Here is an 84,464-nt window from a genome sequence, read left to right on the forward strand (position 1 = left end):
GGAAGACGCCGACAGCGGCAACGGCGGTGAGCGGGTTGCCGCGCAGGATCCAGCCGGCATGGCGAAGCGTCGCTGAGGTCATCCGATTGTCACCCGTGGATCGGCGATGCCGTAAAGGATATCCACCAGCAGATTGACGATCACAAACACGGTGGCCATCAGCAGCACAAAACCCTGTACCGGTGCATAATCGGAAGAGAGCAACGCATCGAGCGCGTAGGAGGCGACGCCCGGCCAGGAGAACACCTTCTCCACCAGGACATTGGCGCCGAGCATAGTCGAGAACACGATGCCTGCGATGGTGATGACCGGCAGGATGGCGTTGCGCAGCGCATAGGTGACGACGACCCGCCACCAGGGAAGGCCAACGGAGCGCGCGGTGCGCACGAAATCGCTGCCCAACGAGACCAGCATCGAGGCCCGCGTGATGCGCGCCAGCGGCGCCACCACGAACAGCGCCATGCTCAGCGCCGGCAAGATCAGTTGCCTGAAGGCGGCCCACCATCCATCGAAATCGCCTGCGAACAGGAAGTCGATCAACAGGAAACCGGTTCGCCTTGGCGGCAGTGACGCAAAGATATCGACCCGGCCGGTCGGGTCGGGCGCGAGCCCGAGCAGATAATAGAAGACATAGATCAGCAACAGGCCCGAAACGAACGTCGGCACGCAGACACCGAGCGCGCAGAAAAACCTGACGCCGTGATCGATGATGGAGCCCGGCCTCAGCGCCGCCAGCACACCGAGCGGCACCGCCGTCACCAGGGCGATCAGCAGTGCCGTGAAGGTGAGCTCCAGCGAGGCCGGCAGCCGCTCGCGCAGATCTTTCGTGACCAACTGCCCGGTCATCATCGATCTGCCGAGATTGCCGCTGCCGACATCATAGAGATACAGCATCAGTTGTTCCGGCACCGGCTTGTTGAGGCCCATCTGCTTGCGGATGATCTCGATCTCCTCCTTGCCGGCATTCGGCCCGGAAGCGAAGAACACCGCCGGATCGCCCGGCAACACCCGCATCAAGAGGAAGGTGAAGACGAGCACGCCAAAGAGCGCCGGCAGCGAGGACAGGAAGCGCCTGCCCGCCCGTATTACCGTTGCTCCAAGGGCTGGCATCGTGCTGACCGCTTACTTGCGATTGAGATCGCGATAGTCGACCTGGCGGTGGAATTGGTAGGTGTAGCCTTCAACCGAAGGCGCCATCACAGCGTCCTGGCTGGGCTGCCAGAGCGGTATCTGCGGTATCTCGTTGAAATGGATCGCGTTGAGCTTTACGCCGTCTTCCTCATACTTGGCCGCATCGGGTTCGAAACGAGCCTTCTGCGCGATCTCCACCAGGTCCGGATTGTTGATCGATGAGTAGTTCCAGCGCTGATTGCCCGTGTAGAAGTTGCGGTAGAAATAGTCGGTCGACGGCAGCCAGGCGACGATGCCCTCGGTGAAGAAGGGGAGCTTCTTCTCATTGATCTGCGTCGACATCTGGGCGTCCGGCAGCTTCTGGATATCAACCTTGATGCCGATCTTGGCCAGCGATTCCTTCACCAGGGCGGCCATCGGTTCGGCGGTCGAGGCCTGGCCGACATTGAAGCTGAACGTGGTCGAGAAGCCGTCAGGCATGCCTGCTGCTTTCAGATACTCCTTGGCTTTTTCGAGGTCGAGCTTCACCGGCTGCGGAATCGGATAGGCGCCGCTCGATGGTTTGCCATCCGCCCATGTCGCGCCGAACAGCGGCGAGCCGCGGCCGAACAGCGCCGCCTTGAACATGTCGTCGTAGGGCAGCGCAAAGGCGACGGCACGGCGCACATTGACATTGTCGAAGGGCGGGATCTGGTTGTTCATCGAGACGAAAGTGACGGCATTGTATTGGGGCGTCGAGATCACCTTCAGCTTGCCCTTTGCCTCAAGCGACTGGACGTCGCTCGCCTGCAGATCGATGACGAGATCGGCGTCGCCGCGCTCGACCAGATTGGCGCGTGTCGCTGGCTCCGGGACCGACTGCACGATGACGCGCTTGAAGAATGCCGATTTGTCGGCCGTGCCGCGATTCCACGCCGCGTTGCGCGCCATGATCACCTGTTCACCTGGCTTGAAGCTCTCGATCTTGTAGGCGCCGCTGCCCGCCGTGTTCTCTTTCAACCATGCCAATGCCCAGGGATCATCTGCCGTGGCATGGGCCTTGGCGACCTTGGAGTTGAAGATGATGGGATAGACGGTGGCAAGATTGGGCAGCGCAAGCTTGTCCGGCTTCGGCAGCGTCACCTCGATGGTCAGAGGATCGATCACCTTGAACTGGTCAGCCGATGTCATCGATCCCGTGAGGAGCTGTGCCTTGCCGAGAACCGGCGCCGTGACGACGCGATCAAGTGACCATTTGACGTCTTCCGCGGTCACCGGCGTGCCATCCTGGAACTTGGCGTCCTTGCGCAGGCGGAACGTCATCTTCAACCCGTCCGGGCTGACATCGTAGGATTCCGCTAGCTCCCCCGTGATCTTGCCGAGATCAAACACCCATTTGCCGTTGAGTTGTTTGCGGCCGAAGGAAACCAGCCGGTCGTAAGTGCTCAGACTCACCGCGAAGGCTTCACGGGTCGAACCCGGAATATTCGGATCGAGCGTATTGACGGATGCTCCGGTCACGTAGCGCAATGTTTCGGAGCGCGTTTGCGCCTGCACCGATCCAGCCGCCAGTGACAACGCGATAGAGGCGACCACCATAAGCAGACGCCTGGACCCTGTAACGCTCATCGGACCTATTCCCTGTTTTGCCAAGCTTATTTTTGAGAGAGAACATCAACTTAAAGCAAGGGATATGCCAACCGGAACCGTCGGAGGCACAAGCATAGTAGGTATGAGCCAAGCTTCCCAGCGGCAGCGAAGACCGTTCACCGTTCCTCACCCGTAGCGCGCATTTGCCGCGCGACGACCGCCTGCGGCACGTCATACGCCTTGAACGAAGCCCAATGCCGCTCGATGTCCGCGCGAAACAGGCCGCGTGTCAACCCATGCACCAGCTTCGGCACAGCCGTAGTCATCGCATTGATTGACGAGCCCGAAGCACCGAAGCTCATGGTGGAAGCAATCGCGAAGACATGAATGTTCGCGATCCAGGGTGTTTCGGCGGCGACGCGCTCCATCAACGCGTAGTCATCAGCGAGAAAGGGAAAACGCCCAAGCCGCGGGCTACGCTCGTCCGGCGGCGGCTGGTAGCGGTCGGCCCAGGTCGCAATGTTGGCGGCGCAGTTTCGCAATTCGGGCCGGCCCGCAAAATTCATGTCGACACCCGTGCCGCAAATCACGAAGTCGGCTGCGAACACGCCCCGTGGCGTCTGCAATTCGACACCGCGAGCCGTCTCCCTGGCGGCTTCGATCGGTGCCCCCTCCTGAAGATGAAAATTGGGATGGCGGGCGCAGCGGTCGTAGGTCGCCTGCGGAAAGCCCTCCCGCATCTCCAGAACGGCGCGCATGAAGCGCCAGCGCCAGGCATCATCCAGATCGCAAAAATGGCGAAGGAAGCCACGGAAGGTGAGCCAGCGGTACGGCTGGATCACCTGGATTTCCACCCTGCGGCAGAACAGATCCACCTCGGCCGCGCCAGCCTCCAGTGCGGTCGCGGCATTGTCGAAGGCCGAGGCGCCGGCGCCGATCACAGCAACCCTTTTTCCGCGCAAGCCCGCGAAGTCGATCGGCTGCGCCGCGTGCACGCACACTGACGATGGCAAATGGCGCAACGGCTCCGGAACGGTCCAGTCGCCCATGCCTTCCTGCCCCGTCGCCAGCACGATCTTGCGCGCGAAGACAATATCAACACCATCAGCGGTCTGTACCTTGGCCGCGAGCAATCCACCGGCCGTGGGCAAAATCTCGATGACCTCGCAATCATTGCGCACCGGCAGATTCAGGACGCGCCTGAACCAGAGCAGATATTCCGCCCAAAGCTCGCGCGAAATCAGGTCGAGATTCCGCCAATCTTCCGCGCCGAAGCGCGCCTCGTGCCAGGACTGGTAGGTCAGGCTTGGAATATCAAGATCAGGCCCGGTGAAATGCTTCGGACTGCGCAGCGTGTGCATGCGGGCATAGGTGAGCCACGGCCCTTCCTTTCCCTTCTCGGATTTGTCGAGCACGAGGATATTGCTCACTTGCGAGCGCATCAGCCCAAACGCCGTCGCGAGACCTGATTGCCCGGCGCCTACTACGAGCACGTCCAGTGCCGGTCTGCCGTCCGGCCCGAGCCTGGGTGTAAGCCACGCAGCATTCGGATGCGCAGTCTTGGCAAGATCGGCGCGAACTTGGGCTTCGAGAGCGATAAGGGCGTTGTTCATGCCGCAAGCCAGCCGCCATCGACCACCATCACGGTGCCGGTCGTAAAGGAAGACGCATCACTGGCAAGATGGAGCGCGGCCTCGGCCACCTCTTCCGCTTTGCCAAACCGTTTCATGGCGTGACGGTTGCGCGAGGCTTCGCGCACCGGCTCGGGCTCGGCGTGACGGGCAAAACTGCGCCGCAGCATCGGCGTGTCGATGGCCCCCGGCGCGATCGCATTGACGCGGACGCCATCGGTTGCGAAGTCGACCGCCATCGTCCGGGTCAGGCTGATGATGGCGCCCTTCGCGGCGATATAGGCGCTGTTGGCCTTGCCGCCGGCGATCGCGAGCTGCGATGCCAACGTGATGATCGAGCCGCCACCCTGCCGCTGCATCTGTGGCACCGCTGCGCGCGACCAAAGCCAGGTGCCGCCGACATTGGTGCGGAACACTGCGTCCCAATCGACGGGATCGGTGGTCAGCACCGTACCGCCGCAGGAAAAGCCGGCAGCAGCCATCAGCACATCGAGCCGACCGCGCCGCGCTATGACATCGCCCACGGTATCTTTCGCGAAATCGGCCTCGCCGACATCGCCGACATGGAGCGATGCTTCGCCTTTGGCGCCCTCGATCGTAGCCAGCGTCTCCTGCAAACCTGCACTATCGCGATCAACCAGCCCGACAAACGCGCCTTCTTTCGCAAACAGCACCGCGCTGGCCCGGCCAATGCCGGAGCCGGCGCCGGTCAGGATCGCGGTCCGCCCTGCCAGTCTCATGTCAGGTTTCCCCCTCGATGCTCAGTCCACCAACGGTTCAGGTCGGCAGCCGAGTCAGCACAGCCGAACCGCGCGCGCCAGCCGAACTCCTCTACCAAGCGCGCGATCGAGAGCGGTGCCCGGTCGGCCGGACTATGCAGGTCGACGGTTGCCAGCTCACCGGAATCGGTCAGCCGACAAACGAAGCCCGAATGCAACGCGGCAAGCTCCTGGCCCCATTGCAACGCCGACCATTCCACGCCGGTTGAAATGTTGTAGAGCCGATGCTTCGGCTTCACGGCCTCGATCAGTAATGTCACGGCCTCCGCGATATCCACAGCATAGATCCAGTCCCTGAGGCCCGGACGCGACAGAACAGCCTCACGCCCGTCTTGCATCGCATTCAGAATCTGCGCCTGCGGGCTTGGCGTGTCGCGCACGTCGTTACCCCGCTCCCACGGCCCAAACACGGCGCTCAGCCGCACGCTGATGATCTCCTGTTGCCAGAGATCGGCCAAGCGCGCAGCGACCTTCTCGGAAGCGAATTTGGTGATGGCGTAAAGTGAGACCGGATCGCAGGGCGTCTCTTCATCGAGCAACACGTTCCGGAATGCGCTCGCCCCGTAGGCTGCCGCGGACGACAGATTAATGATGCGCTTAACGCCGTTTCTTCGCGCCGCGATCAGGATCGGCGTCTGAGCCAGCAGGTTTATCCGTAAAATGGTCTCGGGATCACTCGCCTCCCGCGCCGGTCCGGCGGTGATCGCGACTCCCAGAATGATGGCGTCATAACCCGACGCGATCACCGCTTCCACGGCTTGGCTATCTGTGACATCGCTCTGGATCGCCGTCAGCCGATCGCCATGAAGGGTAAAATCCTTCCTTGCTTCAGGCGGCACCCCGGCGCGGTCAAACACTGTGACCGCGTGACCGCGGCCCAGCAGTGCCGCAGCGATATTGAGCCCGACGAAACCGGTGCCGCCGAAGACAAGAATTCTCATCGCTCAATCCGACATTGCGGCGGACGGATCACAGCAGGGTCGCGCCAAAATTCTGCTCGGGATCCATGTCTGGCATCAGGCGCCCGGTCGGTTTCGCAGCCTCGCCTCCCGCGCGCGGAAGGAAACGTCCGTAGCCCGCCTCGACCGAACGCTTGCCTTCCGCCACGATGACGCGCCCGCGCGATAGCACGGTGACCGGCCAGCCCCGCAGTTTACGACCGGCGAACGGCGTGTAACCGGTGAGATCGTGCATCATCGCGTCACTTAGCGTGACCTCGCGCGCCGGATCCCAGATCGCGATATCCGCATCCGCGCCGACCGCGATCGAACCCTTGCGCGGATGCAAATTGTAGATCTTCGCAGGTGCAGTCGCGGTCAGTTCGACGAATTTTTCCAGACCCAATCGACCCTTCGAAACCATCGCATCGAACAGCAGCGGCAAGCGGACTTCGAGGCCGGGCAGACCGTTCGCCACCTGCTTGAAATTGGGATTGGGGCCGGCGCGCAGCTTGCCCGTTTCGTCGAACCGGTAGGGCGCGTGGTCGGAAGAAACGGTCTGGAGATCGCCGAGCGCAAGCGCCTGCCACAGCGCTTCCTGGTCGCCGGCGCGACGCGGCGGCGGGCTGCACATCCATTTGGCGCCTTCCACGCCGGGCTTGTCGAGATCGTCGGCGGTGAGAAACAAATATTGCGGGCAGGTCTCCGCGAATACCTTCAGCCCCTGACCGCGCGCATCGCGGATCACCCTGGCGCCTTCGGCTGTCGAGACGTGAAAGATCATGATCGGTTGGTCGATCAGTGCTGCCATGCCGATCAGCCGGTTGAAGGCTTCCGCTTCCGAGACGCGGGCATGACTGATGGCGTGATATTTCGGATCGGTATAGCCGCGCGCCAGCAGCCGCTTCACCATCCAGGAGATAATCCCATGGTTCTCGGCGTGTGCACATAGCATCGCACCGCCGTCGCGCGCCGCAAGCAGAATGTCGAGCAGCGGTTCGTCGTCGATTTTCAGGCGATCATAGGTCATGAAGATCTTGATCGAACCATGGCCCTGCTTGATCAGCGCGGGCAGATCCGCTTCCAGCGTTTCCCTGGTCGGATCGGCGATGATCATGTGAAAGGCATAGTCGATCACGGCGCCCTTTCGCGCGAGCGCGTGATACTCCTCGAGCACCTGAGGCAGCTTCATGCCGACGTGCTGCGCCGCGAAGGAAATCACCGTGGTGGTGCCGCCGAAGGCTGCCGAGACGGTCGCACTCTCGAACGTATCGGCGTTCATGATGCCTGCGGCCGACAACTGCTCGATATGGGCGTGGCTATCAACACCGCCGGGCAGAACCAGCTTGCCCCGCGCGTCGATCTCCCGCCGCGCTCCGGATAACCCGCGTCCGATCGCGACGATCGTATCACCGGAAATGGCGACGTCGGCCTCGAATACGTCGCTTACGGTCGCGACGCGTCCGCCACGAATGAGAAGGTCGTAGGCTGGCTCGGTCATGGCAAATCCCCGGGTATTGAGCTATGATTTCTAAGTCTTTCAGTTGCGGATGAAAGCACAGATCGTGCCGCTACACTCCCTTGCGCTTTCGCAGCAGACAGTGGACCATGCATCGCTGGATGGCATGGTCATTGCTTCCATTGTCGTCTCGTTGCGCGCCGGTCTCGCAGCATCAACCGACGCGTCATCCCGCAGGAAAATACCATGTCCCGGCCACGCATTCTCGTCATCAATCCCAATTCCAATCAGCTCGTGACACAAGGGCTGGAGCAAGCCTTGAAGCCGCTCGGCTTCGAGGGCGGACCGGAGATCGTCTGCGAAACGCTGACCGAGGGTCCCTACGGGATCGAGAGCCAGGCGGATGTGGATGGCGTGGCGATGCCGCTGCGCCGCCTCGTCGAAGGCGACAACCATTCGGCCGCCTTCGTCATTGCCTGCTACAGCGATCCAGGCCTGCATGTCTGCCGCGAAGCAACCGACCGGCCCGTGTTCGGCATCGCCGAATGCGGCGTGCTGACGGCGCTGGCGCGCGCTGAAACCTTCGGCGTCATTGCAATTGCGCAGCGCTCGATCCGCCGCCATGTCCGTTACCTCAGGCAGATGGGCCTGATGGATCGCCTGACCAGGGAACGGCCGCTCAACATGAGCGTGGCCGAGACTGCGTCGGGCGAAGGAACGCTCGCCAAAATGATCGAAGTCGGACGCGCGCTCAAGGACGAAGACGGTTCCGGCGCCATCGTGATGGGCTGTGCCGGCATGGCGCGTCATCGCCGGCCGCTGGAGCAGGCGCTCGGGATTCCGGTGATCGACCCGACCCAGGCGGCCGTTACCATGGCGTTGGGCACGGTGCAGTTTTCGCATCACTGACTTTGGTCGGAGGTTTCGGCCGTTCCGTTACGCGCGAGCCATTGCGCGTGGCTTTCGCGGGTCAGCGCGAAGGTATCGCGCTGAGCTGCGTAGAGGTTGCCGAACAAGCGCCCGATCGGTCGGTAGACATCGAAATCGACATACATCTTTTCCTGGTCGATCAGACCCTCGCGCGCGTGAAGGCGCAGCACCTCGCCGACAAGAAGTTCGCGGCCGGGCCCGAAGGCGAGTGCGACATGTTGTCGGCACTCGAGCGCGAAAGGTGCCTCGGCCAATCGCGGCACGTCGATATCGATCGACGGCAGTGTCTTCAGCCCCATCGCTTCCACTTCGCTGTCACCGGAGGGAAAGTCGATCGCGCAGTCGTTCATGGCTGCGGCCAGCGCCTCGTCGACCAAATGCACGACGAATTGCCCGCTGCGGTGGATGTTGCGCGTGGTGTCCTTTGGGCTGCAATCGGCCTTGTGTTGCAGGCCGAGTACCAGAAGAGGCGGATCCTCTGAGAAGACATTGAAGAAACTGAACGGAGCCGCGTTGACGCTGCCGTTCTCGTCGAGCGTCGTGACCAGCGCGATCGGTCGCGGCACGACCACCCCGCACAGCAATTTGTATCGGTCGTGCGGATCGAGTTCGCGAAAGGAGATGCCGGACATCTAGTTTTCCGGAGGTGGCACCGCGCCGGTGCGGCTCGTGATCAGGCCGTAATGCTCAACGCGACGGTGGAGCGCGAAATTGAAGATCGTGTTCTTGCCGAAGATCGTGGCGTCGAGATCGCAGGGATGAACCAGCAGTTCGTCCTCCTCGGTCTTGGCCTCGACGACAATCTCGCCGTCCGGATCCACGATCAGGCTACCGCCGATCAAGGGGTGGCCATCCTCGACGCCGGCCTTGGCAACACATACGATCCAGGTCGAGTTCTGGTAAGCGCCGGCTTGCGCGGAGAGCCGGTTGTGGAACAGCCGCTTCTCGGGCCCCTCCTCGGGCTTCTCGGCATTAACCGAAGGCGTGTTGTAGCCGATCAACACCATCTCGACGCCTTGCAGGCCCATCACGCGATAGGTCTCCGGCCAGCGCCGATCGTTGCAGACGGCCATGCCGAGGATACCGCCGAGGGCGCGCCAGACGTTGAAACCGAGATCGCCTGGCTCGAAGTAGCGCTTCTCCAGATGCTGGAACGCGCGTTTCGTATCGAACTCCGCATGGCCGGGCAGATGAACCTTGCGGTACTTGCCGACAATTTTTCCGGACTTGTCGGTGAGGATAGAGGTGTTGAAATGATGCCCATCCGGCGTCAGTTCGGCATAGCCAAAATTCATTGCAATCTGGTGATGGGCGGCCCGCTCAAACAAAGGCCTCGTCGCAGCATTCGGCATCTCGCGTTCGAACCACGTGTCGACCTCCGCTTGATCTTGCATGTACCAGCGAGGAAAGAACGTGGTGAGGGCGAGCTCCGGATAGACAATCAGATCAGCGCCCTTCGCCTTGGCTTCATCCATCAGCGCGATCATGCGCTTGACGACGGCTTCGCGGCTGTCAGCTTTCTGGATCGGCCCCAACTGGGCGGCAGCAACATTGATGACGCGCATGGATAACTTTCTGGATGCTTCCATTTAAGGCGGTGCTTGCATGAAGATGAAGCAGTCTGTGGAGATCGGAGTCCTATTCGGCTCAATCGAAGCCAGCAGTTAAAATTTTGGTCCACTCGAAGTCAATTCCAGAGACAGTCCGCGTGACGCACATCAATTCTGTCCCGGGAGCGCTTCGAGATGACACGCCACCCATCGACCGCCTTCGATCGACCGAAGCTCCGGCTCTTCCGTCCGGCAGCGATCGAACACGAATGGACATCTGGTGTGGAAGCGGCAACCGCTGGGCGGATTGATCGGGCTTGGCACGTCGCCCTTCAGGATGATCGGGTTACGAATGGCCCCGGGCTCCGGCACCGGCACAGCCGACAGCAGAGCCTTGGTGTAGGGATGCCTCGGCGCGGTGAATATTTGCTGCCTTCCCGCCATCTCGACGATCTTGCCGAGATACATGACGGCAACTCGGTGCGTCATGTGCTCAACGATCGCCAGATCGTGGCTGATGAAGAGCAGCGCAAGGCCGAACTCCCGCTGCAGATCCTGCAGCAGGTTGACGATCTGCGCCTTGACGGAGACGTCGAGCGCCGAGACCGCCTCGTCGCAAACGATCAGTTCGGGTTCCGCGGCAAGCGCCCGGGCGATGCCGATGCGCTGGCGCTGGCCGCCCGAGAATTCGTGAGGCCGGCGGCCCAGCGCGTCGCGCGGCAGGCGGACGGTGTCAATCAGCGCCGCAACCTTCGCCTCGAGTTCAGCGGCAGATTTGGCGAGGCCGAAATTGCGGATCGGCTCGGCCAGAATATCGCGTACGCGCATGCGCGGATTGAGGCTGGAGAACGGATCCTGGAACACCACCTGCACGCGGCGGCGCATGCTGCGCAGCCCTCCGGGTGAAAGATCGTCGATGCGCTGGCCATCCAGCACCACCTGGCCGCCCGTGATGTCGAATAGGCGCAGGATGGCCCGGCCGACCGTCGACTTGCCGCAGCCGGACTCGCCGACGAGGGAAAGGGTCTCGCCGCGCTCGACCTCAAAGGACACGCCGTCCACGGCATAGACCCAGTTGGACTTACGGCTGAACACGCCGCCGCGGACCGGAAAATGTTTCTTGAGGTCGTTGACCTGGAGCAGCGGGGAACTCATGCCGCAGCCGCCTCCTTGCGCGCGTAGTGGCAGGCGGCGATATGGCGGGGTCCCTTCTCTTCGAGACCCGGGGCAACCTGCCGGCAGAGATCGGTCGCCAGCGTACAGCGCCCGGCAAAGACACAGCCCTCGATCCGTCCCTTGAGGCTAGGCACCTGGCCAGGAATCTCGGCGAGCCGCCGCGCCGCACCTGTCAGCGACGAGCCGAGCTTGGGCACGGCGCCGAGCAGGCCCTGTGTATAGGGATGACGGGGCGAACGAAACAGCTCAGCCACCGGCGCCTCCTCGACCTTGCGGCCGGCATACATGACCATAACGCGCTCGGCGATCTCAGCGACCACCCCGAGATCATGGGTGATCAGAACGATCGCTGCGCCGACGCGGCGCTTTAGGTCCAGCATCAGTTGCAGGATCTGGGCCTGGATCGTGACATCAAGCGCCGTGGTCGGCTCGTCGGCAATCAGGAGCTTTGGATTGCAGGCGAGCGCCATGGCGATCATCACGCGCTGGCGCATGCCGCCGGAGAGCTGATGCGGATATTCGCGCACGCGCCGCACAGGCTCCGGGATGCCGACCAATGTCAGCATCTCGATGGCGCGCGCCTCGGCCGCCTGCTTGTCGAGCCCCTGATGCATCCGCAGGGTCTCGCCGATCTGGCGGCCGACCGTCAGCACCGGATTAAGGCTCGTCATCGGTTCTTGGAAAATCATCGAAATGTCGTTGCCGCGAATCGCGCGCATCTCGCGTTCGGACAATTGCAGCAGATCCTTGCCCTGAAAGCGGATCGAACCCGCGATCTTGCCCGGGGGCTCGGCGATGAGCCGCATCAGCGACATCGAGGTGACCGACTTGCCACAGCCGGACTCACCGACGATGGCCAGCGTCTCGCCTTCGTTGACATGGAAGGAGACGCCGTCGACCGCCCGATTGATACCCTCGGGGGTACGGAAATGGGTCTGCAGATTTTCGACTTCAAGCAACGCCATCAGATCAGAACCCCATCGGAAAATCGGTACGCACTTTTCCGGATCATTCTCTAGAGGCTTTTTGCCATTCGCGGATCGAGCGCATCACGCAGGCCGTCGCCAAGCAGGTTGACGGCGAGCACGGTGACGGACAGAAACGCGGCGGGAAAGAATACGATGTAGGGCTTGACCTGCCACAGCGCCCTGCCCTCGGCCATGATGTTGCCCCAGGACGGAATGGTGGGAGGCGTGCCGGCGCCGATGAAAGAAAGGATCGATTCCACGATCATGGCGCTCGCGCAGATATAGGTTGCCTGGACCAGCATCGGCGCCAGCGTGTTGGGCAGGATGTGGCGCAGGATGATCATCGGCGTTCGCGTGCCGGAGGCTGTGGCAGCGTCCACATAGGGCTGCTCGCGCAGCGACAGCACGACGCTGCGCACCAGCCGCGAGACGCGCGGGACCTCGGCAATCGTGATGGCCAGGATGACGTTGCCGACGCTCGCGCGTGTCAGCGCCATCAATGCGACGGCGAGCAGGATCGGCGGTATCGACATCAACCCGTCCATGAACCGCATCAGGATGCTGTCCGCCCATCGCACGAAACCCGAGACGAGGCCAATGGCGAGACCGGCGAGCGAGGACAGTACGGCTACCGACAAGCCTACGGTTAGCGAGACCCGTGCCCCGTAAAGCACGCGTGAATAGATGTCGCGACCCAGCGCGTCGGTGCCGAACCAAAAATCCGCAGAAGGCAATCGTGTACGCCTGGCGGGCGCGAGCGCGGTCGGGTCGACGGTCCCGAGCCAGGGCGCGAAGATCCCGACGAATACGAGGCAGAGCAGCAAGGCGCCGCCGATCGCAACCGTTGGATGATTGCGCAGGAAGCCGAACACGCCGCGCCGGATGGCCACCGGCAGCAGCAGGTCTTGCATTTGCGGCGCAATGACGAGGCCCGGCGGCACCGGTGCCGTGCTGGTGGTGGAGATGCTCAATAGCGGATCCTCGGATCGACCAAGGTGTAAGTGACGTCGACCATCAGGTTGACGAGCACATAGAGGAAGCTGAACAGCAGCACGATGCCCTGGATGACCGGATAGTCGCGGCGCAGGATCGCGTCGATCGTCAGCCGGCCAAGGCCGGGAATAGCAAACACGCTTTCGGTCACCACGGCGCCACCGATCAGTAGCGCAATGCCGATACCGATCACCGTCACGATTGGAACGGCCGCGTTTTTCAGCGCGTGAACGAACAGGATGTTGCGCTGCCCGAGGCCTTTGGCGCGGGCGGTGCGAACATAATCCTGCTGCAGCACTTCGAGCATGGAGGCGCGGGTAATACGCGCGATCAGCGCGATGTAGACGGAGCCGAGGGCCAGGGCGGGAAGAATGAGGTTCTGCAGCCATGGCCAAAGGCCCGCCGCCAACGGCGTGTAGCCCTGCACGGGGAGCCAATCGAAGTGCAGCGCGAACACATAGGCAAGGACGTACCCGACGACAAAGACGGGAAGCGAGAAGGCGAACACGGCGAACGCCATGATGGTGCGGTCCACCCAACTTCCTGCTTTCCACGCCGCCACCACGCCGAGCGGCACCGCGACAAGGATGGTCAGGACGAGCGTAATCGCCATCAGCGAGAAGGTCGGCTCGATGCGCTGCGCGATCATCGAGGCGACCGGCAGGTTGGTGAAGATCGAGGTGCCGAGATCGCCATGCAGGATATGCCAGAGCCAGGTCCCGAACTGGACCAGAAACGGCCGGTCGAGGCCGAGGCTCTGGCGAATGCGTTCAACGTCGGCAGGGCTCGCTTGGTCGCCTGCGATCACCGCGGCAGGATCGCCCGGCGCGATGTAGAGCAGGCTGAAGACGAACAGCGCGACGATCCCCATCACGGGCAACGTCGAGAGAACACGCCGAAGGATATACGAGACCATGTGGGATCACCGCGCCGTCATGCCGTCTTCGACACGCCCCAGAAGAAGGGTAGCGGCCCCTTGGCGATACCGGAGACGCTCTTGCGCCACGCCGTGTAGCTAAGGAAGAAGCCGGTCGGCGCATAAACCACGTCCTCGAGTGCCGCCTTGTTGAGGCGCTTGACCGCGGTCTTCTCCTCATCGAGATTCTTGGCGTCGAACCATGCCAAAACTTCCTTTTCCACGGTCGCGCTTGTGGGCCAGCCAAACCATGCCTTGTCGCCATTGGCGCGAATGGCGTTGTAGGCGGCGGGATTGATGCAATCCGCGCCGGCATGCCAGGTGTGAAACATCCCCCAGCCGCCCTGGCCCGGCGGCGTTTTCTGGGCGCGGCGGGAGCCGACCGTGCCCCAATCGGTCGCAACGAAGTCGACGTTCATGCCGATTTGCTTCAACAGATCCGCAGTGACATCGCCCTGCGCCTTAGTGATCGGCTGATCCTGCGCCACGACGCACGTGACCGGCTGGCCTGAATATCCGCTCTCGGCGAGCAGCTTCTTTGCCATTGCGAGATCACGCTTGCCTTTCAAGATCTCGCCGCCCTCTTCCGTGTAGAGCGGTGTATCCGGCGTGAAGAATCCCGGCAGCGGCTTCCAGAGCGCGGTATCGTCGCCGACCAGCGCGCGCATGTAGTCTTCCTGGCTCAGCGCCGTGAGCACGGCACGGCGTACCTTCAGATCGCTGAAGGGTGGATGCAGGTGGTTCATCCTGAATGAACCGACATTGCCGAGGGGATCGGCGATGTCGACGTTGATGTTGCTGTTCTTCTTGAGCGACGGTACGAGATCGGTGATGGGGCTCTCCCACCAATCGACCTCGCCGTTCTGCAGTGCTGCCGCTGCCGTCGCAGGGTCCGGGATCACCACCCATTCGATGCGATCAACCAGCATCTGCTTGCCGCCCGCGAGCCAGGACGCCTTCTCCTGCCGCGGCGTGTAATCGGCGAACTTCTCGAACACCGCCTTGGCGCCGGGCACCCATTCGCCCTTTGCGAACTTCATCGGGCCCGAGCCGATATATTCGGGGATCTGCTTGAACGGATCGGTCTGCGCGATGCGCTCCGGCATGATGAAGGCGCACGGTGTGCTGTTCTTGCCCAACGCCAGCAGCATCTTCGGATAAGGCACCTTCAGCGCCCATTTGAAGGTCCTGTCATCGACAGCGGTCAGCTCGTTCTGGATCGCCTTGATCATCAAGCCCATGGGATCGCGCGCCGACCAGCGCATCAGGCTCGCCACCACATCCTTGCTGAGCACCGGCTCGCCGTCATGAAACTTCAGACCCGGCCGTAGCCGAAAGGTCCAGACCAGACCGTCATCGGACACCTCCTCGGACTCGACCATTTGGCGCTGCGGCTGCAGCGTGGCGTCGAGGCCGTAAAGCGTGTCCCACACCAGCGCAGCGGCGTTACGCACGACATACTGGGTCCCCCAGATGGGATCGAAATTCGCGAGATTGGCCTGCGGCACAAAGCGCAGGGTGCGCGCGGCAGCGCCTTGGGAAAGAGCTGGCATCGAAAGGCCGCTCGCCACCGACAGGCTGCCCATCCCGGCCAATCCTTTCAACACAGTCCTGCGATCCATGGAGTTCTCCCAGTCTTGAGTTGTCATGGCAGTTCCGGCCAATTCATTGGCCGGAGGTTCGACGCCACATGAGGTGAAGCGGGCCAGCCAAACCGATGCCAATCAGTCTCCTTTTGCTTGCAAGCGGTATGCCAGCACGGCCCGCTCGCTCTCCTGCCAGTTTCCGGCTGCTCACACGGGAAGCACTTTCGAGCGATCACATTTTCGCGCGGTCACATGCATTTGCGCTTCTGCCTAACCTGCGAGCCGTTCGAACTTCGACGATTGCTTCGGATGCCACCAATGGCCAGCAATGACGACGCCCTCAGACACAATCTTGCGATCCCCGATCAGATGCTCGCCGACGACGTCGACATAGTCGAACTGGCCTTGCTGGACCGAGATGAGGGTGGCGTCTCCCGCACTTCCCGGCTTGAGGCTGCCTAATTCGGGGCGCCGCAGCGCCATCGCCGCATTGACCGTCGAAGCTGCGACCACATCCGGGAGCGCCATGCCCATGCACAGAAACTTGGACATGGTCGTCACCTGATCAAAGGCCGGCCCGTCAATGCATAGGGCATGGACATCAGAGGAAATGGTGTCGGGATAGAAGCCGTTGGCAAGCATTGCGCGTGCGGTCTTGAAGGCGAATGAGCCCTTGCCGTGGCCGATGTCGAACAACACGCCACGTTCGCGCGCTTCCAGTACCACCCTCTTCACCGTGCCCTGGGCGGTGGCGGGCGTATTGGGAAACGGCCGGAATGCATGGGTGAGTACGTCACCCGGACGCAGGCGGGCGAGCACCTCCTCGTAGCTCGGTGGTGGGTGGTCAATATGCGCCATCAGCGGCATACCAACTTCCTCAGCGACCTCGAGCGCGATGTCGAGCGGCACGATCCCCGAGGTTCCCGAGGCGTGGAGCCCTACCCGCACCTTGATGCCGACGATGAGGTCGCGGTTGGCCCCTGCAACCGCGACCGCGTCAATCGGGTTCATCAACCGCATCTCCTCACTCTCGCCGACCATGACCCGACGCGAGAAGCCGTAGATGCCAGCGTGGGAGACGTGCAGATAGGCGAGAATGCGGACCTGGCTCGGCTCGATGACGTGCTTGCGGAAGCCCGCGAAATTGCCCGGGCCGGCGCTGCCGGTATCAACAGCCGTGGTGACGCCGGAGGTGCGGCAGAACTCCTCGGCATCGATGCCGAGCGAAGTGCCGCCCCAATAGACGTGGGTGTGCAGATCGATCAAACCAGGGGTGACGATGTAACCTGACACGTCGCGGACGTCGGTTCCGGGATCGGCCTTGAGATCGCTTCCGATCATGACCACTTTGCCGCCGGCGAAGGCGACATCCGTCACGGCGTCGAGCTTCTGGGAGGGGTCGATCACTCGGCCGCCGCGCAGGATCAAATCGAAAGGCACTGCAATCTCCTGATAGTGCGTGTGTCGACCAGCGGTCACCCATTGAAGGCCGCCTGAGCTTCCGGCAAATCCCAGATTTTGCCGATTGCCGCGTTCGCGGCCGATATCATCGCGGTCTCGTCGCCGTGAAGGTACTGGCCCGCATCGATCAGCACACGGCCGTCAACGATGACTAGATCGATGTTGGCGCGGTTTCCGAGCGCAACGAGCCCGCGGCGCGCATCGAACAGCGGCTGCAGATGGGGATGGGTCAGGTCGACGACGGTGAGGTCGGCGGTAGCGCCCGGTGCGATCGTCCCGAGGTCCGGCCGCTTGATGACCGCCGCCGCCGTTGCCGTGACCGACTCGATCAGCTCCGGTGCGTTGGCTACATCAGCGCGAGCGGACGCAATCTTCGAGATCATCGACGCCGCGTTGAGTTCGCCGAGCAGGTCCATGTTGTAGCCATCGGTTCCGACTACCGTCCGCACGCCGTGCCCCGCGAACCGGCCGAACGCCGCGGTAACGCCTGAGCGCGCAAACACGCGCGGGCAGTTCAGCACCGTGGCGCCCCTCGCCGCCATCAGCTTCAAATCACTATCGGTGCTCGCGATGCAGTGCGCGGCCATAAGATCAGGCGCCAGAAGACCCAGCCAGTCCAGAAATTCGGCCGGCGTGCGACCGCCGTGACGGCCTGCGATCGTCGCGACTTCGGCCTGGCTTTGCGCGAGGTGGGTGGTGATGGGAACGCCGAGTTCGCGCGCGCGGGCGGCACACGCCCGCAACAGATCCGGACCGCAGGTGTCGGTCGCATGTGGGCTCATCGCAAGGCCGATCCGGCCGTCGCCGCGTCCGTTCCAGCGCTGATATAGCACGTTCCACGTGTCCATATCGGCCTGGCCATCGTCGCCCGCGTAACGCACCACGCCGTCCGGTCCCGCCTTGGCATCCGAGGTCGAAAACAAATACGGCGCACCATAGAAGCGGATTCCCATCTCCTCGGCGGCGTCGAACATCTCCGGGATGGTGTTGCGAAACGGCTCCATCACCGTGGTGGCGCCGCCTTTCAGCAATTGCAGAATGCCGAGCCGCGCGATGGCAAGCCGCTCCGACGGCGACAACAGGTCGGCGCCGCGCTTGGTCAGCGGCAGCAGCACCGTATAGACGATGCTCTGGTTGTTCCGGCGACCATTGCCGTCCTCCGTATGCGTCCGCGCGACGGCTTCGCTGAAGCAGTGGTTGTGCAGGTTCAGAAGTCCGGGCAGCACGAAACGGCCCGGTCTGTCGAAGACTTCGGTGGCGGACGGACGGTCGCGCGTGACGGCGGCTATCTGCCTGCCCTCCAGCAACACCCAATGATCGCGCAGCACCTCCTGCGCGCCGTCCCTGCGCGACAACACATAGCTGCCAAAGATCGCGATCGTGCTCATGCCGGTTTCACGTTCCAGAACACAGCCGTACCGTCGAGGATGCCCGTGATGTTCGAACGGTACGCGGTCGGTTGTTTGTACTGACCGATCGGGAAGTAAGGAATTTCCTCGAACGATAACACCTGGATATCGCGGCAGATCCGCTGCTGCTCGGCAAGGTTGGCGGCGGCGAGCCACTGGCTGCGCAGCGCTCCCATCTTCTCGCTCTTGTACCAGCCGGCCGTTTTGCTGTCGCCGCGCAGGTTCGAATTGGCGGCCGGGTTCAGCCAATCGATGCCTTGCCAGTTGCCAACGCCGGCGCTCCAGCCGCCCTGGGCGACGGAATCTTTTTTCAACTGCCGCTGCAACACCACACCGAAATCCAGTCCGGCATATTCGACGTTCATGCCGGCCTGCTGCAGCATGTCGGCGGCGATGTCGCCTAGCGGCTTTTGTGCAACCGAGTTGGTGGGGACGAGCAGCACCACCTTCTCGCCATTATAGCCGGCGGCTTTCAAATCGGCCTTGACCTTCGCCATGTCGCGCGGTCCGCGGAACACATTGAGGCCGACATCGCTCGCCATCGGCGTGCCGGGCGCAAAGAAGCCGATCGGCGAGGACTGATAGGCGGCATCGTCGCCCGCGACCGCCGTCATAAAGGCGGACTGGTCGATCGCGCCTAACAGCGCCCGGCGAATGGCCGGATTGTCGAACGGCGGCTGCAGATGATTGACGCGCAGCATGCAGGTGTAACCTCGCGGATCGAGTATCCGCGTGGTGATGCTACTGGTACGCTTCAGCACCGGCAGCAGGTCGTGCGGCGTTGTTTCCTGCCAGTCCTGCTCGCGCGTTTGCAGGGCGGCGACCCCAGTCGCCGCATCCGGCATCGTCGTCCAGACCACACGGTCGTAATGAACGATCTTAGGACCAGCGGTCCAATCGGGCCTGCTGTCCTGACGGGGCAGATAGCGATCGAAACGGGCGTACACGTTGCGCGCGCCCTGCACGCGCTCATCCGCCACGAACCGGAAGGGCCCGCTGCCCACCACCTCGGCCAGCGGCTTGAACGGATCCTGGCTCGCCAGCCGCTCGGGCATCATGAACGGCGCCTGGATCGCAGCTTTGCCGAGCGCCGCAGGCAACAGAGGGAAAGGCCTGCTCAGCCGAAAACGGATGGTGCGGTCATCAGGCGCCGACAGTTCGTCGGTTGCGGCCATCAGCTCGGCGCCGAAGCCATCGCGGGCCGACCAGCGGCGAATGCTCGCGACGCAATCGCGCGCCAACACGCGATCGCCGTCATGCCATAGCAGGCCTTCGCGCAGCGTCAGGTCCCACTGCCGGTCTTCGTTGGACACGACATGCCCGGACACCATTTGTGGCGAGACCTCGAGCGCCGAATTCATGCCGTAGAGCGTGTCGTAGACCATGAATCCATGGTTTCGGGAAACCTGCGCCGTGGAGTAGATCGGATCGACAAAGGTCAGGTCGATCACCGGAATAAAGCGCAGCGTGGTCTGCGACTGCGCCCGCAGGATTCCCGGCAGCGACAACGCCGGCGCGGCGGCAGCGGCCTTTAACAGTGAACGACGGGAAACGAGCATCGATTACTCCCTGGGATATCTGATCGGCGGTTCTCCGAGAGCGGCTGCTTCGTGCCTGCTGAAATTCGCCGCGATCGCCTCTCCGGTTGTGATCCACAGATCGGTGCAGGATTTGGCATAGGTGAGAAATTCCCGCAGCAGCCGAAGCCGCATCGGACGGCCGCTGCATTGCGGGTGCAGCACGGTCGTGACCATCGCACCCCAATCTCTGACCTCATCGAGTTCATCCTTCCAGATCGAGAGCACATGCTCCTTCGGAAAGATCGGCCGCGGGCTGAATCGGGCGGACAATCCGTGCATCCAGTCGTCATAGCTTGCCGTCACCGGAAGCTCGATCGTGCCCGGCCTGCCGTCTGCAAGGCGATGGCGGTAAGGCCGCACGTCGTCGCGAAATGACGAAGTGTAGATGATACCGTGGCGCACCAGCGCCACGCGCAGCTCTTCGGTGAATTCGCCGTAGGGCGCGCGGTAGCCGGTCGGCTTGACGCCCAGCCGGCGCTTCAGCGCCTCGAAGCCCCGCTCCAGTTCCTCCTCGATCCAAGGATCTCCCGGATCGGGCAACAGATGGTGATACCCGTGGTGGCCAATCTCGTGACCCGCCTTGAGAATGGCCTCTGCCATCGCGGGATGCGCATCCACCGACCAGCCGGTGACGAAGAACGTCGCTTTCAGATCAAGCTGATCGAGCAGCTCCAAAAGTTTCGGCGTGCCGACGCGCGCCTCGTAACCGCCATAGCTCATCGTGATGAGGCGCTGGGCGTGTAACGCATCTTTACTGGTCCAGGCGGTCTCCGCGTCCACGTCGAAGGAGAGGAACATCGCTGATGTATAGGGCTTGGGCCATGGATAATCCGGGGCCGGCGGCGCGGTGTTCGCGGGAATGAGCGGAATGCTCGCAAGCGCTTTACTGTCCAGCATTGATGCTCGCCTTCTCCACGCCGTAGTCGGTCAATTTCCACTTCGCCAGCAAAGCACGATAGGTGCCGTCCGCGATCAACGAATCCAGAGCCTCCACGAACGCCTGCTGGAGCGCCTTCTCTTTGGGGTTCAAAGCAAGTCCGGTGAACTGGACGGCGAACACATCGCCGATCGGAACATAAGTCCCCGGCTCGAGGTCCATTATGTAGGGAAGCGTTTCGCCGCCCTGGACGGCCGCGTCGATCCGTCCCTGCCTTAGCTGGGTCCGGGCATCGGCCGAGCCTTCCGTGCCGACGAATTGAATCGGGTTGCCGCCGCAATGAACATCGCTCCAGGCAGCAATCAGCTTCGGAAAGGATGTGCGCCGGCTGGCGCCGACTTTTTTCCCGCAGAATGCCGTCGTTTCCTTGAACTCGGCGGCGCGCGATTGCTGCACGAAGAACCGAGGCCCATTGCGGAGATAGTCGACAAAGGTCGCCGTGTCCTGCCGGCTCGCCATATCCGTCATGCCGGACAGGATCGCATCCACCCTCCCCGTCGAAATCGCAGGCATCATCTGGTCGAAACTGGTTTGCTGCCAGTCGATCTTGACGCCGAGCTTCTTGCCGAGCGCCTCGCCAAGCTCGACGTCAAAACCGGTCAGCGTGTTGGTAGCGGGATCGCGGAATTCCAGCGGTGGATAGTTCGGTACGATGGCAACCCTAATACTGCCCTGCTTGGCGATTTCCGGGGGTAGCTCGACCGCCATAACGGGCGCATTGACAGCACTGAGGAATGCGGCAGCAAGAAAACGTTTCATCATGAAATTTGCTCCATCAGATCACGGCGGAAAGAAACGATTGGGTGCGCACTTCACGGGGCTTACCGAGAACCTCGGCCGCCGGGCCGGATTCCACGATTGCGCCGTGGTCCATGTAAACAACGGTATCGGCCACCTCGCGCGCGAAGCCGAGTTCGTGCGTCACCACCATCATCGTCATGCCGCTGCTGGCAAGCTCCTTCATGACGGTGAGTACCTCGCCGACCAGTTCGGGATCGAGTGCACTCGTCGGCTCGTCGAACAGCATCAGCATCGGCTTCATCGCGAGCGCCCGGGCAATCGCCACCCGCTGCTGCTGCCCGCCGGAAAGTTGTGAGGGATAGGCATCGGCTTTCGCCGCCAGCCCGACGCGCGCGAGACGCTCCATCGCCTCCGCCCGCGCTTCCTCCTGCTTGCGGCCCTGCACATGCACCGGACCTTCGGTGATATTTTCAAGCGCGGTCCTGTGCGGGAACAGGTTGAAGCGCTGAAACACCATCCCGGTCTTCAGGCGCTGGCGTGCGATCTCCCGCTCAGTCAGGCGATGCAATCGCCCACCCTCTTCTCGTACGCCCAGCAACTCGCCGTCCAGCCAGATGCCGCCGCTATCGGCCGACGTAAGCTGATTGATGCAACGCAGGAGCGTTGTCTTGCCCGATCCCGACGCGCCAATCAGGCAAAGCACCTCGCCTGCCCAGACGTCCAGCGAGACCTGCTTCAGGGCCTGAAACTCCCCGAAGCTCTTGCTAACCGAACGGATGGCGACAAGGGGCTGGGTCATCGGTTGATCTGCAATGCGCCACGCGCGAAGCGGCGCTCAAGTAGCATCTGCAGAGGCGTCAAAATTGATACGACGAGCAGATACCAGGAGCCGGCGACGATCAGGAGTTCAATCACGCGCGAATTAGCGTAATAGATGTTCTCTGCGGCGTGCAGCACCTCCGGATATTGAATGACGCTAGCCAGCGACGTCGCCTTCACCATGCCGATAAATTCGTTGCCGAGCGGAGGGATCACCACTCGCATCGCCTGCGGCAGGATGATCCGGCGCAACGCCCGCAGCCGTTCCATGCCGATCGCCTTCGCGGCCTCATATTGTCCGACGTCGACCGACAGCATGCCCGCCCGCATCACCTCGGACGTGTAGGCGCCCTGGTTGATGCCGAGGCCGAGCAGTGCCGACAGAAACGGCGTCATGACATCGACCGCCCGGGCCGACCACAGGCCCGGAATGCCGATCGTCGGAAATACCAGCGCGAGGTTGAACCACAGCAACAGCTGCAGGATCAGCGGCGTGCCGCGGAACAGCCAGGTGTAGCCGGCGGCGACGGACGTTAGAACCGGATTGGACGAGAGCCTCATGATCGCGACGACCACACCCAACACGATGCCAAGTGACATCGCAAGCACCGCCATCACCATGGTGTTGGTGATGCCCTCAAGGATCACTTTCGCGGTCAGGAAACGGCTGACATAGGTCCATTCGATCTGACCGTTGACGAAGGCACGACCGATCGCAGCCAACACGATGACAATCGCCGCCGCAGCGAGCCATCGCTGCCAATGAACCTGACGTGCGACCGTCATCCCCGAAATATCGGGAAAACCCTTCGCCAGCGGAGGCGCTGCTCTCATTGCGTGGACGCATTCATCATTGGCTGGGCCACCGCGTTCGCGCCCAATCCGTATTTATCTAGAATGGCCTTGTAGGAGCCGTCAGCGATCATGGCGGCGAGATGTTGCGTCACCACCTCGCGCAGCGCCACGTCGTCTTTCCGGAACATGATGCCCTGATAGCCGGTGGCGAACGGCTCTCCGATGACGCGGTATTTCCCCGCCTCTTGCTGCTGGGCGTAGGGCAGCGTCTCGGTGCCTTGCACTGCGGCATCGATGCGACCTTGCTTGAGCTGGTTGCGAACATCGATGCTGTTCTCACCTGGAACATATTGTATGGCGGGCTTGCCATTCGCCTCGCAATTCTGCTTGCTCCATTTCTCGATCTCGACCGGGAAGCTGGTGCTGCGCGTCGTCCCGACCTTCTTGTCGCAGAGATCGATGGGGGATTTCGCGGCATTCTCCGTCAGGACGAAGAACTGCGGCCCCGTCGCCAGATAGTCGATGAAATCGGCGGTCTCACGCCGCGAGCTGCGGTCCGAAATGCCGCTGATGATGAAATCCGCGCGCTTTGTCTGCAATGAGGGAATGAGCTCGGCGAACGGCGTTTCGCTCCAGATGATCTTCACGCCCAGCCGTTTGGCGATTTCGTTGGCGAGATCGATATCGAGCCCAACGAGCTGGTTTGTCGTGGGATCGCGATATTCCATCGGGGCGTAGGTCGAGTTGACCGTCAGGCGCAACGTGCCAGCCTGCTTGATCAGTTCCGGCAGTTCGGCGGCCTCTGCCGTTGCAATGGTCAGGAGCGCGGCGAGCCCAAGGAAGGACGAGATACGTGTCATATCAGCTCCTTCGGCCCGCACTGCGACTGGCCGCTTGACGTTTAACCGCATCGAGCGTGGCCGGCTCGATAACACCGGCACGCTCCGTGATGACCGTGTATTGCTCCGGCCGCCGGTGCGCGGCGAAATTGAACATCTTGTCCTTGCCCTGGCGACAGAGATCGAGGTCGAGGTCAGCAACGATGATTTCGTCCGCGAGCGTTTGCGCTTCGGCGACGATCCGGCCATTGGGATCCACGATGCAGGAGCCGCCGATCAGTCCGGAGCCATCCTCGTTTCCCGCCTTGGCGACCGCGATCGCCCAGGTGGCGTTCATGTAGGCGTTGGCCTGGGTCACGAGCCTGGAATGGAAGGTGCGCAGCGCCGCATCTTCGGAGGCACCGCCGTTTGGATCGTACGCCGCGGAGTTATAGCCGACACAGACCAATTCGACACCATGCAGGCCCAGCACGCGCCAGGCTTCCGGCCAGCGGCGATCATTGCAGATCATCATGCCCATGATCGCGTAGTGCCAGTCTGGTCCCGCCCGAAAGGCAGGAAATCCCAGGTCGCCATATTCGAAGTAGCGCTTTTCGAGCTGCTGATAGGTTGCGTCGGCACGCGGCTCGACCGAGCCGGGCAAATGCACCTTGCGATAGCGCCCGAGAATTTCGCCGTGGCTATCGACCAGGATCGAACAATTGAAGCGCCGACCATCCGATGTCAGTTCGGCGTAACCGACATAGAAGCCGATGCCGAGCGCCCGAGCGCGATCGAACAAGGGCTGCACGGCCGGATTCGGCATCCCGCGCTCGAAGTAATGGTCAAGCTCTTCGCCCTCGATAAACCATCGTGGGAAGAAGGTCGTGAACGCCAGTTCGGGAAAAACCACCAGCGTTGCGCCGCGCGCAGCCGCCTCCTCCAGCAAGGCCAATATCCGCCCAAGCGTACGCTCTCGCGAGTCCGCTTTCTGCGTCGGCCCCATCTGAGCAGCGGCGGCGCGGAGAACTCGAACCAACATTGCCTCCAATCTGAGCGGATTGCTTACTCAAGAGGCGGGTGATCCCGCTTCGATGGCACTCCGATGCAGAGGTGATTACGCGGAAGCGCAGCCCTAAACGCAATCACTCGTGCTATGATATTTTTAGTGAGACAATAACCGGCAGTTATATGAACCTGCGCCAACTGGAGATCCTGCGTGCCGTTATCCGCCATCGGACCACGGTCGCGGCGGCGGACGAACTGGCGCTATCGCAACCGGCGATCAGCAACGCGCTCAAGGTGATGGAGGCGCAGGCGGGCTTCGCTCTGTTCGAGCGTGTCAACAACCGGCTGTTTCCGACAACCGAGGCGTTGATGCTTTACAAGGAAAGTGACGCGATCTTTGCGCTCCATGCCAAACTCGAAAATCGCGTGCGCGACCTGAGGGAGTGCCGCACAGGGCTTCTATCGATCGTAGCGACGCCACCGCTGGCCTACAGCATTATTCCACACGCTCTATCGGACTTCCTGCGCCGCCGTCAGCAGACGCGTGTCTTCTTCGATGTACGGCGCTACGAAGGAATCATCGACGGCGTTTCCAGCAGGGTCGCAGAGCTCGGCTTTGCGCTCGGGCTGTCGCATCATCCCGGCATTGCGCATGAGGTGGTTCATACCGGCGAAATGGTCTGCGTCTTGCCGCCGAACCATCCGCTGGCCGAACGGCCAGTCATTTCCGCGTCCGACCTTGTCGGCTTGCCCTTCATCGGGCTGGAGCGCGGCACGCGATTGGGCGAAGCCGTGCGCGAGAGCTTCGCGCAGGCCGGCGCGCCATTCCAGCCAACTGTGGAGGTGCGATACTGTAATACGGCCTGCGTGCTCGCGGCCGCCGGCGTCGGCGCGGCGGTGGTCGATCCGTTTTCGCCGCGCCAGAGCGGCGGCCAGGGTCTGATCGTTAGGCCTTTCACGCCCAAGACGGTGGCCGTGGCCTATATGCTGTGGTCTGAGGCGGAGCCTCTATCGCGCCTGGCCAAGGCCTTCCTGAATGAAGTCAGGCAAGCGAGCCGCTCGCTGGATCAAGATGCCTCTTGAGCGTCGAATAGTGTGCAACAAACGCGCTTCCTTGAGGCTGCTCACGTTGAACGTTTTGAGATTTTCTTTGATCTCTCAGTGCACACGTCGCCCTCTAAGCGACTGAAAGAATTAACCTCTCGCTCCAATCCATCGTGGGGCGCAAGAAAATTTCCAGCGTAAGCCATTCATTTCGTTTATCTATTTTTCTCTCGCTCGGTCCTGTGTATGATCGGACCGACTGAAGAATTTCGTGCGCCCGAGCTTCCGCAGATTGGTTTGTCTCGGATTCATATCCGACTACGTTGGAAGCGAAAATCGCGCTTTCGCATTCTCAGTGCACACGGCTCGCACCTGGGACGGCCGATTAAGAAGCGCATGCTTCAGCGAGTTATCAGAACTCGGGCATCGCCGATATGCCGAAAGTATTGCGACGCTCGAATGTAGCGGTCTCGAATTTGAGGCCTAATTCGCGAGCGCGGCGCCACGACTCCTCAAGCTCCGCGTGCGTCGGTCGGCGGGCGATCTCGGCGTATTTGTCCCGGTACTTGGCGCTCGCCGGGTCACAGAAATTGTCGGGATGGAACTGCGCCATCACGTTCACCGGCGCGGCGGGCACGCGCTCGGCAATCCATTCCAGCACCGGATACGTGCAGCAATCGATGTGATTGGGCATCACCAGGTGGCGGATCGAGAAATTCTCCCCCCACTCGTCGAGCAACTCAATGTTGCGTGTCACCGTCTCCCAGTACCATGGCGTCTTCGCCAGCGTCGTCGCGCAGCCGCCGGGACCGAATTTGAAATCGGGGAGCCACACATCGGTCAGGACGCGCAGGATCTTCATGCTTTCGAGAGTCATGAAGAAGTTGCTGTTCCAGAGCATCGGAGCATTGAACGCCCCGTCATAGAGAGCGGCATCGGGCACCTCGTCGAACCAGAGAAAACGGTCAGCCTTCGTTTTGCGCGCTCGCGCTAGCTCCGCCTGCGTGGGCGTGTAGTCGCGGCCCAACAACGCGATGGCGTCGACGATGGCATGCAGGTGAATGACGACCTCGCCGCCGACCCAATTGATGTTGTGGCAACCCTCGCGGCGCAGCGTCCGGGCCATCGCCGCTAGCGTGCGCGGGTCCGTCTCTTCGCCATTGTCTTTATCGGTGCTGATGTCACCGTTCTGGCAGAAAGCGCACCGCATGTTGCATGAGGTGAAGAAGATCGTGCCCGAGCCCTCGCTGCCGCGATAGAACAGTTCCTCGCCGGTGTGATGGAAATGCGAGCTGACCCGTGAGCCGGCGGCGAGCTTGCAGGCGCCGAATCTGGCCCCCACCGCACGGTCGACGCGGCAATCCCACGGACAGAAATTGCAGTGGCCGAGCATATGGTAGGCGAGCTCGCGGCACAGCTCCAGGAGACTCGGTCCATCCGCCGCACGCGGCAACCGTTGACCCGCCCGGATCGCTTCCCAGCGCGCGACAAATATCGGCGTGAGGCGGTCGAGTTCGGCCCAGAGCGCATCCTCGCTGCTGGTCGCCGGGTCAAGCTTCGTGGCGACCGTCGCAGCAATGCGAAACTTGGCCGGTCGCTGGTTCTCCGCAACGGCCAGGTACCAGGACAAGGCATCGTAGATAGCCGGGTCGTCCCAAACTGTCAGCCTGGTCAAATCGCTCATGGGACCTGCTCCCGCGCCGTGGCCGCTGCTGGTGAAGCGCGATCGCGCTCCGGCGACCATAGGCTTGCTTCAAAGTTCAGATTTCGCGATTTCACTGCACCCGGTATTTGCTCATGTAGTGTTTGCGCAGGATCTTGCGGATCTGCTCCGCAAGGCGCCTGTTAGCGCTAGCCTGCGGTTTGTCGCGGCGCTCCGGCGGCTTCGGCCGATGCGGATGAGGGCGCTGCTTGGTCGAATGTTGACTTCGGGTCAAAGCGGCAAGCCTTTGTTCATGCGACGATCTCGACCGGACTGCCGATGGCAAGACCGAGATCGCGGTCCGCCCGCCCCTGATTGACGGCAATTTCGGCAAGCCCGTTGGAGTTCTCATACCAGAAAGCCGAGTCTGGCGGCAGATCACTGAAGGTCCTCGCGCGGTCCAGAACCCGCCCCACCGCGGTGAGCCTTGCGCCGGGCGGCAGCGTAGCCGCCCTCAGCCCGGTCATCGCATTGCCGTAGTGATCGACGTAAACGATCTCGCGGAGGTCATCCGGCCAGTCTGCTCGGCGATCTGCGCCATCGTGACGTGGCTGGCCGGGGGGCGGATCACCGCGCGCCAGCATGGCTGCCACCGGGGCGAAGAGGTCGCGCCCGTGAAAGCTGGCCGAGATATGCTTCGGCTTCCAGTCGATGTCCCAGCTGCGCGTCGCTTGGGCTCTGCGCCGGATCAGCTCAAACAAGCCGTTGCCGGGGCCGACATACCAGCGGCCATCGGCTTCGACAAAAATGGATGGCCGCGTCCCGCCGACGCCCGGATCGACAACGCAGAGGAAGACGGTTCGTACCGGGAACCATGCAGCATAGGCGGCCAACAGATACGCCGATGCCTTGGGATTGCTGACTGGCGCATCGGCGAAGAGGTCGACAACGGGAATGCGCGGCGCCATCTGGTGCAGCACCGCCTTCATCTGACCCGTATACGGGCCGTGCAACCCAAAATCCGTGAACAGGGCAATCATGGTGTCAGCCTGCCCAACTGTCTGTGTCCGCTTCGCTCGAAAACGCTATACTGACCCATCCGAGCCGTGCGACGGACCGCGGTCACAGCAGCACGCCAAATCCTGCTTGCTCTCCCTCAATCGGCTCGCCCACTGTGATCGTAGGCTCGGCGCAATGTCGATCTCGCGTCTCCTCATCATCTTCGGCTTGTCCCTCGTTGCGCTTGGGCTGCTATGGCCAGTGATCAACAAGATCGGCTTAGGCCGGTTGCCAGGCGACATTGTCATCGAGCGCGACAACTTCCGCGTTTATATCCCACTCGCAACATCGCTGCTGGTCAGCGTGATCCTTTCCCTGATCCTTTGGCTCGCTAACCGTTAGCCGTCGGCGCCTCTTGCTCAGGGTGGACGACGCTCGGGAGCGTTCGCGGCCGGCCTGTCGGCAGCATCATCGTCTGCGCCGTGAGCAGCCACGGCATCCACATAAATCGCGTGGCCTGCGCCCAAAACGTGAAAGGGTTAGCCACCTCGAACGAGGACCCGAGCGCTTCGAAGGATGGCGTTGCCCGCAGGTTGATTGATATCTGCTCCCAATCACCATTCGGCGATTGTCGGTGAATGATGTCGATGTCGAGGCCGGCCAAACGAGCGCTTGCTCTCGTGGCATCAATATCGCTGCCTCGACTGTACGTTCGCTCAGGCATCGGCCTTTACCATCTTCGCGCACCGATTCCGTCCGCTCGGCACTTGCCGCCGCGGCCGGCTTATTGATTATCGCTCATTATTCCCGGTAATGAAAGCTCGGAAAATTGCTGCCGCGACCATGGCTGCACCTTGCGGAAGGACGGAACCCCGCCTCCTTGAGGCGCGAGGCTCGAGGCCACGGTCCAACGCCCCTTGGCACAATCGTCGAGCGCTCGATGCCGCGACGAGAGCGCTAAGAACAGGTCTTCGCTTTCCTGGCAACGATCTGCTGCAGCGCCCAGCGCGCGTTCTTTCTGACTTCGGGATCGTGATCATTTGCGACCAGGACGAGGAACGGCTCCGCAGCTGGATCGGCAATCTCGCCCAGCGCCGCTGCAGCTTCCTTGCGCAGATTTGCCTGCTCGTGCGTGATGCACTTGCCGATCGGACGAACCGCCCGATTGACCTTCATCTTGCCAAGGCTTCTGATCGCCTTGAGCCGCACCTGCCAGAAATCGTCCGCCAACGCCGCAATCAATTGATCCACGGCAACCAGACCGTTAGTGTTGAGGCCTAGCGTCTCCGCCGCCATCTCGCGGACCATCCAGTCGTCATCCCCGAGCGCGCGGGTGATCGATTCAGCCGCAGGCTTCATCTGCGAAAATGCCAATGCGCTGACCGCAGCTCGCCTGACATGGCCGTCGGGATCGCCTGTGGACGCAGTGAGCGCAGGTATCGACTCCTCCAGCTTCAGAAAGCCAATGACGCCGATCGCCTGTACGCGGACCGCAGCATCCGTGTCCCTGAGCGCCTCCAGCGCTGGCTTGAGCGTATCCTTTCGGCGTAATTCCTTCAGCGCCCGGAGCGCGCCCATGCGGACGAACGCGTGCCCATGCTTGACCAACGGAAGTATCGCGTCGGCGCAGGCCGGATCCTTGAATTCAGCCATGCTGTCGGCCGCGGCAGAAGCGACAGCCTGCTCCGGATCGACCAGCAGTTTCGCCAGCGCCGCCGCCGATTCCAGGCCGTCGAACTCTCCGAGCGCCATCGCCACCTGCTGACGCACCCCGGCGTCGGGATCGGCCACCATGCGGCCAAGATGACCGACGGCCGCAGGATCCCCGGAGTGACCAAGCGCTATAATCGCGACGCGGCGCTCGCCCGGGTCAGCGGCCTCCAGGCGCTCGTCGACGTCGTCGAGATCGTCGTAGGATTCGAAAGGGCCCGACATGATTACCTCAGGAGGTAGGGAATGTTGACGGTAACGGCGCCGGTCGGGCAATCGGCTTCGCATGGCATGCAATACCAGCACTCGTCATAGGCCATGTACGCCTTTCCTGTCATGTCGCTGATGCGAAGTACGTCGAGCGGACAGACATCGACGCAGACGGTGCATCCCTTGTCCGCGATACACTTGGCGTCGTCGACAACGACCGGCACGGAGGTCTGATAACTGGCGAGAGGCATTGCTAAGTCTCCTGGTGCTTCGTTGCAGGGCGGTTATGCGCTGGCGCGGATGCGCTGCTTGTCGTAGAGATCCTTCTCTTCGTCGGCGATCGGGACGACGTAAGGCTCTACATCCCGCTTTTCGCTGGTCATCCTGCCGTCGCTCTTGCGCAGAAGCGTGTGGCAGAACCAGTTCCCGTTGTCCTTCTCCGGGAAATCGGTGCGAAGGTGATAGAGCCCCCAGCGGCTTTCCTCGCGGTAGAGCGAGGCGTGAGCGGCCATGTCGGCACAGTCGAGTATCGACTGGGTCTCGAGCGCGCGAAGCAGTTCATGCGAGTTGCGCGCGATCATTCGCTGCTCCATATCCTCGCGAACCTCCGCCAGCCGGCGCTGACCGAGCTGGAACTTGCGCGTGACCTTTGGCGGCTGCAGGTAATCGTTCACGAGGCGGCGCGCCTTGTATTCGATCTGGTTCGGCGGGATGCCGTCTTCCCGCTTGGTCGGGGCCATGACGCGGTCGCGCTCCCTGGCCACATCAGCAGCATCGACGGCGGCGAAGTCGTGATTGTCCGCGAACTCCATCGCGTCGGTACCCGCGACCGAACCGTTGGTGAAAGCGCCAAGCATGTAGTTGTGGGGCACGCTGGCCATATCGCCGGCGGCGTAAAGGCCTGATACGGTCGTGCGTGCACAATCATCGACAAACACACCGGACGCGCTATGTCCCGAACAGAACCCGATCTCGGAGATGTGCATCTCGATCGATTCGGTCCGATAGTCGGTACCCCGCCCCTTCTGGAACAGGCCCCGCGTCGGTCGCTCGACCTTGTGCAACGTTGCTTCGATCTCTTCGATAGTTTTTTCGTGAAGATGCGATAACTGAAGGAACACCGGTCCTTTGCCCGACAGCAATTCGTTGTAGAATTCGAGCATCATCTGGCCCGACCAGTAATCGCATTCGATAAAGCGCGATCCTTCGTTGTTGGCAGTGAATGCCCCGAAGGGGCCGGCGACGTAGGCGCACGCCGGTCCATTGTAATCCTTGATCAGCGGATTGATCTGGAAGCATTCGAGGTTCGCCAGCGCAGCGCCGGCATGATAGGCCATCGCATAGCCATCGCCTGAGTTGGCCGCGTTCTCATAGGTACCGAACAAATAACCTGACGTGGGAAGGCCGAGGCGGCCGGCGGCGCCCATGCAGAGTATGACAGCCTTGGCCTTGATAACCAGGATCTCGGCCGTACGCGTATTGACGCTGATGGCGCCTGCTACGCGCCCGTCGTTCGACGTCAGCAGACGGGTCGCCATATAGCGATTCGAGATCAAGATCCGCGCCCGCCGGAGCTGACGGTAAATGGCCTTCTTGACCGTCTCGCCGTTCGGCATCGGCAGGACGTAGGTGCCGATATGGTGCACCTTCTTGACCGCGTAATCGCCGTTCTCGTTCTTCAGAAAACGGATGCCGAAGCTGTCGAGCTCCTCGATGATCTTGTAGCAATTCTGCGCGTACTTGTAGACGGCCTTCTGATCGACAATGCCGTCGTTCGCGATGGTTATTTCCTTGGTGTATTGCTCCGGCGTCGCGTAGCCGGGAATGACGGCGTTGTTCAGCCCGTCCATCCCCATCGAGATCGCGCCCGACCGCTTGACGTTCGCCTTTTCGAGCAGAACGACATTCGCCTTGGGATTTTTCAGCTTCGCCTTGAGTGCAGCCATCGGCCCGGCGGTACCACCACCGATCACGAGCACATCGCAGGAAACTTCCGAAAGCCCGTCGACGATCTCATCCATTGCCATCACTCGCTCCTGGTTCGGCGTGTTCGCCGTCTTGGTGCTAGATTTGTTCGGATGGCCCTTCGACGATAGCAATTAGTTGTCGCCGGAGAGAGAAATCCATTGTTTGGGCCCGCTGCCGAAATCGAAGTCAGCCTTTGAACAACAAACAGGCAGCCGCGGCCGCTATCGCTCGACGAAAGCCTTCTCGATCACGAAGTGCCCAGGCTCGCTGTGATTACCTTCGACAAAACCGCGCGCGGTGAACATCGCGCGGAGCTCCTCCAGCATACCCGGGCTGCCGCACAACATGATGCGGTCGGTTTCCCGGTCGAGTGCGGGAAGTCCAACGTCGTCGAAGATCTGACCTGATTCGATCAGGTCGGTAATGCGGCCACGGTTGCGAAACGGCTCGCGGGTCACGGTCGGATAGTAGATCAGCTTGTCGGCGAGCAGCGGGCCGAACAACTCGTCCTCGCGAAGCCTCTCCACCAGGCGCTCGCCATAAGCCAGTTCGGAAACTTGGCGGCAGCCATGGGCGAGAATGATCGTCTCGTAGGACTCGTATATGTCGGGATCCTTGATGAGGCTGGCGAACGGCGCGATACCGGTTCCGGTCGAAAGCAGTAGCAGCCGCTTTCCCGGCATGAGGTTTCCGGTGACCAGCGTGCCGGTGGCCTTGCGACCGACGAGAATGATGTCACCCTCCTCGATCTTCTGTAGACGCGAGGTCAGCGGTCCATCGCTGACCTTGATGCTGAAGAATTCGAGAGCGTTCTCATGGTTGGCGCTCGCCATGCTGTAGGCACGGACAAGCGGACGTCCTTCGACCTCGAGGCCGATCATGACAAATTGTCCGTTCTGAAAGCGAAAACCCGGATCGCGCGTGGCGGTAAAGCTGAACAGGGAATCGGTCCAGTGTTTCACCGAGAGAACCGTTTCCTTCTGAAAAGCGCCCATCGTCCTTCTCCTCCTTCGATCGCTCGATCGCCAAAACGCGCACGTCAGCGCGATGGCGGAACGTTTGGGTGAGAAGCAAAAGTCTCGCAACGACGGAGTTCAGTTCTTGGTCGATTAGTTTCTAATTTTTCGCGGACTTCACCAGAACGAATGATACTTGACGTAGATTAACGACAACCCGATCAGGATCGCGGAAAGAATCAGCAGGAGCATGATCGGCTTTAGGCCAAAGGCACGGATGCTTCTCCAGGGCAATGTCAATCCGATCGCCGCCATCGACATGACGAGGCAGAAACGCGAGAGCGGCGCGGTCACCTGAGATAGTTCGCGCGGGACAAACCCCGAGGCATTGAGCAACGCAGCCAAGACAAAACCGACCAAGAAAGCTGGCGGCAACGGCAACGATGGCTTTTGCGAAGCACCCCTACCCGACGCGATAAAGGATACAGCGATGCAGACTGGTGCCAGCAGCGCCACCCGCAGAAGCTTTGCCACAGTGGCCATTTCGCCAGTCTCCGGATTGACGGAGTAGCCAGCAGCAACCGCGTGAGCCACCTCGTGAATAGTTCCACCAAGAAAGATGCCGCCGGCTGCCGGTCCGAGACCGGCCATCTGAACCAGTGGCGGATACAGGATCATTGCCGCCGACGACAAGATGCTGATAGCGCCGATCGTGCAGGCAACATCTCTGTTAGCCGAATCGTTGCGCATGACGACGCAGGCAACGGCGGCGGCTGCCGACGCACCGCAAATGGCGACGGAAGCTGCGGCGACCAGCGACAACTCCCTGGTAATTCCGAGCATCGGTGCCGCGAACCAGCCTACCGCCAGAACGATTGCGACGTTAGTCGCGAGCGCAACGACGTCAGCCACGTCTAGAATCTGCAGGGTCGCGCGCGAGATCTGAAATCCGAGCAGCGCGACACCGATGCGCATCACGTGCCTGGCAGCGAACGAAATGCCGGCTTGAAACAGTGACGGAGGCGACCAAAATCGCGGCGAGGACGAGACCGAAGATCAAGCCCCAGACAACAGCAGAACCTGCCAACAGCGCCGTCCACGTCGCTGTGCAGGCGATCAGCGCGCAGAGGGCGATACCCGGAAGATCCCTCCAAAGCCGGTTCGGTTCGCTCAACCCTCCCGATCGATGCAACATGATTCGCTTGCCCCGCGATGTTTGCGAAGTCGTGTTCGCGATAGCGAGGCGGAACAAGCAAGTAATTTCCAGAACAGGCATTCGGCGCACGCCGGCAATTAGTTGCTATCCAAGCGATCCGTCGGACGGTAGCCCTTGCGAAGGAGGACTTCCCGATGTCGACGTCACAACCGATAGCCGCGGATTCACCGACTTGCGAGGTCAGCGTCGATCTCGCCTCGCTATCGATGATCGCAACCGGCGGATCGCGCGTCACGCTTACGGCGGAGGAGCTTCGGCTATCCTGTAAATGCGCGCATTGCATCCGCGCGCGCTTCGACGAACGCTTCCCAAATCGGTTCCCCGGGATCGCCATCGTGGAAGTCGCCGACCTCGGCTACGGCCTGAATATTTTGTTCTCAGACGGGCACAACAGAGGGATTTATCCCAAAAGCTATTTGGCAAGTTTGGCCGAACATTGATTCCATTCGGCTTTTCGACCACATCATTGACGCCGAAAGGATCAATCTGGCACGAAGATTGCTGCTTTTTAGATCAGTTCTAGATGATCTGGAGACCGGCAATGTTGCTACAGGCTGGAAATGTGGTGCGCGGAAGCTCGCCTTCGGCCGCGGCTATTGCGACGAAATCAACGTCCCTGCTTCTCACCGAGAACCAGCAATTGGTCGGCGGTCCGCCGTCGCTGACGGAGAAGCTGACGTCACGCGAGCGCGACATCGTCCTGAAGCAGGGGCGCCGAAAGGTCCTCAGCCGGGGGCAGACCCTATTCAGTCAGGGCGCCAAACATGACGGCATTTTCCTGATCGAAAGCGGCCGCATTCGCGTCTTCTATTCCTCGCCCCTCGGACGCGAGATCACCCTCGCCTATTGGCACGCCGGCAATTTCGTGGGCGGGCCGGAGGTCTTCGACAGCGGCATTCATCAGTGGTCCGGCGTCGCCTCCAGTAACTGCAGTGTCGTCCAGCTTCCCGGGAAAGAACTGCGAACGCTGGCAACTGAAATTCCCAATCTTGCGATTGGACTGATCGAGGGCCTCGCGTTCAAGGGCAAGTGCTATTCGGCGCTCGCGCAAATGCTGGGAACGCGCTCGATCACGCAGCGGCTGGCGCACCTTCTGTTGCACCTGATGGATCTATACGGCGTCGAGGATCCCGACGGCGTCGTTATCGCCGCGGCTTTCACCCATGCCGACCTGGCGCACATGGTGGGCGCAACACGGCAATGGGTGACGATCAGCCTCAAGCGAATGCAGCAAAAGCGGATTGTGCTGACGAAGCGGTCGCAGATCGTCGTCTGCCTGCCGAACGTTCTGGAAGAAATGCGCGGTCAGGCATCGGATTGAACTTGGCTGCACACGTAAGCGGCTTTGCACAGCAAAGCTGCCCAACGAGTATGCAACCGACCTTTAACGGCAACTAATCTACTCCGATGGCCAGTCCGCATTTGCAGGGAACGTCGACCCAACCAATCATGGGTGCAGCGCTTCCAACCGAATGGGGATGAACATGGTCCGCCAAGTCCAATCACTCTCGATAGCGATATCTGTAGCATCTGTGGCCTTGGCGCTGGCCCAGCCGGCCCTCGGCGAGACTATCAAGATTGGCATCGGTACGCAGGACACCACGACCAACACTGTGACGACCGGGATCGTCATCCGCCAATTGCGCCTGCTGGAGAAGTACCTTCCGACAGACGGCAAGTACGCCAATATCAAGTTCGAACTCGAATGGCAGAACTTCACCTCGGGTCCTCCCGTCACCAACGGCATGATGGCCAACAAGCTGCAGTTCGGTGCCATGGGAGACTATCCGCTCGTCGTCAACGGATTCACGTTTGAGAAAAATCCCGAAAGCAAGAGCCGCCTGATCGCGGTCGCGGCCTACAGCCTGTCCGGCTCCGGCAATGGTCTCGTCGTCCACAAGGACTCGCCGTATTACGAGCTCGCCGATCTCAAGGGCAAGCTGGTCAGCGTCCCCTTCGGATCGGCCGCCCACGGCATGGTTCTGAAGGCGATGCAGGACCGGGGCTATCCGGCGGATTTCTTCCAGCTGGTCAGTCAAAGTCCTGAAGTCGGTTCGACGAACCTTCAGGAAAAGAAGATCGACGGCCACGCCGACTTCGTCCCGTTCGCCGAGCTGCTGCCGTTTCGCGGATTTGCCCGCAAGATCTTCGACGGCGTAGAGACCAACCTGCCGACCTGGCACGGCGTCGTGGTCCGCACCGACTTCGCCGAGAAGTATCCGGAGGTCGTCGTCGCGTACATGAAAGCGATTATCGCCGCCAACCAGTGGCTCCGCGCCGACCCGAAACTTGCGGCGGAGAAAATCGCGGAATGGACCGGCATCAACAAGGAAGTCGTCTACATCTTCCTGGGTCCAGGCGGCAACATGACCACCGATCCCACCATCAAGCCGAGCCTGATCGACGCTGCAGAAGTCGACGTCAAGGTTCTGCAAAATCTCGGACGAATGAAGGAATTCGAACCGAAGAGGTGGGTCGACGACTCCTACATCCGCAAGGCCTATGCCGAGATGAAGCTGGACTACGAGGCCCAGCTCGCCAGCACCACGAACTACGAGATTTCCGGCGACGACAAGTTCTGCAAGAAGCCGATTTCGGATCCCCGCAAGTCCGGCGAGGTTTGGGTCGAGGATGAAGGTATCCTTCCGTTCAGCAGCGCCACCTGCACGCTCGGCGCCTATGCGGATTTCAGGACCAAGGGAAAGAAGATCAACGTCACCTACGTCTTCGACACGGCACGCGGCATCAAACTGTTCGCCGATCAGGCCTTCTTTGCGGTCGCCGGCGGCGATATCGCCCCGTTCCTGCTGAAGAAGGACGCCGAAGCCTTCGCCGCCAAGAACAACGGCAAGGTCTTTGGTTTCGAAGAGGCGGTGAAGTCGGCCGTGGGCGGAGGCAGGACATGAGCAGCAGCCCTGCGCATGCGCTGCATCCGACCGAACACCAAGCACCCAAGGTCGCCACTCAGCCGCCTCCTGCCGCCGCTGCGCCCGTCCACGAGCCCGCAACCTTCGCCGCCATGGTGGCGCGCTGGTACCGGCTCAACAAGAGCCGGCTGCGGGCGACGCTGATCGGCGCCCTTTCCCTGGTCGCATTTCTGATTGTCTGGCACCTGCTGACGAAATACCGCGTGGTGTTCTTCGTGCGCTTCACCAACGTCCCATCGCCGCTTGACGTCTACGACAGCTTCACAAAAGCAATCCACGACCCCAAATTCCTGATGCACATCCTGTTGAGCTGCCGCCGAATCATATTCGGCTTCGCGCTGGCGACCCTTATCGCCGTGCCGCTCGGTCTTGTCATGGGTCGCTTCAAGCTGATCCATGAAGTGGTGTTCCCGGTCTCCGAAGTGCTGCGCCCGATCCCCGCCATCGCCTGGGTACCGATGGCGATCATGCTGTGGCCGACAAACGAACAGAGCATTGTCTTCATTACCTTCCTCGGTTCGTTCTTTCCCATTCTGGTCAACACACTGCACGGCATGGTCCTGGTCGATCCGGTTCTGGTTCGGGCCGCACGATGTCTCGGGGCGAGGGAAACCTCCATCTTTCGTGAAGTATATTTTCCCGCTTCGCTTCCGCATATCTTCACCGGGCTTACCGTCGGGATGGGCGTTGCCTGGGTTTCGCTGATCGCGGCCGAGATGATCTCCGGCCAGTACGGGATCGGCTATTTCACCTGGGAAGCCTATTCGCTGGTCCAGTACGCCGACATCGCGCTCGGCATGATCGCGATCGGCGTACTCGGCCTGACGTCCAGCCTGCTGATCCGCTCCGCCGGAAGGCTCGCGATGCCGTGGGGACGCACATGAGTGTGATCGAGGCGAAGGCGGCGGCCGGCCACATCGAGGTCAAGAACTTTGCACTGAGCTACGAAACCATCGACGGGTCCGTGGCCGCCGTGACCGACACGCAGATCCATGTCAAGCCGGGCGAATTCGTCTCGATTGTCGGGCCGTCCGGCTGCGGCAAATCCACGTTGTTGAACGCGGTCGCAGGTTTCCTGAAGCCAACCGCAGGAACGGTCACGGTCGATGGCGAAGAGGTAAAGGGCCCGAGCGCCGAGCGCGGCATGGTGTTTCAGCAATACTCGCTTTTCCCCTGGAAGACCGTCCGGGAGAACGTCGAGTTCGGACTGAAGATGCGCGGCATGGACCGGTCCCGTCGCGAGAGAGCCGCACGCACCCTGCTCGGACTGGCCGGCCTCGAAGCGTTCGAAAAACACTATCCCGACCGCCTTTCCGGCGGCATGAAGCAACGCGTCGGCATTGTGCGCGCCCTGGCGACAGGGCCGAAAGTTCTCCTGCTCGATGAACCCTTCGGCGCACTGGATGCGCAAACACGGGTCATCATGCAGCAAATCCTCACCAACATGTGGCAGCGGCTGAAAATCTCGGTCCTGTTCGTGACACACGACATCGACGAGGCGATCTTCCTGTCCGACCGCGTCTATTGCATGACGGCCCGGCCCGGCTCAATCAAGGCCGAAATTCCCATTCCGCTGGAGCGGCCTCGCCAGCAATCTATGATGATGTCGTCGGAATTCCTTGCGCTGAGACGCGGCCTGATGTCGTTGATCCGCGAGGAAAGCCTGAAAGCCATGGGGGGCGAAATCAGCGACCAAGGCTTGCAGGGGCTCAACATCGACTTGCACGGACAGTCTTTAGCCGACGTACTTTGAACCGTTGTTCCTGAGGACCGATCAGAGACCCAAATCCAAGCCCGTCACACAACAGCCTTGCGCTCGATAAACGCCACTGCATCATCAATCCCGTCATCGGCTCGTCCGGCACTGACAGGCGCACTACGCCTCCTTTATTGGCACCATCATTTCGCGTCCAAGCACGAAAATTGCATGAAACTGCCTTGGCTGGACAACGAGCAGAGCCATGAACCTGATCAACCTGGACATACGGATGCTGCGCTCGCTGATGTCAGTCGTCGAGACCGGGAGCATCACCGAGACCGCACGGCGGCTGGGCCGTACTCAACCCGCAATCACCCTTCAATTGCAACGGCTTGAGAAACTTACCGGAAAGGCCATCTTCATTCATGAAGGCCGGCGGCTGTTCCTGACGGCCGAGGGTGAGACGGTTCTGAGCTATGCGCGGTCGATCCTCGGTTTTCACGACGAGCTGCTGTCGCAGCTCACCTTGCCCGACATCGACGGGCACGTCGTGCTCGGCACGCCCGACCTTTATGCCGCCTTCATGCTGCCGTCGATCCTCAAGATCTTTCGCAAGGCCTTTCCGCGCGTCCAGCTCGAGCTGAACTGCTCGCTTTCAACGCCGCTGGTCGGATGCGTGAAGCGCGGCGAAGTCGATATCGCCCTGGTCACCCGCATGAACGATTTTACGGGCGGACAGGTGGTGCGCCAAGAGCAATTGATCTGGATGACCGGCGAGCAGTCCAGCCGCTGCTCACGGATCATCGCGGCAACCATCGAAACGCCATCCAGCTGTTGGATCGTGAAATGTACGTCGGGCAATTGCTCAGAGATCACCTCGAAGAACGTCTGCGGATTTGTGACGTGATCCCGGAGCGCGTACGCAGCGTCCTGAGCAAGGTAAGTCGCGAGGTCGCCGTCGGTCATCCCACCGAAATTGAAGTCATAGTGGGTACGGTCCTTTATCGATCGCCGAATCAGCTCGCTTTGCTGCTTTGCCTCCATGAAAAGCAAGAACACCGCATCCGGCAGATTTTCGCGCGGCACTTTCTTCAAGTCCGCGATCCTAACGTAAATAGTTGCCGGCACGCTTGTTCCGCTCGTATCGCGCCTGAGCCGCCTCGGCGTCATGCTCGCGTAGTCTCTTCTCGTCGCGTTTTTCCAAACATCCTTGCGTCCTCCGGCCCGCGATATAGGTCGGTTCTCGCACCATAAGAAAGATTAAAATCACAGCGAGCGTGAAGGGCTCCGCTGGATGCAGGACCGTACCGTAGCCGGGGTTGACAGACCTAACACGCGGGCTGGGCCTCGTGCACCGGTAGCACGTAGACAGCAGCACAATCTTCAATTTTCGAATCCCTGCTCTGGCAGCCGGAACCGATGACGGGGCGTCAGGATTCGTCCCGAGCAGGGCCTATTTCGAATGCTGATGTTCAAGGAACGCGGCCCGTGATCCGGACGCTACGCGGTTGGGCGATCTCCGTCCTGCAGGAGGCTGGCGCCATCTGCGAATGCGAAGAGCACGGCTGGATGCAGGATCGCGGCGATCCGCACGCCCGGCAGAGTGCCTTCGACATCGCCCGAAAGGAACCGCCGTGCGGCCTCTCTCTCCGGAGCAAGCGGTCCCAGAGGTTCGGGATTTGCTGGACTCGATCGGCGATACCTGCCCGGAGTGCTCGCCGGCCTGAATGCGGGCCGCCCGAGCTGGATCTTCCGATTGAAGTGTTCTTCTATTGAAAGTCCGTCAGGTCGGTCCGATACTGGGTGGGGTCCTTTGGCTATCATCAATCCGAGGAGGACGATCATGGCAATCCAGATCGTGATGGACCGCACCGGCGACAGCCGTCACCCTTTCAACCCCGACGACGTACAGGAAGTGGCGAAGGCGGAGCAGCGGTTCTATGAGCTGACGAAGGCCGGCTTCACCGCCGCGGTCCGGACGAGTTCCGGTCAGACCTCGCAGATCCGAATGTTCGACGCCACTGCGGAACAAACCCTCTTCTTCCCCAGGTTGGTCGGCGGTTAGTCGCTATGTTTGGTTTTCGACCGTTGCTGCCGGGTGCCCGCTCCCGCCTGAGAGCGACGCGAAGCCTCTTCATCAGGCACGGCGCCGAGGGCACGCCGGAGGGCCGGTCGCTGCGGCTATTGCAACAATGGCTGTCGCCGAGCCAGCGGGAGCAGTTCGGCAGAAGGGGCTACTTTGAGGTCGTCGGAAGCGACAGTGGAAAGCGGTACAGGATTCACGCCGGAGCCTCGGTGAACGTGTGTGAGATTGACGAAAGAGGCCGCTTGCAGGAGGGGTTGTGTTTCATGCCAATCGGCGCGCTGCCGATCGGAGACGTCATGCTCGCCCAGAAGATCGCGCTGGAGACCTGCGAGGACAAGGCGCGCGCCGTGGCCCGCAGGTTCACTCCGAACGGCTTCCATTTCAGACAAACCCGACCTCTCGGCTGACGCCGCGGACCTCATCGCGGCTGCGGCGGAGCCGTTCTATGCCGACTTCCGCTGCGGCTTCGACCGCTGGGAAAAGAATAGCCCCTGTCGCCAGATGCCAACACACACAGTCACTCGAGTCCGATACGTAGGAGGGCTCGTGCCACCTCGAGCTCGCTGATAGCTCCACGTAGTGCTTTTCGCGCTGCTGTCTTGTCGCCATTTTCGCAGGCCGCACACAGCTCTTTGAGATAGTCGGCCGCCGATTCCGCGTGCGCGACAAGCTCCGCAGCACCAGTAAAACTGCTTCGGCGTTTTGTGTCCATCATGGAACCCAGTCCCGATCTCGTCTGCCCACCGTATTGGCGGCATTCGCGAACGTGCTATGCGCGCAGCATTTGTCACAGGCTGCACGGGCCCTCGGTCCGCCTCGTTCGGTCGGCGACTTATGTCCCCCTTATCCGGTTCGCGATGATCGGTTGCTGCAGCTCCCGTCCCGTCGATCCGCAGGTAGACACTCTGTCGCGTGCGAGGCCCGCCAGCAAGCTGCGCTCCCGGTCAACTGAATGCTCGCCAGCATTACACTTATGAGCCCCCCTCGACACATTTCAAGAAGGCATCGTTCTGGGGATGTATTTAAGACGTAACTAGGCGGTGAGATGCATGCCGATATCAATCTGGCATCGCGCCCCTGGCTTCCTTGCCATTATCAGCTCGCCCATCCCGTTAAGCTCTTCTGCTGCCCGTCGTTTGGCACCTCTGCCAACTGCACAGACAATAACTGCCATGATATAGGTCGGTTTGCGCCCAGAATTGCGAGATCGCGACCATTGGAACTGATGCACATGATCAGCTATGACATCGGCATTCTGCAAAGCAGCTTAGCGAAGATCAACTAAATGGCTCATCGGTAACTGCAATGAAAGCGGTACGACCGCATACCTTCGGTGGTTCCGAAATGGCTGAGGCCCCGATGAAGTTCCGATGCTCTCAGCCACACGACGACGCTCAACTGAACAAAGACGGCCGAGGTGAACGATGCCCGATTGTATCTTCTGCAAGATCGTCGGCGGCGAGGTTCCGTCTACTATCGTCTATGAGGACAGAGAATATGTTGCGTTCCTCGATATTCGTCCACAGTCGCCAGGTCATACCCTGGTGATCCCCAAGAGCCACGTTCGATGGGTCTGGGATGTGCCGGATGTCGGCGCATACTTCGAAGTGGTGCGAACGATCGCGCGGGCCATGCAGAAGGCATTCTGTCCGGAAATACACGCGCGCATTCTCGGTGAAGAAGTACCGCATGCGCACATTTGGCTCTACCCTGCTCCGGGCCGGACAACGGGCGACCCGAGGAATCTCCAATCGAATGCGAAGAGGATTCGCGACGCACTTGCGACCTCATGATCAGAAGAGGCGGCCGTGAGCCGATCGATGCAGCGCGTCACGCTGGGATGCGCTGAACAATAACTTTGCCTTGTTGCCCCGATCCTTGTGGCCTCCTGTGGACTTTAATTCTCCCTCGGGCACCACACAACTTACTGGCAAGCATCAAGGCCGTCCGCAACACTCAAGCCGGCGCGGACAACCAGCCGAAACGCCCGCCGAAGGCCAAAAAGATCGCGGCCAGCGTCGATTAATTCCGCCGGTCCACCAGCTATCCAATTATCCGAGATACGACCGGCTTTCGCGACCAGCGCGAAAGTTTCACAAGGAAAAGTCGCTTACTTCATCCGCAGGTCGACAGCGGCTGCCAGCTCATGGAGCCTTGGTGCGATATGGACAAGATAGGGAGGCGCTGGCCCACATGCCTCGAATCCCTGCGGCAACGCGTTCAGCTGTTGACGTGCGTGCAACCTGATCTCCTGGAGCGACGGTTGACGATCTATTCGGCGGCCCGCCCGCATGACAGATCCGATCAATGGCTCGCCGTCATGGTGGTCATCTTGCACCGACAACACATCTGAAACCATGCGTCCGTCAGGGCCATAGCGTCGCCATACCTGCTTGCGCCCCGGCCAGGTTGCCTTTCCTGTCGAGCGCTTGCGTCGCGGCAATCCAGCATATTCCTGCAGCTTGTATGCACAATCGAGCGCTGGCTCGTCTGACGAGGTTGCGACGCTGGTACCGATCCCGATTCCGTTGATCGGAGCGCCTTGCCGCGCGAACGCGGCCAGCGTGTCTTCCTCAATGCCGCCGCTCGCAAAGATGATCGTCTCCTTGAGCCCACCTTCGTCCAGAATTCGCCGCACACTCTTCGAGAGCTCTATCAGATCACCGCTGTCGATGCGAACGCCTCGAATTGTGATTCCACGCGCCTGCAACCGAGAGGCCAGCGCTACCACCTTTCTCGCCGCCGTCTCGGTATTGTAGGTATCGATCAGGAGAACCAGGTCTTTCGGCCGTACGCGAGCGAAAGCTTCGAAGGCCGCTAGTTCGTCATCGAATGACTGAATGAAGGAGTGCGCCATTGTACCGTACACGGGAATGCCAAAACATTTCTCGGCAAGAACGGTCGCGGTGCCTGCAAAACCCGCAATATAGCTTGCGCGGGCGACCATCAGACCTGCTTCCGCGCTGTGCGCTCGGCGCAGCCCGAAATCAACCAGCAGCTTGTCCGGCGCGAGAAGCACCATGCGAGCCGCCTTTGATGCGATCAGTGACTGGAAATGCAATATATTGATCAGCTGCGTCTCGACGAGCTGCGCTTCCGGCAGCGCGGCCGTGACCCGAAGAATCGGCTCGTTGGGAAAGAATACGTTTCCTTCCGGCATGGCGTGTACGTCGCCGCTGAAGCGGAAATTGGCGAGATAGTCGACCAGGCGCGCGCTGAACCTGTCGCTGCTTGCAAGCCAGTCTAGCTCTTCTTCGGAGAAGCGCAGATTTTCGAGAAACTCCAGTGCCTGCTCCAGTCCTGCTGCCACGAGAAAGCTCCTCGGCGGCGGCAGCTTGCGGACGAAGAACTCGAACACGGCGGTGTCGGTCTGGCCCGATTCCAAATAGGCCTGGATCATGTTTAATTGATACAGATCCGTCAGAAGCCCGCTCGGCAAACTATTCATCTGTAAAACCCCCGAACGTTCCCTCTTGAATGGGCGCACGAGCCGTAACCCATCTGGCCATGGGAGGTCGGCGCTCGTACTTCAAAATGCGCACTAGAACGCGTTCACCAGTCTGTGGTTCCGACGAGAGGTCTGTGATGAGCAACACTCCCGATCTAGCCATTTCTTCAACCAACGCGACTACGATCCTGCAGTTCGATGTCAATGATTGACCGTCCGGACTATTCTTCATGCTTTAACCGCAGGTCACTCCATCATCCTGCTCACATGGAGGCGACTGCGATCATCCGCAGTTCGAATGAAGACGAGCAGATCGACCTAGTAACCTAGGCATGGCTCCGCTTGCGGAACATCGCTGACCACATCTAAAGCACCCGTCCAAGCGCGCAGCCTCTATGCAGCAACGAACGCTTGCGGCAGAATCAGCTACGGTCAACTCGTGCGCGTTGATTTCGGTGCATCAGTTTATCCGATCTAGACCCGAAGGTCAGGCGGTCTCCGTCACGAGCAACACGTGCATCAATCCCATGCTCGCGGCCCAGCCGGCGCACCAAAAACTGGGCGACCCGCGCGCCGGTTCGTACGATCTGCGATCCACAATGTGTGAAGATGGCCCGTTTAACGTGCGCTATCGCGCACCAGTCGAGCTGACGGACAATGGGAGCATGACCCACCAGCACGCCATCCTTGCTCCGCACCATTGAGCGGCTTACGGTCGCGCCATCGCCGATATAGAGGTCGATCCGGTGAAGCACATCGGAAGGCTTCGGCAATCCGGCAACGTCCGGCACATAGAAGAAATTACAGCCGGGCGCCGAGACCCGATAGCCCACGGCAGGAGCACGGACCGAATGCTGGACCGGGAAGGCCTTGAATCGCACGTCGCCGATCTGCACCTCCCTTCGCAACGGCAGCCTCCGCCCCTCGGCGATCGGCAGGCGACGGAGCGATCTCCAGGTTGCCGCGGTCGCATAGACCGTACAAGGGGCACCATCGGCGAGACCTGCCGCATGGTCGTCGTGCGCATGTGTAAGGACAATCGCCGTCGGGCCGATTGCGCGAAGACGATGTAGCCAATCGGTACCGCAGTCGATCATGATGCGCGAGCTACCGTGCTCAATCAGCAGCGCGCTGTGACGTCGATGCTGGCGCGAGCGCATTTCAATTTCGCCGCGCGTTCCAAGAAATGTCAGTTTCATGTCACCAGACCCTGCCCTGGGCAGCGGCAATCGATCGTAGGATTGGTACGAAAACTCAACGCTCGGCGACCTCAATCCGTTCGAAAATCTGCGGCGCGCCACACAGGGGTCTCAACATCGGCTCGACGCTCGGCAGCCGCTCATGCGTTCCAATGACGAGATAGCCGTGCGGCGCAAGGCGATCCATGATGCCCCTCAGCACATGACGTTGCAACGATTCCGCGAAGTAGGTGAACGCGATGTTGCGGCAAAGAACGAGATCAAACGTCCATGCTGGTCCCCCTCTCCGCAAGTCCTGAGGCAGGAATTCAATTCCTTCCCGATGTTTCGGCTTGATGCAGTAGAGGAGCCCGACCCGGTCGAATGCCTGCTCAATCAACCGCGGCGGGAATTCGCCGAGGCTGGTTGGCTCAAAGCACCCTCGCCGCGCCCTTGCGAGAACGGTTTCATCGATATCGGTCGCCACGATTGACACCGACGCATCGGGAAACTCACGCGCTACATCGTAGTCCCAGATGACTTTCAACGTGTATGGCTCTTCGCCAGACGCGCAGCCGGCAGACCAGATGCGGACCATTCTTCCTTCGCGAACGGCCCGCGCCCCGATCTTAGGAAGCACGCGTTCGCGCAAGGTCTCGTACACGCTCCTGTCGCGATAGAAACGGGAAATGGTCACGACGCAGCAATTATCAAAGGCCATCCACTCGGCCGGATCGGCCTCGAGGTGGCGGCGGTAGGCCGCAAAATCGGCAAGTCCGAGTTCGCGGATTCGCCGGTTCAGGCGCCTGCAGACTTGGCGGCGCACCTTACGAAAACCGGGCCAGCGGAAATCGCGCTGCGCGAGCGCCCATTGGAGAAAACCGGTGCAATCTCGATCGTCCATGGAACTGCCGATCAAGCGTGGTCAAACTGCTTGGCGGACCGCTCGCCGGCGGCGAATACCCGTTGTTGCCACCGGCAGCGGAGACATATCAAAAGTACCAGCAATAGCCGCGCCGGCAAACGCGATGGTGCGGGTCGCGGAACGCCAGCAATGGCAGTATCAGTGATAGCCAGGCTTGTTTAGTCGAGCATCCAGTCTAGGCGCTACTAGGCAAGGGCGTCGTCGGCCCCGACTCGTCCTGGATGCCAAGTCAGCCTAGGGACGCATGCGAATCCCTGCTGGCGAGCAGCCCTTTGTCAGCGAGCTCTTGAGCGGCCTCCTGGCGGCAATCTGGCGGGGCGCGCCCGGGCGAGATCACTTTGGCCTGGCTTATGATCGCGAGGTGCTAGCGCGCGCCTTCGAGTCCCTCTCAAGGCTGCGGACGATGCGATGCAGGTCGGTTCGTTGTTTAAGGATTGGCTTCAGCGGGTCGCCTCTGGTTTTCAGTCGTCTGAAGATGGTCTTGATGGTAAATCGCCGCGGATTCAGACCCTTTCTTACTTCGCGCCAATCCAGGGGAGTTGAAACCGTCGCACCCGGCCAGGGTCGTAGCGAATATGGCGCCGCCGCAGTCTGGCCGATCGCATTCCGCATATAATCGAGGTAGACTTTTCCGCGCCGTTTTCCGATTCGATGTTGCGTTGTGGCCAGAGCGGGTATTTCGGCTTCGATTCGTTCAGCCAACAGCTTCGCGAAGTGACGGACTTGCGCAAAGGTATATTTCCCGCCGAATGGGACCAATACATGGATCCCCTTCTTGCCTGAGGTCTTGCAGTAGCTTTTCACGCGCAACCCCTCCAGGACCTGGCGCGCCGTTTGTGCAACGGCGATAACGTCGTCGAAAACGTCACCTTTACTCGGATCGAGGTCAAGGATCATGAAATCCGGCTTGTCGGGATGCGCGATGCGCGAAGACCATGGATTGATTTCGATGCAGCCGAGGTTGGCGAGATAGAGAAGAGTGTCCTTGTTGTTGCAGACCACGTAGTCCACAGTCTTTCCAGCGCTTTTGGCGCGCAGCGAAACGCTCTTGACGAATCGAGGCAGTCGCTTGGGATCGACGTCTTTCTGAAAAAAATGGTTGCCTTTGATGCCGTCTGGAAACCGATTGAGGGCTTCGGCCCGGTCTTTGACATAAGGTAGCAGGTAAGGCGCAATCTTCTCGTAATAGGCTATCACGTCGCCCTTGGAGTACCGCTCCTTCGGCCAGAAAATCTTGTCAAGATTGGTAAAATTTGCGGTCATGCTCGCTCTCGCCTGACTTGCCGCGCAGGCTTGTCCGTGCGCAGGCCGAGGAACACGGGATGACGCATCTCGCCCTTGCGAGTCCATTCGGTGAACTTCACTTGGCACACGAGCCGCGGTTTGATCCACGTCGTCTGGGCTTCGTGCGGAACGTCCGTGAATGGCTGCTGGCCGGTCTTCAGCTTCACCATGCGGGCATGCAGCGTCGCGAGCATTTCGGTCGAAAAGCCCCCGCCGCTGTGACCGGCGTAAACGAGTTTACCCTTCTCGTACACGCCCAGCACCAGTGAGCCGAAGTGCTTGCGGCTGCCGCGCGGTGCGGTGAAGCCAACAATGATAGCTTCCTGCTCGTGGCCGGTCTTTATCTTTAGCCATTCTCTCGTGCGCTTGCCGGAATAATACCGACCGGACACACGCTTGGCGATGACACCTTCCTCGCCCGCGCGTTTTGCCTTGTTGAATGCTGCTTGGCCGTGTTTCTTTCGATGGACGCTGAAACGGATCAATGGATGGCTGCCCAGAATAGCGTGCAGGCGCTGCTTGCGCTCGACCAGTGGTGCGCCGCGCAAATCATTGTCGTCGAGGAAGAGCAGATCGAAGACGTAATATCGGAGGCGCGCTTTGCCCTTCAGGGCGTTCTGCAACAGTTGAAACCGCGATCGGCCGTGCGCGTCGAGGGCCACCAGTTCGCCATCGATCACGGCTTTGCGCTTGATAATGTGGAGCGCTTCGGCGATCGCGGCGTAACGTCTGGTCACGTCATTGCCATTGCGCGAATAGAGGGAAGCGTCTCCGCCTTCGGTTTTTGCAACCAAACGGAAGCCATCCCATTTCGTCTCGAAAATCCACTCCTTATCGTCGAACGGTGCGTCGATCAGGGTTGCAAGCATCGGCCTCAGGTCACTTTTTCGCATGCTTCTTGATCAGCAGCCATTGCTTCGGGCTTTTCAAGCGCACGAGCGAATACGTTCCCCTGAGCTTGCTCCCATTGAGAACGAAGCTCATGCGCCCTCGCCGCAACCCTGCCCGCATGGATCGCTCGCTCTCCGCAAGATTGTGAGCGCCTTCAGCGGCGTAGGTTCCTGCGTCCCATTTTTCCACGGTCCCGGCACCGTACTCGCCCTCGGGTATCGTTCCCTCGAAATCCTTGTAAGCGTAGGGATGATCCTCAACCTGCACGGCGAGGCGCTTGTCCGCAGACCTTCTGGGCGGGCCTTTGGGGACGGCCCAACTCTTGAGCACGCGGTCCAGCTGCAGTCGAAGATCATGATGCACGTGCGAGGCGCGATGCTTTTGGACGACGAAGATCAGCTCCTTCGCCCTTCGATGCGCCCTCGCCCGCGGCTCTGGCGTCTTCCGAAAATTGCGTTTCCTGCGATAGGCGGTCAGCGTCATTTGCGGTCCCCGCTCGGCATCGGAAAACGCCCGCTAGCGATCGCTGGTTCCGGAATTTGGACAGCAAATGCCCCAGATGCTCCTGAGGCCGGCCGGAGCTCGTCGCTGGCGACCCTTGGGAGGGAATACCGCGGATCGGTTCCGCCGAGACCGACGCGCGCGTCCCGCGGCGCACAGCATGCCAAGGCTCTGGGTGAAATGACGACTTCCATAGCGATTCCCGGCTGCACGACTCATGGAGCAAAGTTTTGAATGCGGCCCCACGTGCTCTTGGTGCCCCAGATGCCGGACCGCAACGCCTCGAGCTGTATGATCTGGCTGTGATCGACGAACAGATTGACCTCGTTTCCATAGTTCTTGATGTACCATTCGAATACCGCGGGATCGGCGCCTTCGAACATGACCTTTTCGAGCCCAAGTTGATTGATGATACGGGCCACCACGTCGGTGCGCCATGCGCTCACATTTTCGGTGATACCTTCGCTTTCGATCATGATGATGTCAGCGCCGGCGTTTAGCGCGAGCTCGGCCTGGGCGATCAGCCAGCCGACATCCTTGGTGCCCTCGGCTGCGAGTTCCTCGGCCGCGGTGCTACCCCCAGCGCCGAACTGAATGCCGAGTTCGGGCTTGGCTTTCAGCCCGGCGCTTTTCACCTTCTCGATCAGGCGTAGGAGGCTATCCGTTGGTAAGCTGATGAAGCCGGTCGAGATTTCAATGACATCGAAGCCGAGAGCCTTGGCTTCCTCAATGTAGCGATCAACCACTTCCGGTCCAAAACGCAGCACATTTTCGATCCAGCCGCCGGTCGACACGTAAACATCTTGATCGTGTGCCAGCCTATTTATGCTCTTCACAGCGTCCGCGGGCATCAGCGCGAACGACCCGCCTGCATACTTGATCCCATCGACCCAGGCGCCGACCGTCTCCAAGACATCGGCGAGATGACGCGGACCATAAGCGCTGTAATAGGGTCCTCGAACTTCGGTAAGTCCGGTCTTGCGCGGCTTTGCCGAGCGCGCCGCCCGGGGGATGAAAGAAAATGTGGTCTCGGTCATCGGTCTCGTCCTTCTACGCGCACGGATATCATGTGGCAGCGGCATGCGAGCGAATATCGCCGAGCAACTCCGTCAGGTCAGCGATCGGGCGTTCGTCGAGCGTAGCGATTACGTCGGCTATCGCCGCCCGCTCCGCCGCGGTGGTGAAGGTACGGCTCACGCGATCGAACTTGGCTCGCGCTGCCGTCCAATCAAAGGGACTGGTGTGAAAACCGTGATAATCTTCCCGCTGCACGGAAAAGACGGTGCCATCCTCCAGCTCCGCTTCGAGCTCGGCTGGCAAGCGCTGTGGGAATAGTGCCGATAGCCGCGCTTCCGGCGTAATGGTTATGTTGCGCAGCATCTGTTGAACATCGGGGCCGGCTATGCGATCGGGCGCGTACTGCTCGGGCTGCACCTGGCCGTCAATAAGGGCAACCGCCAGCATATAAGGAAGGCTGTGATCAGCCTCCTCCTTTGTTCGCACAATTCGTTTGTCGCCTTCCTCTCCGCCACCGATGATCTGATGGGCCACCGCAAAGGTCTTGAGCCGCACGGCCCGCACCGCGATGGCTGCAAAGTCCGGATTCGCGCGAATATCCAGGGCCGCATCGATAGCCGACTGCGCATGGATTTCGGCATTGTGCTTTTTCAATATGGTAAGGCGCACACGCTCCAGATCTTCCTTCGACCAGTCTATCTCGAATGGCCCAGCGATCGTCTCCATGAACCCCTTATTGCCTTCAAAAACCGCCTCCGGTCCGGTAATGCCGCGTGCCGCAAGCAACGCAGCATATGTTGCCGCCATGGCTGTGTTCGGATAGGCGAGGCCCTTCCAGTGCGACAGCGCGCCGGTGCGGGTCACGCGGAGCGCGTTGTTCGCCGTGCCGCTGATGGCGATTGCGTTGGCAACCTGATCGCGCGAGAGAGCGAGCGCCTTGGCAGCTCCGGCCGCTGCGGCGTAGGCGCCTTGGGTTGTGTGGTCGAACCCCTTGTTTCGTACCGGAGCAACATCGCTCAAACGGGTTTGGATCTGATATGCGACTGCGAGCGCGGTCAAAAAGTCCGCCCCGGTTGCCTGCTTCATCTCTGCTGCCGCCAGAACCGCGCCGAGATTGTCGGACGGATGACAGGTCTCGCCTTCGGCTAGATAGCTGTCCATGAAATCGAGATATCGGCTGAGCGCGCCATTGAAGAAGGCCGCCCGGTCCGGCGCGGTCTTGCCGCCTCCGATGAGGGTTGATAGGGGGCGACCACCGAGTTCGGCTATAAGCTTGCGAATGGCGCCGATGGGGCCGGCGTCAAGTGCACCCAGCGCGACGCCAATGGTGTCCAGCACGCGGATTTTCAGCTGCTCCACGGCCGCAATGCTGAGGTCGGCAAAACGCGCGCGCTCGACAAAACCGGCCAGTATCTGCACCTGGGTCATAGCCGGGCTCCTTGATTTAGATGTGGTATGGAGGGATCGAATGATCAAACGACACTTGCTCGACAAGGGTCTCATCGCGCTGAGCCCGAAAGGCCTCTGGTCGGGTTCCGTCTCAGAATTGATCGCGGCCGCCTCGGCGATGGCCGCGGCTCACAACATTGCGTTGCTTCCTCATCCTTCTCCGGCCGCCAGCCCGCAACCGGGCTGAAGCGGCTCCAAACATCCCTGTCCCGAAGCGGCCCGCCGCCACTGTCTTCCCCTACGGCGGCTTCCTAATTGCCAATGGTCGCAGGTTAGCGTCGCCTGCCCGTTCTTCGGAACGTTGCACAGACACACCGCCATCAGGCTGCGTCTGGGGACTGCGACGCACCGCCGTCTTGAACGAGACTGCCTCTGCAAACAACATTGAAATCGGCGTTCTGACTTCCCATATAATTGCTAGTCAGCGGGCCATCCGTTCGACCGAGACTTGGTTTGAATCCAAGTTGCGAACTTTCCGTACAGCCATCGAAGCCGAACTGCTGCGCCATTGCAGCGTAATGGCCGACCGCTGTTACATTTATACCTGACACATCCCCAAACCAGAGTCGCACGGCTTGCGCCGGCGCGACGGGTATAGACTGATATGAAGACACTATCTGAACGCAACCGCTCGACCGCACAGCCGCGTCCAAACAAGAAAATGGCGCGCGACGTGAGACCGCGAAGATCCCAGTTCCGAAAGACCGAACCTGCAGGGATTCGCCACCAGGCGCGCGCTCCTCAAGACGCACAAAGGAACTACGAACGCTACCTGGCACTGGCTCGCGCCGAAGCCCTGGCCGGCGACCCGATCGCCGCCGAGAATTACTTCCAGCACGCCGAGCACTATTTCCGGTCAATGCAGCAGAGCTCGTCCTAAAGGGTGCCGGGTCGAACGAAATTGCGCTCCGCACCTTCGGGATCGATCATCGAAACCTCCCGGACAGTTCCACAAAGGGAGTGCTGCCGAGAACAAACGGCCAAATTGGAACTTGCTGAACCGGTAGGGTGTTCTTCGCCAATTGGCGGACAAGAGGAGCCGATGTTCCTGCACCGCATCAAGGTTCTCACCCTTGCCGGATTTACGGTGTGGATCGACGCGTCATGGCTCATACTGGCAGCACTATTGACCTGGACGCTGGCTCTCGGCGAATTCCCGCGCATCGTCCCAAATTTGTCAACCGCGACCTACTGGTGGATGGGGTTGGCCGGCGCGGTCGGACTCTTCATCTCGATCGTCCTGCACGAACTGACCCATGCGCTCATTGCGCGGCGTTACGCCATGCCTATCACTGGCATCACGCTGTTCATCTTCGGCGGCGTCGCCGAACTGCACAAGGAGCCGACTAGCGCCAAGGCCGAGTTTCTTATGGCGATCGGCGGGCCGATTACCAGCATGGTGCTTGGTACCATCCTGCTCGCAGTCGCGGCCGCAGGCCAGGAAGCCTTGTCGCCAGCAGCATTTGGCGTTGTCGATTATCTGGGCGATCTCAACTGGATTCTGGCGCTGTTCAATCTCATCCCTGCTTTCCCGCTCGACGGTGGACGGGTGCTGCGCGCCGGGCTTTGGGGCTGGATGAACGACTTTGGCCGCGCCACGCATATCGCGGCGGGTGCGGGCGAGTTCTTCGGCATTGCCATGATCCTGTATGGAATCCTGGAATTCGCAACCGGGAACCCGATCGCGGGCATTTGGCTCTCCTTCATTGGATTGTTCCTGCACGGCGCCGCTGGTGCCGCGCGGCGAGACTTGGCGATTCGCCGCACCTTCGCGGGGCTTCCGGTTTCAGTGCTCATGCAGCGCAATCCTATCGGAGTGGCGCCCGATCTTTCGATCGCCGATCTGATCGAGCAGTACTTCTACCGCTACTATTTTAAAGCCTTCCCGGTGCTGCGGGATCGCGAGCTTGTCGGCTGTATCATGGCGAAGGATGTGCGCGATCTGCCACCGGGCGATCGCACACGAATCCGAGTGGCGGACGTCATGCACCCCTGCTCGTCGGAAATCATTGTTCCTCCCGATCTGGAAGCATTGGATGCACTCGTAAAGATGCAGAGCGGCCAGCACAGCCGGCTGCTCGTCGTGGAACAGGGACGTCTGCGCGGCATCTTGGCACTATCCGATATGCTGCAATACCTCTCCCTCAAGCAGGAGCTCGATCGGACCATCCAAGACTCTTCGCTGGGTGCATCCGGGACACAGGGCACATCCAGGACTGGTCCAGCGGATGCAGCCCGACCTTCTCAAGCAGCCCCTTAGCGAAATAGGATCGGCAAGGTGGCTGGCCCGCTCGGCTTCGTCGGAAGCGGCGTAGCAGAGGAACGTCCGACCACTACATGAATGCGTCGACTAAGGCGGCTACCCAACTCAGACCCGATGATTGCTGATCAGGCGGCCATCAATGCCACCTGGTTCTTGCGACGTCCGCGCACAAAGGCGCGGTCGGCAGGCTCGCTCCGGAATTGCTCATAGCCGCCGATGCCTTCGTAGTGGGGATCAAATCGCCGCAGCCGTAGAGTAAACCTCGATCGCCTTGGCGCACCTACGTCATCCTCAAGCCGGACAATTCGCTATCGCTCGGCTGGCACGACACTTAAATAGCGGCAATATTGCGAATCCCGTCTGCAATCGCTTGGCTCGCGGAAAGGATCGTGACCTTCTCCGTAACCAGGCGCGCGTCGAGACGGAAGGGCGGTATCGTATCCGAGACAATAATGCGATCCACCAAGCTGCTCGCAACGAGCTCCTCCGCGCCGCGTAGGAATAGGCCGTGTGTAGCCGCCGCGATGACATAGGCCGCCCTGCCCTTGCGGCAGGCCTTCACTGCACGCAGCATGGTGGAGCCGGTGGCGATCATATCGTCAAAAACAACCACCGTTCGCTCGCGGACGCCGCCCGGGATCTCCTCGGCACTGACGACGTGATCTATCCGCCGTTTGCCAAGCGCGCCCAAATCGACGTCTTCATTCATGATCGTGCTGAGGGCGTCCCGGAAATGTTCGGCGCGTTTCAGGCCGCCGATATCGGGCGAAATGACCTCGATATCCTGATCGGCGAGGGCTTTCCCGAAATGCGTGGCGAAGAGCTGAGTGCACTCGATGTTCACTGCCGGTATCCGAAACGCGTTCTCGAAAGCGGCGGGATTGTGCACGTCCAGTGCGACAATCGCATCTACGCCGGCTGCTTCGAGCACTTGCGCAACATATCTCAGCGATAGTGGCTCTCCCGATTTCGTGCGCCGGTCCTGCCGCGCGTAACAAAGATAGGGCGCGATCAGGATCACGCGCGCCGCGCCGGAATCTTTCAGAGAGCCTGCGAAGAGCAGCACATCACAGAGCTTGTCATGCACGCTGCGCGAAGGCCCGTCATACAACGACTGGACGACGAGCGCTTGCCCACCGCGTATGTCCGCGACCGGCCCCAGCTTGCGTTCGCCATCATCGAAGCGCTTTTCTTCATGTTCGGCCAGACCAGTACCCAGGCAACTGGCGATGCCTTCTCCTTCGGCACGACTGGTCTCGAGGGCGAAGATGACCGGGGTATCCATCAGGGCCCCGCAGCGATCCGAATGCCCAGGACCAGAAGAATGCAGCCCACAAGGCCGGCCATGAAAACCACACGCATCCACGGCTTGCGCAGAATGATCTCGCCCTGACGTGCCCACTCGCCGGGATAGGTCCGGGGACCATCCGAATGCAGACGTGTTGGATTTTGCTTTTCAGGCATTGGCGTATCGCCCTGACAAAGACCCGACGGATAGTCCACGAAGCAGTTCCTGACGGAACGTCGCCCCGCGTCATCGCGTTGCGGATAAAGCCAACGGAATAACTATCCATGCCACGATTTGATCCTTGATCAGGCAAGAGGTTCGACGAGAGGTCACGGTTGGACCTTTCACGCTGAGCGGCTATTGGGCGGTCCCGCACGCTGACCATGGGATGCTGTTGTTTGCTCTTGGCAGCGGGCGGGAAAGTCCGCGGAACAGTTCGTAGCCCGCGCCCTGCAGAAATCCGGCCGATTCGCGCGCCGCGTGCTCATCAGTTTCCTTCCAGCCGAACGATTCCTGGGAACTTTGCTTGGCCTCCAAATCCGTTCGTGCTCGACATACCCGAAGCCGAGATCGAGGATCTGAAGGGCCGCCTTGCGCGCACGCGCTGGATTGGCCAAGTTTTCGGAACTCATGGCCTGCTCGCGTGCAGATCTCGCTGCTATCCATGATCGCGAGCAGCATCTACCGAATATTTGCCGGCACCATAATATGCGACTAGGGCAAGTCCGCCAATCAACCCGAGATTCTTCAGGAAGTTGATTGTTTGCATAACGGTCTGCGCTGCGGGAGCAGCCCAGAAATTGTGAAACATCAACGTTGCCGCGATGGTGAAGCAGATGAGCGCGACCGCAGCCTGACGCGCGAACAGCCCAAGCAGAAGCGCGGTGCCGCAACCGAGTTCGACCGCAACGGCGCCTGCGGCGAGAACAGCGCCGAATCCGTCGGCGCCACCGTAAAGGCGGCCAGCAGTCGTCGAAAACGCCAGCACCTTGCCGATTCCGCTATACAGATACAGCGGCGCGATGGCGACCCGTGCGAACAAGAGGACCCCTGAATCCAGCGAGCGCGACACCTTGTTTCCGCTGTAAGAGTCTGTGGATACCGACATGCCTATCTCCTTATGTGAAAGCCTGGTTGCGTACCGAGGTCCGGGCCGCCGGCTTCAGCCCGAAATGATATACGAGGCTTCGCCCGCCTCCGTTCTCCATGCCGAATTCGGCGATCAGTGAATTCTTCACGCCAAACGCAATCGGATGATCCGCGACATGAGCCTTGAGAGTTTTTGCGATAACTTGACATGGCTCTACCAGTCGCCGTTCAGTTCGTCTTTGGCGGAGTGCGCCACTGCCACCAGATAGCGTGATTGCCCGCTAGGCCTCGACGGGCGGGATCGACATGGCTCCCTCGCCTGTCACTCGCTTGAGAATCGCCGCCGGATCGACTTCGCCGCCGCTGGACGTCCACGCGACGAATTGATCCGGTCGAACGAGTACCAGCGAGGCCTCATAACGCGCGCGCTCGCCGGTGCGGCGGTCCTCGATCACCGCGAGAGGCACATTGAGCGCCTTGGCCGCCGCTGCAAACGCCTTTACCGCAGCATCATCAACATCCAGCGCCAAAAGCGTGAAGCCTTTTCCCAGTTCATCATAGACATTGCATCCACCCGACAAATGCGCGGGAGCCAGATGATGCCCAGGGCGCGCCGTGAATGAATGCGCGCCAATCGCACTGCAATTGCCCTCAGCGGGGCCCGACACGATCGGCGAGCCCTCGTAATTTGGTTCGAAGGCATTGACTTCGGATACGGCACCGGAGCGGCGCGCTTCCCACATTTTTTCAAACGCGTCCTTGTTCAACTCCGGACTGTAGTCCGCCAGGAAGGATCTGTCCGTCTCAATAGATTTCTCGATGAAATCCCGCGCAGTCGACTTGAAGACTGGCCTCCTCTCTTCATCATAGGAATCAAGAAGCTTTTCTCCGCCCCATCCGTCAAACACGGCGGCGAGCTTCCAGCCGAGGTTCCTCGCATCTTCCAGGCCGGTATTGACCCCATAGCCGCCATAGGGCGGATGGCTGTGAGCCGCATCGCCTGCAATGAAAATCCGCCCCCTTCGGTAGCTATCTGCGATCGCAACCCGCAGCTCCCAAAAGCCGATATGTTCAAACTCGAGGTCAAACTCGGCGTCGACGGCGGAATGGAGGTATGCACGAAAATTGAAACTGTCTTTCGTCGTGCCGAGCGGCACAGGCGCGTGGAAGAACCAGGTTGTTCCGAGATCTACACGTCCGAAGAACTTCCAGTAACCCTTAAGCTCGGGGTCAAGGACGTTGTAGTAGGACTTGCCGGGGTAACGCTCCAAAAGCTGGTGCAGCTCGTGCGACTTAAAGACGAGGAGCACCATGAGCTTGTCATGCTCCGAACGGGTTTGACTGATACCTGCATGTTCTCTGACAAGCGAACGGCTGCCATCGCAACCAACCACGTAGCCGGCCCTTAGTGTCCGGCGTTCCCCCCCTTCTCGCTCGGCAACCACAACATCGACGCCGCCAGCATCCTGGATCACGCTTTCGGCGGTCCATCCATACAGAGTCTGGATTGCGGGTATCTCGCTAGTGCGCCGGCGCAGAACGGCTTCCGTTGCGTATTGTGGTAATCTTTCGTTATCAGTGAAGTAGAAGGGGCGAACGAGCTCTCGCTGGAGCCAATCATACGTATACTGGCCGAGAAGTGTCTTGTAGGCAGTGAGCCCGCCAATTCCGTATTCGCGCGGAATCGTTCGCGCAGCCCGGAGCTGCTGCTCCGCGCCCCAGAAGTGAAAATGTTCCATGGTGCGCTGCGTAAGATTTTGGCCTTTGGGGATGCGTTGCGGCTGCTTGTAGCGCTCAACGACCGTGCAGTTGATGCCCCTCTGACCAAGCTCGATGGCGAGTCCCAATCCGACGGGACCGCCACCAATAATAACAACAGGCGCGTTGCTCATTGATCTAGTCTCGGGGCTCTCTGCAGACGATGACCGGTGAACAGCCTTAGTGCGATGGTCCTGCCGCGGTAGTCGCTCAACGCATTCCCTCCATCGCTTTGTAAGGACCCTCGTCGCTTGACATCACGCGACCCGCTCCTCAAGCTGTACAAAAATGATCTCACTGTCCACTATACGGACATCGTCTTCTAGGCAAGCCGAAGAATGACATGAAACTGTATCGGATCTCCGTCCCAGTTCTTTCCAACAGCGAAAGCGCGGCGGTTCGATCGGCATCAAGGGAGCGATGGGATGGATACGGAACGCACACGACATGCTCTCGGATCGGGCGCTGGCCAGAAGGCTGACCGAGAAAGCGAAGCTGGCTTTCTCTCGGGTGCCGAGGCTTTCCTTTCGCAATTGAAAGCAAGCGGGGTCGAGTACCTGTTCTCGAACTCTGGGACAGATTTTCCGCCCATCATCGAAGCCTTTGCCAGGGCGTCGACGACACAATTGTCGTTTCCCACGCCACTTCTCGTGTCGCACGAAGCGGTTGCCATGGGCATGGCGCATGGCTTCTTTCTCGTTACGGCTCGCCCCCAAGCTGTCATGGTTCACGTCAACGTTGGACTTGCGAATGCGACCATGGGGATTATCAACGCCGCGTCAGACAATGTCCCTGTTATCGTCTGCTCAGGGCGGACGCCCATCACGGAGACAGGACGGCCCGGTAGCCGAACAACCCCGATCCACTGGGGCCAGGAGATGCGCGACCAGGCCGCGATGGTGAGGGAGATCGTCAAGTGGGACTATGAGCTTCGGTATGCGGACCAAGCCATTGAAGTCGTTTCACGCGCGGTTTCACTGGCTACCAGCGATCCGCCAGGCCCGGTGTATCTCAGCCTCCCGAGGGAAGCACTGGCGGAGATCTCTGCTTCCGATGTTCGAACCCGCAAGTCTGTAGCCGCACAGTTGGGCCGGCCGCTTAACGACGCTGTCGAGAAAGCCGCAGAACTGCTTGCGAACGCGAAGTCTCCTCTCGTCATTGCGCAGCGAGGCACCGGCTGCGGCGATTTCGATCCGTTGTCAGCATTCGTGGATCGGTATGCCTTGCCAACCTGCGAATTCTGGGCAACGCGTAACTCGCTTTCCACTGCCCATCCCATGCACATTGGCCGGGATCCGACGGATTGGCTGCGCAGAGCCGACGTCGTGCTCGTGCTGGATTCGATGGTCCCATGGATTCCTGACCAGGTGGCGCCGCCCGCGGGTTGCAAAACCATCGCGCTTGGCTCCGACCCGTTGTTTTCCCGCGTTCCAATGCGCGGCTATCCCTTTGATGTCTTGTTGACGGGCGGCCCGGCAGAGGCGGTAAGAGCCCTCGACGAGGCATTAGCCACGCACAAGGACCTGGACAGGACGCAGATCAGCGACCGGCGTCGTGATGTCCGTGCCCGCCGCGACACCATCCGGCAGCAGATTCGAAGCCGGATCGAAGCAGGCAGCGGCTCGCCAATGAGCCCGGCCTGGGTGAGCCACTGCATTTCGCAAGCCAAGGATCCTTCTGCGGTCGTGTTTTCCGAGTTGGCATGTGACCCTGTCGCGATGACGTTCGAGAAGCCTCGAACGCTTTTCACCGTTCCACAAGCAGGCGGACTTGGATGGGCGCTTCCCGCAGCCCTCGGCGCGCAGCTTGCTGATCCGGCCAGCGAAGTCATTGCCTGCGTGGGCGATGGTTCGTACATATTTTCGAACCCGGTCGCCTGCCATCATATGGCGTCGGCACACCGGTTGCCCGTTCTCACCATCGTGTTCAACAACGGGATCTGGAACGCAGTCCGGCGCGCTACAGTAGGCATGTATCCGAACGGTGCAGCGGCTCATGCGAATAAAATGCCGCTTACGTCATTAGAACCATCTCCTGACTATTGTGGCATTGCGCGCGCGCACGGCGCGCACGCCGAGCGAGTTGAGCGGGGCGAGGAATTGCCCAGCGCGCTCAAACGCGCATTCGAACACGTGCGCACTTCTCGGCGGCAAACGCTGCTTGAGGTCATGGTGTCATACTGAAGGGAAATTCGCTCCCCCCAGGGCAGGATCAATCCATAGCTCCAAATGGCGCTCACACGCTCCGGGCTGTCATTAGTCGAGTTGAACATTCGCCGATTTTGCTATCGCGCTCCACGACTGCAGCTCAGACGCGATCCTCGCGGCGAACTCTGGTGACGTGCTGCTCGCCGCCTCTGTCGCGACGGTTCGGAGACGTTGGCGTACCTCGTCTTCCTGCATTACTTTATGCACTTCGGCTTCAAGGCGCGCCGTGATCTCCTTCGGCGTACCTTTGGGCGCGAACAGTCCTGTCCAAAAGATGGCTTCGGCACCGGCAACGCCAGCTTCCGCGGTCGTGGGGACATTTGGCAACTGCGGCAGTCTGGCTGATGCTGTCACCGCCAGGGCACGAAGTTTACCATCCTGGATCAGCGGCATGGCAGGAAGCGTGTCCGTCATCGCCGCTGTCACCTGCTTGGACAGAACCGCCACTACCGCATCGTTGGTGCCTCGATATGAAACGCGCTGCAGTGTCGCGCCGGTTTTGAGTTTCAGGAGTTCAAAGGCGAGCGTGAACGTTGGAGAGGCGCTCGCATAGTTTGCACTGGACGAATTGTTCTTCGTCCATTCAACGAAATCAGGCAGGGACTTGAAGGGCGCATCCGCCGAGACGACCAATACGAGAGGGAAAGTCGCCAGGATGCTGATCGGCTCGAAATCGCGTTTGGTGTCATAGGGCGTTTGCGCCGAAACGGCCGGTCCCACGACCATCGCGCCACTCGCTCCAACCATGAGCGTGTATCCGTCCGGCTCCTGGCTCTTGACGAAGCTTGCCGCAGTGGCCCCGCCCGCTCCTGCCTTGTTCTCCACGATCACCGGCTGGCCAAGGGCCTTTTGCAATTTTTCGGCCAGCACGCGTGCCAGAATGTCATTGCTACCGCCCGGAGCAAAGCCGACGACAAGGCGAACTGGCCGGTTCGGATAGGAAGAGGACGCTTGTGATTGTGCGTTGGCAATCAATGGCAAGGCGATGGTGGCTATTGCTACAAGGCTCAGCAGCGACCAGGTGCGACGAAGTCCCTTCATGGTGCTCTCCAAATGTTTGCCAGCAGCCGGCATGCGATGGTCGACTGCCATTAATGCACTGCTAGAACCGGCCTCTCAGTTATTCACGCTTGTAGTGTCAGCCTGGGCGGACCAGATCGCGCATCTTGGCTGACTCCTTCTGGAGAAAAGCCGCGAAATGCGATGAGTCGAGATAGGCATCGACGCAAGAAATTTGGCGCACCCGCTCGCGCACCGTGGAATCAGCCAGCGATGCCTTGATATGTTCCGACACCCGCACGACGATGTCGTTCGGAATACCTGCCGGCCCAAACATGCCAAGCCACGCGCTGACCTCGAAGTTTGGCATCACCTGTTCTGCGACCGTTGGAATATCGGGGACTAAATCAACCCGCCGGGCCGACATGATCGCAAGGGGCACGACCTTTCCTGCCTTGATGTGCGGATGCGCCGAAGTTAGGTCTACCGAACACAGCGGGATTTGGCCGCCGAGGACGTCGGTCATGGCGGGAGCACTCCCGCGATAAGGCACATGAACAAGGTTTGCCTTGGTTGCCTTCTTGAGAAGCTCGATCGCAAGGTGCTGCGAGGAGTTCACACCCGTCGAGCCGTAGGAAAACCCGTCCGTCTTTTGTTGGGAGCGATCGATCAGTTCCTTGAGCGACCGGACACCAGCGTCCGGATTGGCAACAAGCACCAGGGGAATATCGACGAGCTTTGCGATTGGAGTGAGCTCGCGCAGCGGTTCGAAGTTCGCGTTCGCATCGGCGACATGAGGATTGATAACGAGCGCTCCCGTAGCCCCAATTCCTATTGCATGACCGTCGGGACTCGACCGCGCCAAAGCGATTAGTCCGGTGGTTTCCCCTGCTCCAGGCCGATTCTCAACAACAAAGGCCTGCCCCAGAAGTTGCGCGAGCTTTTCTCCCAGGATGCGTGCCACCCCATCACTGGACGCGCCGGGAGCGAATGGCGTGATGATCGTGACAGGACGCGAGGGAAAATGCTGACCGTAAGCAATCGTCGGAGCCAGCAAGCCGGTTAGCAAAACCGTCCGACGCGAGATCGCGCTCATCCGTTTCTCCCTATCATCTTTTATGCCGGCCTGCGCCGATGTGTCCATTGTATGGACATCATGTTCATTCTTAACGCTAGAGGGTCAGTTGCGGAGCGTCAAGATGGTTCGGCTCTGCTGGAAGGAGCCTTTCGAAGGGCGGCCCCTTCGCAAGTTGGCGTCGCGGCCGAGCATTGATCCCCAGGACACGCCTCTGAAACACATGCGCCGGTTTGACCGGCGCTGGGGCGGCCGGTACAAGGAACATTCATCAGTTCGTGATCGTCCGTGAAACGTAAGCCCGGAAAAGCCGCCTCATCTTCCGACGCGAACAGCGCAGTTCGTGAACGCCGTCGCGCGGAGAAAGCGGGCGGCGGCGAATCCCTGTCGACAGTCAGGGCTGTCGATCGAGCCATCGCAGTTTTGCAGTGCTTTACGGCCGAAACGCCCGTGATGAGCGTCCTCGAGATCCAGCGTCTGGTGGGACTGAGCCGGCCAACCCTCTACCGGCTGCTGCAGACCCTCGCGGGCACTGGGCTGATCACTGCCGAAGGTGATCCTCAACGCTTCAGGCTCGGCCATGGCGTGATGCACCTCGCCCATGCGTGGCTGTCTGGAATCAAGCTCATCGACGTGGCCAGGCCGATCGTCGCGAGCCTTCGCGAAAAAACCGGCGAAACCGCCGCACTGTTTGTTCTGCAAGACGACCATCGGATCTGCGTTCTCGAACTGGAGAGCCATCATGTCTTGCACATTGCGCGCGGCATCGGAGATAGAGGCGGCCTGGTTGTCGGAGCAACCGGCAAGGCGATCCTTGCCTTTCTTGATGAAGACAGGCAGGCGACCACGATCAGTAAGGCCCTCAGCAAGGCACGGCAAAGTGAGTTCGTCAGCGCGCTGAAGGCCATTCGCGCGCAAGGGTATGCAACGAGCCGAAGCGAAGTCATTCTTGGCGCGGTCGCGGTCGCGGCTCCCTTTTTCAATCACAACGGCGAGGTCACCGGATCGATTGGCGTTTTCGGGCCGACCGCACGCGTGAGCGACACTGACGTTCCGAAGATTGCCAGGTTAGTTGTAGATGCGGCCAACACGCTTTCAACTCAGCTTGGATACAGACCAAGACGTCCTGGGGTCGCGGCGCCTGAGGTTGAAAGCCCCGGCAAGGTTCGACGACAGCCCTAGATACCTCTTCGCTATCCTCGAATTGCCGCGTTAGAGCGTTTTCCAGCGAAGTGGACACCGGTTCGCGTCAAGAAAACGCGTCAAAACAAAAACCTAGAGCCCGGTTCTGATTCAATCAGAACCGAAATGGCTCTAGAAGCGTCGGACGAGAAAGTCGTCCGTGAACTCTCCAAGGGAAATCTTGACGGGAATCTCGTCTTCCGCACCCAATTCGATGATCTCGGACCCCGATTTGTTATTGGCGGCGGCGAGAAGCTCAATACGTCTCGCAATCTCTTCAGCCTGCCAGGCATTGAGGCCCCACCGGAAACTGCCCGGCCCATCAGGCTTTAATCCATAGTTGCCCGTGCTTCCTTCTTCCGGAACAATAGTCAGTTTCGCTTTCGAACGGGCAGCCGGCAGTTGCTCGCCGACGCTGAGCGGCCCCTGTCCCTTTGCAAATGTACGAAGCAGCCCAGCCAACGCAGTCAGGTCTTCGCTCTCACCCAAAAACAGGAACAGCGGATGGAAGTCGCTTGGCAGGTAATCGAAACGCAGCATAGGTCGATCCCACGTCCCAGACATTTCAGGTCACGTCCAAAAGCTTTGCAATATCCTGCGCGTGGCATAGTTCAATGGCGCCCTCCTCTGCAGGATTCCGCGGGACCTGGAGGTAGCGGACCTGAACCCACATGCCGTCCTCCATGTTCTCGAGAACCTCGGCGATCGTCCCATCTTCAAGCTCAAGGCGGTCGCCAGATCTGAGGGTCAGCACATTGATCATTGCCGCCCCTTAAAAAAACACCGACAGGTTCTTTGCAAGCAGGACATTCTGGTCAAGGATGATCTCGCGCCGCGCAATCTTCCAGCCGTCATCCGTCATGCGAAGCACATCTGTGCGCTTCCCGACGAACGTGTATGTCTCGTACTCGACCCGGTTCTGGTAAATCAGGAAGCGGCATCGCGCTTCGACCTCGCGCGGATCATCGAGGGATGGCAAGACCTTCTTGATCTGGACGTTACTTACCATATGGCAGACGCGCGACAGCGGCTCCTCGGCGAAATGAACGCCGGTCAGGATCTGGTCGACTCGTTTCGTCAGCGTCCACTTGTCCTCATCAAACCAGCTAATTCCGATTCCTGTGCGGGTGTTCTCTCGCTCGCCATGCTGCCCGAATTTGACGTTGCGGCGGATCGGCATGAAATAGGAAATGTCATCCGTAAGGAGAGTAAGCCAATCGCGAAACCGGCGCTCATCGAGCAGTTCAGCTTCCGAATAGAGGAATTCTTCGATATCCGCCCTGAGCCGATAGTAAGCATCGGTACGATGAAGTCCGGCTGATCCAGTCGGCGACGGGGCGTTGGTTTCAAGCACGGCGGCCATGCTGTTCTCCTTGAGAGTCTAGATAGTCTGCGTCGCGGACTTCGCGGGTACGGGGCCGCCCTGATGGGCAAAGCAACCCACGTCGATGATTGTTCCGGAGACCGTCTCTGCCTCGGGCGATATCAGGAAGGCAACAACGTTGGCGATGTCTTCCCCATTCACGGAACGGCCGGCTGCGGTCCCGGGCGCACCCTGACCGAACCGCGACGGATCGCCGCCGACCCGACCGAGACTCATCCCTGTTACAATGCCGCCGCCGCCGGGCACTACCGTGTTGACGCGAACACGATGGTGCAAAAAATCGTAGGCGGTCGCTGCCCCGAGCGCCACGAGACCCCCCTTGCTCGCGCTGTAAACTGCCATGTTTGGCTTTCCCCAACCGGCGCCGGAACCTACGTTGATAATTGCGCCACCGCCGGCCTTGATCATGTGCGGAAGCACCGCGCGGCTGCATAGATACGGCCCCTTCAAGTTCACGGCCATGATGCGATCGAACAAAGCCTCATCCGTGTCGAGCACGGTACCGAGTGGACCAATTGCGGCATTGTTCACGAGCGCGTCGATTCGTCCGTACTTCTCCAGGGCTTCATCGACGACCCGAGCGACATCCTCAGCCTTGGAAACGTCTGCCTCCATCAGGACGGCCTGAAGACCGCGCTGTTCGAGTTCAGCCTTTAAGCTCGGAATAGCATTGGCTGCGGTACTCGAAACCTGCGCTGTCTCAAGACCGAATGCGACCACCGAATGTCCTCGTGCGGCAAGACTGAGAGTGATGGCGCGACCAATCCCGAAGGTCCCGCCCGTCACGATGACTACGCGCGCTGGATTCACTCTGCGGCCCTCTGAGGTAAATTTCCACCAACGCCAAGGAGTTCATCCCAAGCGGCGCCTCTCAAGTACGACTTCCAGCGCGCGTAGTAGCCGCGCGCAATCTCCTCGGTAATTTGGAGGCTGACAGTGCCACCGAGATGGTGATCTTTCGTCCAGGCACCAAGTGACTGCTGATAGTTGAATGGATAGCGACGAGCGACCGTCCCCATACTGGCAGCGGTAGCATAGAGCCAGTTCTCCATGTCGTCCTGCTCGGTCATCCCGGCCGGACCCGAATAGCGCATGTAGTAGCGACGTAGATAGTCTTTGGCTTCCTGTGGCGCATCAGCGTCGACCAGGAAGAACCGCCACCCTTCGGTGGAGGTCGGGCTATGTGGGTGCCAGGCGCAGAGCCCGCGAGGCTGACGCCCGTGATAGGACGTATTCGGGAAAATCGTGCCGACGAACGGCAACAGCCTCGCCTGCTCTCCGAGTCGCCGTTTGCGCTCCTCGAAGCAGTGACGGAAATATTGCTCCAGCACGGGGTTATCCAGAAACGATTCGATATACTCGTTCTCTTCGGGTTGGATCGCGCTATGAACGCCATGTCCTTCCGGAAAACTGATCCAAACGTGCTGTGCCTTTTCCAGCTCGTCGTCACGGCGCCCCTTCTTTCCTGCCGCGGCACTCGGCCCAATGCCGATAAGATCGACTGAGCGGTGACTCGGATTGTGGTAGGTGTCGCCGAGAAAGTTTTCCGCGGCGAACTTCCAGTTCGCAGGGAAAATCCACTTGTGCACGCCGATCACCTCTGAACCGCCGCTCCGGCCGTCACGGCAATCGAGCGCCTGGTCGAGATGAATCTTCGCGTCACCGAGATAGGTGATGAAATCGGGAGCATCTTTGTCCCAGGTGGCCCAGATCGTTCCCTTGTAGATCGCGAGCTTGGCAACCGAGACGAGCGAATTTGCTTCTCGATCAAGCCCCTCGTATAGGGTTCTAAAATGAGGCACGCCCTGGAGCTTGCCATCCGTCGTGTACGTCCAACTATGGTATGGGCACGTAAAGAGCGAAGTGTTCCCGGACTCGTAGCGGCACACTTTCATGCCGCGATGACGGCACGAATTGAGAAACGCGTGCACGATGCCCTGCTTGTCCCGGCACAGAATGACGGATTCCTCGCCCATCCGGGTGGTGTAGAAATCGCCGGGCTTGGGAATGAGGCTCTCATGCCCGATGAACAGCCAGGCGCGCGTGAAAACCTTCTCCAATTCCTCCTTGTAGAGATCGGGATCAACAAAGATTTCGCGGCTGACGAAGCCCCTATCCGTATCAACGAGCTTATCAGGATCATCAAAACGGCTATGGGACATATCGTGTTCTCCACGTAGTTGGTCGAATGGGATCGGCTGCTTAGGCTTTGGCCGGCAAAATGCGCCTAGTCCGTTGAGAGCTTGGCGTCGGCAACGACGTTGCTCCACTTCGTGAGGTCCTGAACAATGTTGCCCGCATACTTCTCCGGCGTCTCAGCAACGGACCTCAATCCTTGTTTTGCCAATCTCTCCGTCACATCGGGGGAGCGAAGAATTTCGCCGATCTCCGAATTGTAGCGGGCGACGATGGCAGGCGGCATGCCGGGAGGCCCAAGGACTCCGTAGCGGATATCCGCATCAAAGCCGGAGAATCCAAGTTCGTCCAACGTCGGCTGATCCGGAAGCTGGGGTGCGCGCGCTTTCGTCGCTACGGCGAGAATCCTGATCTTGTCCGGCGCTAGGGGAAGCGCCACGTGAACCGGCAGGAACATCGCACTGACATGGCCGCCAACGAGATTGGAGATTGCTCCAGCCGAGTCTCGAAACGGCACGTGCATCAAATCTATCTTTGCCGTGAGCTTGAAGAATTCCATCGCGAGATGGTGCGGCGTGCCGACTCCAGGCGAAGCATAGTTGATCTCTCCGGGACGGCTCTTCGCGTGCGCGATCAGCTCCTTGATCGAATTCGCCGGCAAGGACGGATGAACGACAAGAGCAAGTGTCCCGACTGCAGCTTCAATGATGGGCGTGAAACCCTTGATGGGGTCGTAGATGACCGGCTTTGTCAGGCTGACATTGGCCGTGAACGGAGGGTCAGCAGTTACGACCAGCGTATGGCCGTCCGGCGCGGCACGCGTGACCGTTTGCGATCCAATCCCGCCGCTAGCACCCGTCTTGTTGTCGACGATAACAGGCTGACCGAGCTTCGGCTGCAGTTTTTCAGCAATCATTCGCGCGATGATGTCGGGGCCAGTTCCGGGCGAAAACGGCACAACGATGGTGACGGGTCGCCGCGGCTCCTGCGCTATCCCCTGTGAGCTGGCCAGAAAAGTGAACAGCGTGGCCAGGAGACCCACGAGGGTTCGCCGCAACGACGACCGCCATGGCAAGCTAAATCGCGCTCGAACGTCATCACGACGAGATTCCAATGGACCCGGCGCCATCATCCCACGTCCCTCGCGTTCTCTTAGGTTGTCCATCTGGTGGACGTTGTGTTCAATTCTAGTGGTGCCGGAGAAATGGGTCAAGTAGCCCGGCAACGTTCGAAGGAACGGGCTCAAGCTGGAAGCGTCTTATGTGGATTGAACAGAGAGCTCGGATCCAGTGCGTCCTTGATCTTGCGGAGTACGTTGATCTCTACAGCTCCCTTCTGATGTACGAGTTCGCCTCGATGAAGCTGCCCGATGCCATGCTCCGCGCTAACGCTTCCGTCCAAGTTCCAAACGACTCTATTGACCTCGTTCTCAATTTGTCGCCGCTTCGCTTCGAATGCGGCGCCATCCTGCGCGCCGGGCTGGCAGGCGCTGAAATGCAGGTTCCCGTCGCCCAGATGGCCGAACGCAAACGGCTGAAAGTGCGGTTCAATTTTCCGGATGGCTTCGCAGAGCTCCGGATAAAGCTTTGGAATCCTCCCGAGTGGCACCGAGTAGTCGAAGCGAAATGAAACGCCGAGATAACGGTGCAACTCGGAAAAGGAGTCGCGAATGAGCCAAAGCTTTGCCTCCTGCGAAGACGACTGAGCTACGATCGCGTCGCTGACCCAATCTCGTTCCAGCGCGCGAGAAATGATAGCTTCCAGCTTTTCGGACGGATCGTCGTGGCCGGCCAGGCGCACGAGCACATACCACTCGCGATCGAGCCTGATTGGGGGCACTGAGCCGAGAATCTGCCGACAGACCCGATCAATCCCCACTCGGGGAAGCAACTCAATCGCCGATAAGCGACCGTCCGCATGCTCCATCGCGAGGTCTGCGAGATCACTGGCAGACTGCAAGGACTTGACCGCAAGGAGCGCGGAACGGCTCTCGGTCTCTGCCGGGTGAAGCTTCAGTGAGGCCGCCGTTATGATGCCGAGAGTCCCTTCCCCGCCAATGAAGAGCTGCTTGATATCAAAGCCTGAGTTGTCTTTGCGCAGCGACCGCAATCCATTCCAGAGCGTTCCGTCGGCAAGCACCACTTCCAGCCCAAGGACTTGGTCGCGACAATTGCCATATCGCACGACATTCATGCCGCCGGCATTCGTTGAAATGGCTCCTCCGATGGTTGCGCTATCCCTCGCGCCAAAATCCAGACCGAAGTGCCGTCCCACGGACCGTGCCGCGTCTTGCACGCTTTTGATCGAGCATCCGGCTTCTGCCACCAGCGACCAAGAGGAGGCAGAAACACTCCTGATTTGATCAAGCGCCGACGTGCTCACAATCAACGATGGTCCGCCCGCCTCCGCCGGCACCGCGCCACCGCACATGCTGGTATTTCCGCCCTGCGCAACGATGGCGCAACCGGCGTTGCGGCAGGCCCGGACGACATCCTGAACCTCGCTCACCGACCGGGGTCGCGCCAGACCAACAGCGTTTCCTCTGTACCACCCCCTGAAATCGGTGGTGGCCATATCCACGATTTGGCGATCGGAGATGAGGAGGCCGGGCCGGGTCAGGCCTGCCTTCAGTGTGTTCAACGCGTCCATGCAATTTCCTTCGAGGGCTTTTCCGCTACGTCAGCTTGATGTTCGGATAGTGGACATCTGTCTCAAGTCAACATAACGTCCCCGACGTTTGTCGTGAAGGCACCGGAGGCGATCGAATGGAACAGACCGGCGGAGACGCTCTTGCACGTCAGCTCGCATTGGAGGGCGTCACCGATGTCTTTGGCGTGCCAGGCGTTCAGCTCGACTGGGCTGTCGACGGGCTTCGCAAGATGCAGGACAGAATTCGCTACCTGGTGACGAGACACGAGCAGGCGACCTCGTATATGGCCGACGGATATGCCCGTTCAACGAATGGGATCGGCGTTTGTATGGTGGTACCGGGCCCCGGGCTTCTAAACGCTATGGCGGGGCTCGCCACCGCTTATGCCTGCAACTCTCGGGTTCTCTGCATCTGCGCCTGCAGCTTTCCTGTATTGTATGTGGGAGGCGGCGTGATCGCATCTAGCGCCTCCCTCGAATTGCAGGCCCTCGCTGAAAAACTTCAGATGCCAGTAGTCATGGGCGAGAACGGCAAAGGCGCCGTATCTGACCGGCATCCGCTGGCATTCAACACGCTTGAAGGTCGTGACCTCTTTTCGCTGGCCGACGTCGTTCTCGTCGTTGGCAGCCGCTTTGTCGAGACAGCAATGGGCAAGCCGGCATGGCCGCCCGATGACAAGACCTACATTTTCATCAACCTCGATGAAGACGTATTCGGAGCGCCGAGACGAGCTGATATCGCGATAAAGGCCGACTGTCGGCTGGCGCTCGCCGCGCTGGATGCCGCCTGTTCAAAACGCCGCCCCTCCAATGTCGACTTTGGGAAGCTAAGGGCTTCTGCACGTGAGCAGATGCTCGGGATCGAACCCCAAGGGGCCTGGGTTCGTGCCCTGAGAGCAGGAATTCCCGATGACGGAGTATTGGTCAACGAGCTCACGCAAGTCGGCTATTTCGCGCGGCTGGCTTATCCGGTCTATCAACCGCGCACTTTCCTCACGCCAGTCTATCAAGGCACGCTTGGATACGGGTTTCCGACCGCTCTCGGGGTCGCCGCGGCAGATCCCAAGCGCATGGTCGTCAGCATTAACGGCGATGGCGGGTTCGGCTGGGGACTACAGGAGCTATCGACGGCGAGGAAGTATGATCTCAACGTGACTATCGTGGTCTTCAACGATGGTCACTTTGGAAATGTGCGCAAGATGCAGCAAGATCAGTTCGGCAAAGAGTTTGGCGTTCAGCTATGCAATCCCAGATATGACCGACTCGCCGCCGCCTTCGAGATTCCCTACAGCCTTGCCGAAGGACCAGCCGATCTGGAGCGGCTTCTTGTCGAACGCGCATCAAATCCTGGACCAATTTTGATCGAGGTGAAGGTCGGCCCCATGCCGAGTCCCTGGCATCTGCTTCGGCTCGTACCCCCGCCCTTTGCCAAGAGGTAATCCCCTCATGCCGGCTGAAACCGCATCGTTTGATGTACTTATCGTGGGTGCCGGTCCAGTGGGACTCACACTGGCGCTCGATCTGGCTTCCCGCGGGATTGATGTCGGGATCATAGAAAAACGTCCCGCCGGCGAACCGCCGAGCGTGAAATGCAATCATGTCTCCGCCCGCTCGATGGAGATCTTTCGGCGCCTCAAAGTCTCGCAAGACCTGCGAAATGCCGGATTGCCGGAGGACTATCCCAATGACGTCAGCTATCGGACCACGACTCTCGGCATCGAGATAGCAAGGATCAAGATTCCCGCCAGGAAGTACCGTTACTCCGATAAATCCGGACCTGACGGGTGGTGGCCTACCCCTGAACCACCACACCGCATCAATCAGATATTCCTAGAGCCCATCCTGTTTCAGCGAGCAGCTAGCATGGATGGTATCACTATTTTCAATGAGACTGCCTATTCAGGATTCAAGGAGGATCAGTCCGGCGTAACCGCGTTCGCCACATCATCGTCTGGCGGCGAACGGCAATTCCGCGCGAGGTTCCTCGTCGGCTGTGACGGTGGCAGCTCCACAGTGCGCAAGCAGATCGGCGCCACGTTCAAGGGGGACCCGGTCGTTCAACGCGTTCAGTCTACGTACATAGAGGCGCCGGATCTCATCGCAAGGATGGCGGTGCCGCCAGCTTGGGCGATGTTTTCACTCAACCCAAGGCGCAGCGGAAACGTATACGCGATCGACGGCAAGCAGCGCTGGCTCGTTCACAATTATCTGAAGCCCAACGAGACCGATTTCGAAAGTGTCGATCGGCATGCATCCATACGCACGATTCTGGGCGTGGGTCCGGACTTTCAATACAAGGTTCTGAACAAGGAGGATTGGATCGGGAGAAGACTGGTCGCGGATCGATTCCGGCAAGGTCGCGTCTTCATATGCGGCGACGCCAGCCACATCTGGGTACCCTATGCAGGGTATGGCATGAACGCCGGGATCGCGGATGCCGAGAACCTGGCATGGCTCCTTGCTGCCCATGTGAAGGGGTGGGCCAGCGACGCAATACTTGATGCCTATGAAGCCGAACGCATGCCGATTACAGCTCAGGTGTCGCACTTCGCCATGAACCACGCGCACGCGATGTTTGAGCAACGAAGCGCAGTACCGGACGACATTGAGGCATGCGGACATCGGGGCGACGAACTGAGGGAAGCTTTAGGCAAGGCGGCGTATGAGCTGAATGTTCAGCAATACTGCTGCGCCGGCCTGAACTTCGGATATTTCTACGCGAACTCCCCCATCATCGCATATGACGGCGCGACCGCGCCGGAATACACGATGGGAAGCTTCACCCCCTCGACGGTGCCCGGGGCGCGACTGCCGCATGTCTGGCTGCCCGAGGGCCAGTCTGTCTATGATAGGTTGGGTCCTTACTACACGTTGGTAAGGTCGGATCCTAACGTGGACGTGGCCTCCCTGTTGATGGCCGCGGAGGCACACAACGTGCCGCTTGAGCTTCTTGACGTTGGAGGAGAACCGTCTGAGCTGGACCACAAGCTGATTATTGTTCGCTCTGACCGGCACGTAGCTTGGCGGTCCAATACATCGCCTGCGGATTCGTTAGGCCTTCTCAAAACATTGGTGGGCAGAGGTTTTGTCAACGCTTGCACTGATCCGACACCTCAGCGCCAAACGTCATAACTTATTCAGCCACGGCTTATCGCCAGACCACGCATACTTGTTCAATGCAACATGATGCTTTTGATAACCTTGCCCGTCTAATCCAACTAAAATATCGAAAACAACCCCATGCAAAGTAGCACCCAAGTTGGGATCGTCGCCTATCTTTCTTTTTCCACCTGCATTGATCCACGGAAACCCTCTAAGTCATTGGCGCATGCGAGCGCTTCGGGATCGCGGCAATTGTAGGCGAGTCGTTTGGAGAGATATTCGCTGGTAACTGCGTTTCGATCGGAATGCCATGCGTCACATCAAATGCCAACACGATACAAGCGCTGCAGGATCGGTGCGAGGCCGAGCCTTCGACTGAATCGCACGATTACTTATCGTCGAGAGCCAACTATTGTTGAGAAAGTCGCAGCGCGTTCGTTAGTGCAGAAAGCGCGGCCGGTTGATGCTGACGACTGGGGTAATACATGAAGAAGCCGGGAATTGGCGGCGTCCAGTCCTCTAACACACGAATAAGGCGCCGCTCCGCGAGATACTCTGAGACTTGCTCTTCATATGCGAGTCCTAGGCCGGCTCCAGTGAGTGCGGCCTGGATAACCAGATTGGTATCATCGATTATGAGTGGGCCGTTCACGGCGATCGTAACCGCCTTTCGTCCTTGCTCGAACTCCCACCGATATGGACCGCCCGGAAGACGCAAACCTATGCATCGATGATCGTTTAGATCCTTGGGCTTCCGAGGAATGTTTCGTGATGCAAAATAACCAGGCGATCCGACCACCGCCAATCGCAGCTCCTTCGTGACCCGCACCGCGATCATGTCCTTTTGAATATACTCGCCGAGTTGAATACCGGCATCGAACTCGCCCGCAACGAGGTCTACAGGGCCAGTGACAGTAACGACGTCAAGAACGATGTCGGGGTAGGCCTCGGCGAATGCCGTGAGCCGGGGTAACAATACCATCACGGCAGCCGACCGGGACATTACAATTCGAAGGCGTCCGGCAGGCCGGTGCCGAACGCTTCGGGCATTGTTGATAGCACGCGCAATTTGGTCGAGTGCCGGAGACAATTCTTTCAAAAGAGCAGCCCCTGCAGCGGTTGGCGCGACGCTCTTGGTCGTCCGAGCAAGAAGCTGCAACCCGAGCCGTTGCTCAAGTCCCCGAATCGTGTGGCTCAGGGCAGACTGAGATACACCAATCTTTGCCGCAGCCCGCGTAAAGCTTCGTTCACTGGCGACGATTGCAAACGTAGCGAGATCGTTCAGTTCGTTTTTCATGATTTATGAATACTACTCATAACCCCATGCTATGCAACACGACTAGTTTCATAAACCACTTTGTCCTAGTTTTGGCCAACAACGAGAAGCGGCAACTTTCCGCACCTTTGTGGCCGGCTTTGACGTTCAGCACAGCCAACTGGGCCTGAGAGTTTCGCTGTAACAACTTGAGCGCCTGTAGCCGGCGATTTCAGTCTTCATCTGAAGAACGCAACTTGGACTAACGCGGGCTTTTAGGAGAGCAGAATGTTCAAAATGGATCGACGAGCATTTTTGAGTCGATCTGCCAGCGCAGCTTTTGGAGCTGCGCTCGTCAGCGCTCCCGGTTTGATGCTTGGAGATCGAACGATCGGCCATGCACAATCTCCTACCGTTCCAAATAACAACCTTATGGATAACAACCTTATGGATACCGATGTTCGTGCCTTGCGCGCTCTAGCGCAGACGTATTTCGACGGTGCCTATGAAATGGATGCCGACAAATTTGCGTCCATATTTCACCCATCCAGTTCCGTGACCAAGGTCGGCGACGATGGCAATGTGAGCGTGACGCCAATTGCGACGTGGCTAGCAGCCGTCCGGACCCTGAAAGCTCCGAAACAACAGGGCTTGGAGCGCCACGATCAGATCCTATCGATAGACGTTGAAGGAGAGCTCGCACTCGTGAAGTTGAAATTGCAGATTCCGCCACGTTACTTCACCGACATCTTGTCATGCCTAAAGGTCAACGGGACCTGGAAGATCGCTCAGAAAGTGATGACGTCGAAAACCTAGCGGCTTCGGTGCCGTTTTGAAAACATGACCCGCACGCTTGGCAGGTGTCCATGGAATTTCTGTCACAAAGCGCCAACGCCTTGGGCTGCGCCTCTGGATCATGGAGGATTTGGTCACTCTCTGATGGATATGTCGACCTACCCGCCGAATCCCTCAGATATCCCAACAATAAAATATGTAAGCAGACCGAATTGCCTCAGCGGGACGATTCGCTAGTTCGATTGTCAGTCAACTGCTTCCTATTTGATCGTTCTGGCATGGACCGCGTTTTGATTGATTGTGGAGCTGGCGGGAGTTGGGACCCGTCGATGGGTCACCTCATGGAGGCGATGGCCGAGGTAGGCATCGACAGGTCATCGATCGCTATGATCGCCTTCACTCATGCTCATGGCGACCACATCAATGGTCTCCTAATGCCTGACGGTCGACGAGCATTTAACGGCCTGAGGAAGATTGTGATAGGGGAAGACGCGGTTGAGGAGTTTCTTGCCGAGCCAGAGCTCGAGCAGTTTCGTCCACTTCTTGTCCCAATTAACGGAGGGGACCAGCTGGCCGATCATTTACAGGCGGTGGCGATACCTGGGCATGCTCGAGGCCATATGGGTTATCTCCTCAACACTGACGAGGACGTTGTCCTATTCTGCGGCGACCTTATCCACGTTCCCGCTGCACAGTTTGCCTGTCCCGAGCTTACCTGGGCCCATGACGATGACGAAGCCATGGCGAGGGCTAGCCGGATCAAGTTGCTCAAGGACGCAGTCAATACACATACGTGGCTAGCCGGCGCTCACCTGGGTCGGCCAGGCATCGGTAGAGTAGTCGAAGTAGGGCAAGGATATGTATTCATTCCGGCCGCGTAGCCGCCCATGAGCCCGCCGTCGCCTCATGCAGGCTCGACAACGGCGCTGACCGCCAGGCGCCTGATCAGTCGGATTTGACTTTGTGGTCGAAGCCAAGCTGGGCCGTGAGCAAGCATGTCGGCGCGCGAATGCATCAGGCCTGAATACGGCAGACTGCTTGGTCGGACTTGCTGAGAGCTCTGCGGATCAAGCGAATCTGGCCACGCAGGCCTGCTTCGGTATCTTCGCCGTGTTGAACGCAGTGCTCGATCAGAATCGGATGGAAGAACGCCATGAACGCGGACTTGACCGCTCGTGCGGCTTCGGCGGCATCTTCGACCTCGAACTCTCCGGCTTCGATCCCATCGCGTATGATCGCCTCTAAGATCGTCACCATCTGTTCGGTGTGCGCCTTGATGATCGCCCAGTTCCCCTGCATGGCGGCGACAATCAGGTCGTGCATGTGCCTTTGCTTGACCAGCGTCATCTTGTTGTGGCGGTGAACTGCGGTCAGGAGCTGATCGAGTTTCTCCATGGCCGGCGCGTTCGTGCGTGCGATCGCAGATCCGATGTCAGCAACCTCGTTCAAGACACGCCCGCAGATCGACTCGTTGATCGCATCCCTGGAGGAAAAGAAACGGTAGACATTCGCCGGGCTCATGCCGAGTTCAGAGGCGATGTCGGCCATCGACGTCTTGTGGTAACCGATGCGGCGAAAGTGCTCCTCCGCCACCTCCAAAATGCGCGCGCGCGCCTCATCGGGATCAGTTCCCGTTCGGACCGGACGATTCATGGATCCAACAGAACCCTACTCGGCAGCCATTGCTGTTTGCAATTCCGATTCCTCCGTCGAATCCTCATGGATCTCATCTGCAGTCGCCTTAACCCGAAACCACGCGGCGTAAAGCGCAGGAAGGAACAGCAGGATCAGCACCGTGCCGACCGCGGTGCCGCCGATCAGCGTATAGGCCATCGATCCCCAGAAGACGGAATGCGTGAGAGGGATGAAGGCCAGCACGGCGGCAAGTGCGGTCAGGATCACCGGCCTCGTGCGTTGCACCGTGGCCTCGATGACGGCGTGATAGTCGTCAAGGCCGGCAGCACGGTTCTCCTTGATTTGTTCGGTCAGGATCAGCGTGTTGCGCATCAGGATGCCGGCCAGTCCTATCAGGCCCAGAATGGCATTGAATCCGAAGGGCTGGTTGAAAGCGAGCAACGCGGGCACGACGCCGACAAGTCCAAGCGGTGCTGTCAGCATGACCATGGCCATCGTCGAGAAGGATCGCACCTGCAGCATGATGACGATCAACATGGCGGCGATCATGGCGGGAAAGACCGTCGCCAACGCGTCATTGGCCTTGGTTGCCTCCTCGATCGATCCGCCCAATTCGATGCGATAGCCGGCCGGAAGGGATGCGATCAGCGGCTGAAGGGCCGTCTTGATCTCCTTAGAGACCTCTGGAGGCTGGGTTGCCTCATTGATATCAGAGCGAATCGTGACGACGGGTGTGCGATCGCGGCGCTTCATAATCGGCTCTTCCAGACGGACTTGCGAATGGCCGATCTGGTCGAGCGGAATCGGGCGGCCGTCCCGGCTCATCAATGAGAAATCCGCCAGCCGCGCCGGATCCAGCCGCTCGCCGCCGGCGCTGCGTGCCACGATGGGGACATTGCGAATGTCCTCGCGGACCTGCGTAACGGGGATGCCAGTGAGGAGGAACTGGAGTTGTCGGCCCACCTCCGCTGGCGAGAGGCCGATGAGGTTCAGTCGATCCTGATCCGGGATGAAGCGGAGCACGGGTGTGCGATTGCCCCAATCGCGGTTCGCTTGTCGCACATCGGGAACGCCACGCATGATACCGAGCGCTTTTTCAGAGATAGCGTACAATTGCGCGGGATCAGGCCCCATGACCCGAAACTCGACCGGGAACGGCGTGTAGGGTCCGAACACAAGCTGCGTGACGCGCACATTGGCCTCAGGCGCAAGCCCATCTGACACCGCCTGTCGGAGCCGGTGCTTCAAAGCCTCGCGCGCCTCCGCGTCCGGTGTAAGCACGACGATCTTGGCGAAGGCCGGATCAGGCAGCTCCGGCGCCATCGCGAAGAAGAAGCGGGGAGCGCCCTGACCGACATAGCTCGTGACGATCTTGGCCTCCGACTGGTCCTGCAGCCAGTGTTCGAGCTTCTCGACTGTGGCGGTCGTCGTCTCAATGCTGGTGCCTTCCGGCAGGCGAACCTCCACCAGCACTTCGGGGCGGTCGGACGTCGGGAAGAACTGCTGCTTGACCGCGCCCATGCCGACGACGGAAAGCGCGAAAGCGATCGCGACGATGCCGCTGGTTACGAACTTGTGACGCACAGCGAACGTGATGAGCCCTCGCAGGCGCTGATAGTTCGGTGTGCCGTAAATCGCGTGGTGACCGCCTTCGATCGGCTTGATCGCAGGCAGCATCTTGACGCCAAGATAGGGCGTGAAGATCACCGCGACGATCCAGGAGACGATGAGGGCGAACCCCACGACCCAGAAGATGTTGCCGGCGTATTCGCCGGCCGTCGAGCGCGCGAAGCCCACCGGCAGGAACCCGGCGACCGTCACGAGTGTGCCCGACAACATTGGCGCCGCAGTGTGGCTCCACGCGTAGGCCGCCGCCTTGATGCGGTCCATGCCCTCTTCCATTTTCACCACCATCACCTCGATGGCGATGATGGCGTCGTCCACGAGCAGACCAAGCGCCAGGATGAGGGCGCCGAGCGTGATGCGGTCGAAGAACCGGCCGGTTTCCAGCATGATGAGGAACACGACGGCAAGCGTCAGAGGGACGGCAGCCGCCACGACGATGCCGACGCGCCAGCCGAGGCTGAGCAGGCTCACCAGCAGCACCACGCCGAGCGCCATCGCAAACTTCATCATGAATTCGTCAACCGCCGAGGTGATGTTGACGGCCTGATCGCTGACCTTGGCCAGAGTCATCCCGAGTGGCAGCGTCCGAGCGATAGCTGCGGATCTCTCCTCGAGCGCCTTGCCGAGCGCGAGACCATCCCAGCCCTCTTGCATAACCGCCGCGAGCATGACGGAGGGCTCACCCTGGTGTCGGATGAGGTAGGTGGGAGGATCCTCGTAGCCGCGGCGCACTTCGGCGATGTCGGAGAGTTTCAGTGTCCGCCCCGCAGCGACGATCGGCGTGTCGGCGATTGCCTGGACGCTGTCATAAGCGCCGTCGACCCGGATGAAGACCTGCGGCCCCTTGGTGTCGATCGAGCCTGCCGGTGTGACGGTGTTCTGCCGCTGCAAGGCGGCAACAATATCCTGTGCCGACACGCCGAGGGTTGCCAGTTTGGCATAGGAAAACTCGATGAATATCTGTTCGGGACGTTCGCCGAGGATGTTGATCTTCTTGACGCCGGGCACGTGCAGGAGATCCTGGCGAATGGTCTCGGCTTGCCTGGCGAGTTCCCGCATCGGCATGCCCTTCGCTTTGAGGGCATAGAGGGCGAAGCTGACGTCCGAATATTCGTCGTTGACGAAGGGGCCGAGCACACCAGAGGGCAGCTTGCGCGCTTCATCCCCAAGCTTCTTGCGGGCCTGGTAGAACTCCTCCTGCACGCTCGATGGCGGTGTGCTGTCCTTCAGCGTAACCGTCATGTACGCATAACCTGGCCGTGTGGTCGTCTCCACCCGGTCGTACCAGGTCAGCTCCTGAATCCGCTTCTCCAACGGTTCGGCGACCTGGTCCTGCATCTCGCGCGCCGTCGCGCCTGGCCATACCGTCGTGACCGTCAGGGTCTTGATGGTGAAGGAGGGGTCTTCCGCCCGCCCGAGCATGACGAAGGCGTAGGCGCCTGCCGCCGCCAGCAGGACGATGAAGAACAGGGTGACGGCCCGTTCACGAACGGCGATCGCGGAAAGATTGAAATTCATCACTTGGCCACTCCTAATCCTAGACGTTCGTCCTGGCGCTCACGCCGTCCTGCAGCAGGTGGGCGCCGAGTGAACCGCGCTTTTCTAAGGAACGCGGGCCTCTGGCTGCGCATCTGCTAACTTACAATTGGTTCGGCGACAGCTTCTTTGAGGCCGGCTGCCGCTTGGGCCGCAAGCCCACGGGCCGCCTCCTGTGAATCTTGAAATTCCTCGAGTGCATAAACTCTACCCCACCGCAGGGTGAACACGTGGAGACCACGGTTGACGTACGACGTGTCGCCGCTGAGCAGCGTTGCGGTGGCGTCCCACTGGACAAACACGGTGGTGTGCCACGGCCAGCCTTTCACCCAGATGTTGTTGACCGTGATATGGAGAGTGGGCTGGACGCGGCCGAGGCGCTCAAACCAGCGGCGCAGCGCTTCTTTGTCGTGGCGCTCACCAGCAAGCGCGTGGGCGCCGGAAACGCGGTGATGGACATCCGGCGCGACCGCTTTCACCGCGTCATCCCAGCGGTGGTTGTTGACGTGGTCGAAGGTCTTTCGGATTTCTTTCTTGACAATGTAGCTGTATAGCATTTGCCGTCCTCCGACGGTGATCGCGGAAAGATTGAAGCTCGCTAGTTTCCGTTGTTTTCAGATGCAGTCCTGACGCGAGCGCCCTCCTGGAGAAGGTGAGCGCCGAGGGCAACAACCGCATCACCAGAGCTCACTCCGGAGATCACGGCGGTTTCGCTGCTTACTCGAACAAGCTTGACTGGCCGAAAGCGTACGCTTGAGGTGGCGCTATCCAGGACCCACACACCGGTCTTCCGGCCGTCATCGAGCACGGCTCCCAGCGGGACCTGGACTTCCGGCTGATTCGCCTGGCTTGCCAGCCGAATGGTTACCGTCGCGCCAAGCGGTGCTGCCGCGGCCTCACCGTCGAGCACATAACGGGCCTCATAGGTACGGGTCTGAGCATCGGCGGAATCCGACAACTGCCGCAGATGCGCCATATAGCGCCGCCCATCGGCCTCCCCATACACGCTGGCCTCGGCCACGGAGCCAATCGCTGGCCGGATCGTTTCGGGAAGTGCGACTACAGCTTCGCGGGGGCCGGCCTTGGCGATCCGAACGACTGTCTGGCCGGCAGAGACGACCTGCCCGGGCTCGCCAAGCGTTTCGACCACCGTTCCGTCCGCATCCGCAACCAGGACCGAGTAGGTTGCCTCGTTCTCGGCGACCCGCGCATCCGCTTCGGCGGTGGCGAGTTGCGCCTCGGCCGTATCCAACGCGGCCTTCGCTTGCTCGTAGCGCTGTCGGGAAGCCCACCCGTTGCTCACCAACTTGGCGTATCGCTGTTCATCCGCGTCGGTCTGCACAACAGATGCTCGTGCAGCTGCAACGGCGTTGCGCTTTGCCGTGACCGCAAGGCGAAGGTCGGTTTCGTCGATCCGCATCAGCGGCTCACCGGCTTTGACCTGCTGACCGGTATTCACAAGCCGTTCCACAATCTTGCCGGCGACGCGAAACCCGAGGTTGCTCTGCACCCTCGCCCCGATGATGCCCGTGAAACCGCGTTCGGACCCGGCCACCCGAGTTGCCGTCGCTACTCTGACGATCGGAGGTTCCTGCCTCGGGTCGCGCGCCGCGGAGGCTTCTCGGCCGGGAATAGCAAGAGTGGCGAAGACGGCTGCTCCGGACGCCGCGATCAGGACACCTGCCAGGACCGCAAGTCTGCTCATTCTCATTGCCATCTCCATTCCATTTAGATTGCGTTCGAACTCTATAATAAGCTTAGAAGTCGTTCGCAATCTAAATTGGGGTAATTCACGAGGACGTGATCCACAGAAAACCAGCCGTTTTCGGCCCCCTGCGAAGCCAATCCAGCCCGCCCACTTGATAGATTGCACTCGCACTCTATTTTTGATATAGAGTTCGAGCGAAATCCAAATGGAGGTCCATAATGCGGGTAAGTCGCGCCCAAGCCGCGGAGAACCGCCAAACCGTAATCGATGTGGCAAGTCGCCTCTTCAGGGAGCGCGGCTTTGACGGCATCGGGCTCAAGGATCTGATGGAGGGGGCCGGGCTAACCCAAGGCGCCTTCTACAAACAGTTCGCGTCAAAGGAGAACCTGACGGTCGTGGCGTCCAGGCGCGCATTGGAGAGCGCTTCCGCCCGATGGTCGGACGCGGCCACGCAGAATCCTGACGATCCGCTTGGCGCGGTGATCGCGTTTTACCTCAGTGGCGACCATCGCGGAGAAAAGATGGACGGCTGCCCGATCGTGGCGCTCGGCTCAGATGCTGCCCGACAGGGCACCGATGTGAAGGCGGAATTCGAAGCGGGAATAAAGGCGCATCTCGACGTGCTCGGCCGCTTCATCGCCGGGACCGGCGATGATGCTTCCCGCGGTAAAGCCATGGCCATTCTCGCAACGATGGTCGGCGCGGTGACGCTATCGCGCGTCGTCAATGACCCTGATCTGGCTCAGGCCCTTTTGGATGCCGCGGCCGAACAGGTTCGGGACGTCGCTGTCGCTTGAAAGCGCGTGCCCTCAAAGCAGGGAGGATCGAATGCTCAGCATGACTGAAGCCAAACCAAGTTTGCTGAAAATATCGGATAAGCTGAGCGTACGTTTTCAAAAGACCGGCAGCGGGCCTCCGCTGCTCCTCATACATACGATCCGGACGCAGCTCGAATATTTCCGCAGTCTGGCGCCCCTCCTCGCGAGATCACACACGGTGTACGCCATTGACCTCCCAGGCCACGGACACTCACCAATAGATCCAGGCGCGAGCTTCGACGAACCCTACTTCAGGCAGGCCGTCATTCGTTTCATCGAGGAGCTAAACCTCTCGGCCGTTACGATTGTTGGCGAGTCGATCGGCGGGACATTGGCCCTTACAGTGGCTGCGTCGCTTCCGCAGCGGGTGAAGCGGGTCTATGCGATCAACCCCTACGACTACGAGACCCGCTACGGGGACGGCATTCGACGCGGCAACTGGTTCGCGAATTTTATCATCGGAAGTTTGCAGATCCCGGTGCTCGGCGCGATGAATGCATCGCTCGAAAACAAGATGGTCCTCGGCAAGATCATGGGCGGCGGATATCACGACCCCGGCAAACTGCCGGCCGATTTGCTAGCCGAGTTCGATGAAGTGGCTCACCGCCCGGGATACAAGCGGATCGCACGCAAAGTGCTGGCAGGCTGGCGATCCTGGAGCAAGGCCCGCGATTACTACCGGCAGATCTCGGCGCCCGTGACCCTGATTTATGGCGATAGCGATTGGTCTCGGCCAAATGAACGGGAACGCACACGGTCGCTGATCCCTGCCTCGCAGATGGTGACGCTCAAAAATACCGGCCACTTCTCGGCTGTTGAAAATCCGTCGGAGCTGGCCCGCGTGATAACGGAGACAGAATGACCGCAATGATTCGACAAGAGCCTTCGCAAGCAGATGGGATTGCCGGCTTAACCGGTCGCCAAGTCGAATTCGAAAGTCACTGATCATGCGTCGCGTCGTCGTTACTGGGTTGGGATTGGTATCACCGCTGGGTTGCGGCAGCGAATTGGCATGGTCCCGGCTGCTCTCGGCCCGCTCAGGACTTGCCGCACTCCCGGAGTGGGCGGCCACCCTTCCCGCACGAGTTGCCGGAATCGTCCCAACGAAAGCCGACGACCCATACGGTGGTTTCGATCCGGATGCGATCGTTGCCCCCAAAGATCAACGAAGGATGGATCGCTTCATCCTGTTCGCACTGGCCGCCACGGCCGAGGCCACAGCGCAAGCGGCATGGTTGCCTTCCGACGCACACTCGCTGGAGCGCACGGCGACCGTGATCGCATCGGGCATCGGAGGCTTTCCAGCGATCGTCGAGGCGGTTCGCACCACCGATCAGCGCGGTGTTAAGCGCCTCTCGCCCTTCACCGTGCCGTCCTTTCTGGCAAATCTTGCGGCCGGTCATATCTCCATCCGCTACGGCTTCAAGGGTCCCATCGGTACGCCGGTCACCGCTTGCGCTGCGAGCGTGCAGGCGATCGGCGATGCTGCACGCCTCATCCGAACCGAAGAAGCGGACGTTGCAATTTGCGGTGGCTCGGAAGCCTGCATCGATCTCGTGAGCCTCGGCGGCTTCGCCGCCGCCCGGGCTCTTTCGACGGGCTTCAACGAAACGCC

Annotated in this window: 81 protein-coding genes and 1 pseudogene (1 of these 82 only partly in view); 25 read left to right on the forward strand and 57 right to left on the reverse strand. The window is 60.3% G+C overall.

Going from position 1 to position 84,464, the window contains the following annotated elements; all coding sequences use genetic code 11:
* From YUO_RS0124635 to hydA, 7 genes are all read right to left on the reverse strand, one after another.
* On the reverse strand, window positions 1–82 hold the 5' portion of the coding sequence (locus YUO_RS0124635) for an ABC transporter permease (protein WP_028349674.1). The gene continues 767 nt to the left of window position 1, outside the view; 82 of the gene's 849 nt are visible here — the first part of the coding sequence; it begins with the start codon at window positions 80–82; its stop codon lies off the left edge, out of view.
* Window positions 79–1,110, reverse strand: a complete 1,032-nt coding sequence (locus YUO_RS0124640) for an ABC transporter permease (RefSeq protein ID WP_028349675.1) — start codon at window positions 1,108–1,110, stop codon at window positions 79–81. Before YUO_RS0124640 ends, YUO_RS0124635 begins: the two co-directional genes overlap by 4 nt.
* A 12-nt stretch (window positions 1,111–1,122) precedes the next feature.
* Window positions 1,123–2,739, reverse strand: coding sequence for an ABC transporter substrate-binding protein (locus YUO_RS0124645; protein ID WP_028349676.1), 1,617 nt, complete (start codon window positions 2,737–2,739; stop codon window positions 1,123–1,125).
* 137 nt (window positions 2,740–2,876) lie between these two features.
* Window positions 2,877–4,313 carry an NAD(P)-binding domain-containing protein gene (locus tag YUO_RS0124650; RefSeq protein WP_028349677.1) on the reverse strand — a complete coding sequence of 479 codons (1,437 nt, stop codon included), beginning with the start codon at window positions 4,311–4,313 and terminating at the stop codon, window positions 2,877–2,879.
* Entirely contained in the window at window positions 4,310–5,071 is a 762-nt protein-coding gene (locus YUO_RS0124655) for an SDR family oxidoreductase (RefSeq protein ID WP_028349678.1), read from the reverse strand. The genes YUO_RS0124650 and YUO_RS0124655 overlap by 4 nt, the downstream gene beginning before the upstream one ends.
* Window positions 5,068–6,051 carry an NAD-dependent epimerase/dehydratase family protein gene (locus YUO_RS0124660; RefSeq protein ID WP_028349679.1) on the reverse strand — a complete coding sequence of 328 codons (984 nt, stop codon included), beginning with the start codon at window positions 6,049–6,051 and terminating at the stop codon, window positions 5,068–5,070. The genes YUO_RS0124655 and YUO_RS0124660 overlap by 4 nt, the downstream gene beginning before the upstream one ends.
* Before the next feature lie 28 nt (window positions 6,052–6,079).
* Window positions 6,080–7,549 carry a dihydropyrimidinase gene (gene hydA / locus YUO_RS0124665; protein ID WP_028349680.1) on the reverse strand — a complete coding sequence of 490 codons (1,470 nt, stop codon included), beginning with the start codon at window positions 7,547–7,549 and terminating at the stop codon, window positions 6,080–6,082.
* A gap of 204 nt (window positions 7,550–7,753) precedes the next feature.
* Between hydA and YUO_RS0124670 the strand changes: the two genes are divergently transcribed.
* Window positions 7,754–8,416 (forward strand): aspartate/glutamate racemase family protein, encoded by a 663-nt coding sequence (locus tag YUO_RS0124670; protein WP_028349681.1) that lies wholly within the window; start codon window positions 7,754–7,756, stop codon window positions 8,414–8,416.
* Here YUO_RS0124670 and YUO_RS0124675 read toward each other — a convergent pair.
* From YUO_RS0124675 to YUO_RS41600, 16 genes are all read right to left on the reverse strand, one after another.
* Window positions 8,410–9,069: a flavin reductase family protein gene (locus tag YUO_RS0124675; protein ID WP_028349682.1), complete on the reverse strand. Its 660-nt coding sequence runs from the start codon at window positions 9,067–9,069 to the stop codon at window positions 8,410–8,412. The genes YUO_RS0124670 and YUO_RS0124675 overlap by 7 nt on opposite strands.
* The gene (locus YUO_RS0124680; protein WP_028349683.1) at window positions 9,070–10,002 is read right to left on the reverse strand and encodes an N-carbamoyl-D-amino-acid hydrolase; all 933 of its coding nucleotides are present in this window, start codon (window positions 10,000–10,002) and stop codon (window positions 9,070–9,072) included.
* A 153-nt stretch (window positions 10,003–10,155) separates the two neighbouring features.
* Window positions 10,156–11,142: an ABC transporter ATP-binding protein gene (locus tag YUO_RS0124685; protein ID WP_028349684.1), complete on the reverse strand. Its 987-nt coding sequence runs from the start codon at window positions 11,140–11,142 to the stop codon at window positions 10,156–10,158.
* Window positions 11,139–12,128, reverse strand: a complete 990-nt coding sequence (locus tag YUO_RS0124690) for an ABC transporter ATP-binding protein (RefSeq protein ID WP_028349685.1) — start codon at window positions 12,126–12,128, stop codon at window positions 11,139–11,141. The genes YUO_RS0124685 and YUO_RS0124690 overlap by 4 nt, the downstream gene beginning before the upstream one ends.
* Before the next feature lie 50 nt (window positions 12,129–12,178).
* On the reverse strand, window positions 12,179–13,042 hold the full coding sequence (locus tag YUO_RS0124695) for an ABC transporter permease (protein ID WP_198028085.1): 864 nt from the start codon (window positions 13,040–13,042) through the stop codon (window positions 12,179–12,181).
* Between the two features lie 56 nt (window positions 13,043–13,098).
* Window positions 13,099–14,040 (reverse strand): ABC transporter permease, encoded by a 942-nt coding sequence (locus YUO_RS0124700; protein WP_028349687.1) that lies wholly within the window; start codon window positions 14,038–14,040, stop codon window positions 13,099–13,101.
* A gap of 17 nt (window positions 14,041–14,057) precedes the next feature.
* Complete coding sequence (locus YUO_RS0124705) at window positions 14,058–15,662, reverse strand: ABC transporter substrate-binding protein (protein WP_028349688.1); 1,605 nt, start codon at window positions 15,660–15,662, stop codon at window positions 14,058–14,060.
* 234 nt (window positions 15,663–15,896) lie between these two features.
* Window positions 15,897–17,066 (reverse strand): amidohydrolase/deacetylase family metallohydrolase, encoded by a 1,170-nt coding sequence (locus tag YUO_RS0124710; RefSeq protein ID WP_028349689.1) that lies wholly within the window; start codon window positions 17,064–17,066, stop codon window positions 15,897–15,899.
* Between the two features lie 35 nt (window positions 17,067–17,101).
* The gene (locus tag YUO_RS0124715) at window positions 17,102–18,475 is read right to left on the reverse strand and encodes an amidohydrolase family protein (protein ID WP_028349690.1); all 1,374 of its coding nucleotides are present in this window, start codon (window positions 18,473–18,475) and stop codon (window positions 17,102–17,104) included.
* A complete protein-coding gene (locus YUO_RS0124720) occupies window positions 18,472–20,055 on the reverse strand; it encodes an ABC transporter substrate-binding protein (RefSeq protein WP_028349691.1) in 1,584 nt (527 codons plus the stop codon). Before YUO_RS0124720 ends, YUO_RS0124715 begins: the two co-directional genes overlap by 4 nt.
* A gap of 3 nt (window positions 20,056–20,058) precedes the next feature.
* Window positions 20,059–20,973, reverse strand: coding sequence for a polysaccharide deacetylase family protein (locus YUO_RS41595; protein ID WP_051379619.1), 915 nt, complete (start codon window positions 20,971–20,973; stop codon window positions 20,059–20,061).
* Window positions 20,960–21,772 carry an ABC transporter substrate-binding protein gene (locus YUO_RS0124730; protein ID WP_028349692.1) on the reverse strand — a complete coding sequence of 271 codons (813 nt, stop codon included), beginning with the start codon at window positions 21,770–21,772 and terminating at the stop codon, window positions 20,960–20,962. The genes YUO_RS41595 and YUO_RS0124730 overlap by 14 nt, the downstream gene beginning before the upstream one ends.
* A 16-nt stretch (window positions 21,773–21,788) precedes the next feature.
* Window positions 21,789–22,553: an amino acid ABC transporter ATP-binding protein gene (locus YUO_RS0124735; RefSeq protein WP_028349693.1), complete on the reverse strand. Its 765-nt coding sequence runs from the start codon at window positions 22,551–22,553 to the stop codon at window positions 21,789–21,791.
* Window positions 22,550–23,407 carry an amino acid ABC transporter permease gene (locus YUO_RS0124740; protein WP_028349694.1) on the reverse strand — a complete coding sequence of 286 codons (858 nt, stop codon included), beginning with the start codon at window positions 23,405–23,407 and terminating at the stop codon, window positions 22,550–22,552. Before YUO_RS0124740 ends, YUO_RS0124735 begins: the two co-directional genes overlap by 4 nt.
* The gene (locus YUO_RS0124745) at window positions 23,404–24,228 is read right to left on the reverse strand and encodes an ABC transporter substrate-binding protein (RefSeq protein WP_028349695.1); all 825 of its coding nucleotides are present in this window, start codon (window positions 24,226–24,228) and stop codon (window positions 23,404–23,406) included. Before YUO_RS0124745 ends, YUO_RS0124740 begins: the two co-directional genes overlap by 4 nt.
* Window position 24,229: 1 nt before the next feature.
* Window positions 24,230–25,228 carry an N-carbamoyl-D-amino-acid hydrolase gene (locus tag YUO_RS41600; RefSeq protein WP_083754700.1) on the reverse strand — a complete coding sequence of 333 codons (999 nt, stop codon included), beginning with the start codon at window positions 25,226–25,228 and terminating at the stop codon, window positions 24,230–24,232.
* 149 nt (window positions 25,229–25,377) lie between these two features.
* Between YUO_RS41600 and YUO_RS0124755 the strand changes: the two genes are divergently transcribed.
* Window positions 25,378–26,277 carry a LysR family transcriptional regulator gene (locus tag YUO_RS0124755; RefSeq protein ID WP_028349696.1) on the forward strand — a complete coding sequence of 300 codons (900 nt, stop codon included), beginning with the start codon at window positions 25,378–25,380 and terminating at the stop codon, window positions 26,275–26,277.
* 373 nt (window positions 26,278–26,650) lie between these two features.
* Here the strand turns inward: YUO_RS0124755 and YUO_RS41605 are convergent, their stop codons facing one another.
* Both YUO_RS41605 and YUO_RS0124765 read right to left on the reverse strand, forming a co-directional pair.
* Window positions 26,651–27,982, reverse strand: coding sequence for a radical SAM protein (locus YUO_RS41605; RefSeq protein ID WP_198028083.1), 1,332 nt, complete (start codon window positions 27,980–27,982; stop codon window positions 26,651–26,653).
* Window positions 27,983–28,191: 209 nt separating this feature from the next.
* Window positions 28,192–28,920, reverse strand: a complete 729-nt coding sequence (locus YUO_RS0124765; protein WP_028349697.1) for an SAM hydrolase/SAM-dependent halogenase family protein — start codon at window positions 28,918–28,920, stop codon at window positions 28,192–28,194.
* A gap of 154 nt (window positions 28,921–29,074) precedes the next feature.
* Here YUO_RS0124765 and YUO_RS0124770 point away from each other — a divergent pair, with 154 nt between their 5' ends.
* Window positions 29,075–29,281, forward strand: coding sequence for a DUF2905 domain-containing protein (locus tag YUO_RS0124770; RefSeq protein WP_249727198.1), 207 nt, complete (start codon window positions 29,075–29,077; stop codon window positions 29,279–29,281).
* A 555-nt stretch (window positions 29,282–29,836) separates the two neighbouring features.
* Here YUO_RS0124770 and YUO_RS0124780 read toward each other — a convergent pair.
* The 5 genes from YUO_RS0124780 to YUO_RS0124800 form a co-directional block, all read right to left on the reverse strand.
* Window positions 29,837–30,814 carry a HEAT repeat domain-containing protein gene (locus YUO_RS0124780; protein WP_028349699.1) on the reverse strand — a complete coding sequence of 326 codons (978 nt, stop codon included), beginning with the start codon at window positions 30,812–30,814 and terminating at the stop codon, window positions 29,837–29,839.
* A gap of 2 nt (window positions 30,815–30,816) precedes the next feature.
* Window positions 30,817–31,050: a 4Fe-4S dicluster domain-containing protein gene (locus YUO_RS0124785; protein ID WP_008141081.1), complete on the reverse strand. Its 234-nt coding sequence runs from the start codon at window positions 31,048–31,050 to the stop codon at window positions 30,817–30,819.
* 33 nt (window positions 31,051–31,083) lie between these two features.
* Window positions 31,084–32,826 (reverse strand): fumarate reductase/succinate dehydrogenase flavoprotein subunit, encoded by a 1,743-nt coding sequence (locus YUO_RS0124790; RefSeq protein WP_028349700.1) that lies wholly within the window; start codon window positions 32,824–32,826, stop codon window positions 31,084–31,086.
* Between the two features lie 162 nt (window positions 32,827–32,988).
* Window positions 32,989–33,762: a ferredoxin--NADP reductase gene (locus YUO_RS0124795; protein WP_028349701.1), complete on the reverse strand. Its 774-nt coding sequence runs from the start codon at window positions 33,760–33,762 to the stop codon at window positions 32,989–32,991.
* Between the two features lie 138 nt (window positions 33,763–33,900).
* Entirely contained in the window at window positions 33,901–34,737 is an 837-nt protein-coding gene (locus tag YUO_RS0124800) for a YeiH family protein (protein ID WP_283806425.1), read from the reverse strand.
* A 336-nt stretch (window positions 34,738–35,073) separates the two neighbouring features.
* On the opposite strand from YUO_RS0124800, the gene YUO_RS0124805 reads away from it, so the two are divergent.
* The 9 genes and pseudogenes from YUO_RS0124805 (at window position 35,074) to YUO_RS0124845 (ending at window position 42,058) form a co-directional block, all read left to right on the forward strand.
* A complete protein-coding gene (locus tag YUO_RS0124805) occupies window positions 35,074–35,379 on the forward strand; it encodes a gamma-butyrobetaine hydroxylase-like domain-containing protein (protein WP_028349703.1) in 306 nt (101 codons plus the stop codon).
* A 101-nt stretch (window positions 35,380–35,480) separates the two neighbouring features.
* On the forward strand, window positions 35,481–36,260 hold the full coding sequence (locus YUO_RS0124810; protein WP_028349704.1) for a Crp/Fnr family transcriptional regulator: 780 nt from the start codon (window positions 35,481–35,483) through the stop codon (window positions 36,258–36,260).
* A gap of 163 nt (window positions 36,261–36,423) precedes the next feature.
* The gene (locus tag YUO_RS0124815; protein WP_028349705.1) at window positions 36,424–37,845 is read left to right on the forward strand and encodes an ABC transporter substrate-binding protein; all 1,422 of its coding nucleotides are present in this window, start codon (window positions 36,424–36,426) and stop codon (window positions 37,843–37,845) included.
* Between the two features lie 113 nt (window positions 37,846–37,958).
* Entirely contained in the window at window positions 37,959–38,750 is a 792-nt protein-coding gene (locus tag YUO_RS0124820) for an ABC transporter permease (protein WP_051379635.1), read from the forward strand.
* The gene (locus tag YUO_RS0124825) at window positions 38,747–39,619 is read left to right on the forward strand and encodes an ABC transporter ATP-binding protein (RefSeq protein ID WP_028349707.1); all 873 of its coding nucleotides are present in this window, start codon (window positions 38,747–38,749) and stop codon (window positions 39,617–39,619) included. Before YUO_RS0124820 ends, YUO_RS0124825 begins: the two co-directional genes overlap by 4 nt.
* A 208-nt stretch (window positions 39,620–39,827) precedes the next feature.
* Window positions 39,828–40,472: a LysR family transcriptional regulator gene (locus tag YUO_RS41615; RefSeq protein WP_235782817.1), complete on the forward strand. Its 645-nt coding sequence runs from the start codon at window positions 39,828–39,830 to the stop codon at window positions 40,470–40,472.
* Between the two features lie 555 nt (window positions 40,473–41,027).
* Window positions 41,028–41,292, forward strand: a pseudogene (locus tag YUO_RS47895) (hypothetical protein).
* A 116-nt stretch (window positions 41,293–41,408) separates the two neighbouring features.
* Window positions 41,409–41,630 (forward strand): hypothetical protein, encoded by a 222-nt coding sequence (locus YUO_RS0124840; protein ID WP_028349708.1) that lies wholly within the window; start codon window positions 41,409–41,411, stop codon window positions 41,628–41,630.
* Window positions 41,631–41,635: 5 nt separating this feature from the next.
* Window positions 41,636–42,058 (forward strand): hypothetical protein, encoded by a 423-nt coding sequence (locus YUO_RS0124845; protein WP_028349709.1) that lies wholly within the window; start codon window positions 41,636–41,638, stop codon window positions 42,056–42,058.
* Window positions 42,059–42,168: 110 nt separating this feature from the next.
* On the opposite strand, the gene YUO_RS47270 is transcribed toward YUO_RS0124845, so the two are convergent.
* Complete coding sequence (locus tag YUO_RS47270; RefSeq protein ID WP_235782818.1) at window positions 42,169–42,366, reverse strand: hypothetical protein; 198 nt, start codon at window positions 42,364–42,366, stop codon at window positions 42,169–42,171.
* A 709-nt stretch (window positions 42,367–43,075) separates the two neighbouring features.
* On the opposite strand from YUO_RS47270, the gene YUO_RS41625 reads away from it, so the two are divergent.
* Window positions 43,076–43,444 carry an HIT family protein gene (locus tag YUO_RS41625; RefSeq protein WP_051379621.1) on the forward strand — a complete coding sequence of 123 codons (369 nt, stop codon included), beginning with the start codon at window positions 43,076–43,078 and terminating at the stop codon, window positions 43,442–43,444.
* 317 nt (window positions 43,445–43,761) lie between these two features.
* On the opposite strand, the gene YUO_RS0124865 is transcribed toward YUO_RS41625, so the two are convergent.
* The 8 genes from YUO_RS0124865 to YUO_RS0124900 all read right to left on the reverse strand — a co-directional run bounded on the left by YUO_RS0124865 (window position 43,762) and on the right by YUO_RS0124900 (window position 52,323).
* Window positions 43,762–45,099, reverse strand: coding sequence for a nicotinate phosphoribosyltransferase (locus tag YUO_RS0124865; RefSeq protein ID WP_028349712.1), 1,338 nt, complete (start codon window positions 45,097–45,099; stop codon window positions 43,762–43,764).
* A 422-nt stretch (window positions 45,100–45,521) separates the two neighbouring features.
* Window positions 45,522–46,298 (reverse strand): MBL fold metallo-hydrolase, encoded by a 777-nt coding sequence (locus YUO_RS41630; protein ID WP_063830316.1) that lies wholly within the window; start codon window positions 46,296–46,298, stop codon window positions 45,522–45,524.
* Between the two features lie 55 nt (window positions 46,299–46,353).
* Window positions 46,354–47,181, reverse strand: a complete 828-nt coding sequence (locus tag YUO_RS0124875) for a CheR family methyltransferase (RefSeq protein WP_028349713.1) — start codon at window positions 47,179–47,181, stop codon at window positions 46,354–46,356.
* Window positions 47,182–47,550: 369 nt separating this feature from the next.
* Window positions 47,551–48,465, reverse strand: coding sequence for a non-homologous end-joining DNA ligase (gene ligD, locus YUO_RS0124880; RefSeq protein WP_028349714.1), 915 nt, complete (start codon window positions 48,463–48,465; stop codon window positions 47,551–47,553).
* The gene (ligD, locus tag YUO_RS0124885) at window positions 48,462–49,355 is read right to left on the reverse strand and encodes a non-homologous end-joining DNA ligase (protein WP_235782819.1); all 894 of its coding nucleotides are present in this window, start codon (window positions 49,353–49,355) and stop codon (window positions 48,462–48,464) included. The genes ligD (YUO_RS0124880) and ligD (YUO_RS0124885) overlap by 4 nt, the downstream gene beginning before the upstream one ends.
* A gap of 10 nt (window positions 49,356–49,365) precedes the next feature.
* Complete coding sequence (locus YUO_RS41635) at window positions 49,366–49,860, reverse strand: DNA polymerase ligase N-terminal domain-containing protein (protein ID WP_035727561.1); 495 nt, start codon at window positions 49,858–49,860, stop codon at window positions 49,366–49,368.
* 233 nt (window positions 49,861–50,093) lie between these two features.
* Entirely contained in the window at window positions 50,094–50,915 is an 822-nt protein-coding gene (locus YUO_RS0124895) for a phosphosulfolactate synthase (RefSeq protein ID WP_028349716.1), read from the reverse strand.
* Between the two features lie 28 nt (window positions 50,916–50,943).
* A complete protein-coding gene (locus YUO_RS0124900) occupies window positions 50,944–52,323 on the reverse strand; it encodes an MmgE/PrpD family protein (RefSeq protein ID WP_028349717.1) in 1,380 nt (459 codons plus the stop codon).
* A gap of 40 nt (window positions 52,324–52,363) precedes the next feature.
* On the opposite strand from YUO_RS0124900, the gene YUO_RS46470 reads away from it, so the two are divergent.
* The 3 genes from YUO_RS46470 to YUO_RS41640 all read left to right on the forward strand — a co-directional run bounded on the left by YUO_RS46470 (window position 52,364) and on the right by YUO_RS41640 (window position 54,604).
* Window positions 52,364–52,531 carry a hypothetical protein gene (locus tag YUO_RS46470; RefSeq protein ID WP_156908755.1) on the forward strand — a complete coding sequence of 56 codons (168 nt, stop codon included), beginning with the start codon at window positions 52,364–52,366 and terminating at the stop codon, window positions 52,529–52,531.
* A gap of 417 nt (window positions 52,532–52,948) precedes the next feature.
* Window positions 52,949–53,224 (forward strand): DUF4167 domain-containing protein, encoded by a 276-nt coding sequence (locus tag YUO_RS0124910; protein WP_028349718.1) that lies wholly within the window; start codon window positions 52,949–52,951, stop codon window positions 53,222–53,224.
* A 162-nt stretch (window positions 53,225–53,386) separates the two neighbouring features.
* Window positions 53,387–54,604, forward strand: a complete 1,218-nt coding sequence (locus YUO_RS41640; protein ID WP_051379622.1) for a site-2 protease family protein — start codon at window positions 53,387–53,389, stop codon at window positions 54,602–54,604.
* Window positions 54,605–54,938: 334 nt separating this feature from the next.
* Here the strand turns inward: YUO_RS41640 and YUO_RS0124920 are convergent, their stop codons facing one another.
* The 4 genes from YUO_RS0124920 to YUO_RS0124945 all read right to left on the reverse strand — a co-directional run bounded on the left by YUO_RS0124920 (window position 54,939) and on the right by YUO_RS0124945 (window position 58,876).
* On the reverse strand, window positions 54,939–55,892 hold the full coding sequence (locus YUO_RS0124920) for a ribose-phosphate diphosphokinase (RefSeq protein WP_051379623.1): 954 nt from the start codon (window positions 55,890–55,892) through the stop codon (window positions 54,939–54,941).
* The gene (locus YUO_RS45025) at window positions 55,892–56,110 is read right to left on the reverse strand and encodes a YdfR family protein (RefSeq protein WP_235782820.1); all 219 of its coding nucleotides are present in this window, start codon (window positions 56,108–56,110) and stop codon (window positions 55,892–55,894) included. Before YUO_RS45025 ends, YUO_RS0124920 begins: the two co-directional genes overlap by 1 nt.
* 443 nt (window positions 56,111–56,553) lie before the next feature.
* A complete protein-coding gene (locus tag YUO_RS0124935) occupies window positions 56,554–57,003 on the reverse strand; it encodes a DoxX family protein (protein WP_051379625.1) in 450 nt (149 codons plus the stop codon).
* A 262-nt stretch (window positions 57,004–57,265) separates the two neighbouring features.
* Window positions 57,266–58,876, reverse strand: coding sequence for an FAD-dependent monooxygenase (locus YUO_RS0124945; protein ID WP_028349722.1), 1,611 nt, complete (start codon window positions 58,874–58,876; stop codon window positions 57,266–57,268).
* A 291-nt stretch (window positions 58,877–59,167) separates the two neighbouring features.
* On the opposite strand from YUO_RS0124945, the gene YUO_RS0124950 reads away from it, so the two are divergent.
* Window positions 59,168–60,925 (forward strand): thiamine pyrophosphate-requiring protein, encoded by a 1,758-nt coding sequence (locus tag YUO_RS0124950; RefSeq protein ID WP_028349723.1) that lies wholly within the window; start codon window positions 59,168–59,170, stop codon window positions 60,923–60,925.
* A gap of 72 nt (window positions 60,926–60,997) precedes the next feature.
* On the opposite strand, the gene YUO_RS0124955 is transcribed toward YUO_RS0124950, so the two are convergent.
* Together YUO_RS0124955 and YUO_RS0124960 are read right to left on the reverse strand one after the other, a co-directional pair.
* Window positions 60,998–61,990: a Bug family tripartite tricarboxylate transporter substrate binding protein gene (locus YUO_RS0124955; protein WP_028349724.1), complete on the reverse strand. Its 993-nt coding sequence runs from the start codon at window positions 61,988–61,990 to the stop codon at window positions 60,998–61,000.
* A 97-nt stretch (window positions 61,991–62,087) separates the two neighbouring features.
* Window positions 62,088–63,044, reverse strand: a complete 957-nt coding sequence (locus YUO_RS0124960) for a Bug family tripartite tricarboxylate transporter substrate binding protein (RefSeq protein WP_028349725.1) — start codon at window positions 63,042–63,044, stop codon at window positions 62,088–62,090.
* Window positions 63,045–63,311: 267 nt separating this feature from the next.
* Between YUO_RS0124960 and YUO_RS41645 the strand changes: the two genes are divergently transcribed.
* Complete coding sequence (locus YUO_RS41645) at window positions 63,312–64,205, forward strand: IclR family transcriptional regulator (protein ID WP_051379627.1); 894 nt, start codon at window positions 63,312–63,314, stop codon at window positions 64,203–64,205.
* Between the two features lie 132 nt (window positions 64,206–64,337).
* Here the strand turns inward: YUO_RS41645 and YUO_RS41650 are convergent, their stop codons facing one another.
* From YUO_RS41650 to YUO_RS0125000, 7 genes are all read right to left on the reverse strand, one after another.
* Entirely contained in the window at window positions 64,338–64,745 is a 408-nt protein-coding gene (locus YUO_RS41650; protein WP_063830319.1) for a hypothetical protein, read from the reverse strand.
* A 25-nt stretch (window positions 64,746–64,770) separates the two neighbouring features.
* Entirely contained in the window at window positions 64,771–64,968 is a 198-nt protein-coding gene (locus YUO_RS0124975; protein ID WP_028349726.1) for a hypothetical protein, read from the reverse strand.
* Between the two features lie 9 nt (window positions 64,969–64,977).
* Complete coding sequence (locus YUO_RS0124980) at window positions 64,978–65,568, reverse strand: 3-phenylpropionate/cinnamic acid dioxygenase subunit beta (RefSeq protein WP_051379629.1); 591 nt, start codon at window positions 65,566–65,568, stop codon at window positions 64,978–64,980.
* An 18-nt stretch (window positions 65,569–65,586) separates the two neighbouring features.
* On the reverse strand, window positions 65,587–66,399 hold the full coding sequence (locus YUO_RS0124985; RefSeq protein ID WP_028349728.1) for an SDR family NAD(P)-dependent oxidoreductase: 813 nt from the start codon (window positions 66,397–66,399) through the stop codon (window positions 65,587–65,589).
* Window positions 66,396–67,751 carry an aromatic ring-hydroxylating oxygenase subunit alpha gene (locus YUO_RS0124990; protein WP_028349729.1) on the reverse strand — a complete coding sequence of 452 codons (1,356 nt, stop codon included), beginning with the start codon at window positions 67,749–67,751 and terminating at the stop codon, window positions 66,396–66,398. The genes YUO_RS0124985 and YUO_RS0124990 overlap by 4 nt, the downstream gene beginning before the upstream one ends.
* Window positions 67,752–67,816: 65 nt before the next feature.
* Window positions 67,817–68,938: a Bug family tripartite tricarboxylate transporter substrate binding protein gene (locus tag YUO_RS0124995; RefSeq protein WP_156908757.1), complete on the reverse strand. Its 1,122-nt coding sequence runs from the start codon at window positions 68,936–68,938 to the stop codon at window positions 67,817–67,819.
* A 29-nt stretch (window positions 68,939–68,967) separates the two neighbouring features.
* Window positions 68,968–70,374, reverse strand: a complete 1,407-nt coding sequence (locus YUO_RS0125000) for an FAD-binding oxidoreductase (RefSeq protein WP_028349731.1) — start codon at window positions 70,372–70,374, stop codon at window positions 68,968–68,970.
* A 116-nt stretch (window positions 70,375–70,490) separates the two neighbouring features.
* On the opposite strand from YUO_RS0125000, the gene YUO_RS0125005 reads away from it, so the two are divergent.
* Window positions 70,491–71,813, forward strand: a complete 1,323-nt coding sequence (locus YUO_RS0125005; protein WP_028349732.1) for a thiamine pyrophosphate-binding protein — start codon at window positions 70,491–70,493, stop codon at window positions 71,811–71,813.
* A 7-nt stretch (window positions 71,814–71,820) separates the two neighbouring features.
* Entirely contained in the window at window positions 71,821–73,506 is a 1,686-nt protein-coding gene (locus YUO_RS41655) for an FAD-dependent oxidoreductase (RefSeq protein ID WP_051379631.1), read from the forward strand.
* Between the two features lie 379 nt (window positions 73,507–73,885).
* Here the strand turns inward: YUO_RS41655 and YUO_RS0125015 are convergent, their stop codons facing one another.
* Window positions 73,886–74,773 carry a LysR family transcriptional regulator gene (locus YUO_RS0125015; protein ID WP_035727488.1) on the reverse strand — a complete coding sequence of 296 codons (888 nt, stop codon included), beginning with the start codon at window positions 74,771–74,773 and terminating at the stop codon, window positions 73,886–73,888.
* A gap of 246 nt (window positions 74,774–75,019) precedes the next feature.
* Between YUO_RS0125015 and YUO_RS0125020 the strand changes: the two genes are divergently transcribed.
* Together YUO_RS0125020 and YUO_RS0125025 are read left to right on the forward strand one after the other, a co-directional pair.
* Window positions 75,020–75,547 carry a nuclear transport factor 2 family protein gene (locus tag YUO_RS0125020; protein WP_235782821.1) on the forward strand — a complete coding sequence of 176 codons (528 nt, stop codon included), beginning with the start codon at window positions 75,020–75,022 and terminating at the stop codon, window positions 75,545–75,547.
* Window positions 75,548–75,597: 50 nt separating this feature from the next.
* Window positions 75,598–76,407, forward strand: a complete 810-nt coding sequence (locus YUO_RS0125025; RefSeq protein WP_063830317.1) for an MBL fold metallo-hydrolase — start codon at window positions 75,598–75,600, stop codon at window positions 76,405–76,407.
* 133 nt (window positions 76,408–76,540) lie between these two features.
* Here YUO_RS0125025 and YUO_RS0125030 read toward each other — a convergent pair whose 3' ends face one another.
* The 4 genes from YUO_RS0125030 to YUO_RS0125045 form a co-directional block, all read right to left on the reverse strand.
* Window positions 76,541–77,179 carry a TetR/AcrR family transcriptional regulator gene (locus YUO_RS0125030; RefSeq protein ID WP_028349736.1) on the reverse strand — a complete coding sequence of 213 codons (639 nt, stop codon included), beginning with the start codon at window positions 77,177–77,179 and terminating at the stop codon, window positions 76,541–76,543.
* A gap of 15 nt (window positions 77,180–77,194) precedes the next feature.
* Window positions 77,195–80,305 (reverse strand): efflux RND transporter permease subunit, encoded by a 3,111-nt coding sequence (locus YUO_RS0125035; RefSeq protein ID WP_028349737.1) that lies wholly within the window; start codon window positions 80,303–80,305, stop codon window positions 77,195–77,197.
* Between the two features lie 116 nt (window positions 80,306–80,421).
* Window positions 80,422–80,880, reverse strand: a complete 459-nt coding sequence (locus YUO_RS0125040; RefSeq protein WP_028349738.1) for a nuclear transport factor 2 family protein — start codon at window positions 80,878–80,880, stop codon at window positions 80,422–80,424.
* A gap of 41 nt (window positions 80,881–80,921) precedes the next feature.
* Window positions 80,922–82,034 (reverse strand): efflux RND transporter periplasmic adaptor subunit, encoded by a 1,113-nt coding sequence (locus YUO_RS0125045; RefSeq protein WP_028349739.1) that lies wholly within the window; start codon window positions 82,032–82,034, stop codon window positions 80,922–80,924.
* 215 nt (window positions 82,035–82,249) lie between these two features.
* On the opposite strand from YUO_RS0125045, the gene YUO_RS0125050 reads away from it, so the two are divergent.
* The 3 genes from YUO_RS0125050 to YUO_RS0125060 form a co-directional block, all read left to right on the forward strand.
* The gene (locus YUO_RS0125050) at window positions 82,250–82,828 is read left to right on the forward strand and encodes a TetR/AcrR family transcriptional regulator (protein ID WP_028349740.1); all 579 of its coding nucleotides are present in this window, start codon (window positions 82,250–82,252) and stop codon (window positions 82,826–82,828) included.
* Between the two features lie 31 nt (window positions 82,829–82,859).
* Window positions 82,860–83,711 carry an alpha/beta fold hydrolase gene (locus YUO_RS0125055; protein ID WP_028349741.1) on the forward strand — a complete coding sequence of 284 codons (852 nt, stop codon included), beginning with the start codon at window positions 82,860–82,862 and terminating at the stop codon, window positions 83,709–83,711.
* Window positions 83,712–83,796: 85 nt separating this feature from the next.
* The coding region (locus tag YUO_RS0125060; protein WP_035727578.1) for a beta-ketoacyl synthase N-terminal-like domain-containing protein at window positions 83,797–84,464 on the forward strand (668 nt) is incomplete at its 3' end.

It is taken from the genome of Bradyrhizobium murdochi (genome assembly GCF_000472965.1).
Classification (GTDB): Bacteria; Pseudomonadota; Alphaproteobacteria; order Rhizobiales; family Xanthobacteraceae; genus Bradyrhizobium; species Bradyrhizobium murdochi.

Excerpts from the sequence above, each read along its gene's own strand:
- YUO_RS0124640 (WP_028349675.1), bottom strand. The coding sequence starts at position 1,110 with ATGCCAGCCCTTGGAGCAACGGTAATACGGGCGGGCAGGCGCTTCCTG.
- YUO_RS0124645 (WP_028349676.1), bottom strand. The coding sequence starts at position 2,739 with ATGAGCGTTACAGGGTCCAGGCGTCTGCTTATGGTGGTCGCCTCTATC.
- YUO_RS0124650 (WP_028349677.1), bottom strand. The coding sequence starts at position 4,313 with ATGAACAACGCCCTTATCGCTCTCGAAGCCCAAGTTCGCGCCGATCTT.
- YUO_RS0124655 (WP_028349678.1), bottom strand. The coding sequence starts at position 5,071 with ATGAGACTGGCAGGGCGGACCGCGATCCTGACCGGCGCCGGCTCCGGC.
- YUO_RS0124660 (WP_028349679.1), bottom strand. The coding sequence starts at position 6,051 with ATGAGAATTCTTGTCTTCGGCGGCACCGGTTTCGTCGGGCTCAATATC.
- hydA (WP_028349680.1), bottom strand. The coding sequence starts at position 7,549 with ATGACCGAGCCAGCCTACGACCTTCTCATTCGTGGCGGACGCGTCGCG.
- YUO_RS0124670 (WP_028349681.1), top strand. The coding sequence starts at position 7,754 with ATGTCCCGGCCACGCATTCTCGTCATCAATCCCAATTCCAATCAGCTC.
- YUO_RS0124675 (WP_028349682.1), bottom strand. The coding sequence starts at position 9,069 with ATGTCCGGCATCTCCTTTCGCGAACTCGATCCGCACGACCGATACAAA.
- YUO_RS0124680 (WP_028349683.1), bottom strand. The coding sequence starts at position 10,002 with ATGCGCGTCATCAATGTTGCTGCCGCCCAGTTGGGGCCGATCCAGAAA.
- YUO_RS0124685 (WP_028349684.1), bottom strand. The coding sequence starts at position 11,142 with ATGAGTTCCCCGCTGCTCCAGGTCAACGACCTCAAGAAACATTTTCCG.
- YUO_RS0124690 (WP_028349685.1), bottom strand. The coding sequence starts at position 12,128 with ATGGCGTTGCTTGAAGTCGAAAATCTGCAGACCCATTTCCGTACCCCC.
- YUO_RS0124695 (WP_198028085.1), bottom strand. The coding sequence starts at position 13,042 with ATGCAAGACCTGCTGCTGCCGGTGGCCATCCGGCGCGGCGTGTTCGGC.
- YUO_RS0124700 (WP_028349687.1), bottom strand. The coding sequence starts at position 14,040 with ATGGTCTCGTATATCCTTCGGCGTGTTCTCTCGACGTTGCCCGTGATG.
- YUO_RS0124705 (WP_028349688.1), bottom strand. The coding sequence starts at position 15,662 with ATGGATCGCAGGACTGTGTTGAAAGGATTGGCCGGGATGGGCAGCCTG.
- YUO_RS0124715 (WP_028349690.1), bottom strand. The coding sequence starts at position 18,475 with ATGAGCACGATCGCGATCTTTGGCAGCTATGTGTTGTCGCGCAGGGAC.
- YUO_RS0124720 (WP_028349691.1), bottom strand. The coding sequence starts at position 20,055 with ATGCTCGTTTCCCGTCGTTCACTGTTAAAGGCCGCTGCCGCCGCGCCG.
- YUO_RS41595 (WP_051379619.1), bottom strand. The coding sequence starts at position 20,973 with ATGCTGGACAGTAAAGCGCTTGCGAGCATTCCGCTCATTCCCGCGAAC.
- YUO_RS0124730 (WP_028349692.1), bottom strand. The coding sequence starts at position 21,772 with ATGAAACGTTTTCTTGCTGCCGCATTCCTCAGTGCTGTCAATGCGCCC.
- YUO_RS0124735 (WP_028349693.1), bottom strand. The coding sequence starts at position 22,553 with ATGACCCAGCCCCTTGTCGCCATCCGTTCGGTTAGCAAGAGCTTCGGG.
- YUO_RS0124740 (WP_028349694.1), bottom strand. The coding sequence starts at position 23,407 with ATGAGAGCAGCGCCTCCGCTGGCGAAGGGTTTTCCCGATATTTCGGGG.
- YUO_RS0124745 (WP_028349695.1), bottom strand. The coding sequence starts at position 24,228 with ATGACACGTATCTCGTCCTTCCTTGGGCTCGCCGCGCTCCTGACCATT.
- YUO_RS41600 (WP_083754700.1), bottom strand. The coding sequence starts at position 25,228 with ATGTTGGTTCGAGTTCTCCGCGCCGCCGCTGCTCAGATGGGGCCGACG.
- YUO_RS0124755 (WP_028349696.1), top strand. The coding sequence starts at position 25,378 with ATGAACCTGCGCCAACTGGAGATCCTGCGTGCCGTTATCCGCCATCGG.
- YUO_RS41605 (WP_198028083.1), bottom strand. The coding sequence starts at position 27,982 with ATGGTCGCCGGAGCGCGATCGCGCTTCACCAGCAGCGGCCACGGCGCG.
- YUO_RS0124765 (WP_028349697.1), bottom strand. The coding sequence starts at position 28,920 with ATGATTGCCCTGTTCACGGATTTTGGGTTGCACGGCCCGTATACGGGT.
- YUO_RS0124770 (WP_249727198.1), top strand. The coding sequence starts at position 29,075 with ATGTCGATCTCGCGTCTCCTCATCATCTTCGGCTTGTCCCTCGTTGCG.
- YUO_RS0124780 (WP_028349699.1), bottom strand. The coding sequence starts at position 30,814 with ATGTCGGGCCCTTTCGAATCCTACGACGATCTCGACGACGTCGACGAG.
- YUO_RS0124785 (WP_008141081.1), bottom strand. The coding sequence starts at position 31,050 with ATGCCTCTCGCCAGTTATCAGACCTCCGTGCCGGTCGTTGTCGACGAC.
- YUO_RS0124790 (WP_028349700.1), bottom strand. The coding sequence starts at position 32,826 with ATGGCAATGGATGAGATCGTCGACGGGCTTTCGGAAGTTTCCTGCGAT.
- YUO_RS0124795 (WP_028349701.1), bottom strand. The coding sequence starts at position 33,762 with ATGGGCGCTTTTCAGAAGGAAACGGTTCTCTCGGTGAAACACTGGACC.
- YUO_RS0124805 (WP_028349703.1), top strand. The coding sequence starts at position 35,074 with ATGTCGACGTCACAACCGATAGCCGCGGATTCACCGACTTGCGAGGTC.
- YUO_RS0124810 (WP_028349704.1), top strand. The coding sequence starts at position 35,481 with ATGTTGCTACAGGCTGGAAATGTGGTGCGCGGAAGCTCGCCTTCGGCC.
- YUO_RS0124815 (WP_028349705.1), top strand. The coding sequence starts at position 36,424 with ATGGTCCGCCAAGTCCAATCACTCTCGATAGCGATATCTGTAGCATCT.
- YUO_RS0124820 (WP_051379635.1), top strand. The coding sequence starts at position 37,959 with ATGGTGGCGCGCTGGTACCGGCTCAACAAGAGCCGGCTGCGGGCGACG.
- YUO_RS0124825 (WP_028349707.1), top strand. The coding sequence starts at position 38,747 with ATGAGTGTGATCGAGGCGAAGGCGGCGGCCGGCCACATCGAGGTCAAG.
- YUO_RS41615 (WP_235782817.1), top strand. The coding sequence starts at position 39,828 with ATGAACCTGATCAACCTGGACATACGGATGCTGCGCTCGCTGATGTCA.
- YUO_RS0124840 (WP_028349708.1), top strand. The coding sequence starts at position 41,409 with ATGGCAATCCAGATCGTGATGGACCGCACCGGCGACAGCCGTCACCCT.
- YUO_RS0124845 (WP_028349709.1), top strand. The coding sequence starts at position 41,636 with ATGTTTGGTTTTCGACCGTTGCTGCCGGGTGCCCGCTCCCGCCTGAGA.
- YUO_RS47270 (WP_235782818.1), bottom strand. The coding sequence starts at position 42,366 with ATGATGGACACAAAACGCCGAAGCAGTTTTACTGGTGCTGCGGAGCTT.
- YUO_RS41625 (WP_051379621.1), top strand. The coding sequence starts at position 43,076 with ATGCCCGATTGTATCTTCTGCAAGATCGTCGGCGGCGAGGTTCCGTCT.
- YUO_RS0124865 (WP_028349712.1), bottom strand. The coding sequence starts at position 45,099 with ATGAATAGTTTGCCGAGCGGGCTTCTGACGGATCTGTATCAATTAAAC.
- YUO_RS41630 (WP_063830316.1), bottom strand. The coding sequence starts at position 46,298 with ATGAAACTGACATTTCTTGGAACGCGCGGCGAAATTGAAATGCGCTCG.
- YUO_RS0124875 (WP_028349713.1), bottom strand. The coding sequence starts at position 47,181 with ATGGACGATCGAGATTGCACCGGTTTTCTCCAATGGGCGCTCGCGCAG.
- ligD (WP_028349714.1), bottom strand. The coding sequence starts at position 48,465 with ATGACCGCAAATTTTACCAATCTTGACAAGATTTTCTGGCCGAAGGAG.
- ligD (WP_235782819.1), bottom strand. The coding sequence starts at position 49,355 with ATGCTTGCAACCCTGATCGACGCACCGTTCGACGATAAGGAGTGGATT.
- YUO_RS41635 (WP_035727561.1), bottom strand. The coding sequence starts at position 49,860 with ATGACGCTGACCGCCTATCGCAGGAAACGCAATTTTCGGAAGACGCCA.
- YUO_RS0124895 (WP_028349716.1), bottom strand. The coding sequence starts at position 50,915 with ATGACCGAGACCACATTTTCTTTCATCCCCCGGGCGGCGCGCTCGGCA.
- YUO_RS0124900 (WP_028349717.1), bottom strand. The coding sequence starts at position 52,323 with ATGACCCAGGTGCAGATACTGGCCGGTTTTGTCGAGCGCGCGCGTTTT.
- YUO_RS46470 (WP_156908755.1), top strand. The coding sequence starts at position 52,364 with ATGATCAAACGACACTTGCTCGACAAGGGTCTCATCGCGCTGAGCCCG.
- YUO_RS0124910 (WP_028349718.1), top strand. The coding sequence starts at position 52,949 with ATGAAGACACTATCTGAACGCAACCGCTCGACCGCACAGCCGCGTCCA.
- YUO_RS41640 (WP_051379622.1), top strand. The coding sequence starts at position 53,387 with ATGTTCCTGCACCGCATCAAGGTTCTCACCCTTGCCGGATTTACGGTG.
- YUO_RS0124920 (WP_051379623.1), bottom strand. The coding sequence starts at position 55,892 with ATGGATACCCCGGTCATCTTCGCCCTCGAGACCAGTCGTGCCGAAGGA.
- YUO_RS0124935 (WP_051379625.1), bottom strand. The coding sequence starts at position 57,003 with ATGTCGGTATCCACAGACTCTTACAGCGGAAACAAGGTGTCGCGCTCG.
- YUO_RS0124945 (WP_028349722.1), bottom strand. The coding sequence starts at position 58,876 with ATGAGCAACGCGCCTGTTGTTATTATTGGTGGCGGTCCCGTCGGATTG.
- YUO_RS0124950 (WP_028349723.1), top strand. The coding sequence starts at position 59,168 with ATGGATACGGAACGCACACGACATGCTCTCGGATCGGGCGCTGGCCAG.
- YUO_RS0124955 (WP_028349724.1), bottom strand. The coding sequence starts at position 61,990 with ATGAAGGGACTTCGTCGCACCTGGTCGCTGCTGAGCCTTGTAGCAATA.
- YUO_RS0124960 (WP_028349725.1), bottom strand. The coding sequence starts at position 63,044 with ATGAGCGCGATCTCGCGTCGGACGGTTTTGCTAACCGGCTTGCTGGCT.
- YUO_RS41650 (WP_063830319.1), bottom strand. The coding sequence starts at position 64,745 with ATGCTGCGTTTCGATTACCTGCCAAGCGACTTCCATCCGCTGTTCCTG.
- YUO_RS0124975 (WP_028349726.1), bottom strand. The coding sequence starts at position 64,968 with ATGATCAATGTGCTGACCCTCAGATCTGGCGACCGCCTTGAGCTTGAA.
- YUO_RS0124980 (WP_051379629.1), bottom strand. The coding sequence starts at position 65,568 with ATGGCCGCCGTGCTTGAAACCAACGCCCCGTCGCCGACTGGATCAGCC.
- YUO_RS0124990 (WP_028349729.1), bottom strand. The coding sequence starts at position 67,751 with ATGTCCCATAGCCGTTTTGATGATCCTGATAAGCTCGTTGATACGGAT.
- YUO_RS0125000 (WP_028349731.1), bottom strand. The coding sequence starts at position 70,374 with ATGGACGCGTTGAACACACTGAAGGCAGGCCTGACCCGGCCCGGCCTC.
- YUO_RS0125005 (WP_028349732.1), top strand. The coding sequence starts at position 70,491 with ATGGAACAGACCGGCGGAGACGCTCTTGCACGTCAGCTCGCATTGGAG.
- YUO_RS41655 (WP_051379631.1), top strand. The coding sequence starts at position 71,821 with ATGCCGGCTGAAACCGCATCGTTTGATGTACTTATCGTGGGTGCCGGT.
- YUO_RS0125015 (WP_035727488.1), bottom strand. The coding sequence starts at position 74,773 with ATGAAAAACGAACTGAACGATCTCGCTACGTTTGCAATCGTCGCCAGT.
- YUO_RS0125020 (WP_235782821.1), top strand. The coding sequence starts at position 75,020 with ATGTTCAAAATGGATCGACGAGCATTTTTGAGTCGATCTGCCAGCGCA.
- YUO_RS0125025 (WP_063830317.1), top strand. The coding sequence starts at position 75,598 with ATGGAATTTCTGTCACAAAGCGCCAACGCCTTGGGCTGCGCCTCTGGA.
- YUO_RS0125030 (WP_028349736.1), bottom strand. The coding sequence starts at position 77,179 with ATGAATCGTCCGGTCCGAACGGGAACTGATCCCGATGAGGCGCGCGCG.
- YUO_RS0125035 (WP_028349737.1), bottom strand. The coding sequence starts at position 80,305 with ATGAATTTCAATCTTTCCGCGATCGCCGTTCGTGAACGGGCCGTCACC.
- YUO_RS0125040 (WP_028349738.1), bottom strand. The coding sequence starts at position 80,880 with ATGCTATACAGCTACATTGTCAAGAAAGAAATCCGAAAGACCTTCGAC.
- YUO_RS0125045 (WP_028349739.1), bottom strand. The coding sequence starts at position 82,034 with ATGAGAATGAGCAGACTTGCGGTCCTGGCAGGTGTCCTGATCGCGGCG.
- YUO_RS0125050 (WP_028349740.1), top strand. The coding sequence starts at position 82,250 with ATGCGGGTAAGTCGCGCCCAAGCCGCGGAGAACCGCCAAACCGTAATC.
- YUO_RS0125055 (WP_028349741.1), top strand. The coding sequence starts at position 82,860 with ATGCTCAGCATGACTGAAGCCAAACCAAGTTTGCTGAAAATATCGGAT.